General features: G+C 62.2%; 106 protein-coding genes, 5 tRNA genes and 1 riboswitch (1 of these 112 cut by a window edge). Of the genes, 40 read left to right on the forward strand and 71 right to left on the reverse strand.

Annotated elements, in window-relative coordinates; translation table 11 throughout:
* The 4 genes from ARC39_RS18305 to ARC39_RS18320 all read right to left on the reverse strand — a co-directional run.
* Positions 1–1,648: cellulase family glycosylhydrolase (locus ARC39_RS18305; protein ID WP_068116305.1), on the reverse strand; the 1,648-nt coding region annotated here is incomplete at its 3' end.
* A 188-nt stretch (positions 1,649–1,836) separates the two neighbouring features.
* Positions 1,837–2,940, reverse strand: coding sequence for a GTP cyclohydrolase FolE2 (folE2, locus tag ARC39_RS18310; protein WP_068116306.1), 1,104 nt, complete (start codon positions 2,938–2,940; stop codon positions 1,837–1,839).
* Between the two features lie 137 nt (positions 2,941–3,077).
* Positions 3,078–3,818 carry a glutamine amidotransferase gene (locus ARC39_RS18315; protein WP_068116307.1) on the reverse strand — a complete coding sequence of 247 codons (741 nt, stop codon included), beginning with the start codon at positions 3,816–3,818 and terminating at the stop codon, positions 3,078–3,080.
* A 52-nt stretch (positions 3,819–3,870) separates the two neighbouring features.
* Positions 3,871–4,734, reverse strand: a complete 864-nt coding sequence (locus tag ARC39_RS18320; protein ID WP_068116308.1) for a helix-turn-helix domain-containing protein — start codon at positions 4,732–4,734, stop codon at positions 3,871–3,873.
* Between the two features lie 119 nt (positions 4,735–4,853).
* Between ARC39_RS18320 and ARC39_RS18325 the strand changes: the two genes are divergently transcribed.
* Positions 4,854–5,108 carry a DUF2061 domain-containing protein gene (locus tag ARC39_RS18325; RefSeq protein ID WP_368085986.1) on the forward strand — a complete coding sequence of 85 codons (255 nt, stop codon included), beginning with the start codon at positions 4,854–4,856 and terminating at the stop codon, positions 5,106–5,108.
* Between the two features lie 47 nt (positions 5,109–5,155).
* Here ARC39_RS18325 and ARC39_RS18330 read toward each other — a convergent pair whose 3' ends face one another.
* Positions 5,156–5,752, reverse strand: coding sequence for a histidine phosphatase family protein (locus ARC39_RS18330; RefSeq protein WP_068116309.1), 597 nt, complete (start codon positions 5,750–5,752; stop codon positions 5,156–5,158).
* A 9-nt stretch (positions 5,753–5,761) separates the two neighbouring features.
* A complete protein-coding gene (metZ, locus tag ARC39_RS18335; RefSeq protein ID WP_068116312.1) occupies positions 5,762–6,940 on the reverse strand; it encodes an O-succinylhomoserine sulfhydrylase in 1,179 nt (392 codons plus the stop codon).
* Between the two features lie 43 nt (positions 6,941–6,983).
* Positions 6,984–7,062: riboswitch (SAM riboswitch) on the reverse strand.
* Between the two features lie 467 nt (positions 7,063–7,529).
* Here metZ and ARC39_RS18340 point away from each other — a divergent pair.
* Positions 7,530–8,459, forward strand: coding sequence for an alpha/beta fold hydrolase (locus ARC39_RS18340; protein WP_068116314.1), 930 nt, complete (start codon positions 7,530–7,532; stop codon positions 8,457–8,459).
* Positions 8,460–8,477: 18 nt separating this feature from the next.
* Here the strand turns inward: ARC39_RS18340 and ARC39_RS18345 are convergent, their stop codons facing one another.
* The 4 genes from ARC39_RS18345 to ftsY all read right to left on the reverse strand — a co-directional run bounded on the left by ARC39_RS18345 (position 8,478) and on the right by ftsY (position 11,772).
* Entirely contained in the window at positions 8,478–9,089 is a 612-nt protein-coding gene (locus tag ARC39_RS18345) for an inner membrane-spanning protein YciB (RefSeq protein ID WP_068116316.1), read from the reverse strand.
* Between the two features lie 68 nt (positions 9,090–9,157).
* Positions 9,158–10,060: an EamA family transporter gene (locus tag ARC39_RS18350; RefSeq protein WP_068116318.1), complete on the reverse strand. Its 903-nt coding sequence runs from the start codon at positions 10,058–10,060 to the stop codon at positions 9,158–9,160.
* A 10-nt stretch (positions 10,061–10,070) separates the two neighbouring features.
* Positions 10,071–10,466 (reverse strand): GNAT family N-acetyltransferase, encoded by a 396-nt coding sequence (locus ARC39_RS18355; RefSeq protein WP_068116319.1) that lies wholly within the window; start codon positions 10,464–10,466, stop codon positions 10,071–10,073.
* Entirely contained in the window at positions 10,459–11,772 is a 1,314-nt protein-coding gene (gene ftsY, locus ARC39_RS18360; protein WP_068116322.1) for a signal recognition particle-docking protein FtsY, read from the reverse strand. The genes ARC39_RS18355 and ftsY overlap by 8 nt, the downstream gene beginning before the upstream one ends.
* A 305-nt stretch (positions 11,773–12,077) precedes the next feature.
* On the opposite strand from ftsY, the gene ARC39_RS18365 reads away from it, so the two are divergent.
* Both ARC39_RS18365 and ARC39_RS18370 read left to right on the forward strand, forming a co-directional pair.
* The gene (locus ARC39_RS18365) at positions 12,078–12,482 is read left to right on the forward strand and encodes a hypothetical protein (protein WP_236545307.1); all 405 of its coding nucleotides are present in this window, start codon (positions 12,078–12,080) and stop codon (positions 12,480–12,482) included.
* Positions 12,483–12,644: 162 nt separating this feature from the next.
* Entirely contained in the window at positions 12,645–13,832 is a 1,188-nt protein-coding gene (locus ARC39_RS18370; protein ID WP_068116324.1) for a BaiN/RdsA family NAD(P)/FAD-dependent oxidoreductase, read from the forward strand.
* A gap of 15 nt (positions 13,833–13,847) precedes the next feature.
* Here ARC39_RS18370 and murD read toward each other — a convergent pair whose 3' ends face one another.
* The 9 genes from murD to ARC39_RS18420 form a co-directional block, all read right to left on the reverse strand.
* Positions 13,848–15,254, reverse strand: a complete 1,407-nt coding sequence (gene murD / locus ARC39_RS18375) for a UDP-N-acetylmuramoyl-L-alanine--D-glutamate ligase (protein ID WP_068116325.1) — start codon at positions 15,252–15,254, stop codon at positions 13,848–13,850.
* Between the two features lie 681 nt (positions 15,255–15,935).
* Positions 15,936–17,018, reverse strand: coding sequence for a phospho-N-acetylmuramoyl-pentapeptide-transferase (mraY, locus tag ARC39_RS18385; RefSeq protein ID WP_068116329.1), 1,083 nt, complete (start codon positions 17,016–17,018; stop codon positions 15,936–15,938).
* 13 nt (positions 17,019–17,031) lie between these two features.
* The gene (locus ARC39_RS18390; protein ID WP_068116330.1) at positions 17,032–18,480 is read right to left on the reverse strand and encodes a UDP-N-acetylmuramoyl-tripeptide--D-alanyl-D-alanine ligase; all 1,449 of its coding nucleotides are present in this window, start codon (positions 18,478–18,480) and stop codon (positions 17,032–17,034) included.
* Positions 18,477–19,964 carry a UDP-N-acetylmuramoyl-L-alanyl-D-glutamate--2,6-diaminopimelate ligase gene (locus tag ARC39_RS18395; RefSeq protein WP_068116709.1) on the reverse strand — a complete coding sequence of 496 codons (1,488 nt, stop codon included), beginning with the start codon at positions 19,962–19,964 and terminating at the stop codon, positions 18,477–18,479. Before ARC39_RS18395 ends, ARC39_RS18390 begins: the two co-directional genes overlap by 4 nt.
* Before the next feature lie 88 nt (positions 19,965–20,052).
* Positions 20,053–21,837, reverse strand: coding sequence for a peptidoglycan D,D-transpeptidase FtsI family protein (locus ARC39_RS18400; RefSeq protein WP_068116332.1), 1,785 nt, complete (start codon positions 21,835–21,837; stop codon positions 20,053–20,055).
* On the reverse strand, positions 21,834–22,190 hold the full coding sequence (gene ftsL / locus ARC39_RS18405; protein ID WP_068116333.1) for a cell division protein FtsL: 357 nt from the start codon (positions 22,188–22,190) through the stop codon (positions 21,834–21,836). Before ftsL ends, ARC39_RS18400 begins: the two co-directional genes overlap by 4 nt.
* The gene (rsmH, locus tag ARC39_RS18410; protein ID WP_068116335.1) at positions 22,187–23,188 is read right to left on the reverse strand and encodes a 16S rRNA (cytosine(1402)-N(4))-methyltransferase RsmH; all 1,002 of its coding nucleotides are present in this window, start codon (positions 23,186–23,188) and stop codon (positions 22,187–22,189) included. Before rsmH ends, ftsL begins: the two co-directional genes overlap by 4 nt.
* Positions 23,189–23,192: 4 nt before the next feature.
* Positions 23,193–23,693 carry a division/cell wall cluster transcriptional repressor MraZ gene (gene mraZ / locus ARC39_RS18415; RefSeq protein WP_068116337.1) on the reverse strand — a complete coding sequence of 167 codons (501 nt, stop codon included), beginning with the start codon at positions 23,691–23,693 and terminating at the stop codon, positions 23,193–23,195.
* A gap of 708 nt (positions 23,694–24,401) precedes the next feature.
* Positions 24,402–25,481, reverse strand: a complete 1,080-nt coding sequence (locus ARC39_RS18420; protein WP_068116339.1) for an Mrp/NBP35 family ATP-binding protein — start codon at positions 25,479–25,481, stop codon at positions 24,402–24,404.
* A gap of 314 nt (positions 25,482–25,795) precedes the next feature.
* Between ARC39_RS18420 and ARC39_RS25390 the strand changes: the two genes are divergently transcribed.
* The 4 genes from ARC39_RS25390 to ARC39_RS26035 all read left to right on the forward strand — a co-directional run bounded on the left by ARC39_RS25390 (position 25,796) and on the right by ARC39_RS26035 (position 27,842).
* Positions 25,796–26,005 (forward strand): DUF1127 domain-containing protein, encoded by a 210-nt coding sequence (locus ARC39_RS25390; RefSeq protein WP_078059353.1) that lies wholly within the window; start codon positions 25,796–25,798, stop codon positions 26,003–26,005.
* 657 nt (positions 26,006–26,662) lie between these two features.
* Positions 26,663–26,881: a DUF1127 domain-containing protein gene (locus ARC39_RS18425; RefSeq protein ID WP_068116341.1), complete on the forward strand. Its 219-nt coding sequence runs from the start codon at positions 26,663–26,665 to the stop codon at positions 26,879–26,881.
* A gap of 253 nt (positions 26,882–27,134) precedes the next feature.
* A complete protein-coding gene (locus ARC39_RS18430; protein WP_236545308.1) occupies positions 27,135–27,338 on the forward strand; it encodes a YjiS-like domain-containing protein in 204 nt (67 codons plus the stop codon).
* Between the two features lie 285 nt (positions 27,339–27,623).
* Positions 27,624–27,842, forward strand: a complete 219-nt coding sequence (locus ARC39_RS26035) for a DUF1127 domain-containing protein (protein ID WP_068116344.1) — start codon at positions 27,624–27,626, stop codon at positions 27,840–27,842.
* A 195-nt stretch (positions 27,843–28,037) separates the two neighbouring features.
* Here the strand turns inward: ARC39_RS26035 and ARC39_RS18440 are convergent, their stop codons facing one another.
* The gene (locus ARC39_RS18440) at positions 28,038–28,451 is read right to left on the reverse strand and encodes a response regulator (protein ID WP_068116346.1); all 414 of its coding nucleotides are present in this window, start codon (positions 28,449–28,451) and stop codon (positions 28,038–28,040) included.
* Between the two features lie 74 nt (positions 28,452–28,525).
* Entirely contained in the window at positions 28,526–30,886 is a 2,361-nt protein-coding gene (locus ARC39_RS18445) for an ATP-dependent helicase (RefSeq protein ID WP_068116347.1), read from the reverse strand.
* A gap of 444 nt (positions 30,887–31,330) precedes the next feature.
* Between ARC39_RS18445 and ARC39_RS18450 the strand changes: the two genes are divergently transcribed.
* Together ARC39_RS18450 and ARC39_RS18455 are read left to right on the forward strand one after the other, a co-directional pair.
* Complete coding sequence (locus tag ARC39_RS18450) at positions 31,331–34,780, forward strand: pyruvate carboxylase (RefSeq protein ID WP_068116349.1); 3,450 nt, start codon at positions 31,331–31,333, stop codon at positions 34,778–34,780.
* 306 nt (positions 34,781–35,086) lie between these two features.
* On the forward strand, positions 35,087–35,473 hold the full coding sequence (locus ARC39_RS18455; protein ID WP_068116351.1) for an MAPEG family protein: 387 nt from the start codon (positions 35,087–35,089) through the stop codon (positions 35,471–35,473).
* 6 nt (positions 35,474–35,479) lie between these two features.
* Here the strand turns inward: ARC39_RS18455 and ARC39_RS18460 are convergent, their stop codons facing one another.
* Positions 35,480–36,403 carry a ketopantoate reductase family protein gene (locus ARC39_RS18460; RefSeq protein WP_161470991.1) on the reverse strand — a complete coding sequence of 308 codons (924 nt, stop codon included), beginning with the start codon at positions 36,401–36,403 and terminating at the stop codon, positions 35,480–35,482.
* Positions 36,404–36,562: 159 nt separating this feature from the next.
* On the opposite strand from ARC39_RS18460, the gene ARC39_RS18465 reads away from it, so the two are divergent.
* From ARC39_RS18465 to ARC39_RS18490, 6 genes are all read left to right on the forward strand, one after another.
* Positions 36,563–36,637 (forward strand) — tRNA-Gly (locus ARC39_RS18465).
* Between the two features lie 39 nt (positions 36,638–36,676).
* Positions 36,677–36,751 (forward strand) — tRNA-Gly (locus tag ARC39_RS18470).
* 293 nt (positions 36,752–37,044) lie between these two features.
* Entirely contained in the window at positions 37,045–38,478 is a 1,434-nt protein-coding gene (locus ARC39_RS18475) for a DUF8370 family protein (protein ID WP_068116355.1), read from the forward strand.
* Positions 38,479–38,776: 298 nt separating this feature from the next.
* The gene (gene hisB / locus ARC39_RS18480) at positions 38,777–39,364 is read left to right on the forward strand and encodes an imidazoleglycerol-phosphate dehydratase HisB (RefSeq protein ID WP_068116357.1); all 588 of its coding nucleotides are present in this window, start codon (positions 38,777–38,779) and stop codon (positions 39,362–39,364) included.
* A gap of 1 nt (position 39,365) precedes the next feature.
* Positions 39,366–40,007, forward strand: a complete 642-nt coding sequence (hisH, locus tag ARC39_RS18485; RefSeq protein WP_068116360.1) for an imidazole glycerol phosphate synthase subunit HisH — start codon at positions 39,366–39,368, stop codon at positions 40,005–40,007.
* A gap of 267 nt (positions 40,008–40,274) precedes the next feature.
* Positions 40,275–40,742 (forward strand): hypothetical protein, encoded by a 468-nt coding sequence (locus tag ARC39_RS18490; RefSeq protein ID WP_149866488.1) that lies wholly within the window; start codon positions 40,275–40,277, stop codon positions 40,740–40,742.
* 88 nt (positions 40,743–40,830) lie between these two features.
* On the opposite strand, the gene ARC39_RS18495 is transcribed toward ARC39_RS18490, so the two are convergent.
* The gene (locus tag ARC39_RS18495) at positions 40,831–41,220 is read right to left on the reverse strand and encodes a DUF2147 domain-containing protein (RefSeq protein WP_236545309.1); all 390 of its coding nucleotides are present in this window, start codon (positions 41,218–41,220) and stop codon (positions 40,831–40,833) included.
* A 134-nt stretch (positions 41,221–41,354) separates the two neighbouring features.
* On the opposite strand from ARC39_RS18495, the gene hisA reads away from it, so the two are divergent.
* Positions 41,355–42,080: a 1-(5-phosphoribosyl)-5-[(5-phosphoribosylamino)methylideneamino]imidazole-4-carboxamide isomerase gene (hisA, locus tag ARC39_RS18500; RefSeq protein WP_068116363.1), complete on the forward strand. Its 726-nt coding sequence runs from the start codon at positions 41,355–41,357 to the stop codon at positions 42,078–42,080.
* Positions 42,081–42,102: 22 nt separating this feature from the next.
* On the opposite strand, the gene ARC39_RS18505 is transcribed toward hisA, so the two are convergent.
* Positions 42,103–42,546 (reverse strand): DUF302 domain-containing protein, encoded by a 444-nt coding sequence (locus ARC39_RS18505; protein ID WP_068116364.1) that lies wholly within the window; start codon positions 42,544–42,546, stop codon positions 42,103–42,105.
* Positions 42,547–42,649: 103 nt separating this feature from the next.
* On the opposite strand from ARC39_RS18505, the gene hisF reads away from it, so the two are divergent.
* Positions 42,650–43,411: an imidazole glycerol phosphate synthase subunit HisF gene (hisF, locus tag ARC39_RS18510; protein ID WP_068116366.1), complete on the forward strand. Its 762-nt coding sequence runs from the start codon at positions 42,650–42,652 to the stop codon at positions 43,409–43,411.
* 66 nt (positions 43,412–43,477) lie between these two features.
* Positions 43,478–43,792, forward strand: coding sequence for a phosphoribosyl-ATP diphosphatase (locus ARC39_RS18515; RefSeq protein WP_068116367.1), 315 nt, complete (start codon positions 43,478–43,480; stop codon positions 43,790–43,792).
* A gap of 51 nt (positions 43,793–43,843) precedes the next feature.
* Here the strand turns inward: ARC39_RS18515 and ARC39_RS18520 are convergent, their stop codons facing one another.
* The 7 genes from ARC39_RS18520 to ARC39_RS18550 form a co-directional block, all read right to left on the reverse strand.
* Positions 43,844–44,305, reverse strand: coding sequence for a CoA-binding protein (locus ARC39_RS18520; protein WP_068116369.1), 462 nt, complete (start codon positions 44,303–44,305; stop codon positions 43,844–43,846).
* 220 nt (positions 44,306–44,525) lie between these two features.
* On the reverse strand, positions 44,526–44,822 hold the full coding sequence (locus ARC39_RS18525) for a hypothetical protein (protein ID WP_068116370.1): 297 nt from the start codon (positions 44,820–44,822) through the stop codon (positions 44,526–44,528).
* A 12-nt stretch (positions 44,823–44,834) separates the two neighbouring features.
* Positions 44,835–45,614 (reverse strand): 23S rRNA (guanosine(2251)-2'-O)-methyltransferase RlmB, encoded by a 780-nt coding sequence (gene rlmB, locus ARC39_RS18530; RefSeq protein ID WP_068116371.1) that lies wholly within the window; start codon positions 45,612–45,614, stop codon positions 44,835–44,837.
* A gap of 50 nt (positions 45,615–45,664) precedes the next feature.
* Complete coding sequence (locus ARC39_RS18535; RefSeq protein WP_068116373.1) at positions 45,665–46,594, reverse strand: metal ABC transporter permease; 930 nt, start codon at positions 46,592–46,594, stop codon at positions 45,665–45,667.
* Positions 46,591–47,796 (reverse strand): metal ABC transporter permease, encoded by a 1,206-nt coding sequence (locus ARC39_RS18540; protein ID WP_068116374.1) that lies wholly within the window; start codon positions 47,794–47,796, stop codon positions 46,591–46,593. Before ARC39_RS18540 ends, ARC39_RS18535 begins: the two co-directional genes overlap by 4 nt.
* 5 nt (positions 47,797–47,801) lie before the next feature.
* Positions 47,802–48,611, reverse strand: coding sequence for a metal ABC transporter ATP-binding protein (locus ARC39_RS18545; protein ID WP_068116377.1), 810 nt, complete (start codon positions 48,609–48,611; stop codon positions 47,802–47,804).
* 9 nt (positions 48,612–48,620) lie between these two features.
* Complete coding sequence (locus ARC39_RS18550) at positions 48,621–49,595, reverse strand: metal ABC transporter solute-binding protein, Zn/Mn family (RefSeq protein ID WP_078059355.1); 975 nt, start codon at positions 49,593–49,595, stop codon at positions 48,621–48,623.
* A 246-nt stretch (positions 49,596–49,841) separates the two neighbouring features.
* Between ARC39_RS18550 and ARC39_RS18555 the strand changes: the two genes are divergently transcribed.
* A tRNA-Tyr gene (locus tag ARC39_RS18555) sits at positions 49,842–49,925 on the forward strand.
* Between the two features lie 468 nt (positions 49,926–50,393).
* On the opposite strand, the gene ARC39_RS18565 is transcribed toward ARC39_RS18555, so the two are convergent.
* The gene (locus tag ARC39_RS18565) at positions 50,394–51,644 is read right to left on the reverse strand and encodes a polysaccharide biosynthesis/export family protein (protein ID WP_236545310.1); all 1,251 of its coding nucleotides are present in this window, start codon (positions 51,642–51,644) and stop codon (positions 50,394–50,396) included.
* Between the two features lie 191 nt (positions 51,645–51,835).
* On the opposite strand from ARC39_RS18565, the gene ARC39_RS18570 reads away from it, so the two are divergent.
* The 4 genes from ARC39_RS18570 (at position 51,836) to ARC39_RS18585 (ending at position 56,344) form a co-directional block, all read left to right on the forward strand.
* Positions 51,836–53,080, forward strand: a complete 1,245-nt coding sequence (locus ARC39_RS18570; RefSeq protein WP_068116381.1) for an oligosaccharide flippase family protein — start codon at positions 51,836–51,838, stop codon at positions 53,078–53,080.
* A gap of 3 nt (positions 53,081–53,083) precedes the next feature.
* On the forward strand, positions 53,084–54,007 hold the full coding sequence (locus ARC39_RS18575; protein ID WP_068116383.1) for a glycosyltransferase family 2 protein: 924 nt from the start codon (positions 53,084–53,086) through the stop codon (positions 54,005–54,007).
* A gap of 294 nt (positions 54,008–54,301) precedes the next feature.
* Positions 54,302–55,288 (forward strand): glycosyltransferase family 2 protein, encoded by a 987-nt coding sequence (locus ARC39_RS18580; protein WP_068116385.1) that lies wholly within the window; start codon positions 54,302–54,304, stop codon positions 55,286–55,288.
* A gap of 30 nt (positions 55,289–55,318) precedes the next feature.
* Entirely contained in the window at positions 55,319–56,344 is a 1,026-nt protein-coding gene (locus tag ARC39_RS18585) for a glycosyltransferase (protein ID WP_068116387.1), read from the forward strand.
* Positions 56,345–56,971: 627 nt separating this feature from the next.
* On the opposite strand, the gene ARC39_RS18590 is transcribed toward ARC39_RS18585, so the two are convergent.
* From ARC39_RS18590 to ARC39_RS18600, 3 genes are all read right to left on the reverse strand, one after another.
* Positions 56,972–58,285: an O-antigen ligase family protein gene (locus tag ARC39_RS18590; protein WP_068116389.1), complete on the reverse strand. Its 1,314-nt coding sequence runs from the start codon at positions 58,283–58,285 to the stop codon at positions 56,972–56,974.
* Positions 58,282–59,760: a GumC family protein gene (locus tag ARC39_RS18595; RefSeq protein WP_236545311.1), complete on the reverse strand. Its 1,479-nt coding sequence runs from the start codon at positions 59,758–59,760 to the stop codon at positions 58,282–58,284. Before ARC39_RS18595 ends, ARC39_RS18590 begins: the two co-directional genes overlap by 4 nt.
* 116 nt (positions 59,761–59,876) lie before the next feature.
* Entirely contained in the window at positions 59,877–60,491 is a 615-nt protein-coding gene (locus tag ARC39_RS18600) for a response regulator (protein WP_068116391.1), read from the reverse strand.
* A 310-nt stretch (positions 60,492–60,801) separates the two neighbouring features.
* Between ARC39_RS18600 and ARC39_RS18605 the strand changes: the two genes are divergently transcribed.
* The 3 genes from ARC39_RS18605 (at position 60,802) to ARC39_RS18615 (ending at position 65,497) form a co-directional block, all read left to right on the forward strand.
* Positions 60,802–62,205: a WecB/TagA/CpsF family glycosyltransferase gene (locus ARC39_RS18605; protein WP_078059356.1), complete on the forward strand. Its 1,404-nt coding sequence runs from the start codon at positions 60,802–60,804 to the stop codon at positions 62,203–62,205.
* A gap of 142 nt (positions 62,206–62,347) precedes the next feature.
* Positions 62,348–62,872 (forward strand): putative pterin-binding protein, encoded by a 525-nt coding sequence (locus tag ARC39_RS18610; protein ID WP_068116392.1) that lies wholly within the window; start codon positions 62,348–62,350, stop codon positions 62,870–62,872.
* 48 nt (positions 62,873–62,920) lie between these two features.
* Positions 62,921–65,497 (forward strand): hybrid sensor histidine kinase/response regulator, encoded by a 2,577-nt coding sequence (locus ARC39_RS18615; RefSeq protein WP_068116394.1) that lies wholly within the window; start codon positions 62,921–62,923, stop codon positions 65,495–65,497.
* Positions 65,498–65,673: 176 nt separating this feature from the next.
* Here the strand turns inward: ARC39_RS18615 and ARC39_RS18620 are convergent, their stop codons facing one another.
* Together ARC39_RS18620 and ARC39_RS18625 are read right to left on the reverse strand one after the other, a co-directional pair.
* Complete coding sequence (locus ARC39_RS18620) at positions 65,674–66,165, reverse strand: P-loop nucleotide/nucleoside kinase family protein (RefSeq protein ID WP_438273273.1); 492 nt, start codon at positions 66,163–66,165, stop codon at positions 65,674–65,676.
* Between the two features lie 10 nt (positions 66,166–66,175).
* The gene (locus ARC39_RS18625; RefSeq protein WP_068116396.1) at positions 66,176–67,159 is read right to left on the reverse strand and encodes an AraC family transcriptional regulator; all 984 of its coding nucleotides are present in this window, start codon (positions 67,157–67,159) and stop codon (positions 66,176–66,178) included.
* A gap of 142 nt (positions 67,160–67,301) precedes the next feature.
* On the opposite strand from ARC39_RS18625, the gene ARC39_RS18630 reads away from it, so the two are divergent.
* Positions 67,302–68,129, forward strand: a complete 828-nt coding sequence (locus tag ARC39_RS18630; protein ID WP_068116398.1) for an NAD(P)H-binding protein — start codon at positions 67,302–67,304, stop codon at positions 68,127–68,129.
* Positions 68,130–68,160: 31 nt separating this feature from the next.
* Entirely contained in the window at positions 68,161–68,580 is a 420-nt protein-coding gene (locus tag ARC39_RS18635) for a DUF4345 domain-containing protein (RefSeq protein ID WP_068116400.1), read from the forward strand.
* 545 nt (positions 68,581–69,125) lie between these two features.
* Here the strand turns inward: ARC39_RS18635 and ARC39_RS18640 are convergent.
* Positions 69,126–69,201: transfer RNA gene (locus ARC39_RS18640), tRNA-Thr, on the reverse strand.
* 166 nt (positions 69,202–69,367) lie between these two features.
* Here ARC39_RS18640 and ARC39_RS18645 point away from each other — a divergent pair.
* Positions 69,368–70,246, forward strand: coding sequence for a hypothetical protein (locus ARC39_RS18645; protein WP_068116402.1), 879 nt, complete (start codon positions 69,368–69,370; stop codon positions 70,244–70,246).
* A gap of 91 nt (positions 70,247–70,337) precedes the next feature.
* Here the strand turns inward: ARC39_RS18645 and ARC39_RS18650 are convergent, their stop codons facing one another.
* From ARC39_RS18650 to iscR, 16 genes are all read right to left on the reverse strand, one after another.
* Positions 70,338–71,318 carry a glutathione S-transferase family protein gene (locus ARC39_RS18650; RefSeq protein WP_068116404.1) on the reverse strand — a complete coding sequence of 327 codons (981 nt, stop codon included), beginning with the start codon at positions 71,316–71,318 and terminating at the stop codon, positions 70,338–70,340.
* A 17-nt stretch (positions 71,319–71,335) separates the two neighbouring features.
* Complete coding sequence (ygiD, locus tag ARC39_RS18655) at positions 71,336–72,160, reverse strand: 4,5-DOPA-extradiol-dioxygenase (RefSeq protein WP_068116406.1); 825 nt, start codon at positions 72,158–72,160, stop codon at positions 71,336–71,338.
* 170 nt (positions 72,161–72,330) lie between these two features.
* Entirely contained in the window at positions 72,331–73,020 is a 690-nt protein-coding gene (locus ARC39_RS18660) for an EI24 domain-containing protein (protein ID WP_078059366.1), read from the reverse strand.
* A 2-nt stretch (positions 73,021–73,022) separates the two neighbouring features.
* Positions 73,023–73,601: a nitroreductase family protein gene (locus tag ARC39_RS18665; protein WP_068116408.1), complete on the reverse strand. Its 579-nt coding sequence runs from the start codon at positions 73,599–73,601 to the stop codon at positions 73,023–73,025.
* Positions 73,602–73,799: 198 nt separating this feature from the next.
* Entirely contained in the window at positions 73,800–77,261 is a 3,462-nt protein-coding gene (locus tag ARC39_RS18670) for an Ig-like domain-containing protein (protein ID WP_068116411.1), read from the reverse strand.
* 776 nt (positions 77,262–78,037) lie between these two features.
* Positions 78,038–78,114 (reverse strand) — tRNA-Arg (locus ARC39_RS18675).
* Between the two features lie 54 nt (positions 78,115–78,168).
* Positions 78,169–79,389, reverse strand: coding sequence for a cysteine desulfurase (locus ARC39_RS18680; protein WP_068116413.1), 1,221 nt, complete (start codon positions 79,387–79,389; stop codon positions 78,169–78,171).
* On the reverse strand, positions 79,382–79,990 hold the full coding sequence (locus ARC39_RS18685) for a Yip1 family protein (protein ID WP_161470992.1): 609 nt from the start codon (positions 79,988–79,990) through the stop codon (positions 79,382–79,384). Before ARC39_RS18685 ends, ARC39_RS18680 begins: the two co-directional genes overlap by 8 nt.
* Positions 79,991–79,997: 7 nt before the next feature.
* On the reverse strand, positions 79,998–80,507 hold the full coding sequence (locus tag ARC39_RS18690) for a YIP1 family protein (protein ID WP_068116417.1): 510 nt from the start codon (positions 80,505–80,507) through the stop codon (positions 79,998–80,000).
* A gap of 2 nt (positions 80,508–80,509) precedes the next feature.
* A complete protein-coding gene (locus ARC39_RS18695; RefSeq protein ID WP_068116418.1) occupies positions 80,510–81,805 on the reverse strand; it encodes a SufB/SufD family protein in 1,296 nt (431 codons plus the stop codon).
* 1 nt (position 81,806) lies between these two features.
* Complete coding sequence (gene sufC, locus ARC39_RS18700; RefSeq protein ID WP_068116420.1) at positions 81,807–82,562, reverse strand: Fe-S cluster assembly ATPase SufC; 756 nt, start codon at positions 82,560–82,562, stop codon at positions 81,807–81,809.
* 83 nt (positions 82,563–82,645) lie between these two features.
* The gene (locus tag ARC39_RS18705; protein ID WP_068116422.1) at positions 82,646–82,939 is read right to left on the reverse strand and encodes a hypothetical protein; all 294 of its coding nucleotides are present in this window, start codon (positions 82,937–82,939) and stop codon (positions 82,646–82,648) included.
* Positions 82,940–83,015: 76 nt separating this feature from the next.
* Positions 83,016–83,327 carry a heavy metal-binding domain-containing protein gene (locus ARC39_RS18710; RefSeq protein WP_068116424.1) on the reverse strand — a complete coding sequence of 104 codons (312 nt, stop codon included), beginning with the start codon at positions 83,325–83,327 and terminating at the stop codon, positions 83,016–83,018.
* A 57-nt stretch (positions 83,328–83,384) separates the two neighbouring features.
* Complete coding sequence (sufB, locus tag ARC39_RS18715; protein ID WP_068116427.1) at positions 83,385–84,908, reverse strand: Fe-S cluster assembly protein SufB; 1,524 nt, start codon at positions 84,906–84,908, stop codon at positions 83,385–83,387.
* A 47-nt stretch (positions 84,909–84,955) separates the two neighbouring features.
* Positions 84,956–85,996 carry a cysteine desulfurase family protein gene (locus tag ARC39_RS18720; RefSeq protein ID WP_068116429.1) on the reverse strand — a complete coding sequence of 347 codons (1,041 nt, stop codon included), beginning with the start codon at positions 85,994–85,996 and terminating at the stop codon, positions 84,956–84,958.
* A gap of 131 nt (positions 85,997–86,127) precedes the next feature.
* A complete protein-coding gene (gene iscR / locus ARC39_RS18725) occupies positions 86,128–86,595 on the reverse strand; it encodes a Fe-S cluster assembly transcriptional regulator IscR (RefSeq protein ID WP_068116431.1) in 468 nt (155 codons plus the stop codon).
* Between the two features lie 164 nt (positions 86,596–86,759).
* On the opposite strand from iscR, the gene ARC39_RS18730 reads away from it, so the two are divergent.
* From ARC39_RS18730 to ARC39_RS18745, 4 genes are all read left to right on the forward strand, one after another.
* Positions 86,760–87,413 (forward strand): alpha/beta hydrolase, encoded by a 654-nt coding sequence (locus tag ARC39_RS18730; protein WP_068116432.1) that lies wholly within the window; start codon positions 86,760–86,762, stop codon positions 87,411–87,413.
* 7 nt (positions 87,414–87,420) lie between these two features.
* Positions 87,421–87,651 carry a hypothetical protein gene (locus ARC39_RS18735; RefSeq protein ID WP_068116436.1) on the forward strand — a complete coding sequence of 77 codons (231 nt, stop codon included), beginning with the start codon at positions 87,421–87,423 and terminating at the stop codon, positions 87,649–87,651.
* Between the two features lie 282 nt (positions 87,652–87,933).
* The gene (locus ARC39_RS18740; protein ID WP_068116439.1) at positions 87,934–88,128 is read left to right on the forward strand and encodes a ketol-acid reductoisomerase; all 195 of its coding nucleotides are present in this window, start codon (positions 87,934–87,936) and stop codon (positions 88,126–88,128) included.
* A gap of 64 nt (positions 88,129–88,192) precedes the next feature.
* Entirely contained in the window at positions 88,193–88,768 is a 576-nt protein-coding gene (locus tag ARC39_RS18745) for an HD domain-containing protein (protein ID WP_068116441.1), read from the forward strand.
* Here ARC39_RS18745 and ARC39_RS18750 read toward each other — a convergent pair.
* Together ARC39_RS18750 and ARC39_RS18755 are read right to left on the reverse strand one after the other, a co-directional pair.
* Positions 88,701–89,777 (reverse strand): DUF2955 domain-containing protein, encoded by a 1,077-nt coding sequence (locus ARC39_RS18750; RefSeq protein WP_068116443.1) that lies wholly within the window; start codon positions 89,775–89,777, stop codon positions 88,701–88,703. The two genes, ARC39_RS18745 and ARC39_RS18750, sit on opposite strands and share 68 nt — an antisense overlap.
* Entirely contained in the window at positions 89,767–90,831 is a 1,065-nt protein-coding gene (locus ARC39_RS18755; protein ID WP_068116446.1) for an HlyD family secretion protein, read from the reverse strand. Before ARC39_RS18755 ends, ARC39_RS18750 begins: the two co-directional genes overlap by 11 nt.
* A 217-nt stretch (positions 90,832–91,048) precedes the next feature.
* Between ARC39_RS18755 and ARC39_RS18760 the strand changes: the two genes are divergently transcribed.
* The 3 genes from ARC39_RS18760 (at position 91,049) to ARC39_RS18770 (ending at position 93,450) form a co-directional block, all read left to right on the forward strand.
* Positions 91,049–92,263 carry an NADP-dependent isocitrate dehydrogenase gene (locus ARC39_RS18760; RefSeq protein WP_068116448.1) on the forward strand — a complete coding sequence of 405 codons (1,215 nt, stop codon included), beginning with the start codon at positions 91,049–91,051 and terminating at the stop codon, positions 92,261–92,263.
* A 193-nt stretch (positions 92,264–92,456) separates the two neighbouring features.
* Complete coding sequence (locus ARC39_RS18765) at positions 92,457–93,089, forward strand: YitT family protein (protein WP_068116722.1); 633 nt, start codon at positions 92,457–92,459, stop codon at positions 93,087–93,089.
* Between the two features lie 25 nt (positions 93,090–93,114).
* A complete protein-coding gene (locus tag ARC39_RS18770; protein WP_068116451.1) occupies positions 93,115–93,450 on the forward strand; it encodes an SMR family transporter in 336 nt (111 codons plus the stop codon).
* Positions 93,451–93,465: 15 nt separating this feature from the next.
* Here the strand turns inward: ARC39_RS18770 and ARC39_RS18775 are convergent, their stop codons facing one another.
* From ARC39_RS18775 to ARC39_RS18790, 4 genes are all read right to left on the reverse strand, one after another.
* A complete protein-coding gene (locus tag ARC39_RS18775; protein ID WP_068116453.1) occupies positions 93,466–94,050 on the reverse strand; it encodes an HNH endonuclease in 585 nt (194 codons plus the stop codon).
* Between the two features lie 166 nt (positions 94,051–94,216).
* A complete protein-coding gene (locus tag ARC39_RS18780; RefSeq protein WP_161470993.1) occupies positions 94,217–95,800 on the reverse strand; it encodes an ABC-F family ATP-binding cassette domain-containing protein in 1,584 nt (527 codons plus the stop codon).
* Positions 95,801–95,989: 189 nt separating this feature from the next.
* A complete protein-coding gene (locus tag ARC39_RS18785) occupies positions 95,990–96,661 on the reverse strand; it encodes an alpha/beta hydrolase (protein ID WP_068116457.1) in 672 nt (223 codons plus the stop codon).
* A 79-nt stretch (positions 96,662–96,740) separates the two neighbouring features.
* A complete protein-coding gene (locus ARC39_RS18790) occupies positions 96,741–97,289 on the reverse strand; it encodes a DNA-3-methyladenine glycosylase family protein (RefSeq protein WP_078059357.1) in 549 nt (182 codons plus the stop codon).
* Between the two features lie 257 nt (positions 97,290–97,546).
* On the opposite strand from ARC39_RS18790, the gene ARC39_RS18795 reads away from it, so the two are divergent.
* Entirely contained in the window at positions 97,547–98,764 is a 1,218-nt protein-coding gene (locus ARC39_RS18795; RefSeq protein ID WP_068116460.1) for an MFS transporter, read from the forward strand.
* Between the two features lie 117 nt (positions 98,765–98,881).
* Here the strand turns inward: ARC39_RS18795 and ARC39_RS18800 are convergent, their stop codons facing one another.
* From ARC39_RS18800 to cysS, 4 genes are all read right to left on the reverse strand, one after another.
* Positions 98,882–99,652 (reverse strand): squalene/phytoene synthase family protein, encoded by a 771-nt coding sequence (locus ARC39_RS18800; protein ID WP_068116462.1) that lies wholly within the window; start codon positions 99,650–99,652, stop codon positions 98,882–98,884.
* Positions 99,649–100,368 carry a class I SAM-dependent methyltransferase gene (locus tag ARC39_RS18805; protein WP_068116464.1) on the reverse strand — a complete coding sequence of 240 codons (720 nt, stop codon included), beginning with the start codon at positions 100,366–100,368 and terminating at the stop codon, positions 99,649–99,651. Before ARC39_RS18805 ends, ARC39_RS18800 begins: the two co-directional genes overlap by 4 nt.
* Before the next feature lie 11 nt (positions 100,369–100,379).
* Positions 100,380–102,005: a citramalate synthase gene (cimA, locus tag ARC39_RS18810; protein WP_068116466.1), complete on the reverse strand. Its 1,626-nt coding sequence runs from the start codon at positions 102,003–102,005 to the stop codon at positions 100,380–100,382.
* 184 nt (positions 102,006–102,189) lie between these two features.
* Complete coding sequence (cysS, locus tag ARC39_RS18815) at positions 102,190–103,632, reverse strand: cysteine--tRNA ligase (protein ID WP_068116468.1); 1,443 nt, start codon at positions 103,630–103,632, stop codon at positions 102,190–102,192.
* Between the two features lie 554 nt (positions 103,633–104,186).
* Between cysS and ARC39_RS18820 the strand changes: the two genes are divergently transcribed.
* Positions 104,187–104,531, forward strand: coding sequence for an MmcQ/YjbR family DNA-binding protein (locus ARC39_RS18820; protein ID WP_068116470.1), 345 nt, complete (start codon positions 104,187–104,189; stop codon positions 104,529–104,531).
* A gap of 7 nt (positions 104,532–104,538) precedes the next feature.
* Here ARC39_RS18820 and ARC39_RS18825 read toward each other — a convergent pair whose 3' ends face one another.
* From ARC39_RS18825 to ARC39_RS18860, 7 genes are all read right to left on the reverse strand, one after another.
* Positions 104,539–105,558, reverse strand: coding sequence for a zinc-binding metallopeptidase family protein (locus tag ARC39_RS18825; protein ID WP_368085987.1), 1,020 nt, complete (start codon positions 105,556–105,558; stop codon positions 104,539–104,541).
* A gap of 58 nt (positions 105,559–105,616) precedes the next feature.
* Positions 105,617–106,591: a threonine dehydratase gene (locus ARC39_RS18830; protein ID WP_068116474.1), complete on the reverse strand. Its 975-nt coding sequence runs from the start codon at positions 106,589–106,591 to the stop codon at positions 105,617–105,619.
* A 1,056-nt stretch (positions 106,592–107,647) separates the two neighbouring features.
* A complete protein-coding gene (locus ARC39_RS18840; protein WP_068116478.1) occupies positions 107,648–109,486 on the reverse strand; it encodes an ABC-F family ATP-binding cassette domain-containing protein in 1,839 nt (612 codons plus the stop codon).
* Positions 109,487–109,622: 136 nt separating this feature from the next.
* Entirely contained in the window at positions 109,623–110,429 is an 807-nt protein-coding gene (locus ARC39_RS18845) for a glycosyltransferase family 2 protein (protein WP_068116480.1), read from the reverse strand.
* Between the two features lie 28 nt (positions 110,430–110,457).
* The gene (locus ARC39_RS25695; RefSeq protein ID WP_149866489.1) at positions 110,458–110,799 is read right to left on the reverse strand and encodes a hypothetical protein; all 342 of its coding nucleotides are present in this window, start codon (positions 110,797–110,799) and stop codon (positions 110,458–110,460) included.
* A gap of 265 nt (positions 110,800–111,064) precedes the next feature.
* Positions 111,065–111,664 carry a HupE/UreJ family protein gene (locus tag ARC39_RS18855; RefSeq protein ID WP_068116485.1) on the reverse strand — a complete coding sequence of 200 codons (600 nt, stop codon included), beginning with the start codon at positions 111,662–111,664 and terminating at the stop codon, positions 111,065–111,067.
* A gap of 126 nt (positions 111,665–111,790) precedes the next feature.
* Positions 111,791–112,522, reverse strand: coding sequence for a GNAT family N-acetyltransferase (locus ARC39_RS18860; RefSeq protein ID WP_068116487.1), 732 nt, complete (start codon positions 112,520–112,522; stop codon positions 111,791–111,793).
* 193 nt (positions 112,523–112,715) lie between these two features.
* On the opposite strand from ARC39_RS18860, the gene msrB reads away from it, so the two are divergent.
* On the forward strand, positions 112,716–112,819 hold the start of the coding sequence (gene msrB / locus ARC39_RS18865) for a peptide-methionine (R)-S-oxide reductase MsrB (RefSeq protein WP_068116489.1). The gene runs 307 nt beyond the window's last position; 104 of the gene's 411 nt are visible here — the first part of the coding sequence; the start codon lies at positions 112,716–112,718; its stop codon lies beyond the right edge, outside the window.

The following is a 112,819-nucleotide window of genomic DNA, read 5'->3' on the forward strand; positions in this document are numbered from 1 at the left end:
GCGGAGAATTGTCGCTGCCGCCGCCAAGCAGCGCTGCCGCCATCGGTTCGTTCCAGGCGTCCGCATCGGTGTCATAGATCGTGTGGAACGCCCAGAAGGCCCAGGCGATATCGCCGAGATCCGCGGCTTCCCGCACGTCCTCTGTCCACTCCGAGCGCTCGTCATTGGGGATCTCGAAATAGGCGCCGAATTCTCCCATGAAGACGGGCATGTCGCCCTGTTCCTCGCGCCACTCGGCAATGAGCGCAAAGTTCTCCGCAAGTTCCTGCAAGTCCTCATTGCTCCCCCATTCGCGGCCTGTGGGAGGGGGATCTTCCACGTATGGCGCCCCTTGATGGGTGAATTCGAATGGCACGTAGTAGTGGAACGTCGGCACGATGTAGTCATCGTTGGGCAGGGTCAACTCGACCAGCCCCTCGACCGTGTACCAATCCTCACCGCCCACGATGACAGCCCGCGTTGGATTGGTTTCGCGCACGATATCGACGAGTTCTGCCATCGTCTCGTCGACCAGGTCGCCGGCGAAGGCCCCGTGCGGTTCATTGAAAAGCTCGAAGTAGACGTTCGAGGGCATGTCGGCGAAGCGCGTCGCGATCTGCTCCCAGATCGTCTTGAGCGTCGGTATATACCCGTCCGGATCGTCGTTCACCTCCCAGAAGTGGTGCAGGTCGACCACCACGTTGAGATCGCGCTCCAATACCCAGCCGATCACTTCCTCCACGCGTGCGAAGAACGCCGGATCGACAATGTCGTTGTTGTCGAGATGGTTCGACCAACCCACTGCTATGCGCACGGAGTCAAAGCCGATATCCGCGATCTCCTGCACATGGTCCTCGGCAATCACATATCCCCAGTCCCCTTCGTTCGGGGCATCCAGGGCGTTGCCCAGGTTGATTGCGCGCCCGACGTCAAACTCCAGAACAGGCGCGTCAGGCCCTATCGTCAAAGTGAAGACATCATCAACGCTGTCGGTGCCGTCGCTGGCCGTGACACGAATGTCCAGCGCGCCGTCAAAACCGGACGGTGCCTCGCCGCGAAACATCGTGCCGTCGAATGTTAACCAACCCGGGACATCACCACCGGAGGCAAGCGACACGCTCAGGGCAAGCGGGTCGCCATCAGGATCGTCGAAGGTGTCGGGGTGGAGCCGGAATGCGAAGGGATCTCCCGGCAATCGGGCGCGGTCGATGATTGGCTCCACGAGGATTGGAGATCCCCCTGGCGTAGAGGAATCCGAGTCGAATGTCAGTTGGTCGATCCGAACGGCCTCGTAGCCATCCGCCAGCCCTACGATTGTCACCACATCGCCGGGCGCGAGTTCCAGCCCCGGGATCAATGCGCTGCGCATGTTGGTGGCGTCGGCACCGCCCGTCGAGGTGGGTTCGTTCAATTCGACCCGCCCCACCACTGCGCCATTGACCTGAACGACAATCGTCCCTTCGCCGTCGTTCTCGTCAAAATAGTCCAGGGTGAGCCCATAAACGCCGGCCGCTTCGACGAAAGCGATACGCAATTCGCCGCTGCTCGCCCAAACACCGTTGTCGTTCAAGGAGGCAACGCGCCCCTCAACGGCAGCGTTGTTCTGTTCAGTTACATAGCCGGAACCCGATACAATTACGTCCTCGGCCTGATAAACCACCGATACCATCTATGACCCCCCGCTCGGGCTCAAAAAAAATTGCCCTCGCACGCGCAATGCTCCCATATGGCGAGCGCGCGAGTCAACGTCGGCCTGTGGAGGGGGGCTCCATCAGAAACGGCCGGCGTCAGACGGTTTCGTCGTATCGCGGTATATTTTCGGGTAGTTCACGCTCCTTAGCCGCGCCAGGAGGTCGGCTACCCTTGATGCACGAGACTCGCAAACAAATGCGGTTCGATACCGACTTGGTCGAAAGTCTCTCCTTCGGTCATGATGCTGACCGCGTCGTGGCTGTGGAGGCTTTCCTGATGGCTCGAGACGACCCGATAGTCGCCAATGCGGGGGTCGGCTTGAAGCCGTTCCGCAAACGATCGCGCAGCGTCTTCGACAAATATCGGGTTTGCCGCGTTCAACTCTGCGAAGGCCTGTTCGTCCTCCCGCTTCACCATGACCTGGGTTTCGGTTGGCACGGCACTTCGGCACAGTTCCACGATATCTTCGAACCAGAGGCAGGCCGCATCCGGGTCTACCACGACCGAGATTCGCGCGACCGAACGTTGCGAATGCGGCGTGGCGAGTTGGCTGCGCATTCGGCGCGCGTGTTCGGACAGTTCGAGCGAGCACGGGCACGTCGATGAGTAGACGTAGTCCAGGTGGAGGATCTTGACCCTCTCGCCGCCCCGGTCGGCGACCTCAAGCGTGATGTCGTAGTACTGGTAGCCGGAAAGCCCGGACCGAAGCGACGTTACCTTCATCGGGAAGGAAAACCGCATCGCAATGCGGGCGTCGAAACTGTCGAGATCGGTCTTGTAGGTTTCAAGCGCCTCCTCGATCACTTCGAAACTGAAGGTGCGTTCAGCGGAGCGATAGAAACTGCGCATGATGCGCGACATGTTGATACCTTTCTTGTCGGCATCAAGGCTCACCGTACCGGTGACGGACGTCTCCAACGTCAGATCCACGCCGTCGCGGGTATGAAACCGGATCGGCAATCGGAAGTTAGAGATGCCGACATGCTGAAGCGGGCGCTTTGCACCGCGGATCAGGCTTTCCGGGCCATTCTGTAGATCCGGCATTCCGGCCTTGTAAGCGGCATCTGCAACAAACCCGGCTGGATAGCTACGCGAGAGGTCCGGATAACCATTGGTTGGCCTCGCGGGCAGCAATCGCCCGATGACCGGGTCCAGGTCCGTGATCTCGGTATCAGAAGCCGTGCCTGCCCACAGTCGGAGCACCTCCAGCGCCTGCGCGGCGTCCTCCCGGCTCGGTTCCTGGTCAAAATCGGTCGCATGGTAGTTCATGTCGGGCCTCGCCGCTGTATCCTGCGCTGAACCAAGGTTGGTGCGGCCGCGCCGTTTGTCCAGTCCGCAGCACCGATTTCCTTTGGGTTTCGCTCCGTTCCACCGACCACAATCCGCTCTCCCGACGACATTGTCGGTCAGCGATCGCGGTACATTTCCACGAAATTCCGGAGAATTCGGGGGGCCAGGTCGACCTCGAAGGCACGAACCGCGGCGGTTAGCGCGGCTGCCTCCTCTGGCGGAAAATATCCCTTGTCCTTGTAGATCTCGATGCGGAGCGCAAAAACATCGCCGTCCGCCTCCGGGTGAAACTGCGTGGCGTAGACGTTCCGCCCGAAGCGGATCATCTGGTACGGGCACGGCTCGGAGGCAAGCAAGTGGGCGCACCCCCTCGGAAGCGTCTGCACCGCCTCTTTGTGGCCAACCAGCGCATTGAAACGATCCGGCAGCCCATCCAGGATCGGATCGGCGCGGCCGTCCGGCGTTACGAAACACGGCACGGCCCCCGGTGGTTCGCCAAAATGCGCCTTGGACACGCCGGCTCCCAGATGGTGAGCCAGAATGCCGATCCCGTAGCAGCAGCCCATGAAGGGAATGTCCTGACCAGTTATCTGCGGCATCAGGCCAAGAATTTCTTTCTCGATATGTCTCTCGATCACTGGCTTGGTGTCATCGGGATCGGACACGCAGCCCGGTCCCCCGCCAACGATCACCCCGGAGTAGTCGCCCAGATTGAGCATCTCCGGGATTTCCTCGCGCTCCAACCGGACCCGGCGTGTCTCGTCCTCGCGAAGCCCTCCCTTTGCCAGGAAGGCTTCGAATTCGTTGTCCGACGCCTCGGGTTCGGGGCGCAATTGCAGGATCAGGAAGGGTTTCATTCGGCCAGGTCCTCGTCTCGTTCCCGCATCTGCCGCAGGCGACGGGCCTGCGTCAAGCGCGGGGAATTTCGTCGGCGAGGGTTTCCAGCCAGCCGGGCACTTCGCGGGCATCGATTTCCGCCTCCCGGATCAGCCCGTCGAAGTGTTCCGTAAGCGAGCGCACCCGATCACGGGACCGGAACGCGAGGTAAAAACGCCCGACGTAGACCACACCGAGAAAGCGGCCGAATACAGAGACCGGTGCGCTGAACACGCGGCGCGCATCGTAGAGATACAGGCGCAACGAGGGAAAGTGCTCCGAAGTCGCCCGGATCATGCTGTCGATCTGAGCCCGGCGAACACTTGCGTCGAGCCCCCGATAATAGCCCTCCCCAGCGGCAAAAGCCCTGAGCTCCCCGATGGATACGGCAATCTCGTAGTCCGACATCTCCTCCCCCAGCAATGTCAGCCGGTCCTGCGATGCCCCGATCGCCTGCTCAGCCGTTCGACCGAGCGCGCGGTTGTATTCCCAACTCATCATTTGCTCGGTCTTGAGCACATCGGGCAGGGTTGCCGGGACGTGGCGGATCTTGGCGCCTGCCGCCTCCCTGTGCCACTCGTGAAGCTGTGCATCCGCCGAACTGCGGGCCGCCTCGGTCACGGTCATGGCCGCCGCCAGCACGTCGCCGGGCCGTTCCGGCCGGTCGGTCAGGCCCAGCAACCAGTCAGAGGAGACACCGAGCGCGCTGGCGCATTCTGCCGCCAGGTGGGCGTTCGGCAGACGCGCGGTACCCTCCGCCAGCATCTGCGCAATCGTGGAGCGGTCCGCGCCAACCGCCCGAGCAAGCGCACTGCGATTGACGCCGTTTGCCGCCATCTGGGCAAGCAGACGCGTACGAAATACATCGGCACGAGCGAGTTTGTCGGTAATTACCATGGTTTGTCGTTTTTTCTCTCGATACGTGAGAATAAGAAGATATTTTTCAGAATTCCGCAACTCGTGGATTCAGCGCATAAGTTGTGGGTGCAAGTCAAACAACCGCCGAGTTACGAACCATGATCGAGACCCCGCTGCGCAGCATCGCCAAGGCCGCCACCTGGCAAGCGCTCGGGCTGGCCATGATGACGCTGATCTCTTGGGTGGTGACCGGGTCGGTCGCGGCGGGTGGAGCAATCGCCGTATTGGGCGCCGCAGTGGGTACCGTCACCTACGTGTTCCATGAACGCCTGTGGGCCCATGTCCGTTGGGGTCGTTTGCACACCAACGACGCCGCGCCGCCACGCCCGATCAACTCAACGGCAGATCGCTAAAATTCAGCAATTTCAGCGCGTTTTGCAATGCAACTAATCTGGATTCGCTAGTGCCGACGGACACTGCCTGAAATCAGCGTCTCGACGGCCCGCCACCCATGCACGACAGAGCGACTCGGCAGGGTAAGGGCCCAGAGGCAACCGCCACCTGTCTGATCGTGCCGCCGGTCAATGGCAAGCCCGGCGAGATGGCAGTAAAGCAATGTTCCCACGCCACCGTGGCCGACCATGAGCAGGTCGCCCGACACCGGCCGCGCAAGCACTGCGTCAAGCTCCGATACGATCCGTGTTTGCGCAGCGACCGCCGTCTCCCACCCCCGGACGGCGGACTCCGGATTGGCGAAGAACGCATTCGCGACTTCTTCGAACTCCTGAGCGGGCAGATAACCCGTTGCCGAGCGGTCGTTCTCGTGAGTCGCTGGCCGGACCTCGACTTCGCACTGCCGCGCCCGCGCAATCGGCTTTGCTGTTTCCACGGCCTTTCGCTCCGCACTTGAGACGACCCGCGTAACGGTGTCGAAAACGCCGCTGTCGATCCAGTTCCGTACTCTCCGAACACCAGTCGCACTCAGTCCCCAGTCCGGAACCGGAACCTCTGGGTCGATTTCGACTTCGGGGTGCGAAAGATAGAGCAGACGTGCCATCCGCCGGGCTCAGATCCTGTCGAGCGCTTGCTTCACATCAGCGATCAGATCGGCGGTGTCCTCGATTCCCAGGCTGATCCGTACAAGTCCGGGCGTAATGCCAAGCTCCGCCTTCTGATCGTCTGGCAGTCTTTGGTGCGTTGTTGTTGCCGGATGCGTAACAATACTCTTTGCATCACCGAGATTGTTCGAGATTATCATGATCTTGAGCGCATTCAGGAACCGGAAGGCCGCCTCCTGACCGCCCTTGATGTCGAGCGAGAGTACAGTCCCCGGCCCATCGAGCATTTCTGTCGACAGCACATGTTGCGGATGCTGCTCCAGCCCCGGGTAGATCACTCGTTCCAATCGGGTATCCCATTGCAGGGCTTCGGCCATCGCCTGTGCGGTTGCCGCCTGCGCCCTGACCCGCAGATCCAGGGTCTCCAACCCTTTCAGGAGAACCCATGCAGTGAATGGGCTCATCGACGCGCCGGTATGCTTGAGATAGGGCTCGACGGTTTCGCGTATGAATGCCTTGGTTCCCAAGATCACGCCGCCGAGCGCACGGCCCTGCCCGTCGATATGCTTGGTGGCGGAATAAACCACCACGTCGGCCCCCTGCTCCAACGCACGGGAGAAGATCGGTGTGGCAAAAACGTTATCCACGATCACCGTCGCGCCAACCCTGTGGGCCAGCTTCGCCACCGCTGGCAGGTCCACGACCTCAAGTGTCGGGTTTGACATGGTCTCGAAGAACACCGCCTTTGTCTCCTTGCGGATCGCGGCTTTCCAGGCGGCCAGATCCGTGCCGTCCACGAATGTCACCTCGACACCGAAGCGGCTCAGCACGTTCTCCAGAATATAGAGACAGGAGCCGAAGAGCGCGCGTGAGGAGACCACGTGATCGCCAGCCTTCAGCATGGAGGTCAGCGCACCGTTCACCGCGGCCATTCCAGACGCCGTGGCAAAGGCATCCTCCGCCCCTTCAAGCGCGGCGATCCGGTCCTCGAACATACGAACCGTCGGGTTGCCGTAGCGGGCGTAGATGAACTCATCCGTGCCAGCCTCAAGGAACCGCGCCTCCGCCTGTTCGGCGCTGTCGTAGACGAAGCCCTGGGTCATGAAGATGGCCTCGGCCACCTCGCCGTACTGACTGCGGCGGATACCGCTGTGAATGAGTTTGGTGCGTGTTTTCCAGTCGTCCATGCGAGGACCTCCAAGCAAAAGCCCCACCGCGAGCCAGCGGCGGGGCGTCCCGCATCTGACCTCTTTAGCGGAATGTTTTACGTGGCCCGCAATCCGGTGAACAAATCGCCACGCCGCAGTGCCTATCCGCTACGATGCCAACTCGTCAAGGGAGCCTGACCGGCGCGGCACATCCACCAGACGTGATCGGACGGCGGGGCGGGTGCGGGCCGAATGCACAACACACCAGATCTCGTGGAAAAACCTGTGCGGCGTTTCAGCGGTTGATGGTGAATCCTCACGTCTCGCGGTATTGCACCGGTTGCGCAACTGCCACATCTGGGAACTTCCCGCCACCAGCCGAACACGCACCTATGCGAGGAAACGACCAAGTCCCGAGCAATCGAGCTCTTTCACGAAGATGCCTTCGGCGCATTGTTATTACGCACCTATTTCTGAACTCACTCTTTCCAGACACCGATCGGCCGCTCGCACCATCAATCGCCACTTTATTATCTCGTTACCATTTCGTTACGCGCACGTAACCCGCGCGTCACTCAGTTGAAGCAGACACGGGCTAGGCCACCACAAGATATTGTGGGACGACGCTATGCCCCTGTGCCGGATCAACGTCATTGGAGACACGCTAGCAGCCCCGGAAGGGGTCACCGCCGATATCGCGACCGCATTGTCCCGAACGCGACCGGGTGCGCCGGTTGTCGTGCTGATCCACGGCTACAGGTTTTCACCTCGGGACGAACACGCCAGTCCTCACACCCACATTCTTTCGCTCAGTCCCGCGCACGACAGCTGGAAGGCGCTCTCCTGGCCGCGGCAATTGGGTCTGGGCAGCGGGGAGCCGGATGAGCCGCTCTGTATCGCACTTGGCTGGGAGGCTCGCGGCTCCCTGTGGCAGGCCTATGGACGCGCCGCCGAGACCGGGCGGGCGTTGGCGCGGATCGTTTCTGGAATTCGCCTGATACGCCAGGGTCAACCAGTCGATGTGCTCGCGCACTCGCTGGGTTGCCGTGTGGCGCTCTCTGCCCTTCGGCACCTGCCTGCCGGAGCAATGGGGCGTGCTGTACTAATGGCGCCTGCGGAAATGCGCTCCACTGCTCGCGATTGCCTCGACACGCCAGCCGGGCGGGCAGTCGAAGTGCTCAACATCACCAGCCGGGAGAACGGCCTCTACGACCGAGCCCTCGCATGGCTGGTCGCACCACACCGATTTGGCGACCGGGCGCTCGGAACCGGGCTGAACCGGACCGCCGACAATTGGACCGACATTGACATCGACAGTCGGAGGACCCGGAACGTGTTGGAGGAAATGGGTTATCCAATCGCCCCTTCCGGCAAGCGCATCTGCCATTGGTCGGTCTACCTGCGACCCGGCCTCTTTCCGTTCTACCGTGCGGTTCTCAACCGGGAAGTGCCGCTCGCGCTGCTGCGGACGCGGACGACGATGGAAGATGGCCCAACGCCCGGGTTGCGGCTGCCGCGCCTGCATGCGTCACCGTTCGGGACCCGTCAGGCGTTCTGATGCTGCCGAAAGACATCGTCACTTCTTGGATTTTTCGGGTTCCAGATCCATGTACTTCTGCAACGACAGGATCTGCACCCACATGTAGACGATGAGCGCGATGGGAAAAGCGAATGTCTCGATCTTTACCCAGGCATCGGTCGACATGGTGCGCCAGACGAATTCGTTGGCAACCGCAAGCGCGGCGAAGCCGGCGGCCAGACGTGCGGTCAGCTTCATCCACCCTTCCTCGGCCATGGGCATAAGATCGCCCAGAACCCAAGAAAGGTAGCTTTTTCCGTGCAGCAGACCAATCCCGAGCAGGCCCGCGAACAGGCCGTAGACGATGGTCGTCTTCATCTTGAAGAAAGTCTCGTCGTTGAACCACACCGTCAGCCCGCCGAAGATCACCACCAGCACGGCGGTGACGACCTGAAGCCGCGCAAGTTTGCCAGTTAGGCGCCAGAGCATCGCGATGGAGGCCAGCAGAATGGGAACGAAGAGCGCCGCCGCGACGATGAACCCGTCGTATTCAGTTCCGCCAATCGAGTAGGTTTGATCCCGCATGTAGAGGTAGACGACAAAGAAGGCGAGCGGGGGCCCGAGCTCGAGCGCCTGTTTCAGGAGCGGATTTACCGTCTTCTCTTCCATGCCTCAGTCCTTGCCGTTTCGACCCCGGAGGGGACACCGCGTTTTGCCGCGCAAGTCAACCGTGAAGATCACCCACCCAGTTCAACAATCACGGCGCCGGCGGCGATGGTGGCCATCAAACCCAGGCGCCGCGGCCCAACGCTTTCGCGCAGTACCAGCCAGCCGATCAACGCGGCAAAGACGGTCGATGTCTCCCGCAGCACCGCCGCCTCGCCCACCTTGTCGAGCCGGGTGGCGAGCATCACCGAGCCGAAACTGCCCCAGGCGACAAGCGCGCCAACGAACCCACGCCACAGCAACGGTGGCAGATCGGGACGGTAGCGCATGTTCCTCCAACGCAGCGCCGCGATCACCGGCATGTCGAAAGCGGTTACGAAGAAAAACCATGCCAGAAAGGTGAACGGATCCGGCGTCGCCCGAATGCCGTAGGCGTCGTAGGTGGTATAAAGCGCAACTGTCGCGCCCGTGGCGAGCGCCAGCCAGAGCGCCGGTACCAGCGTTTCGCGCGCGACCTCCACATGAATCAGGTTGTAGACCGCGAGACCGAAAATGCCAGCCAGAAGCAAAAGCATCCCGAACCATTGCGTGAGCGTGAAGGTCTCGCCGAAGATCAGCCAGGCACCGAACACCGCGAATAGTGGCCCGGAGCCACGCACCACCGGGTAGACGACGGTGAAGGCGCCGCGGGAAAAGGCCAGCGCCATACCGACCTTGTACGTGAGGTGGATCGCGATGGCGCCGAGCAGGATCAGCCAGACGTGGCCCTCGGGCCAAGGCACCACGAAGAGCGCGATGGGGCCGGAAAGCACGGCAAGCCAGCCATCAATAGCACCACGGCTGAGCCACGGATCATGCCGCCCCTTCTGCAACGCACCGAAGACGGCATGCAGGAACGCAGCCGTCAGGGCGAGCAATGTCGCAACCGTGTGCCCGGCCTCGGTACCCTCCAGGCCCAGGATCCATTGGCTCATGGCGCGACGTTCATGGAACGCGGCGTGCCATGCCCGTGCGCGGTGAAAAGCCATGCGTCTGGTATAGTCGCTCGGCACCGGGGTCGGCGATCAGGCTGATGTAGCACCCGCTGGGAAGGGTTCTGTCGCACCATTCCAGCAGATACCGCACAATCGCCCCGCCGTGCCCCTGCCTTTGTTCGTCGGGATGCACCGCCACATCGTTGATCTGAACGAAACAACCGCCGTCTCCCGTGACCCGGCCCATGCCAACAAGCGCGCCTATGTCGTTGCGGAGCCAGGCCGCATGCAAGGTGCGATCCAGGCTGATCTGCACTGCCGCGTCGGGAAACACGCTCATTCCTGCCACGCGCCGCAATTCCTGAAATTCCCGAAGCGTCGCCGCCCGATCAGAGAACTCAGCCATTTGCGCCGGTCAGCGCCTGCGCGAATTCGTCGGGGTCGAAGGGTTGCAGATCGTCTATCTGTTCGCCAACGCCAATGGCGTGGATCGGCAGTCCGAAACGGTCTGCAAGGGCGACCAATACGCCGCCCTTCGCGGTGCCGTCGAGCTTGGTCATCACGAGGCCCGAGACATCGGCGAGTTCGCGGAAGGTCTCGACCTGGGAGAGCGCGTTCTGCCCTGTCGTGGCGTCGAGCACCAGCAGCGTGTTATGCGGAGCGTCCGGGTCCTTCTTGCGCAGGACGCGGACGATCTTGGCCAGTTCTTCCATCAGGTCGGCCCGGTTCTGCAACCGTCCGGCGGTGTCTATCATCAGGAGGTCGGCGCCATCGCGCTGCGCCTGTGCAAGCGCATCGAATGCGAGGCTTGCCGGATCAGAACCCTCCGGCGCAGTCAGCACAGGCACGCCGGCGCGCTCGCCCCAGACCTGCAATTGTTCCACGGCCGCAGCGCGGAACGTGTCGCCGGCGGCAATCACGACCGTCTTACCGGCGGCGCGGAACTGGCTGGCGAGTTTGCCGATCGTGGTGGTCTTGCCAGAGCCGTTCACCCCAACGACCAGTACGACTTGCGGCTTTGTCGGATAGAGCGGCAGGGGCTTGGCCACCGGCTCCATGATCCGGGCGATTTCCTCGGAGAGCAGCCCCTTGATTTCCTCGGTCGAGAGTTTCCGACCGAGCCTGCCCTCGGCCATGTTTGCCGCGACCCGCAACGCGGTATCGACTCCCATGTCGGACGCAATCAGCAACTCTTCGAGCTGTTCCAGCATCTCGTCGTCGAGAACGCGGCGGACGACCGTCTGAGGCGTACCGCGCCCGAGGATCCTCCCCAGAAATCCGGGGCGCGATTCTTCCGCGATCGGATCGGATGTGGGCATTTCCGGTAACGGGTCCAGCGGGAACGGGTCCACGGGCTGCGGGGCCTCGCTCGGCGGTTCGACCGGCACTGGTTCAGGTTCCGCGGGATATTCGATCGGCGTCTCTGGCATCCCCGGAACGGGCTCGACCGGCTCCGGAACCGGATCCGCGGGGACAGGATCGGGGTGCTCGGGCGATGGCGGCACGTCCTCTGGCGCCGGCCCGGGCTGGGGGTCGGCGGGAGGCGGGACTTGCTCGGGTTCCGGAACAGGCTGCGGGTCCGGCTCGTCCGACACGGAAACGGTCTCAACAACATCTTCCTCGCCGCCGTCCTGCACGATGGCGTCCAGCCCTTCTTCGAGCTTCGAGGAGGATTTGAACAGCCGGTCCTTGAGTTTCTTAAAGAATGCCATGCGTGGGCCTTTCGGAATTGCCGCAGATGTCACCTAATCCCATAGGGCGAGATTTGGAAGGGCGCCGCATCGCGTCAGGTCTCAACCGGCGAGTGCTGAAGACGCTCGGCGCGGCAGGCAAACTGCGCACTTCAAGCACAACGTGCCACCCGGCGGCTGGAAGCTGAGCGGGCGCCGAACCTGAAGGCGATGCGCCGGCCCGCAGCCTAACAGTATGGTGACTGGTGGTTCCGTGGCCGATCTGGCATCTTCGCCGCAACGCGCGGCTCTTTGGCCGGGCGCAACCGTGACTTCGGGTAACTACATTGCTTCAGCGTATTGCGATTTCGCTCCTACCTCTGCTCACGCCCCTGGCAGCCGTGGCCGACGGGACGCCCCTGACCGGAGAGGAGTTCGACGCCCTCACACGCGGGCGAACGCTCTATTTCTATTCCAACGGAGCGGCTTACGGCGCCGAGCGCTACCGCGACGATCGGGAAGTCACCTGGACCTTCCTGGACGGTCAGTGCAAGGATGGCCATTGGTACCAGGATGGCCCGTTCATTTGTTTCGTCTACGACGAACTTCCCGATCCACAATGCTGGACCTTCTATAACTCCGGCTCCGGATTGCGCGCCCTCTTCGAGGGGCGGGATGGGGAAACCGAACTCTACGAGGCCGGGGACGCCAGCGAGCCACTTTACTGCGTCGGGCCTGAAGTCGGCGTCTGATCTCCGGACGTGCAGGACAAGGCGTAGACGGCGCCCATGAAATGCGAATGCACAGCGTCGCCGGGCAGTCTAGGCAGCGTTCGCATCGCGCGCCGAGGTGGGAGCGACCGCCACCCCAAGCTTCGTCTTGACGCGTGTCGCAGAGAATGATCTGGCGCGTCCATGCAGGTGGAAACCCTTATTCTCGGCGCCGGCGCGGCGGGTTTGATGTGCGCCGCCCATTCCGGGCCGGGTGTACTCGTTGTTGATCACGCGAAAAGCCCCGGCGAAAAGATCCGCATCTCGGGTGGGGGGCGATGCAATTTCACCAACCTCCACACATGCCCGGAAAACTTCCTGTCCGGAAACCCGCATTTCTGCAAGTCTGCACTAGGGCGATACACCCAATGGGATTTCCTCGATCTGGTATCCCGCCATGGGATCGCCTGGCACGAGAAGACGCTGGGACAGCTTTTCTGTGACGAGTCGGCCAAACAGATCGTTGCGATGTTGCTGGCCGAAGCGGCCGGCGCAGAGCTGTGGCTGCAAACAGACGTAGGCGCCATCGATCACGACGGTGCGCGCTTCTCAGTGATACTGGAACGCGACGGACGACCCACCACGGTTTTGGCGCGAAATCTGGTCGTGGCGACAGGCGGCAAGTCGATCCCAAAGATGGGCGCAACTGGATTGGCGTATCGAATTGCCGAACGCTTCGGCCTCGGTGTGACCGAGACGCGACCGGCGTTGGTTCCACTCACTTTTTCCGGACCGGTGCTGGAACGGCTGAAGCCGCTTGCGGGCTTGTCTGTCGACGCCGAGGTCACCTGCAACGGTGTAGCGTTCCGCGAAGGACTGCTGTTCACCCACCGCGGGTTGTCCGGCCCGGCGATCCTTCAGATCTCGTCCTTTTGGCGGGAGGGCGATCCGATCTGTGTCGATCTGGTGCCGGGAGTGGAGTTGGTCGCGGCATTGCGCTCGCGGCGCCAATCCGGCGGACGGATAGCGCTGGCGACGGCGCTCAGCGAATACATGCCGACGCGGCTGGCGCAGGTCGTCGCCGAAGGATCTGGGCTACGTGGTAACCTAGCGGACCAGAATGATGGGGCAGTACGGGAACTATCCGCCCGGGCAACTGGCTGGGATCTGTTGCCATCCGGGAGCGAAGGCTACCGCACGGCGGAGGTGACGCTCGGCGGCGTGGCAACGGACGGGCTATCGTCCAGTACAATGGAGGCGCGTGCCGTGCCCGGGCTCTATTTCATCGGCGAATGCGTGGATGTCACGGGCTGGCTCGGCGGGTACAATTTCCAATGGGCCTGGTCATCAGGCTGGGCTGCGGGCGCTGCTATCGCGGCACGCTCCCAGTGACCGCTCTAATCCGGATCACGCCCTCAGCCGCGCCTCGACCTGAGCAACGAAGTCCTCGCCGCGCCGCTCGAAGCTGTCATACTGGTCGAAGCTCGCCGCCGCCGGCGCCAGAAGCACCGTCTCACCCGATTTCGCCTCGGTCATGGCCCGTTCGACAGCACGCTCCATCGTTCCGCAGATCTCGGCCTCGACGTTGGAGCCCAACCCGAGCGCAAAATGTTCCGCTTCCCGGCCGATCACATAGGCTTTCACGACGCTGTCCAAATGCGGATGCAGAGCGTCCAGCCCACCATCCTTCTCCAGCCCGCCACAGATCCAGCGGATCCCCTTGAATGCTTGGAGCGCCTGCGCCGCACTGTCCACATTCGTTGCCTTGGAATCGTTGACGAAAGTGACGCCATCCGTTTCCGCAATTACCTGGCTGCGATGCGGCAGGCCGGGAAAACTGTTCAGGCCCGCTTCGATCGCCCGAGGCGCCAACCCGAGCGCGCGCACTGCGGCATAGGCGGCACAGGCGTTCTGGTGGTTGTGCGCTCCCGGCAGGCCGCGGATCCCGCGCAGGTCGATGGACGCCGCCTGCCGCCCCTTGCGATATTCTGAAAGGAATCCCTTGCGCGCGAAAACCGACCAACCCGGGCCGGCAAGCTTTTGCCCCGAGGAGACCCTGATCACCCGGCTGTCTGCCGGCCCTTCGGATAGTTGGCCGGCAAGGAACAGCCCCTCCGCCTCGTCTACACCAATCACGGCCCGGTCCGGCCCTCCCTCGGCAAAGAGCCGACGCTTGGCGGCGAAATATCCGCCCATGCCTCCATGGCGATCCAGATGGTCTGGCGACAGGTTGGTGAAAATCGCGATGTCAGGGGTAAGCGCACGGGCGAGATCGGTCTGGTAGGAACTGAGTTCCAGCACCACCACCCCGCCGTCTCCGGGCGGGTCGATGTCAAGCACGCCCCGTCCGATGTTTCCCGCAAGTTGCACCTCGCGACCGGCCGAATCCAAAACATGCGCGATCAATGCCGAAGTCGTGGACTTCCCATTGGAACCGGTGACTGCGACCACTTTTGGCATCACGTCGAAGGTATCCCAGTCATCGGCGGCGCACGACCGGAAGAACAGGCCAATATCGTTGTCTACCGGAACGCCGGCCCGGAGCGCCGTTGCAATGGCCCGGTGTGGGCTCGGATAAAGGTGCGGAATACCGGGCGACGTTACCAGCAGCGCGACCTCATCCAGAGCGCCCGGTGCGGTCGGATCATGAAGTATGAATCCCTCGCTCTCGGCGCGTTCCCGGCCCGTGGCACCATCGTCCCAGCACAAGGGGATGCCGCCTCCGGCCGCGATTGCCCGCGCCGCGGTGAGGCCTGATCGGCCAAGACCAAGAACGAGTACCTTCTGCCCGGCTACACCTCTGACAGGGATCATGACTGCGCTCCCGGTAGTTTTTGCCAAATGGACGTCTTTGAACCCTGCACGGCGGACTGAGTTTCACCATGCGTTACCATGAAATCGGCTCCCGCCGTCCGAAGAACCCGCCAGATCGGCCGTTCTTCGGCAAGGTCGCGCCCTTGTGAAACCACCCGGAGCACAAGGCGTCGCTCTTGACCGAGGGAGGCAACTCTCGCGACTACGCCAATGCCAGTGCGTTGAGCGCGGTCTTGGCGACTCCACTGGCGTTCGGCGCCTCCAATCCCTCGGCAAAAGCGCCCCAGCCGCATGGCAGTTTGACGATCCGGCCGGATCGGCGCGTCACCACGAGACGCGCAAGAGCCAAGATCAGCCGGCGCGAACGATCGATCTACACCGACATGCAAATCAAAACCCCGTCGGGATGCGCTTGCGTTCCGCATCCGGGGTGCACGCCCGCGCTTGTAAACATGGATATCATAGGCAAAACCGTCCAACTGCGCCGGACACGCCGGCGCCGCCACGTCCGCGGCCACCCAAACACGGCCAGCCGACGCTGTCGCGTGCGCACCAAACACCGGATCTCGCGCCGTGATCAAGACGTCGACACCGCGCATAACCAGACCTGCCGCGATGGCGCGCCCGATGCCACGGGTCTCGCCGGTTACCAGAGCGGCCTTGCTCACAGCGTTCCTCCGGTCACCGGATCTTCAACGTCGCAAGCCCCACGAGAGCGAGGATCAGCGAGATGATCCAGAAGCGGATCACGATCTGCGGCTCTGCCCAGCCACGTTTCTCGAAATGATGATGGATCGGCGCCATAAGGAACACCCGCTTGCCGGTGCGCTTGAAATAGAACACCTGGATTATGACCGATAGTGCCTCGACCACGAATAGACCACCGACGATGGCCAGCACGATCTCGTGCTTTGTCGCCACCGCGATTGCCCCAAGCGCGCCGCCAAGGGCAAGTGAGCCGGTATCGCCCATGAAAACTGCCGCGGGCGGCGCATTGTACCACAGGAAGCCAAGCCCGCCGCCAATCAGCCCAGCCGAAAACACCAGCAACTCACCGGTACCCGGAACGTAGTGCACGTCGAGATACGTTGCGAAGTCGACCCGACCCACGGCATAGGCGATGATTCCGAGCGTTCCCGCCGCGATCATCACCGGCATGATCGCCAACCCGTCGAGCCCATCCGTGAGGTTCACCGCATTGGCCGCCCCAACGATCACGATCATCGCGAAAGGGACGAAAATCACCCCGAGATTGAACAGCGCGTCCTTGAAGAACGGCAGTGCCAGTTGGTTGGTCAGTTCCGCCGGATGGACGATTGCCGCCAGCGAGCTGGCCGCGGCGGCAATGGCGAAGCCGAGCGCAAGCCGGATTCTGCCAGAAACGCCAGCCGTTTGTTGCTTGGAAACCTTTGAATAGTCGTCCGCAAATCCAATCGCACCGAAGCCCATGGTGACGAACAGCACGATCCAGACATAGGGGTTATCGAGCCGTGCCCAGAGCAACGTGGAAACGATCAGCCCACCGAGAATGAGCACGCCGCCCATGGTCGGGGTCCCAGCCTTGACGAAATGCCCCTCCGGCCCGTCGTCGCGGATCGGCTGGCCCTTGCCCTGCGTACGACGCAACAGGTTGATAAGCGGCCGGCCAAACAGGAAACCGAAGAGCAACGCGGTGAAGAACGCGCCACCCGTTCGAAAGGTGATGTAGCGAAAGAGGTTATAGATATCCCCGCCGTCTGAAAATGTTGTCAGCCAATAGAGCATCTGCCCCTGCCCCTCATGTTTCGTCCGGGCTCGATTGGCCCAGTTTGCGGATCGCCTCAACCACGCGCGCCAGCCGGATTCCGAGCGACCCCTTGACCAGCACGATGTCCCCGGCGTCGAGGATTTGATGCACCTCCGCGGCCATGGCCGCGCTGTCCTCGCGCCACCGTCCGCGACGTTCCCTTGGCAACGCCTCCCAGAGTGCGCGCATCCGATCGCCGACGCAATGCAGGACGTCGATCTGTTCCAAAGCCGGATGTGTCGCGAGTGCCGCGTGAAGCTCGTGTTCGGTCGGCCCGAGTTCCAGCATGTCGCCCAATATGGCAATCCGGCGTCCACGCGCGACGCGCCCGACACCATCGACCGGTGCAATTGCGGCAAGCATGTCGAGCGCCGCCCCCACGGAAGCCGGGTTGGCGTTGTAGGAATCGTCGATGAGATCCAGGCTCATGCCGTCGTGCACGATGTCGAGCGTGACCACCTCTCGCGCCCCACGTCCCTCGTAGGGTGCCCAACGCCCCAGATCACCAGCCGCTAAGGCCATGTCGGCTCCAAGCGCCGTGGCCACGGCGAGCGCAGCAAGCCCGTTCATCGCGAAATGCCGCCCCGGCGAACGCAGTTTGAAGAGGATCGGATGAGCCGCACCGTCCGGCCCGGTCAAGCGCGCCTGCACGATCGTCTGGTCGCCTCTCGTGGCGCACTCCAGGAGTTTGGCCTCCGCCCCATCCGTGCCGAAACCGAGAATGCGGGCCTGCCGGGCTTTCGCTGCATCGAAGAGGATCGGCGCGGTGGGGATATCTGCATTCAGAACGGCAACACCGCCCGGCCTCAGCCCCTCCATGATCGTCGCTTTCTCCTGCGCAATTCCGCGAAGGTCGTCGAAGGCCTCCAGATGCGCCGGAGCAACAATCGTGACAAGCGCCGCATCCAGATCCGCAAGCCGCGCCAGCGGCGCAATCTCGCCGGGGTGGTTCATGCCGATCTCGATCACGGCAAAATCGCAATCCGCAGGCATTCGCGCCAGCGTCAGCGGCACGCCCCAGTGGTTGTTGTAGCTCTTCTCCGCTGCATGCACCTTGCCTTGCCCGGAAAGAACCGCCCGCAACATCTCCTTCGTAGACGTCTTGCCTACCGATCCGGTGATACCGATCACCTTGGCCCGCGTTCGCGCCCGAGCGGCCGCGCCGAGCGCCTCCAGGCCGCGCAACACATCATCCACGATCAGCAACGGAGCATCAGCAGGGACGCCGTCCGGAACCCGGCTCACCAGGGCTGCGGCGGCGCCCCCGGCCAGCGCATCGGCAACGAAGTCGTGCCCATCTCGCGTGTCCTTGAGTGCGACGAACAATGCGCCGGGCTCCAGCGATCGACTGTCGATTGAAACGGAGCTTGCCTCCCAGCGGCAAGTTGCACGCCCGCCGGTGGCTGCGGCAGCGTCATGGGACGTCCAAAGGGCGGTCATATCAAATGCCCATCCAGCGCGGCGACGGCAACGCTCGCCTGTTCCACGTCGTCGAAGGGAAATACGGTGTCGCCAACTGTCTGGCCCTGCTCGTGCCCTTTTCCCGCAACGAGCAGGGCATCTCCGGGCTGCAGCGCATCCACTCCGCGCAGGATGGCCTCTGCACGGTCACCCACCTCCGTTGCGTCCGGACAACCAGACAGAACCGCGGCGCGGATCGCTGCCGGATCCTCGGAGCGCGGGTTGTCATCCGTCACGAAGGCCACGTCGGCATTCTCGGCTACGGCCTTGCCCATGAGAGGGCGTTTGGCCGTGTCCCTGTCGCCGCCGGCGCCAAAGACGCAGACAAGACGGCCCATCACATGCGGACGAAGTGCCTTGAGCGCGGTTGAGAGCGCGTCGGGCGTGTGAGCATAGTCGACGTAAACAGCCGCGCCGTTCTTGCGGGTAGCCGCGAGCTGCATTCGGCCACGTACACCTGCAAGCTGCGGCAGGGCACGGAACACTTCTGCCGGATCGCTGCCCGACCCGATGGCGAGGCCGGCCGCTACCATGACGTTTTCCGACTGGAACCCGCCGATCAGATCGAGCCGCGCCAGGTGCACAGCACCATTCCAGGAGAACCGAAGGTCCTGCCCGGTGGCATCGAACCGAAGCCCGAGAATCCGCAGGTGGCAGCTTTCGCCGCGTCCGACCCGGATGACTTCCAGGCCCGCCTTTTCGGCAATCCCTGCCATCTCTGCCGCGCTGGCGCCATCCATCTGGATCACGGCGACGCCCTCGTCGGAGAGCACGCGAGAGAAAAGCCCGGCCTTTGCGGCGAAGTACTCGGCGAAATCGGCGTGATAATCGAGGTGATCCTGGGTCAGATTGGTGAAACCCGCGGCCGTCAGCCGGACACCGTCCAGCCGTTTCTGCGCCAATCCATGCGAACTCGCTTCCATTGCTGCATGAGTTATGCCCGCGGCCACCGCTTCGGCCAAAACGCGGTGCAGCGTGATCGGTTCGGGCGTCGTGTGCGCGAGCGGTGTTTCCCAATCGCCTTCCACGCCCGTGGTGCCGACATTGACCGCCGGAACGCCGAGACTTTGCCAGATCTGCCGGGTGAAGCTTGCCACAGAAGTCTTGCCGTTCGTGCCGGTCACCGCGACCATGACCTCGGGCTGTGCACCGAACCAGAGCGCGGCAGCATAGGCGAGCGCGGCGCGTGGATCTTCAACGACAACCAATGCTGCGGGATCGCCGGCAAGCACGTCAGCCGCTATACGCGCTCCTTCCGCATCGGTCAGGATCGCCCCTGCCCCCATCCGGAGAGCGTATTGAATGAATTCTGCGCCATGCACGCGGCTGCCGGGCAGCGCGGCGAAGAGATGCCCCTCTTGCACTTCCCGGCTATCGACCGAAAGCCCCGTTACACACGCCTCGGCCCCGCCCTGCGCGGTCAGGCCAAGGTCGGCCAGGGATTTTGTCTTCTTGTCACTCATGCCTGCCACCCCGCTCGCCAGCGCCCCAGGGAACGCGCTCGAAAACATGAGCCCCCTTTTCCGACCTTTTGGCCGCAGGGTCCACCGGTCAATTCGATGCGCGTATCACGCCTTCTTTTTCACCGGGCTCCGGCATGGGCCTCAGTCCAAGTAGCGGCGCCGTCCGCCGGATGATCTCTGCTGCCACCGGCACCGAGGTCCATCCGGCGGTGCGGCGCGGTTTCGGGCCAGACGTCTCCACCGGTTCGTCCAACGTGACGATCAGCACATATTTCGGATCCTGCGCCGGAAAGACGCTCGCGAAGGTGGCAATGACCTTGTCGTTGTAATACCCGCCACGCGGCTTCGGCTTGTCTGCGGTACCCGTTTTGCCGCCGACGGAATAACCAGGCACCTCTCCGAAACTCGCAGTTCCGCGCTTGACTACTTCACGCAGCATCTGCCGCGCCGCCTTGGATGCCTGTTCGCTCACCACACGCTCGCCATGCTGCGGCAAAGGGTGGCGACGCAAGGTTGGCGTGATCTTCGTGCCACCGTTAAGAAGCGATGCATAGCCGGCGGCGAGGTGAACCGGGCTTGAGCTGAGCCCGTGGCCATAAGAAATTGTAATCGTGCTGATCTCTGTCCAGCGTTTGGGCAACAACGGCTTCCCTGTTGGCGCCTCGACCATTTCCAAACCGGTCGGCTCCAGAAACCCAAGGGAATCGAGGAATTCGCGTTGGCGCTTCGCGCCGATGGCGAGTGCCATCTTCGCTGTGCCCACGTTCGAGGAGTTCACGATTACGTCCGTGACCGAAACCTCGCCGTAGTTCTTGCCGTTGAATTCCTTGATCTTGAATTTCCCCCACTTCATCGGCGCGTTGGCGTCGATGATCGTATTCGCGTTGACGAGCCCGAGGTCCATTGCCTGCGCGGCGGTGAAGATCTTGAACACGGACCCGAGTTCGTAGACGCCCTGAACGGCCCGGTTGAAGAGCGGGCTGTCGCCGGCATCTCCCTCGACCAACGGCTGCGGCCGGTCATTTGGGTCGAAATCGGGCAGTGACACCATGGTCAGGATTTCGCCCGTGTGTACGTCCATCAGAATCGCGCTCGCGCCCTTGGCGTTCATCAGCTTCATACCGCCTTCGAGCACTTCGCGCGTGGCGGCCTGGACCGTGAGGTCGAGCGACAACTCCAGTGGAGCGCCATTGTTGGCCGGATCGCGCAACCAGGCGTCGAATTCCTTTTCCACTCCAGCGGTGCCGATCACCTCGGCCGAATGCACGCCTTCGCGGCCGAAACTCGCCCCCCCCAGAACATGTGAGGCCAGCCGACCGTTTGGATAGAGCCGCATCTCCCGCGGCCCGAACAACAGTCCGGGTTCGCCGATATCGTGCACTCGCTGCATCTGTTCCGGGCTCAACTTCTTTTTGATCCACAGGAACTTGCGTGACCCAGTGAAATCTTCCAACAGCTCGGCCTCGTCGAGGTCCGGGAATACCTGCGCCAGCTCTTTCGCCGCACGCGCGGGTTCCACGAGGTCGCGGGTCTGTGCATAGAGCGAATGTGTCGAGAGGTTGGTCGCCAAGATCCGGCCATTGCGGTCGACGATATTGGCACGCTGCGCCACGATGTCAGAACCGGCGGAAGCCACGCGCACCTCGGAGGGTTCGGCCGCCGCCAGAAGCCCCATTCGAACGCCAATCACAGAGAACGCACACACGAAAAAGAGGGCCAAAACAAAAAGCCGCCCTTCGGCGCGGTGACGCATATTGTCTCGCATCGCCTCGTGGCGCAGGCGTCGGTTCTCCCGTTCAATGGCGTCCGGGTTCTCGCCCTTCTCGCGGGCCGTCAGAATGCGTGCGAGCGGGCGCAGGGGCGTTCGGATCACGGGAACTGCCCTCCATTCTCAAGCGCGCCGGCGATTTCGATTGGCGTGGTGATCGGCAGGGCGGGTGGCGGCGGAAAAGCAACCTGCTCGATCGATCCGAATTGCTCAGGCTGAAGCGGCAGAAGCCCAAGCCGGTCGAAGTTTATCTCGGCCAGGTCGGCGAGCCGGTCGGGTCGATTGAGGTAGGCCCATTCCGCTTCCAGAACTGCCAGCGACTCACGCAATGCACCGATCTCGCGCTTGAGCCTGGCGGAGTCCTTCAATGCGGCCTGAGTCTGGTAATTCTCCTGGTAGGCCCAGAAAGCGAGGCCCATCACGGCAAGCGCGGAGGTCAGGTAGAAAAACGATTTCACGGCGTCTCCTTCCACCAGTCTTTTGGACCCGGCAGGCCCATTGCGGTTCGGTCGAGAGGTGTAATTGGCGCTTCAGTGCGGACGGCGACGCGCAGCTTGGCTGACCGCGCGCGTGGGTTTGCGTCGATTTCACTTTCGGACGGCGCGATTGCCCGGCGCGACAGAAGTCGGAATTGGGCAGGTGTTTCCTCGGCTTCCGGCGCGTAGCGGTTCGCACGGCCAGTGCCGCCGGACCGGGCCTGCAGGTATCGTTTGACGACCCGATCCTCCAGCGAGTGGAAGGTGACGACAGCGAGCTTTCCACCTGGCTTCAGCGCCCGCTCCGCCGCCGCCAACCCACCGATCAGCTCGCCGAACTCGTCGTTCACGGCAATGCGCAGTGCCTGAAAACTGCGTGTCGCGGGATGAATTTGCCCCGGGCGAGGGCGCGGCAGGCATGCAGCCACGGCCTCCGCAAGTTGCAATGTCGTCTCGAAGGGTCGAATGGCAACGATGGAGCGCGCAATGCGCCGCGCCGCACGCTCTTCCCCGTAGTGGAAAAGCAGATCCGCAAGTTCCGCTTCGGACAGCTGATTGACCAGATCGGCCGCGCTTCGCCCCTCGCCGCTCATCCGCATGTCGAGCGGCCCGTCCTTCTGGAAGGAAAACCCGCGCGCGGCTTGATCAATCTGCATGGACGAAACGCCTAGGTCGAGCACCACACCGTCAAGCGGCGCGCCGGCGTGTTGGTCCAGTTCCGAAAATCGCCCCTGCACAAGCTCCAGACGTGCGCCGAACTCCGACAGCATCTGGTTAGCCATGGCTAGAGCGGCAGGATCGCGGTCCACGCCAATGACCTTGTCGGCTCCCGCCTCTAACAAGCGGCGTGTGTAGCCGCCCGCTCCGAACGTTCCATCCAGCCAAAGGCCCGACACGGGCGAAACCGCCTCGATCAGCGGGTCAATCAGGACCGGAACATGCGGCTCTTGAGCATCGGGAGCGCGGGCAGCGGCAGCCATCGTCCTAGATTACCCCACCTTCCAACAACGTCAGCGGATCCACGTCCTCCGGCAGTTCGTCCAGCATCGCCTCGTTCTGCGGCTCGACCTCCTGCTCGTAGGTATCGGGATTCCAGATGTGGAACGTATCATGCGCCGCGATAAAGAATGCCTCGCCCTCAAGGCCAATCATGTCGCGAATCGACTGCGGTAAAAGCAGCCGGCCATTCTCGTCGACAGTCGCCGGATGAGACTGGCCGTTGAAGTAGGCCTCCATCATCCGCCGCTCTTTTGTACCGCGCGGCATCTTGGCGATCTTGGCGTCGACCTCCGCGACCGCCTCCATCGTGTAGCATTCCAGGAAGTTTTTACGGGCTGTGCCGTAGTGAACGACGAGGTTGGGTTGAAGCCCCTCTGTCCAGTCCGGGTCGCCCGCCTCGAGCACGCGGCGGAACGCAGCAGGCACGGAAACCCTGCCCTTCGCATCCACCTTGTGGCGGCCTCGCCCTCTGAACACTCGCGCCAAGGATTGCGCTCCTTGCTGCCTCTCGTCTCTCGTTCGTCCTGAAACGAAAACGGCGGATCAGACTGCTGCCACTGTCTGATCCGCCGCCCTCGTCCCATCTCTGGGTGCGTCCGATCGCGCGTGCCACCTGGGGGGATGTCTGCTCGCTCACGCGTCGGATCTCTTTGTGCCGATGAAAGCGGGTGCCTGTATGAAACCTGACTTTTTGGGGAAGCCTTGGGGTCTTTCGCCCCTTTTTCTCTGCCCGTCCTCATCGTGTGGGATCTTTATGACCTGCCCTCTTATAGAAATCAATAACACATTATCCCACCTTGCCCCACCACGTGCCCCATAAGACACAATCATGCGCGCCTACCCCCTAGGAATAACCATAAATTGTGATCGGCACACAATCAGGCGCAAAATATAGACAGCGATTTTTTGGATTTTTTTCTACTGATGAGACGGAAAACAGCCTCGCGCAGGTGCCGGAGAGAGCGAATCCCACGTTGCGGCCACGAATTCCCATGGGAAAACAGCGCGACTCCGGGCCGCCGCAGGCACAACCCCGGAATCGACGCCAATCCAATAATCATCGGTGCCACGAAATCCCATTTTGGGGACAGCATCCCACGGCAACCCAACCGAACCGACCTCACACAAGCTCGCAGAAAAACAAACGGGAGGGGCGCTCCCCTCCCGTTAAAGCCATCGCCGTCGAGATTGTTGTCAGGCCATGCCGCCGCCAACCAAACGTGCCGCAAGTTCCGCGTAGGCCGCGGCCGCCGGTCCGTCGCCCAATGCGATCGGCGTACCGGCATCACCCGCAAGACGTGTCTCCAATTCCAGCGGCAACTCCCCGAGGAAGGGTACGCCCATGGCCTGCGCCTCTGCCGCAACGCCACCGTGACCGAACAAGTGCGCCTCGTGACCGCATTGCGGGCAAACATAGGTCGACATGTTTTCGATGAGCCCAAGCACGGGCACACTGAGCTTGCCAAACATATCGATCGCCCTTCGCGCATCGATCAGCGCCACGTCCTGCGGCGTCGAGACCACAAGTGCTCCGGTCAGCTTGTAGCGCTGGCCGAGAGTGAGCTGGACGTCTCCCGTTCCAGGCGGCAGATCGATGATCAGGACATCGAGACGCCCCCAGGCCACGTCCCCCAGCATCTGTTGGAGTGCCCCCATGAGCATCGGCCCGCGCCAGATGACCGCTTCCGCATCTTTCAAGAGCGCTCCCATGGACATCACCGTCACGCCATGGGCCTGCAATGGTTCGATCGTCTTTCCGTCGGGCGACGCGGGTCGCCTCGTCGTCCCCATCATCCGCGTTTGAGACGGGCCGTATATGTCGGCATCGAGCAACCCGACCCGTCGCCCCTGCCGCGCCAGCGCAACGGCGAGATTGGCCGAAACGGTCGATTTCCCGACCCCGCCCTTGCCGGACCCGATCGCGAGGATCCGGTCGATACCGGAAAGGACCGCTGGCCCGCTCGCCTGCGGCGTCGGGTGACGCCCCACTTTCAGGTTCGGCGGCGACGCTTTCGCAGCAGCCGGTCCATGCGCTGTGAGCACAACCGAAACGCTCGAAACACCATCGAGCCGCGCAATCGCCGACTCCGCCGCCTGGCGAACGGGCTCCAGGGCGCGCGCGGATTCGGGATTTGCCGCTTCGAGAACGAACTGGACCCCACCGCCCGAATCGACTGTTAGCGCCCGCACCAAGTCACGAGAGACCAGATTGCCACCATCCGGCACAATTATCGCCTCAAGCACCTTGACAACATCGTCGCGCGTGACCGCCATCTGCCCACCTTTCCGCAAGAAACTTCCCGTCAGACCTATAGCGCCATGCCGCAGACGCAAGGCGCGATCAGGCAGCGCCCAAAAAACAGGCTGCCTGACTGGAAATTGGGTCAGTAGTACACATGCAAATGCTGCATAGCGGCATTGAACTTTCGGCTGATTGCGCAATCGGTCTGCAAGGCTATCTTTGGATCAACGCAGCGCTAACACGACAACGGGTGGCGCTAACAACAACGAAACGATGGCTGAAAGGAGTTCGCTCCTGAGGCAAGAGGCCGGCAAGAGTACCGGCGACTGAGCAAGGATCGCGCACCATGGCAACGGCACAGAGTGCATATGCCAGCCCGGCGAGAAAACGGGCAAGGGATGCGGTCAGAAAAAGCCTGGGCCGGTTAGTGCAGTATCGCACCTATCGCCGGACCGTCCGCGGATTGTCGGGAATGACCGACACGGAACTGCGGAAAATCGGCCTCAGTCGCGGGATGATCCGCTCGGTCGCACGAGAGACCGCACTCGCGGCCTGAAATAGAACAACGAGTTCAGAGACCCGTCCTCCTCCCTGGGTCGTCTGATCGGCGGTGGCACCCTCCTCCTCCCTGGTGCCGCCGCCACAGAATACCGCCCGAACGGGCAGACATACGAGGCCATGGCCCCCTCCTCCTCCCTGGGGCACGGTTTCGGCGGCAGCACTCTCCTCCTCCCGAGTGCGCCGCATCCAACAAACGGCGCTCGGAATTCGGACGCCAAGTGCCGGTCGGCACAAGTAGATTGAGTTCAGGAAACCCGTCCTCCTCCCTGGGTTTTCTGGTTCCGGCGGTGACACCCTCCTCCTCCCTGGTGTCACCGCCACGTAATACGCCGGCACGACCGGCAGACAGAGATCAGGAAACCCGTCCTCCTCCCTGGGTTTTCTGTATTTCGGCGGCGACACCTTCCTCCTCCCTGGTGTCGCCGCCATTTTTTTCGTCACAGCACAATTGTCGCCGCCGCCTGCCGCAACACGGTGGGTTTCTTGCGATTTTGCCCCACACCTCGGCGCATAGCGGGCTTGTCGAATAGGGCGTTGAACTCCACCGCCACACGGTAGATTTCATACCCGCCGGGACCGCTAACACCTCCAACGTTAGCGCCCACACTGCGCCAGGGCAGAGCACCGGCGCCGATGTTGAAGGACAGCCAATATGCAACTCGTGTCTCAAGCGACCACTCCCACGGTACAGGCTGGCGCCACGCGGGCATCCGATATCGTGACATCTGTCGGGGTATTTCTCCGCCGAACCGCCGTCTATCGTCGAACATTGCGCGAATTGAAGGCGCTGAGCGACCGGGAACTGGATGACCTCGATCTACGTCGCTCGGACCTTGCCGCAATTGCACGAGGCGTTGCCGCCAAAGCCTGATAATTCACACCCGGAAGCGACTAGCACTTATTGCTACTTGGAATGGCGGACCTGCCTTGGCTCCGCCATTTTTGTTTTCTGGCGCTTAACCCGACCCTCGCATGCTGCATAGCAGCATTGCCAAAAGGAGAGATTGTCGCACCCCGGAATCTGCGTACATTGTGAGGCGAAGGTAGCGCTAACGGAACAATACCGGCGCTACGAAAGAGACAAGATTGGCAGAACGCCAGAGCAGACAGAAGGAAATATGATTATGGAAAAGGTCATCTCCGCCCCCGCCGTCGAAACCGGTATTTCCGGCGCTTTCGAATCCCTGCGCGTGAAATACGACCAGTATCGGCTTTATCGTCGTACTATCAATGAGTTGTCATCCTTGAGCGACCGTAGCCTGTCGGATCTCGGACTGAGCCGAGCAATGATCAAAGGGCTCGCGCACGAGACCGCCTACGGTCAGTGAATTAACGAATAGAAAACGATACCGTTATTCGGAAAACCCCTCCTCCTCCCTGGGTTTACCGAATTGGCGGCGGCGCCTTCCTCCTCCCTGGCGCCGCCGCCATTTTTTTGTCAATTGTACAATTTTGCGCTCCACGCATATCGGAACTGCCAATCAAAGGGCTACCAGATTCTCATGGGGCATCTATGTTGTGAACCAACGAGAGCGCTAACATTTCCTTCACGAAATCGCTCTTGATCACCGGTTCGGGGCATGGGGTCCCGAACATATCCGAGGAAAAGAACCATGGCTTTTGTTAACACTGAAACCCGTCTCAACAACGGTTTGGTTTCCAGCTGGTTCTCGGGCCTGATTGCCAGTTTCTCCGCAAGCATGGAACGCCGCCGTGCGTTTCTGCAAACACGGTCTGAACTGAACGCGATGACCGACCGCGAGCTGTCCGACATAGGGATCACCCGCTTCGCCATCAACGATGTCGCTCGTGATGCGGCACGCATGGCCTGACCAAAGCAGAGACACAGTCATCGGACGGCCGTCTCCTCCCTTGCCGATCCGGTCCCACGGCCGCACCATTGTCCCTGGTGCGGCCGTTGTTTTTTGTGCGCCGACAGGCGCGGCTCAACGACCGTTCGATACAGAAAATGTATGGTGGGAGGGAAACCAACAGGCGATGGGCGGTCTTGCCGCTATTGCACCGCTTCAGGGACGAAACTCGACCGCGCTGTGGGCGACGACTGGCGGCGGCGTGGATCTCTCGCGGCGCCCGACCCTTTCGCAAACAGCCAGAATACTCTCAATGTCGACCGGTTTGCGCAACGCGGCCGCCACCGCCGGAGACATGGCAAAGAGCTTTCGCTGTGAGTAGACCGCTGAGCCAGTCACCACAACGACCTTGCATCGGGGGTTCCGGTAGGTGGCCAGTGTCGCCACGCCCAAAGCATTTTGCCCGTTCAGACAGAGATCAAGCAAGACCAGGTCGAAGCCGGTGGACTTCAGCGCGTCAAGTGCGGCGGTTTCCGTGTCGGCAACGCAGGTCTCATGGCCGGCTGCCTTGAGGGACTGAGCCCAAAGCGATTGAACGTTCGGGTCGTCCTGGACAACCAGTGCTTTCATTCAACTTCTCCGCGACTCGACCGGTGCCTAAGAGACCAGTCCGGGGCTCTTATTTACACACATAATGTCGCAGGTCAAAAGGGCACATCACCGGCCGAGGCGGCTGGAACCACGAATTTCGCGACAACTTTTTTCACGCCCGCTTTATCAAACGCGATCTCCAGCTTGTCGCCCTCGACACCCGTCACCGCGCCGTAACCGAATTTTTGATGGAACACCCGGTCGCCCTGCCCGAAGGCGGAGACGGCGTCGAGGTCAATCACCACGTTCCGGCTTTCTTTCGGCTGGCTCATCCCGCGCATGTCGCCGCGGGCCTGCATGCGTTTCCAGCCGGGCGAGTTGTAGACATCCGCGCGCGAAGCCCGGTCGTGCAGGGTGGAACTCGCGGGTTGTGCCGCCGCACCGAACCCGCCGCCGTAGAGCCCCGGCGGGGTGAGAACGTCCACATGGTCCTCCGGCAATTCGTCGATAAACCGCGACGGAAGCGCCGACTGCCATTGGCCGTAAATCCTACGATTTGCGGCGAAGGAGATGGTGCAGAGTTCCTCCGCTCGGGTGATACCCACGTAGGCCAGCCGCCGCTCCTCCTCCAGCCCTTTCAGGCCTGTTTCATCCATCGCCCGCTGCGAGGGAAACAGTCCATCTTCCCAGCCCGGCAGGAACACGGCAGGGAACTCCAGGCCCTTGGCAGCGTGCAGCGTCATCAGCGTGACCTTGGCTTCCGAATCCTCTGTCTCGTTGTCCATGATCAGCGCGACGTGCTCCAAGAAACCTTGCAGGTTCTCAAAGGATTCCAGCGCTTTCACGAGTTCCTTGAGATTTTCGAGCCGCCCCGGCGCTTCCGGCGTCTTGTCGTTCTGCCAATGCTCGGTATAGCCCGATTCCTCCAGAATAATCTCGGCCAGTTCAATGTGGCTCTGATCGGGGTTGCGCGCCCGCGCGTTCCAACGGTCGATTCCAGCCACCAGTTCGGCGAGCGATTTGGCCCCTTTGCCGGTGAGTCCCTTACCGGCCAGTAAGATCCGTGCCCCCTCCACGAGGTTCACCCCGTTGGCCCGCGCGGCGATTTGGATCTTCTGTTGCGCCTTGTCACCGAGGCCGCGTTTGGGAGTATTGACGATACGTTCGAAGGCCAAATCGTCGTCCGGACTCACCGCGAGGCGGAAATAGGCCATGGCATCGCGGATTTCCATCCGCTCATAGAAACGTGGACCTCCGATCACGCGATAGGGCAAGCCGATTGTCAGGAACCGGTCTTCGAAGGCGCGCATCTGGTGGCTGGCCCGCACGAGGATGGCACATTCGTCGAGCCCCACGGGGCGTAGGCCACGGGTGCCTTGCCCCATGGCCTCAAGCTCCTCGCCGACCCAGCGCGCCTCCTCCTCGCCGTCCCAGTGGCCGATCAGGCGGACCTTTTCGCCCCCCTCCGCTTCGGTCCAGAGCGTCTTGCCGAGCCGCCCCTTGTTGGCGGCGATCACCCCAGAGGCGGCGGCAAGAATGTGCGCCGTGGAGCGGTAGTTCTGCTCCAGCCGGATTACCTTCGCGCCCGGAAAATCCTTTTCGAACCGAAGGATATTCCCCACCTCGGCACCACGCCAACCATAGATTGACTGGTCGTCATCGCCGACGCAGCAGATGTTCTGATGCCCGCCCGCGAGCAGACGCAACCACAAGTACTGCGCGACATTGGTGTCCTGATATTCGTCGACAAGGATGTAGCGGAACCAGCGCCGATACTGCTGCAAAACGTCATCGTGGCGCTGAAATATGGTCACGACATGCAGCAACAAGTCACCGAAATCCACTGCGTTGAGTGTTCGCAGCCGCGCCTGGTATTCAGAATAGAGCGGAACGGCCTTGTGATCGAAGGCGCCGGCCTCGGCCGCAGGTACCGCATCGGGCGTCCACGCACGGTTTTTCCAATTGTCGATAATCGAAGCCAATGCACGCGGTGGCCAGCGTTTCTCATCGATATTGGCCGCGACGATGAGTTGCTTGAGCAAACGGATCTGGTCGTCCGTATCGAGAATCGTGAAATTGGACTTGAGATCAACGAGCTCGGCGTGCCGGCGCAGCAGTTTCACGCAAATCGCATGGAACGTGCCGAGCCAGGGCATCCCCTCGACCGTCTGCCCCAAGTGCCGCGCGACGCGTTCCTTCATCTCCCTCGCCGCCTTGTTGGTGAAGGTTACGGCGAGAATCTCGTTTGGGCGCGCAGTGCCGGTGCTCAACAGATGTGCAATACGGGTGGTCAGCGCTTTGGTTTTGCCAGTTCCGGCCCCGGCCAACATCAGCACAGGCCCCTCCAGCGCCTCCACGGCCTCGCGCTGAGCCGGGTTCAGATCGTCCAGATAGGTGGCTGGCCGCGCCGCAAGGGCGCGCTGCGACAACGGAACGGCGGCCTCGAAGGCCTCGCTTTCATCGAAACTGCTCATAGTGGCAGTCTACGCCGGAGCGACGGCAAGGGAAACCTATGTTCTCCATGTGTTCCTAAAATCCGCCGAGCCAACGGAACTTGCTGACCAAAGCGCGCGTTCCGTCTGCCAAAACCCAGTACCACGGCAACACGTCGGGCGGCTTTGCGTGCTACACGGAACGTCGCGGCCGTCTCGCAAAGCATCACCACTTCATCACGCGATTTGCATTGGGGCCGGTCAATTGTATGGCCGCGCCCGTGGTAGGATGCCACGGTATCTGCATGAACGAACATGCCGACCGTTGGATAGAAAGAGGTATCACGCCCGACTTGCAAACTCTGCAAATTTGCCGTCGGTGGATTAGACGCTTTGCAAATTTTCACTTGCGCTGCGTTGCAGCATGCCTTTCATTGCCAGCCAGCCAATGCGCAGGTCTTTTCGCTCGCACAGAAGGAGGCAACTGTGGCCGATTTCCAGAAGATCCTCGTAGCCAACCGCGGCGAGATCGCTATACGCGTCATGCGCGCGGCGAGCGAATTGCGGAAGCAGACCGTCGCGGTTTACGCCGAAGAAGACAAGCTCTCGCTGCACCGTTTCAAGGCTGACGAGGCCTATCGGATCGGAGAGGGATTGGGGCCGGTGGCAGCTTATCTGTCGATCGACGAGATCATTCGGGTGGCCAAGGCCTGCGGCGCCGACGCGATCCACCCGGGGTACGGCCTGCTGTCGGAGAACCCCGACTTCGTGGATGCCTGCACCGCCAACGGAATCGCCTTCATCGGCCCGAAGTCGGATACGATGCGCCAGCTTGGCGACAAGGCAAGCGCCCGACAGGTCGCAATCGAGGCCGATGTCCCGGTGATTCCGGCGACCGGTGTGCTGGGCGACGACATGGCGGAGATCAAGCGGCAGGCGGCCGAAATCGGCTATCCACTGATGCTCAAGGCCTCCTGGGGCGGCGGCGGTCGCGGCATGCGGCCGATCTACTCCGAGGAAGAGCTTCAGGAGAAGGTGCTGGAAGGCCGGCGCGAGGCCGAAGCGGCCTTCGGCAATGGCGAAGGTTTCCTGGAAAAAATGATCACCCGTGCACGCCATGTGGAGGTGCAGATCCTCGGCGATCACCACGGCAAAATCTACCACTTGTGGGAGCGGGATTGCTCTGTGCAACGGCGCAACCAGAAAGTGGTGGAACGCGCTCCTGCTCCCTACCTGTCGAGCGCCCAACGGGAAAAACTCTGCAATCTCGGCAAGAAGATCTGCGAGCATGTGGATTACCAATGTGCCGGTACGGTCGAGTTCCTGATGGATATGGAAACCGGTGAATTTTACTTCATCGAGGTCAACCCCCGCGTGCAGGTGGAGCACACGGTGACCGAGGAAGTCACCGGCATCGACATCGTGCGCGCGCAGATCCTCGTCACCGAGGGCAAGAGCCTCGTGGAGGCCACCGGCGTGGCCAGCCAGTACGACGTGAAACTCGACGGCCACGCGATGCAGGCCCGGATCACCACAGAGGATCCGCGCAACAATTTCATCCCCGATTACGGCCGCATCACCGGCTACCGGGGCGCGACCGGCATGGGCGTGCGGCTCGATGGCGGGACCGCCTATTCCGGTGCCGTCATCACCCGCTACTACGATTCCCTGCTCGAAAAGTTGACCGTCTGGGCACCGACGCCGGAGGCCGCCATCGCCCGCATGAGCCGGGCGCTGCGTGAGTTCCGGGTACGCGGCGTGGCCACCAATATCAACTTCGTCGACAACCTGCTGAGCCACCCGCAGTTTCTCAACAACGAATACCATACGAAGTTCATCGACGAGACCCCGGACCTCTTCATATTCCCGCGTCGCAAGGACCGGGCGACGAAACTGCTGCGTTACATCGCCGATGTCACCGTGAACGGACATCCCGACGTCGCGGGCCGCCCCAGACCGCCTGCCGACATCCGCGAGCCGAAAGTGCCGCCGTTCAATAACGACCGGCTTGTGCCTGGAACCCGGAATATCCTTGACGACTTCGGGCCTCAGGCCGTGGCCGACTGGATGGCCGATCAGACTCAGCTTCTGATCACCGACACGACAATGCGCGACGCCCACCAAAGCCTGCTCGCCACCCGAATGCGTTCCATCGACATGATCCGGATCGCCCCGACCTATGCCGCCAACCTGCCGCAACTCTTCTCGGTCGAATGTTGGGGAGGCGCCACATTCGACGTTGCCTACAGGTTTTTGCAAGAATGCCCCTGGCAGCGATTGCGGGATATTCGCGCGGCGATGCCGAACCTTCTCACCCAGATGCTTCTGCGCGGCAGCAATGGAGTCGGTTACACCAACTATCCCGACAATGTCGTGCGGGCCTTCGTGAAACAGGCGGCCGATACCGGGATCGACCTGTTCCGAGTGTTCGACCCGCTCAACTGGGTAGAGAATATGCGCGTCTCCATGGATGCGGTGCTGGAAGCAGATCGTGTCCTGGAAGGCTCGATCTGCTACACCGGCGACATCCATGACCCCGACCGCGCCAAGTACGACCTCAAGTATTACGTGAGCCTGGCCAAGGAGTTGAAAGACGCGGGCACCCATATCCTTGGCCTGAAGGACATGGGCGGGTTGGTGAAACCGGCCGCCGCGACGGCGCTCGTCAAGGCGCTCAAGGAAGAGACCGGCCTACCCATTCATTTCCATACCCACGACACAGCGGGTATCGCTTGCGCCTCGATCCTCGCGGCCTCCGAGGCCGGCGTGGATGCCATCGACTGCGCAATGGATGCGCTTTCCGGCAATACGTCGCAGGCGACCCTCGGCACCGTGGTCGAGGCCCTGCGCCATTCGCCCAGGGACACTGGGCTCGACATCGACGCGATCCGGCAAATCTCGAATTACTGGGAACGCGTGCGCCAGCACTACGCCGCCTTCGAATCCGGCATGCAATCTCCGTCATCGGAGGTCTACCTGCACGAGATGCCAGGTGGCCAGTTCACCAATCTCAAGGCGCAGGCACGCTCCATGGGGCTGGAGGAGCGCTGGCACGAGGTCGCAAGGACCTATGCCGATGTGAATCAGATGTTCGGCGACGTGATCAAGGTCACGCCGATTGCGAAGACCGTGGGCGATCTCGCCCTGATGCTGGTCAGCCAGGAGATGACTTGCGAGGACCTGCTTAAGTCGGACACGGAATTCTCCTTCCCCGACAGCGTGAAGACACTGATGCGCGGCGAGGTCGGCCAGGCCCACGGCGGCTTCCCGGATGCCATCGTCAAGAAGGTGCTCGGCGATGAGGAACCGATCTCCGAACGCCCCGGCTCGCGCCTCGCGCCGGCCGATCTGGAGGTAGAGCGCAAGGCGCTCTCCGAACGTCTTGGGATCGCCATCGACGACGAAGACCTCAATGGTTTCATGATGTATCCGAAGGTGTTCACCGACTACGTCGCCCGCCACGAGGAGTACGGTCCGGTCCGGGTTCTGCCGACCCATGCCTACTTCTACGGTATGGAGCCTTCCGAGCAGATCACGCCGGAGATCGAACCCGGCAAGTCGCTGGAAATCCGGATGCAGGCGGTGTCGGACACCAATGAGGAAGGCGAGGTCAAGGTCTTCTTCGAACTCAATGGCGAGCCGCGCACGATCCGCGTGCCAGACCGCAAGTTGCAAAGCACGGTGGCGGCACGCCCCAAGGCAGAGGCCGGCAATCCCGACCACATCGGCGCGCCGATGCCCGGCTCCATCGCCACGGTGGCGGTAAAAGCCGGACAGAAACTCTCTGCCGGCGATCTGATGGTCACGATCGAGGCGATGAAGATGGAAACCGGCATTCATGCCGAGCGGGACGCGGTGGTCAAGGCGGTGCATATCCATCCCGGCGATCAGATCGACGCAAAGGACCTGCTGATCGAATTGGAAAGCGCGCCTTAGCAGCCGCCCACCTGGACCTTGTCGAGCCTCGAAGCCGCGCATGGTCCGGCCAGCCCAGCCGGTCCTCCCCGCAGAACCCGGCCCCGAGTTGCGTGCCGTGCCTGCGCCGCGACGCGCCGAATAACCGGTTTCGCCAATGAGACGCGCCATCCACCGATGGCCGGCACCGAGAAGCCGAATCCTAATGGTATTTTTCCGATGCTGGACAATCCGTACGCGGTCCGCATCTCCTGATCGGAGGGAGGGTGCAACCGTGAACCGGCACGCGCTCCAGAGCCAGGCATCCCAATAGCGACAGGGACGAATATGTTAACCGTCACACCGATCTACGCCGGCCTTCTTGGCCTTCTCTTCGCCGCCCTGAGTGCGCGTGTCATTCTTGCCCGCAAAAGGCTGAGCATTTCGCTTGGCGACGGCGGCGCGGCTGACATGGAACGGCACATCCGTATCCAGGGGAATTGTGCGGAATATGCCCCGCTGGGCTTGCTCCTGCTGGCAATCGCCGAAATGCAGGGTATGCCCGGTTGGGTCGTGCACCTGTTCGGCGCCATGCTGTTTCTCGGTCGCGTTACCCATGCCTGGAGCTTGAGCCAGGTTCCTCAGAACCTGTCGGCGCGGGTCGTCGGCATGGGCTTGACGCTTGGGATGATCGTCACGGTTGCGATGGCCAACATCTTGCATGCATTGGTCTGAACCCGATCAGCCGGGCGCGCCGTCGACGAAGGGACGCAGCAGGTCGTTGGCAAAACCATGGACCGGCGTTGCAATACCATGCGCGCGTCCGAGCCTCTGGATCTCGCCGCTGACGTAGTCGAGTTCCAACCGTTTTCCGCGCTGCAGATCGTCCAGCATCGAGGCGTGGACGTCGGGCCGCATCGACTGCAGAAGCGACCAGGCGCGATCTGCGGCCGTATCTGTGAGCCCTGGGCACACCGCCTTTCCGACGGCCATGGCCTCGTCCAAAGCGGCGCGCAGCAGGTGCTGTGTCTCCGGACAGGCCCGGATCGGGCCGAGATCAAGCCGGGTCAGGCAGGTGAGCGCGGCAATACTCGCCAGAAGCACGAACTTCTCCCAAAGCGCGGCATCGGCGTCCTCCACCTGCTCGACGTCGATCCCGGCGCCGCGCAGCGCAGCCGCAACAGGTTCCAGCACCGCCGCGTTGCCATCCATTACCGGGCCAATGACAAGGCGGCTGAAATCCGAGTAATGCCCCACGACGCCCGGCTCCGGGATGTCGGCTGGCATGTAGACCATCCCCGGCGCTACCCGCCTCGGACCGATCAGATCAGCGAGCCGTTTGTGCGCGGTGATCCCGTTTTGGGCCGTGATCACCACAGCATCCTCGGCAAGTACGGACGAAAGCTGCGCGCCCGCGCGCGACACGTCGTAGTTCTTCACCATGAAAAGCACGGCGTCCGCTGCGCCTGCCTCCGCCGGATCGGCAAAGGCCCGCACGCGATCCAGATCAAGGTCTCCCAACGGGCTGCGGATGGACAATCCCCGGGTTCGCATCGCGTCCAAATGTGCACCGCGCGCCACGAAGGCGACAGCGTGGCCAGCCGCGACCAGTCTTGCGCCGAAGTAGGAGCCGAGCGCCCCCGCACCCATGATCAAGAATCGCATACTCGCCTCTGTCTTGTTGTCGCGCGATGCTGGCCCGCCCCGCCGCCACAGGCAACGCGGCACCGCGACCGTGCCACCTTGCCGCGAATTTTCGCGCGTCGCCGCGTTTTTCCCTTGAAGCCCGCCCATGGGCTCGCTACATCCCCGTCACTCTCGGATGCGGGCGTAGCTCAGGGGTAGAGCATTACCTTGCCAAGGTAAGGGTCGTGAGTTCGAATCTCATCGCCCGCTCCAAGAGAGAGCCTATTTTATAGGCCACATAGCCAGTGAAGCGCGGGCGTAGCTCAGGGGTAGAGCATTACCTTGCCAAGGTAAGGGTCGTGAGTTCGAATCTCATCGCCCGCTCCACTGGATATAAATTACTCAAATGATTGAAAAAATCACCGAGAACATCCCGCAACACTTGGGGCTCGCCTTTCCCGGCTTGATATCCGACGGACTTCGCGAAGAAGAATAAGCTCTTAGTTCGATGCGACTCCGCGAGGAAAAATCCCGCAACATTGCCCGCATCAATCCCGCAACAATCAGGCAACGCCAACCGTTTTGGCCGGAAAAAGAAAATCCGCTGAAATATCATGGACATCGGCGGTTCACATTGAAACACTGTATCCAAATGTTCTGTTCGCCCTAGGCGGTGCCTCATGGTCACTTTTTCCGGTCACTTCGGAATAAACAAACCACAAACACAGCTAGACTTCGTCGACGTTGATCCCGACAACGACATGCCGCTGTTCATCGATCCTTTCGTGTTCGGACAGTCTAGCGATGCATGGTCTGTTCTGTGCAACGAGGCCATTCTGTCGTTCTTCGAGGCGGTTCTCGATGCGATCCGTACAGGGAACAACGCCCACGGTCGCCAGTTGCTCGACAACTTGGGGGAACCGAACGAGACTTGCCTTGGGCTTTCTCAGGGCCGACCGGCCGGTCGCGGTGTAGGGCAACACCAAGCCGATCAGCTTTTCGACAGGATTCGGCAAAGCCGAGCGGCAAGAACGGGTTTGCTTTCTGAGCTTTCGGAGTGTGAGTTGTTCATTCCTCAATTCGGCTCGGATAAACTCTCTGATATCACCACCAATGTGATCAGGCGTCACCTAGTCTCATACACTCAGGCTCAATGTGATCTCCATGGCATCGCTTTGACAGATGGTGTTGCGTCAGGAATGCTTTGGGATGGCGCGACTGGAAGCTGGACTAACCGCTACGTCCCACTGCCGGTCATAAACGGAAAGAAGATTATTCTGGTTCCGAAAGCAAGCGTACGCTGGAAACCAGCCGTCTCTCACACTGAGTACTACAACAAGTTCGTCCTAGAGTTTCTTCAAGAAGAACACTTGGTACAAAATTCTCGTTTGGTGGAGGTCCTAAAAAACGGCAGGAGACGGGTAACGAAAAAGTCCCTCAAGGAAATTCATCCGCTGGAGAAGGATTTCTTGGCTCAGTTTTCGGAGGACAACCCGGAAGTTCTGGAGCGGTACAAAAGCTTACTTGGAATCAGTAACGGCATTAAGAATACGGAACTGGAGCAAGACATCGATGAGTCGGCTCTATCCCAAGCGCTGATCGACACCCTTCCCCATATCGATCCCGGTCGCGCCGCCGCCACTCAGTTTCACAAGTTCATGGTCGGAGTGTTCGAGTTTCTATTTTATCCAGATCTTATTTATCCGGTGTTGGAAGACGAGATAAACGAAGGGCGGAAAAGGATCGACATCAGCTACACAAACAACGGTTCCGCAGGATTCTTTTTCCGTAGGCGCACGGAAGCCCGTTCAAACGCTGTCAAGATAATGGTCGAGTGTAAGAATTATCAGAAAGAAATGGCCAACCCGGAACTGGACCAATTGGCCGGACGCTTCTCGGATGCAAGGGGACGACTGGGATTTTTGATCGGTCGGAGTTTCGACGACCGCGCGAGGTTTATTTCTAGATGCCGCGACACTGCCCAAGCCAACAACGGTTTCATCATAGCGCTCGTAGACGCCGACATTATCCGGTTTCTTGAGGCCATCCGCGATGGGGACCGCAGCCAAATCGACCGCGAACTAGAAAGGCGCTTCGGTGAGTTGATCAACTGACGCCCTCGCTGATTGTCAACTTCAGAGGTGGGAAAGTGTCTTAGTCGGCAATCGAATCCCGCAACATTTCCCGCAATTCCCGCAACATGCACTGGGCGCGACATCCAGATAACTAGTTGTTATAAATACACTTTTTTGAACTCTCTCCAAAAGGCAGGAGCGCATCGCCCGCTCCAAAGATCTCCATCACACACAATCGACGGCATGGTGGTCACAGCCCCGGTGCGGTGCTGCACAAGCCCTTGGATCGGCTGCCCTTCCCCTGTATGGAACGCGGGTCAGCGATCGGAGCGAACGCATGCGCAAGGCAACACTGGAACGGGCGACCACCGAGACAACGATCTCGGTGACTGTCGATCTCGACGGCACCGGAACCTATGACTGCAAGACTGGCGTCGGTTTTTTCGACCATATGTTGGAGCAGCTTGCGCGCCATTCGCTGATTGACATCACGGTTCGGGCAGAGGGCGATCTGCACATCGACGACCACCACACGGTCGAGGACACCGGCATTGCGCTCGGTCAGGCCCTGACCCAGGCGCTCGGTGACAAGCGCGGCATTCGCCGCTACGGCGCCTGCCTGCTGCCCATGGACGACACCCTTGTGCGGGCCGCTCTGGACCTTTCGGGGCGACCATTTCTGGTGTGGAACATGGATTTCCCGACGGCGAAGATCGGAACGTTCGACACCGAGCTGGTGCGCGAGTTCTTTCAGGCGCTGTCCACCCATGGCGGGATCACCCTGCACGTCGATGCGCTGCACGGGATCAACAGCCACCACATCGCGGAAGCCGGGTTCAAGGCCGTCGCGCGTGCGCTGCGCGAGGCGGTCGAGGCCGACCCACGCAAGGGCGACGCGATCCCCTCGACCAAGGGGACGCTGTGAAATGTCCCTGACGGTGGTGGTCGACTACGAGAGCGGCAACCTGCACTCGGCGGAAAAGGCGTTCCAGCGCATGGCGGCGGAAACGGGCAGCGGCGAGGTGCTGATCAGTGGCCGCCCGGACGACGTCGCGCGCGCGGACCGCGTTGTGCTGCCGGGTGACGGCGCCTACCCTGCCTGCAAGGCGGCGCTGGAGGGGCATTCTGGCTTGCACGAGGCGATCGAAGAGGCGGTCCGCGTGAAGGGCCGCCCGTTCTTCGGAATCTGCATCGGCATGCAAATGATGGCCACCGTGGGCCGCGAATACGAGGATACGCCCGGCTTCGACTGGATTGGTGGGGAAGTGGTGCCGATCGTCCCCGACGATCCGTCGCTGAAAGTGCCGCATATGGGCTGGAACGACCTGATCCTGACCGGCGCACATCCCGTGCTCGACGGGATCGAAACCGGCGATCATGCCTATTTCGTGCATTCCTATCAGGTCGTGGTCCGCGACTCGACAGATCGGCTTGCGCATGCCGAGTACGGTGGCGAGGTGACGGCCATCATCGGGCGCGAAAACATGATCGGTACGCAGTTCCACCCTGAGAAAAGCCAAAGCGCGGGCTTGCGTATGATCTCGAACTTCCTGACCTGGTCGCCCTGATCCGGACGCTGTTAACGCTCAGGGCCGACCGAGAGAGAGGGAGGGGTCCGGGACCGATTTCAACACGTCCAAGGGCGCTTTCTGGAAATCACCCGCAGTCTCTTCCCCACCGGTTCGCGGCGAGCTTGTCACGGTTCCAATGACTTTTGAGCGGATTCGCGGTACGATCCGTAAGGGAACACAGCCGCAATGAAAGCCGCATTTGCCATCTTGATAGGCCTGTTACCGACGTCATCACCTGCGCAGAACGATCTGATTGCGGGTCGAATGAATTGCGAGGTTGTTGCAAGCCGCACTGTCTCCAGCGGCGATCGCCAATCGCTGGCGGATACCGGAAACGGCGCGGAGCATGCCCCCGGGACAACCTTGGTGGTGGACTACAAGCACGATACGTCGAATGGCCTTACGATTTACCTCGGCGAGCCGAACCGGGCGAATGTGCTCATTGAAGAGCCCTTCCCCGCGAGCAGTTTCGAGGGTGTTTCCAGATTCACCAACGTTGCCGAGTATCGGAACACCTACAGCGAGGTCTCGTTCGGACGGCATGGAATGAACTACAAGGGGAACGACCAATTGTTCCTCAAGGAAAAGTGCCGCGGCGGCGACTGGTCCGGCCATTTTGTCCAGACCTCTGTCAGCGGGCATTTCACTCAGGTCGTCTCACTCCGGTGCCAACCTTTCGTGCACGTGATCGATGACGTTTTCGCGCGCCTCAAGGCGGATATTGGAAACTGAAACTTCGGATAGCGAAACCGGGAACCAGAAAGCGCCCGACCGTCAGGCACAGCTGAATGAGCCCTGCCCGCGCGCTATCGCTTGGCGATCACTTCACCCGCGTCCAGGTCTGGCCACGGCAAATCGGACCGACACAACCCGACACTCGAAGCGCATCTCCCGAGAGTTCCATCTTGGAGGAATAGGTCTTGTCGCGGTCCGGCGCCCAGATCTTTCCTCCCGAGTACTTACCGCCGCCTTCGGGAGACATGTCCCAAATCAATCGCTTGCCAAGTTTGTCGGACGGAACCGGATTGCCGTTTCTGTCGAAGGCCGTGCCAAGCGTACCACAGATCATCCCGCCGCATTCGGCGATGGAAACATGGGCAAAGTTCCCGCCGTCGCCTGCTTCGGTCCTCCAGGTACCGAAGACCGGGTCAGCCATCGACGCGCCGCTCAGCAGGATGAGGCCGGCCGCGGCCAGTCCGATGTGTCTCACGATGTGTCCTCCCGTTGGTTTCGGGTCGACCCTGGTGCCGTGTTCCCTGCCGGATCAACAATGACGTCCCGTCGCTTTGCATCTCCCGGCGCTGCATGGCACACACGCGGCGAAATCAACGACCGAGGCCCAAAATGATCCTCTATCCCGCCATCGACCTGAAGGACGGCAATTGCGTGCGCCTGCTGAAGGGCGACATGGACAAGGCCACCGTGTTCGGCAGCGATCCGGCCGCCCAGGCCCGCCAGTTCGAGGCCGCGGGTTGCGAATGGCTGCACCTCGTGGATCTGAACGGCGCTTTCGAGGGGCGCCCGGTGAACGGTGCGGCTGTCGAGGCAATCCTGTCTGCGACGAGCGTTCCGGTCCAGCTCGGCGGCGGCATTCGCGATCTCGCCACCATCGAGATGTGGCTCGGCAAGGGCGTGGCGCGGGTCATCCTCGGGACCGTGGCGGTGGAAAACCCCGAACTCGTGCGCGAAGCCGCGGCGCTCTTTCCGGGAAAGGTCGCGGTTGGTCTCGATGCACGCAATGGCCGGGTTGCCACCCGCGGCTGGGCCGAAGAGACCACCCAGACGGTCACCGAATTGGCGGGGCAGCTTGAAGACGCCGGTATTGCCGCGATCATCTATACCGACATCGACCGCGACGGCGCGATGCAGGGGCCGAACGTGGCCGCGACCGAAGCCCTGGCCCGCGCGACCACGATCCCGGTCATCGCGTCCGGCGGGGTTTCCTCGCTGGCGGACATCGAGGCGCTGCGCGATGCGGTGGGTATTGCCGGTGTGATCTCGGGACGGGCGCTTTACGACGGCGCGCTCGACCTTGAGGCGGCGCTTGCTGCACTGGCACCCGCCGCCTGAGGCCGGCACGGAGGCAAGCGTCTCAATTGCCTGCGGCAGCCCCCGTCAGCTTTTTGAGCGCCCCCTCCATCATCTTGAGATACGGCGCGTCCGCGGGTATGCCGACGCCCTCGAGCATCTCCGCCGGGGCCTCATAGGCGAGCCAGGTCTGGCCATCGCCGTCCTGGTAGACCAGCACACGCAGAGGCAGCATCAAGCCCGCCAGCACATCATCTTGCATCGCCGGCGTCCCGAGCTTGGGATTGCCGAAAACAAGCAGTTCGGCATCGGGCAGTTCCATTCCAACTGAAGCGGCTCCGGCAGCGTGGTCCACCCGTGCGAAGACCGTCGCGCCGGCGTTTTCGACGGCAGCTTCGAGTGCATCTGTCGTGGCGGCGACATCGCCTGCGGCCGGCACCGCGACGATCTCGGCAATGGCCGGACCTGTCAGACCCGCGACGACAAGGAGCGGTAGCAGGGTTTTCATGGCATTCTCCTCCAGATCTCCTGTTTCCTCATGTCCAATGCTCTGGTCTCTCGCTTCGCAAACCCATAAAACAATCCGTGATCAGCCAAGGATCGCGTATCGCATGCTCAAAACCCGCATTATCCCTTGCCTTGACGTGAAGGACGGCCGTGTCGTGAAGGGCGTGAATTTCGTCGATCTGATCGATGCCGGCGACCCCGTGGAAGCCGCGAAGGCGTACGATGCCGCGGGCGCCGACGAGCTCTGCTTTCTCGACATCAACGCCACGCATGAAAACCGTGGCACGATGTACGACCTGGCCACGCGTACGGCGGAGCAGTGCTTCATGCCGCTGACCATCGGCGGCGGCGTGCGCACACCGGAGGATGTTCGCAATCTGCTTTTGGCCGGTGCTGACAAGGTGAGTTTCAACTCCGCCGCGGTCGCCAATCCGGACGTCGTCGGCCAGGCCGCCGAACGATTCGGCAGCCAGTGCATCGTCGTTGCCATCGATGCCAAGACCGTGCGCCCTGGCAAATGGGAGATCTTCACCCATGGCGGGCGGCGCCCGACGGGTATCGACGCGGTGGAATTCGCGAAGACCGTCGTGGCCAAGGGGGCGGGCGAGATCCTGCTCACGTCCATGGACCGCGACGGCACCCGCGCGGGCTTCAACCTTCCCTTGACGCGCGCAATTTCCGATGCCGTGCATGTGCCGGTGATCGCCTCCGGCGGTGTGGGCACGCTCGACCACCTCGTGGAAGGGGTCACGGACGGGGGCGCCAGCGCGGTGCTGGCGGCTTCGATCTTCCATTTCGGAGATTTCACGATCCGCGAGGCCAAGGAGCACATGGCGGCGGCCGGGATCCCCGTTCGCCTGACCTGAGATTAACGCCGCGGGGGGCCAGCCCCCCGCACCCCCCGGGATATTTGCAGACAGAAGAAAACAGCCATGCGCACGATTGACCGACTTGCCGAGACGATCGAGGCTCGCAAAGGAGCGGACCCGGACACGTCCTGGACGGCGAACCTTCTTGCCAAGGGGCCGGAGAAATGCGCCGAGAAGTTTGGCGAGGAGGCCGTGGAGGCGATCATCGAGGCGGTGAAGGGAGACAGGGCGCGCCTTGCCTCCGAGGCCGCCGACACGATTTACCACTTGCTGGTCATGTGTGCGGCACGGGACGTGCGCCTGGCCGATATCGAGGCTGAGTTGGAGCGGCGCGAGGGAAGTTCCGGTATTGCCGAGAAGGCATCCCGGCCAAGATAACATGCGGTCACGCAGCGCCCCTGTTCCTGAGCGTTACAGTGCGCTGTACGGTCAGCCAATCTGATCGGTAAGACCGTCTGAGCGGGTCCAGTGTTTTCCGAACAACCGCGGGATCTCCACCATTGGACAGCGGTTCTCGACGACGGTCACGCCCTGCGCACGGGCAAGTTCCGTGGCTTTGGCGCTTTGAACGCCGATCTGCATCCAAACCGTCTGCAGACCGGGCAAAGCGTCCAAAGCTTCTTCGACCACCGGCAGCACCCGATCGGAGCGGCGGAAGATGTCGATCATGTCGACAGGAAGATCTATATCACTGACGCGCGCGACGGCTTTCTCGCCAAAGAGCTCGCGACCCGCCTGCCCCGGGTTCACGGGGATCACCCTGTATCCGCGCGCCTTGAGGTAGAGGGAAACGAAATGGCTCGGGCGTTCCGGGCGCGGCGAGGCGCCGATACAGGCGATTACGCGGGTGTGGCGGAAGATTTCCCGGATTGTGTCGTCTGTGGCGTCCATGGATCTCACGCGCAAGAAAAAGGCGCCCGGTGAAAAGTCCGGGCGCCAGGTATGGAACGAGGGACAGTGCAGCGGGTTGCGTCTGTTCCAAAATCCGCAACCCATATCAAGGAAATAGGTATCACCACGCCACTTCCAAGAGGGTGAAACATTTCCGTGAAGCGATTGTTACCATCACGGGTGCCCGGACGCATGTATCGGTGGGGATCACCTTCGCTCGTCAATCGAAGATATCGTCCAGATCATCCAGAACATCCTCCAGGAGGGACATAAACGCTGGCTTGCGTTTCTTGCGTTTCTTGGGTCGCTTTCGTTTCGCATCCATGCCCCGAAACGGAGCTTCCGCTGCCCGCCGATCCGTGGATTTGAGCGAAACGGGGTCCGGGTGCAACGCCTTGAGATGCCTCAGCGGTGCACCGCAGGCCGCGCAGACCAGTTCATGACGGGTGTCGCCCAGCACGAGGGCCGCCCGTGTGCCGCAATAGCAGCAAGTCGCGATCTTGGTGTTCCGGTGCATCTTCGAGCTGTCTCAGTCCGGGGATCGGGTTGCATATAGCGCGATCGCAGCTGCATTTGAGACATTGAGCGAGCCGAATGCGCCGGCTGCGTCGATCCGAACCAGCCGGTCGCACGTGTTCCGGGTACGTTCGCGCAGGCCCGGCCCTTCTGCCCCAAGCACAAGGCCGAGCGGCAGTTCCGCGAATTCCAGCGCAGATCTCGCGATATCGGTCTCTGCCTCCCCGTCCAGCCCGAGCAGCACGTAGCCCATCTCCCGAAGGGCCTCCATAGTGTCAGCGAGGTTCCGGACGCGGAGATAGGGCTGTCGCTCCAATGCACCGGAGGCGGTCTTGGCCAGCGCACCGGTTTCCGGGGCGGAATGGCGTAGCGGCGCGATCACCGCCCGGGCCCCGAAGACCTCGGCCGAGCGCAGGATGGCCCCCACGTTGTGCGGGTCCGTGACGCGGTCCAGCAGCACCAGGCGCGGCGCCCCATTGCCGGGGGCGCAGAGCGCGTCAAGACTCCCCCAATCCAACGGGCGGACCTCCAGCGCGGCACCTTGATGCACCGAGCCGGGGTCCAGCGGGACAGGAAACCGCCGCGCGTCGGCAAGCTCCGGCTCCATCCCACTCCGGGCGATGGCATCGGAAAGCTTGTCCGCAGCGTTTTTCGTCACCACCAGGCGCAGCCTGTCGCGCGCCGGGTTCATCAGCGCGTCGCGGACGGCGTGCAGGCCAAACAACCAGAGCGTTTCGGATGCCGCTGCCCTGCGAGCGCGTTCCTTTTCGACGACCCAGGCGGGTTTCTTCATTGTCGTATCCCTTTTCCCCTGCCCTGCCCCGGAACGACGGCAATAGCAAGTCAGCCTTCGCTCGGCGCCCCTGTACGCGACCGGCAGGGGCCGAAAAGGACGGTCACGAGAAGGATGACACCTGAGGTCGTAGCGATCATTCCCGCGGCACTGACCGCATTCACGCCACCGAACCAGAGTGGGCCATAGCCGGCGAAGACATACCCCAACACTGCCGAGATCACGGCAAAGACGACCGACCAGGCAACCTGCATTTCCAGGCGGTTCGTCATCAGCCTCGCCGCCGCCGGCGGGCAGATGAACATGGCAATCACGATGATCGAGCCCACCGCGTCGAATGCCGCAACCGCCGCCACCGCCGAGACGATCACCAACGCCATGCCGAGCGCGCCTGTGCGAATGCCGACGCCCTGGGCGAACCCTTCGTCGAAAGTCGATATTTTCAGCGGCCGCCAGAACACCCAGATCAATACGGCCACGGCGACCATCGTGACAAAAATCCGGGGCAGTTCCGGCGGCAAACCTGCCAAGGCGACGGGATCGAGCAGCGAATGCCAGCCATCTGCGTCCAGCCAGATGAGCGACTCCAGGTTGCCCATCAGCGCATGTTCGACGTCCAGGTGGACGGTGGATGTGTCCGACCGTTCCAGCAAGAGCACCCCGCCCGCGAACATCGAGGTGAAGACCACGCCCATCGCGGCCCCGGTTTCAATTCTGCCGAGGCGCCGGATCGCCTCTATCAGAACCACGGCGACCACGGCAGCGACAGCGGCGCCGACCATCATCGGCCAGGCCGCGACCGTGCCGGTGACAAGGAAAGCCACCACGATACCCGGCAGCACCACGTGGCTGATCGCATCGCCGATCAGCGCCTGCTTGCGCAGAACGAGGAAATTGCCCGGCAGCGCGCAGGCCACAGCGGTGAAGATGCCGATGAGGATCGGCGTCAGGCTCAGCGGAACGAATTCTGCTCCGCTCATGCCGGCATCTCCCGCGGGCCGCCGATGATCCCATCAATCTGTGCGATCTGGTCGGCGGTCAATACCGTCTCGATATCACGCAACCCGTCGTAGAGGCCGGACACCGCTTCGTATTCCGGCAATGTCTGGACGATCTGCCAGCGGTGTTCGTCACGCAGCGCCCGGGCGGCGCGTGCGCGTCCCGCATCGGTGGGGACACCGTCGCGCCGGGCGAGCCCATCTCGGGCCAGCAGGCGGATCGTCAGCGGTTCATAGACCGGTTGCTGCTGTGCCAGCGCCAGCAGACCCTGGCGAACATGGACCCGCTGCTGAAACTGCCTGTGATGCAGATATGCCGCCAGCACGCCGCGCCGAGGTGCGAGGAAAAGCGAGGCCACGAAAAGGGTGAAACAGGTCAGCACAATGATGGGGCCAGTGGGAAGTGCTGGCGCGGAGGCCGAAATGGCCGCCCCGACGAAGCCCGACACTCCTCCGATAACTGCCGCGTAGGCCACGACGCGCTCGCTGCGCTCGGTCCAGAAACGTGCCGTCACCGGCGGGATTATCAGCAGGGCGACAATCAGGATGAGACCGACAATCTTCAGTCCGACCACCGTGACGGCAAGGACCAGCCCCATGGTCATCATGTCCACGCGAGCGGGTTCCACGCCGATAGACCGGGCGTATTCCGCATCGAACGCAACCAATGTCATCGGCCGGCGCAAGAGCATGACGAGTGCCAGCGTCAGCGCGCCTCCGACCGCGATAACGATCGCGTCCTGACGGAGCATGCCGGCGGTCGACCCCAACAGCAGTCCATCGAGCCCGGCCTGCCGGCCCGATGACATCGTCTGAATCACGGTCAGAAGCACGATGCCGAACCCGAAGAAAACCGAGAGTACGGCGCCGATAGCGGAATCCTCGGCCAGCCTAGTGCGCCGGACAATCGCCTGAACACACAGCAGGCCGATCCAGGCAGACGCGGCCGAACCGAGCATCAGCCCGACCAGGTTTCGACCGTCGCCACCGAGGGCCACCATGACGATGAAGGCCAGACCGACGCCGGGCAGCGTCGCGTGACTGATCGCGTCGGCCACCAACGCGCGCTTGCGCAGAAAAAGGAAGGTTCCTGTGACACCCGCGGAGATGCCAAGCAGGGCAGCCCCGACCGCTACCAACGTGGCGTTGTAGCCGAGCTGGAGCGTAAGAGCATCCACGAGCATGGGCTTCACCCCGCGGTGAGTTGCAGGTTTTCGATCTGCGCCATGGCGAGCCGGCCGCCGTAGGCCTTCTGCAGGTTCTCGGCGTTGAAGGCCTCTCCCACCGGTCCTTCGGCTACTTTGCGTACGTTGATCAGGAATACGCGGTCGAAGTACTCTGCCACCGTCGCCAGGTCGTGGTGCACTGCGACAACGGTTTTGCCCTCAGCCTTGAGCGTCTTGAGGACGTCGATGATCGCTTTCTCGGTGGCCGCATCCACGCCGGCGAAGGGCTCGTCCAACAGGTAGAGGTCCGCGTCCTGAGCAAGTGCGCGGGCGAGGAAAACCCGCTGCTGTTGTCCACCGGAAAGCTGCCCGATCTGCCGATTAGCGAAATCGGCCATGCCGACACGCTCAAGACAGGCCAGAGCCTTGGCCCGGTGTGTCGCCCCTGCCCGCCCCAGAAGGCCGAGTTGGCGGTAGAGTCCCATCAGGACCACATCGACCACGCGGGTGGGAAAATCCCAGTCCACGCTGGCCCGTTGCGGCACGTAGGCAATGCGTTGGCGCTGCCCGGCCAGCGGCTTTCCATAGACCGTCACCGTACCCGACAACGGCCGGATCACGCCAAGCGCTGCCTTGAGCAGGGTGGACTTTCCAGCGCCATTCGGGCCGATGATCGCCGTCATGGAGCCATCCCGGAATGTTGCGTCGACGGAAAACACCGCCGGCTTCTCGCCGTAGGAGACCGTCAGCCCGCGAATTGCCAACGGGCTGGTCTCCACCGTGCTCTGGCGCAGGGTGTGACCGTCATCAGTTGCAAGTTCAAGATGCGTCATATCGTTGCCTCAGATGCCCGCCGAAAGTCGGCCGTTCATGCCACGCGGCGGGACGGTTCCACCAAGCGCCGAGGCGATAACCGTTACATTGTGATCGATCATGCCAGTGTACGTTCCTTCGTAGGTGCCCGGCGCCCCCATGGCATCGGAGAACAACTCCCCGCCGATGCGCACGTCGTGACCCTTCGCAGCTGCACCCTCGATGAGCGCGCGGATATTGCGGTCGGAAACGGAGCTTTCCACGAAAACAGCCGCCACTTTTCGCTCGACGAGCACATTCACCAGTTCTCCGATACGGTTTAACCCGGCCTCGGATTCGGTCGATATCCCCTGAATGCCCAGCACCTCCATCCCGTAGGCTCGCCCGAAGTAGTTGAATGCATCGTGCGCGGTCACCAGCACCCGGCTTTGCTCCGGCACCGTGGGCAGAACGGACTTTGCATAGGCGTCGAGCGTCCGGATCTCCGCAACGAAAGCGTCCGCATTGGCCGCGAAGGTGTCCGCGCGATCCGGATTGATGCCAACCAACGCATCGCGAACGGCCGGGATGACCTGTTCCCAAAGTGTCGGGTCCATCCAGACATGGGGGTCAAACTTGTCAGGATAGTCGGTGTGTGAAAGCAACAGATCCGGCGGCAGAGTATCGGCGACCGCCACCACATTGCCTTTGCGGGCGAGCTTGCCGAAGAATTCCTCCATCTGTGCTTCCAGATAGAGCCCGTGATACAACACGAGGTCGGCCTTGGTCATCGCAACGATATCGGTTCGGGTCTGGCGATATGAATGCGGATCGACGCCCGGCCCCATCAGACCGTGCACCGACACCGCGTCTCCACCAATTCGCGCGGCAGCATCGGCGATCATGCCGGTTGTCGCCACGACGTTCGCCGGGACCGCCGGCGAATCCGCCAGTACCGGCCGCAGAGCAAGCCCCTGGGCAAGCACACCTGCCCCCAGTGTTTTCAACAGAACCCGTCTTTGCATCGTCACACCTGTTGCACCTGTTCCATGGTCCGGCCCGGAGAACGACCCGCTTGCACCTTCTATATGCAACTCGTTCTCAAAAAACAATGGTTTTGCGAACGATTATCATCTGCAATGCGTGCATAACGGCTATCCGCCTGAAGACTGACCATTCTGCCATGGTCTTGCCTCCTCTCCGTGCGAGGGCTGCATCGTGAAATTACCGGTTGACCCCGACAAACGGCACGGCTATCTCCGCTCGGCGTCGGGCGACGTGCTGCAAGGTGCGGCAGCGGACTGTAACTCCGCCGGGGAGACCCATGCCTGGTTCGATTCCAGGGTCGCCCACCATCTCCCCGAATTCCCTCGTCACTTCAACGGATCGGTGTCCCGTGCAGCCTGAATCCGGCGCGAAGGCACTTCGGTTGTAGAAGCCGCCGTCGCAACCAAATGAAATGTCGGCACAAGGGAACGGCCTCCACGATGCCGATGAGCAGAACGCCCCCCTAACAAACAGATCTGGGGACCCAGCGGCATCAGACTGCCGATCAAGTAGGCCAACAAGGACAGCAGCATCGCAAAAACCTTGCGGTTCCGCGCTCCGTTCGCCTCATCGAACATGGTAAGTAGCCGAACGATACCCGGGCGAGACCGAGCGGGTTCGGGCCAAACTCGGCATTCAGTGAAACCGCACAACGACCGGCAAAGAAACCGCCGGCAGCGATAGAAAACTCGGCTGGCCTCCACTTGTATGATTTCGACCGCGTCCAATGTGGCCCCGGAAGTGGGCCCACGAATAAGCCGATGAAGGCAAAACGTTTAGTTGGCACCAGCCAGAAGGACCGCACCACCCACGATCCCGAGGACCCTAGCCGCATCCGCAACTGTCGTTACACCGCTGTCGTAGCAGGCCATGGCGTCGCCCGGCAGCAGGTAGGGGTCATAGTCGTCCCTGTCCTGACGCACCCGCATGTCCTCGATCTGTCGCTCAACCACGATTGAGACATCCGTCATCGGGTTGCGTGAAAACAAGGCGACAGCACGGTTCGCATTCGTTGCCCGAACACCGCCGACGCAGTTGGTCGTCACGACGCCCTGTGTCAGACGCGTGCCGTAGGGGACCTGCCGCGCTTCGCGTCCGATTGCGGCCGAAGCATTGCTCTGGGTCGGCTGGACGAGGTTGGAAAGGAACAGGCTGATCCCCGGCGGGCTGATCGGACTCGGCACCATCAGGTTGTCCTGGAAGCAAAGGCGGCTTGGTACGTTCACCTCATCTCCAGAGACAAGCATAACGTCCTCGAAAGCGCGCCCATCCAGCACCGGCCGCAGATCCAGACGGTAAATCCGCCCGCCGCGACGCAACTCGACGGCTGACAGGTCCGCATCGGGGCGTACTCCGCCGGCCTGCCGCAGCGCCGCTGTCAGGTTCCGCAACTCAGTGGAAGCCCCACGGGCCTGCTGGCGTCGTTCGTCAATGGGACCGCTACCCGTACCGCCGAGTTCGAGCGGTCTCGGCTCGAACACGGCGCCTCCCACATTCACCCGCGCTGCATCGAGGCCGGAGAGGATGACTGTCGTGCGCGGCGGCTCGTTGTAAAATTCTCCGGACGACAGCGCCTGGGCGATGTCCGTAGAAAGAGCTTCCGGCGTCCGGCCTTCCGCCGAGAAATCCCCAAGGAACGGCAGCCGGACCTTGCCTTCTCGGGAAATGACGTAATCACCGGAAAAGACGGCCTGCTCCCCGAGCACCGGCTCGTCACCTTCAACATGGATCTCTATAAGGTCACCGCGCGAAAGGACCTCGTTGCGCAACGCAACGGGTGGAACTCCGGATGCCTTGCCGACCGCCCCGCCAAGCGGGGGTCTGCATGTTTCCGCGTTCATCCGCGGCGCGACGAGGAAATCGCTCGCTGTTTTGCGTGGGGGTGGGTCGCGATACTGTGCCTGATAGGCGGGATGTGACGCGGCGCGATCAACCGTCTCGAGATTGTCCGGACGGCCCTGCGGTCCGCAACCGACGAGCGCGAGCACCATGGCTCCTGCTCCGAGAATTCCGATGGTCCGTGTCACGCCTGTCCGCTCGTTCTGCTCTTTGGTCTTAGGTTAGTTCCTGTCGACAGCCAAGTCTATCCGAAGGGATAGGGCCCTGTCCGACTTCGCCGCCGGAGTCTCCGTCGTTGCGCGAGACGCAGTGAGACCCGAGAGGTATTTCGGAGCCGACACGGCGCGAATGCCGTCCGCAAGCTCGGAAAGAACGTCAGATGACACTTCAGGACCATTTCGTACGGTTCGGCCCCTTTGCCCGCAACCTCCTTGCCTACGCCGCTTCCGAGGCCGCAGCCAAGGCATCCCGCCTCCTCGTGGTCGTCGCCGTGGCCCGTACCATGGATGCCGAAGCCATCGGGATCGCGGCTGCTGCGCTGGCGGCTTCGGACATCCTCAAGGCCCTGACCGAGAACGGAGCGGTCCAGCGGATCATTGCCGCGCCGCAGGCCCAGCTGGAGGCCACCTGCCGGACCGCGCGACGCATCTTCACCGCCTGGTGCCTGGGGCTCTTCGTGTTGCAAGCAGCCGTTGCCGGCGCGTTGTTTGCGTCGGGTGGCAGCGCCGTCGTCTCGGTGTTGATCGTCATCCTTGCCGCAGAATACATCTTCATGCCGGCCGGCCTTGTACAGGTCGCACTGGCAATGCGGGAAGGCAAACTGCAGCAGACCGCTGCCATCTCGGCAGGACAAGTCGTCGGTGCGAACTTCATGTGTGTGGTTCTCGCTGTCCTCTGGCCAGGACCGCTGGCGCTGGTACTCCCAAGGCTAATGTCCGCTCCGATCTGGCTGATCGCCGTGCGGCGGCTCCGCCCGTGGCGTCCCGACCCCAGCCAGCCCCCTGCGCCGTTGGCACCGTTCCTGCGCTTTGGCTGGGCCGTTCTGGGGGTCGAGGTTGTCAAGGCGCTGCGCCTGCAGGCCGACAAGCTTCTGGTCGGCCTCTTGCTGGGGGCGGAAAGCCTTGGGCTTTATTTCATGGCCTTCAACGCCGGTCTTGGCCTTGCCAACTCCTTCTCCATCGCCTTTGCAACCGTTCTCTATCCGCACCTGTGCGGCAGCGACGACCGTGCCAATGCCCTTCAACGCGCGCTGACACTTGCGGTAGGGATCATCGCCCCAGTCGTCATTCTGCAATCTCTGGCCGCACCGCACTACGTCCCAATCCTCTTCGGAGACCAGTGGCAGGACCTGAGCCACGTGGTCTCCATCCTTTGCCTCGCCGCAATCCCCGGCGTCGTCTGGTCTGCCGCAGCGCAGTGGCTGCGCGCCGAGAACCGGCCTGAAAGCGAGTTTGCCGCCACCGCCGTCATGACCTTGGCTCTGATTGCCAACACGGCCCTGATGGCGCCATACGGGCTGGAAGCCCTCGCCTGGGGCTACCTCGCCGTGGCCACCATCACGCAACTCGGCGCGGCGCTCCTGCCGCTCGTAACCGCCCTGAAACCGCACCTCGTGGAGGCTTGACCCATGCCGACCTTCAGCATCGTCATTCCCTGCTACAACGCCGCCCGGACCTTGCCGGAGACCCTCGACAGCCTGGTGGCCCAGAGTTTCGAGGATTGGGAGGCGATTTGCATCGACGACGGATCGACCGACAAGACCTTGGCGCTGTTGGAACAATACGCAGCCTCCGACGTACGCATCCGTCCCGCCCGCAATCCGGGCAAGGGTCCAAGCGCAGCGCGCAACCATGCCGCAATCGAGCTGGCCAACGGCCACCTGATAGCCTTCCTGGACGCAGATGACATCTGGACGCCTGAAAAGCTCGAGCTGACCGTCCGGGCATTCGAAGATCTGTCGCTGCATGCAAGCTTCGCCCGCATCGCCTTCTTCGGCACGGCACCGGAGGCACCCAGCACGGTCTCCTCTGTTCCAGAACACCCGCTCACGCTTGACGATCTGCTGGGAGAAAACCCGGTCTGCACGATGTCCAACGTGACCGTCCGCCGATCGGTTTTCGTTGCCACCGGGGGATTCGACGAGAACATCGTGCACAACGAGGACCTGGAGTGGCTCATCCGTCTGGTGGGACAAGGGTACGAGATCTCGGCCCTGAACAAGGTGCTGGTCTCCTACCGAGCCAGCCCGAACGGCCTCTCGGCCGATATCGAGCGTATGCGTGCCGGGCGCGCCGCCGCCATTGCCACCGCTCGGAGTTTCGGGGCCGCACCGCAGCCGCGGCACGAGGCGATTCACCTGCGCTACCTCGCCCGCCGGGCACTGCGCATGCAATCCGGTCGGTTGCTGCCCCTGCGTCTCTCCCTGCAGGGGATCAGGACGAGCCCGGCCGGGTTCTTCTCCGACTGGCGCCGAGGCACGCTCGTTGCCCTCGCTTCCTTGCTGGTACCGGTACTGCCCTACCCGTGTAGCGGCGCCCTGTTCACGCGCTGACGCCTTCGCCAATCCCTCGACTGCATACCAAACCGCGCATAGGAGCCGTCCCGCACCATCGGGGCGGCTCCTTTTCATTTCCTCCTTCTGTTGGCCGCGCACATTCGCAACGCGTCCCTATCCCGACGGGTAGGCCGTCGCACAGATCGGACAGGCGATGACCCGAGTGACCCCGCAACGTGCCCGTCCGCTTCGTTGAGACCGCAAGTTTGAAATCGCATTCTGCGTGCAACGAATGAGACCAACAACCCGGCGCCGCAGCCAACAAGGCGCTGGTATGAATGGAGAAACAGCATGCCGACGGCCTCCATCGTCGTTCCAGCCTACAATGTCGCCGATACGCTGCCGGCAACCCTTGACTCGCTGCTCAAGCAGACGTTTAGGGACTTCGAAATCCTACTCGTCGATGACGGTTCCACAGACAATACGCTGAGGATCGCCGAAGGCTTCGGCGACCCCCGCCTGCGCATCATCTCGCAGGCCAATCGCGGTCTTGCAGGCGCACGCAACACTGGTATCCACGCCGCCCGCGGCGCCTTCATCGGCCTGTGTGACAGCGACGACCTCTGGCACCCCGCAAAACTTGCCCGCCATGTCAGCCACCTGCGGTCGCGCCCGGATGTCGGGGTCAGCTACAGCGGATCGGCCATGATCGACGGCGCGGGCCAGCCGCTTGGCCTGTCGCAGCGTCCACGCCTACGTAGCGTCACGGCCGCGCATATTTTCCGGCGCAACCCGGTGGGAAATGGCTCCGCCGCCGTCATCCGCCGCGCGGCGCTGGATTCCGTCGCATGGCGCCCAACTGGTGAGTACCGGCGCAACTGGTGGTTCGACGAGACGTTTCGCCAATCCGAGGACATCGAGTTCTGGTTGCGCATGGCATTGACGACCGACTGGCGCTTCGAGGGCGTGACAGGCGACCTTACCCTTTACCGTATCAACTCAGGCGGGCTGTCGGCCAGCGTGGCGCGCCAATACGACGCCTGGCAACACATGGTCGACAAGCTCACGCCGTTGGCGCCGGCGTTTTTCGCGCAGCACGCCGGCGCCGCTCAGTCCTACCAACTCCGCTACCTCTGCCGTCGGGCCATCAGCGACGGCGACGCCGAGACCGCCGCGACGCTTGCCCGCCAGGCGCTTGACGCCTCGCTGCGCCCGCTCTGGGAGGAGCCGGTCAAGAGCTCGGTGACCCTCGCCGCGGCCGTCACGCTCAACCTGCTCGGCGCAAGCCGTTTCGCCAATCTTCGTGCCGTCCTGCGTGGTTCCTCAACCGCCGCATGACCCAATCCTGACCGACAGAAAGCTATTCCAATGACCCACAAAACGATCGTTCACCTTGTCGACGACACGAACGCCGGCGGCGTCACGCGTATGCTCGACTATATCCAAACCGCCCCAGGCATGGCCGAGATCGGCCAGCACGAAGTGCTCGTGGTCCAACGCGGCCGTTTCTCCGCACCCGATGTCACGGCCGATACCATCGTCTCCCACCTCTCTGTCAGCTGGCGCAATCTGCCGATGCTGATAGCGCTGCGGGCGCGCTACGCAGGGCAGACCCTGATCCACGTTGAGCACAGCTATACCGAGGTCTTCACCGCCTCCCACGTCCGCAACCAGAGGCGGTTCAAGGCCCTGTTGAGGACAGCGTACTCGCTCTTCGACCATGTCGTCGCCGTGAGCGAGGCGCAAGGCAACTGGATGTTGCAGCGCACGCTGGTGCGGGCCGAGGCGCTCAAGGTGATCCCGTCCTGCGTCGATCTCGCGCCGTTTCTGGAACTGGAGCCCGTCTACGGTCGGCCGCGCATCATTGGCGCCATCGGCCGGTTCGACGCTCAGAAAGGATTTGACATCCTGATCGAGGCCTTTCGCGCCACGTCAAACCCGGACCTGCGCCTGAGATTGATCGGCGACGGGGCAGACCGCGCGTTGCTGGAAGCGCTCGCCGAGGGCGACAGCCGGATCTCCTTCGCTGGCTACCAAGCCGACCCTGCCGCCGCCATGGCAACGCTCGATGCGGTCGCGATGCCCTCCCGCTGGGAAGCCTATGGCCTCGTTGCGCTCGAGGCGCGCGCAGCTGGCCGACCGCTTTTGGTCTCCCCGGTCGATGGCCTGAAGGACCATGCCGCCCAAGGCGCTCGCGTCGTCTCAGGCGGAACGCTGGAGAGTTGGCAGGCGTCGCTGGAGCAGTTGGCCGCCATCGGCCCTGCCATGCATATCGAAACTGCGCGCGCGCGCGCAGCTGCTCGCGCCTCCATGGGCGCGACACAGTCTCTGTGGAAAGAACTACTGTCGTCCAGTGACGCCACGTCTGAGGACGCACTCCCCGCGGCGGCATGATGCTATTGGCGGTGCATTCCCGCCAACTGAGTTCATAATAAAATTTGGGGCCGGCCCGATTCACCGGCCCCTTTGGCATTCTTCGGATCGGTTTCGCCGATCGTCCAAGAACGACCATACGCTCCCCAACCGGGTGGCGAAGCCGACCAGCCCCGGGGGTTTGAGCCGTGCGGGCGGGGTATCCCCCTGCACTCAGACAAGCTCCTGTCGCGAACACCGACTAGCGAACCGATGGATGCAAAGATCGCGACCAGAGTCCGCCCGTGCGCCCCCCCCGCCAGCGGACCATTCCGACTATTCAGCTACCCTCCGGCGCGTACCGGCGTCCGAATGAACCAACCGTGTTATTGGTGCGCGATTAAGTTGTCAGTGTCGTTCGCCATATGGTGGAATGCCGGAATAACCCACGTGGGCACGACGCAATGGAACATAGGGTGCGAGCGGCGAAAGAAGCGCGTTGCAAGCGTGCCCGCTGTCGTTCTGGTGAGTTCCACGTGTAGCTCGAACCGTGCACCGTACGAGTGGGACAAGCTCTGCAGAACATCAAGTTGGGATAGCACCGAACCACGCGCCGGGACCCTCGCGCGGGACGCTGTGACTAATCAGCCCTCTGTATATGCAAAGGCGTCAGGTCAGGCGGGGCGTTCGCGAAACGGAGCGGCACTTGGCCTCGTGTGCAAGTTCGCGCGCATGCAAGCCCAGGATAATCAATCCGGGCCACATCATGTAGGCCTCGATCTCGATATTCTCGCCCATGGAGAGCAGAACCAGCGTCATCATGATCCCGAGGGGAAGTCGGCCACGCGGGCTGCGCGCGGAATCGATCAACGCCAGCGCGGTCTGCCAAACCATCGGGACCAACAGGGCGAGGAAGCCCACCAGCCCCTTTACGAAGAGAAGCCCCCACCAGGTGTGATGGCTCCCGATTGGCATGTACTCCACCAGATGCGGGCCAGGCGCGATTGTTCCGTGACCAAACCAGAACGCCTCGTTCTCCCAACGTTCGCCGGCAATGCGCTGCAGAGTTTCGCGCACCCGCGTACTGTCGGCTCGCGCACCCTTGAAGACCGCTATGGCGTCCTTGACCCCTTGCATCAGCGCAGGCCCGATCAGGGCGAAGGATGCGGTCAGCCCTGCCAAAATCTGCCAAGCCCAGCCCTTGAGGATCAGAGGCATCATGCGCGGGCCGATGGTGCATGCCACGAGGCCGACAAGCCCCATTCGGGATTTCGACATCAGGATCATGGCAATGCCTGCCCCGATGCCGGCCGCACGCCAGCGACGATCTTTCTCTTCCAGCGCAAAGAGCACCATGACCACGCCGAGCAGCGCCGCGAAAGGCGACCACGGGGCATAGAACTGCCAGCGTGGTGTCCAGCTGGCTGGATCGAACGTGAAGAAATAGACGCTGAAGTATTCAGGCCCCGGTCCGCCGATTGCCTTTAGCGGCGAGGTGAATATCCGCTCCGGCAGGCCGACATAGGGCGCCACGGCGAGGATCGGCACAAGCGCCAGAGTCCAGAGACCGACGATGCACTGCCCCCGGACGAGGATTTCCCGCCGAATTGGCAGAACCGCTCCCACCAGGGGAAACAGCGCCAGCAAGGCCCAGCCCTTGGCCCAACCGATGGAGGACTTGATTGTCTGTTTCAGCCCCATCCCCCAATCGACATGTCCGACCCATAGCGCCACCAGCATCACGAGCATGCCGAGAAACCATCCCCAGACCACCGCAGGAACCGGGCCGGTGGCCCGAAGATCCGATCGTATTGCCGGACCGAGGTAGAGCGACAGCGCCGCCAGCCCGCCCAGGGTCCAGCCCAGAACCGGCCCGACCACATAGAGCGCGCCGACGAAATAGAACGGCCAGGTGAGGGCGAGTGTCCTTAGAACAATCTGCTCGGCCGGATTCTCTGGCTTAAGGACAGGCGTGGCGTTCATTCTGGTGTCGAGCCTTCCGCCAGCAGCTTGCCGATCAGCGGACGGCGGATCCATCCCAGAAAGAGGCCGAAAACCAGTATCAGGGTGGCGGCGACACCGGCAGCGATGGCTAGCTTGCGCCTGGGGGAACTCGGTTCCTCGGGCAGCGACGGGTTCTCCAGCACCTGAACCAGCGGGTAGGACGCGAAAAGATCGACCTTGGACGTCTGCGAGCGCGCCGAAGTGGAGGCGAAGACGGCCTCGGCCACCGAAAAGTCTCGTTGCAGGTCCTCAAGCTGGGCCGCGGGTTCGATAAGGTCCATCACCTTGGCCTCGGCCTCAGCGAAGCGCTGCTCCAGTTCAGCCAGCTCGGCCTGCTTGCCGGACCGTTCGCTGTCGAGCTGCACCAGCTTGGCGAGAAGCTCGGCGCGGCCGCCGATCGGCGACAGATCGAGCCGGGACACCGCGTCACGCGGCAGGCCAGTAACCACTGCCGCCTTGACAAGCGCCCGCTCGCGGGTCGCTTCGTGGCTTTCGCGGGCAGCCTTCAACGCGGGGTGACGGATGCCATAGCGACCCTCGGCCTCAGCCAGAGCCGCCGCATGCTGGCTCATCTCCTCGATGATGTGGTTGAACTCCATGTCGGCGTGCAGCTTGAGCGTCGCCGCCGCGTCGGCCGGGGTTATGCCGAGCGTCAGTTGCAGGGCTTGGGCCGCGCGCACTTTCTCCGTTACCTCGCTCGACATCTCCGCCAGCGTCACCCGCAACGCGTCGGTCTCGCGCACGAGTTCCTCGTACTGGCCGGCATTTATCAGCCCGGTCTCGCGCTGGAGGCGCTGGATCTTCATGCGGGTCGCCGCAACGGAGTCGCGATATTCGTCCAGCGCATCGCGCCCACCGACCTCGCGCACTGTCACCTCGTCGTTCCGCAACGCGTCGATCTCGGTGAAGAAGGCCTGCAGCAGCGCTTCACCGCGGTCCTGTGCATCCTGCGGCGAATTGCCGACGATCTCTATGTGGATCAGACCGGTCTGGTCCACGAGGTTGATCCGCGGCACGCCGAAATCCTGCCGCCGCATGTCCACGCTACCGGCGGCTGCCGCGAGAATTCGGTCAGCCGCCAGCAGGCGCTTGTAGGTCTCGGTCGGGCTGACGGAAGAACTAGCGAAAGGAGAGTTTGCATAGGAGGAAGCCTGGCCAATCCTGTCGAGGTTGACCGAGGCCGATGCGCCCGAGCCAGGCAAGATCAGCGACATCGACGAGGTATAACGCAGCGGCGCCGTCGAGAGGTAGCCATAGATCGGCGCCCAGAAAGTGACCGCTCCCAACAGGAACAGGACGATATAGCGCGGCAGGCGGCCGGCATCGTTTACGCGCCCGCCCCGGAAGATCCGGGCGAAGGTCAGGCTGCGCAGCGGCATCCGCAGGAAACCACCCGCACGGGACGGCAGATCGGTTTGCGGCGTGACGGGGGCGTTGACGGTGCAATCGGTCATGGCGGCTCTCCTTTGCCGCATCACCTATCGCAAACCCAATTGACGGTGCATCTGCGCCGAGGGGTAGGTCCCGGCGCATCGGTAGGCCGGACTACCCGTCCGGATAGGAGAATGGCTCAGAAGAGTCCGGCATCCTTCGCCACCATCGCCGCCTGGGTACGGTTGGCGACGCCGATCTTGCGATACAGCGTCTTGACGTGGAGCTTCACGGTTGGCTCCTGCACGTCGAGGTCGCGGGCGATTTCCTTGTTCGACTTGCCGAGGGTCAGCCCTTCCAGAACCTGGAGCTCGCGACGCGACAATTTCTCGGCAAGGGCGTTCTTCGGCGCGGTCTCTTCGGCAGTCATGAAATCGAGCGGCGCGTATTGCTCGCCCATCGCCATGAACCGCACCGCATTGACCAGGGATTTCGCAGGCAGTGTCTTGGGCAGAAAGCCGGCTGCCCCTCCTGCCAGCGCCTTCTCGGCGATGCTCCGGTCAGCCACCCCGGAGATCAGAGCCACGCGCTGACCGCGACCAGCGGCCTTCGCCCTGTCCAGCCCGGTCAAACCGTTCATGCCTGGCATGTTGAAATCCAGAAGCACGAGGTCATAGCTATCCTCCGCCTCGATCAGCGAAAGCGCCTCGTCCAGTGTCGCGGCGGCCGAAGTCTCAAGGTCGGCTTCGCTCTCGAGAAACGCGACCAGGGTATCACGCAGCAGGTCATGATCGTCGGCTATCAATATCTTCATTTCATTCTTCCCGCACGCTCGGCGTGAACGAGATCATAACGTTGCAAGAGTCGATGTCACGACCCAATACCCGGGAGAGACGCCAGTCCATCACATTGGATAGGCGCGTTCCCCACATGGGTAGCGCGCCCTGACTGCTCGGACCGGACGTACTCAATAATGGCGTGAGGCGTAGCCGAATTGTCGGCCCCCCTCCTCCGTCCGCCCTCCTCGTTCACCATTGTTCCCGGCGACCTCTCCGTCCGCTTCGTTGAGACGACCAAAGCAAAAAGTCAGTTTCCGATCAAACACCTGCATGAACGGAAATCCAATGACCTACTCTATCGCACTTCCTCGTCCGGACCTGATGCACGCGCGTGGCACGTTGCGCCAGAATACGGCGGGAACACCCGAAACCTTGCCCCTGTTTGGCATCGATCTGGTCAACGCGCGTGGGGAAGATGTTGTCGAGCAACTTCTCGATGGACAGCGCCATCGGGTCGCCTTCCTGAACGCGCATTGCGCAAACATCATGTCCCGCGACGCAGCCTATGCCGAGGCGCTTGCGACCGCCGACTTGGTGCTGCCAGATGGCATTGGCATTGAGCTTGCCGCTCGCATGACTGGCCAACGCCTGACAGAAAATCTAAACGGAACCGACTTCACCCCGTTGCTGCTACGGGAAGCGGCTCGCCGGGGCCTGACGGTATACCTCTTTGGTGCCGCCAAAGGCGTCGCCGAAGAGGCTGCCAACCGCCTGTGCCTCGATATCCCTGGTCTGCGGATCGTCGGCACCCGCGACGGGTTCGAGGGCGCGGCCAATGACGACGAGGCAATCGAGGCGATCAACGCCTCCGGTGCCGACATCGTGATCGTCGCGATGGGCGTGCCGCGTCAGGATCTCTGGCTGGCGAAGAACGCCCATCGCTTGTCCGCCACGGTCTGCCTGGGGGTTGGTGCCCTTCTCGATTTCCTCGCCGGGAGGGTTGAGCGCGCGCCCGAGGCCGTGCGCCGCATAAAGATGGAGTGGGTCTGGCGCCTGGCGATGGAGCCGCGCCGCATGGCCGGCCGCTACCTGATCGGCAACTTCACATTCATGGCCCGGGCTGCGGTGCACGCGCTATCCACAACCGACGGAGACGCGTTCGCGAAGCGCGCGCTTGATATTCTGCTCTCCGGTGGAGCCCTTTTGCTACTGTCGCCGCTGCTGCTGCTCGTCGCGTTGGCGATCCGTCTGGAAAGCCGTGGGCCGGTGTTCTTCACCCAAACCCGCGTCGGCAAGGACGGCGTTCCCTTCAGCCTCTACAAGTTCCGCTCAATGCATATGGATGCCGAGGCGCGCCGCGCCGCACTGCTGGCGACCTCGGATCGGGACGGCGTCTGCTTCAAGTCCCGCCACGACCCGCGCGTGACCCGCATGGGGCGTCTCCTGCGCCGCTACTCGATCGACGAGTTGCCGCAGATCCTCAACATCCTCAGGGGCGAGATGTCGGTGATCGGGCCGCGCCCGGCATTGCCCGAGGAGGTCTCCGCCTATCCCCAACGCGCTCTGGGCCGGCTTGCGGTGCGCCCCGGCCTGACTGGCGTCTGGCAGGTTTCCGGTCGTGCTGACATCGGCTTTGAAAAGATGATCGACATGGACCTTTCCTATGCCAACTCCCGGAGCATGCTGCTCGACCTCACGCTGATTGCCCTGACCTTCCGGGCCGTCCTATCCGGGCGCGGAGCCTATTGAGAGTCCCTTGATTTCGATCCGGGGCGCGAACGCCACCTATCCCTTCGGATAGGTGGTTATCCCTTTGCCCGAATGACGCCCCGTGAGAGTAGATGTAGGTAAATTGCGGAAACAGCTCGTCCCACGGAACAGGACCTCAGGTATGCATCAGATAGCCTCGACCATTCGAAAGACAGCGATTGCGGCCTGCCTCGCAGTTTCTTCCGCCCTGGGTGCCGCGGCAGAGGAGCTTCCTGAACCAACCGGTGACGTAATCCTAACGGTCAGTGGAGACATCGAGAAAACCAACGGCGACGACATGGCCCGGTTCGATTTGGCGATGCTGAAGGCGATGCCTGCCAGTACCATCGCCACGACCACCATCTGGACCGAAGGCGACCAGGAGTTTACAGGTATCGAGTTGCACACCCTCCTCGAAGCACTCGGCGTCGAAAGCGGCGAGATCACCGCGACAGCGATCAACGATTACGCGGTGACCCTTCCTGTCACGGACGCAGTGCCCGGCGGCCCAATCATCGCGTATGCACGCAACGGAGACGAGATGTCCGTACGCGACAAGGGTCCGCTTTGGGTCATCTACCCCTACGATTCCAACGCCGACTACCGCACCGAAACCATCTTTGCCCGCAGCATCTGGCAGCTGGACCGGATGGCGATTGCCGAGTAATCGCAACGCCACTCAGACTGGGAGAGCGAGACCTTGGAGCCGAATACGATGCGTCGCGAGTTCCTGAACGCAGGCGGCTTTTTGAGGGGCCTGCGCTTTGTCTTGGTGGCGGTTGTCGTGCTGCTTTTCTCGCTGATCATCTACGGCTTCTACGGGGAGGTCTTGCGCGAGCTCAGATCGCTCAATGCCGCGGACTCGGACAATGCCCAGTGGACCCTTTCGCAAGTCGAGGTCGAATACCTGATGTTGCAGCGGGTTCTGGAACAGGCTGACCACGATGACCCCGCCGCCCTGGCCGAAATCCGTAAGCGTTTCGATATCTTCTACAGCCGGGTTGCCACGATCGAAACCGGGGCTCCCTATGCGCGGCTGCATCTCAACTTCGACTTCGAACACCACTTGGTCAACGTCAAGGATTTCCTGGACGAGGTCACACCGCTCATAGACGCCGAAGACGAGTTCCTTGGAAGCGCGGTTTCTGCACTAGCCACCGAAACGGAGGGTTTGCGCGCCGACGTGCGAGCCATGGCGCTCAACGGCCTTGAACAATTCGCAGCGATCGCCGACGAGCGCCGCGCGGGGGTGGCGCGGACCCTTCGGCACATGGTCCTCGCCACGGTCAGCCTGGTGATCGTCCTGCTTTGCCTCATATCGATCCTCTACAAGATGAACCGGTTGTCCACGGTCAGGGCTGGTGAACAGCGGCGGATGTCGGGTCAGTTGCGGGCGATCATCGGCTCCTCGCTGGATGCGGTGGTGGTCGCCGACGACAGTGGAACTGTGCGGGTGTTCAACGGTGCGGCCGAGCGCGTCTTCGGCTACTCCGAAACAGAGGCGGTCGGTCAACGCCTTTCAGACCTGATCATTCCTGAAAAATACACAGCCGCGCATGACGCCGGTTTGAAACGGTTCGTCGAAACTCGTGAGAAGCGGGTCGTCGGAGCCGGGCGCGTTGAGCTGGAAGGCAAGCGGAAATCGGGAGAAGTCTTCCCGGTCGAGCTTTCTATCGACATGGCGGAGAATGAGGACGAGACCATATTCGTCTCCTACTTGCGCGATATCACCGACCGCAGGCTGGCCGAGCAGGAATTGGTGGAGACCCGAGACCGTGCCCTGGCCGGGGAAAAGGCGAAAGCAGAATTCCTTGCGATGATGAGCCATGAGATGCGCACGCCACTCAATGGTCTGCTCGGCACGCTGACACTCCTTCGCGAGACGAGTCTTACGGAGCGCCAGGCGACGTTCCTGGACAACATGGACGCTTCGGGGCAGTTGCTGCTCCACCACGTGAACGACGTGCTCGACATATCGAAATTCGAGGCAGGCCGCATCCAGATCGAGAATACCCCGTTCGATCTAGACGAATTGCTCAGCGGAATCGTCGCCGGGCAGAGCAGCGTTGCTGCCTCACACGGCAACACTCTGTCCTATGCCTGGGTCTCGGACATCCCCGGCGAAGTTCGCGGCGATCCGGTGCGCCTGCGTCAGGTCATGCTCAATCTCGTCAACAACGCCCTTAAGTTCACCCAGTCCGGGGATGTCTGGGTCGAGGCCGAGAAGATCGGTAGCGGACGTCGTCCGATGTTCGAGTTCCGCGTGACCGACAACGGAATCGGTATTGCCGAGGCGGACATGGAGCGAATCTTCAATGATTTCGAGACGCTAGACCGCTCCTACGGCCGGATGGCCGGTGGGACGGGACTCGGCCTTGGGATCGCACGGCGCCTGGTCGAGGCGATGGGCGGAGAGATCGGCGCGGAGAGCGAAGAGGGAGAAGGCAGCATGTTCTGGGTCCGTGTGCCGCTCGAGATCACCGCCAAGAACATCGTAAGCCCCGACAAACCAACCAACGACGTCCCTCGAAATAAACTGGACATCCTTATTGTCGAGGACAACGAGATAAATCGGCAGGTTCTGGAAGCCATGCTGCTCCGGGACGGCCATAGCGTCGCGCAGGCGGTCAACGGCAAGGAAGGGGTGGAAGCCGCCGCGGCGAAGGCCTTCGATGCAATCCTGATGGATGTCAGCATGCCGGTTATGGACGGGGTGTCAGCAACCCGGGCAATTCGCGAAGGCAACGGTCCATGCCACGACGTACCGATCCTCGCGGTAACGGCCCATGCGATGCCGGGTGACCGGGAGACCTTCCGGGCCGCCGGGATGTCCGGTCTGGTCACCAAGCCCATCGTTCGGGACGAACTGCGCGACAACCTTGAGCGCATTGGCAATCGTGCCGGCCGAATGGCCAATCCCGGCGGAGCGCAGGACGATGACGTTGACGAGGCGTTCACTCCAGAGAGCCTGCACGAACTCGCTCAAGCCCTCGGTGCGGAAAGGGCCGAGAAGCTTCTGAACGACTTCATCAGAGAGATGGATGCCGGGGTGGCGCTCCTCGCGGATGGCAAGGACAATGGTGTCGAGCTATCCGAACTCGTGTCGGCTGTGCACAAGATGGCCGGGTCGTGCGGGACATTTGGCGCAGAGCGATTGCGCATCGCGTTGTCCGATGTCGAGACGCTCGCGAAGTCCGGTGATGCCGCAGGCGCCCGCTCGCGCATTGGCGAAATTCCCGGACTCTGGCGGAAGGACCGGACCTACTTCGAACAACAAAGAACCGATGCCTGACCTGGATCAAGCGAACCACCGGATCCAGCATGCCGGAGCTTCTTGTCGCCAATTGTACAACTCAGTTGCGACTGAGAGCCTTGCAAACCAAGATGGTCGGCGGTGAAGGAGCCGCGAGGCGGTATTCGTTTGCCGCTTAAACCATCGCTTTGGGCCGGTTGACGCCAACCGGCGCTTCAAGAGGCATTTGGACAATGGACGACCAGATTGAAGCCTTCTTCAGCAGCGGGTCGTACGAAACTGTTCGAAAAGCGCTGGAATTGCTCTTCGCTCACCGTGAAAGGGTGTTCTCCCGCGGCGTTGCGTGCTGACAGTCGGGTCAGGCAATCGTCGTCCGGCGTATCCAGCACGTGGAGCTGGTGCGCAGCTGTCGTGTCGTCAAGGATCCCGCGCATCCAACGGCGCTGGTCAATCGTGTTCGCGGCGAAATCCAACGAGACCGACATGCCCGCATTGAGCAGTGAGGTCACATGCGCACCCATGACGCTGCGCAACCGACCGCTGCACCGCAGGTAATCGGCTCCAGTCTTCATTTGATCGGCAAACAGGGCCCGCAACCAGTCGTCTTCGACGATGAGAACCGCGCCCTGACTGGCGACCTGCGTCGCCAGAGTGGATTTTCCCGAGGCGATCTTGCCGCAGAACATGTGGAGTGTCGGTGTCACCATTAATCCCCAGTTATGCCGGGTTTTCCATCGACACTCGCCGAGCCTGACCCGGTGTCGTGCCGAACACCCGCTTGAAGGCGCGGCTGAAGGCGGGCTCGGACTGATAGCCAAGGTCGGCGGCGATGGCCGCGATGGGCAGAGCGGTTTCCTGCAGGGTCCGACGCGCGAGATTCATCCGCCATTCCGCGAGATATTGCATCGCGGGCGTGCCCACGAGGCCGGTGAAACGGGCGGCAAATCCCGAGCGCGACATGCCGGCAACCTGTGCCAGTGTCTCGACCGACCAGTCCGCCGCCGGTTCGCGATGGATGGCAACGATCGTCCGACCGACTTGCGGGTCGCGTGCGGCTTTCAACCAGCCGCGGTCCGCGTCCGGCGACCGGCTCAACCAGCGCCGGATTGCCTCGATCACCACGACGTCCGCAAGGCGCGTGATGACGGTCTCACCACCAGGGCGCAGTTCGCGCGCCTCCCTCGCGATGAACTGCAACGTGCCCTGTAGCCAACTCCCGGCTTCTTCTTCCCAAGGGTCGATCTTCAGCACGTCGGGCAGCAAGGCCATCAGCAGCGGGGCCGATGCGTGATCCAGCCGCACAAGACCATACATGATGCTGCACTCCGCCCCGCCGCCACCGTACTCCAGTGTCTCGTAGAGTTCGGTCACCTTGCGGATCGGCAGTTCTTCCAACTGCATGAGGCGAGCTTCCGGATCGCTGTAGAGGCTGATCGGCGCGCCATGGGTCATCAGGACCAGATCGCCTTTCTGAATCTCGAAGGGCGCGTCCTCACCCACCTTCAGCCAAGCCCGCCCACCGATCACCACGGCAAAACTCATCACATCGGGAAAGCCCGGAATGGCAATGCCCCAAGGGGCGCTCAGCCGCGACTGGCAGTAGAAAGTGCCAGTCAGTTTCAGCAGGTGCAAGATCTCTCCAAGCGGATCGCCGATGGGCTGCGCGAGAAGCGAGGGGTCAGGAACATGTGGTTCGGTCATGGGATGACTGTGGCGGCCATAATACCTTGCGTCCAGTCATATTGGACGATCAGGCAAGAATTCTGGACAAACGAGAATGGCTCATCCTGCCGCTCCGCGCAACTCTTAGCCATCGAACAATCACACCCAATGGAGACATACCATGATGACCAACCCTATCCTCGTCCTTGGCGCAACCGGCAAGACCGGCGCCCGCATTGCCGCTCGCCTCGAAGCGCAGGGCCTTCCCGTGCGCCGCGGCTCTCGGAACGCAGAGATCCCTTTTGACTGGAACGCACCCGAAACCTGGGGGCCGGTTCTCGCCGGCGTGTCCGCCGTCTACATCTCATACTACCCGGACATCGCCGTTCCGGGTGCGGTAGAAACGGTGGAGGCGTTCGTCGCTCAAGCCCGCACCGCGGGCATTGGCAAACTGGTACTGCTCACTGGTCGTGGTGAGTACCACGCGCAGCAGGCTGAGGAGGTCGTCCGACACTCGGGCGTGCCATTCACTATCGTCCGCGCGGCGTGGTTCGCGCAGAACTTTTCCGAAGGCGCGCTGCATGCACCGGTGATGGCAGGCGTATTGCCAATGCCCGGCGGCGACGTTCAAGAGCCCATCGTGGACGTGGACGATATCGCCGACGTCGCAGTGGCCGCCCTGTTGGGCGACGGTCACGATGGCCAGCTCTACGAAGTGACGGGCCCGCACTTGATGACATTCGCAGAGGTGGCCGAGGCGCTCACCGCCGCTGCGGGACGGCAGATCGCCCATGTACCGATCTCTTTCGAAGATTTCCACGCGGCGTTGGTCGCATCTCAAGGTGAGTTGATCGCCGATATACTCACCGGCATCGCACGTGAGACGCTGGATGGCCGGAACGCCCATCTCACGGATGGCGTTCAGCGTGCCTTGGGGCGTCCGCCACGCGACTTCACCACCTTCGCGACGGCCGCCGCCCGATCCGGCGCCTGGGCCGACGCCGCCTGATCCCTCCTCGAGACACATGAAAGGACACCCCATGTTCACGAAACTCTTCCAGAAAATGTCCCTTTGTGCCGCGGGCCTCACCGCCCTCGGCATCGGACTCGCGATCACCTTTGCCCCCCACGGCTTCTACGCGGGGTACGGTATCGTTCTCGGCACCGACCCTACGCTCCTCAGCGAATTGCGCGCTCCCGGCGCCAACCTCGCCGCCCTCGGCGCGGTGATCTTCGCCGGTGCCCTGCGCCCCGGCGCGGCACGCCTCTCGGCGATGCTGGGGACGATTGTCTTCCTTGCCTTTGCGTTCGGTCGCTTGGTCAGTGTGGCGCTCGACGGCTGGCCGGGAGAGGGCATCGTCGCCGCTCTTGCAATCGAACTCGCTATTGGCTTGCTGTGCCTCTTCGCTCTGCAGTCTCAAGGCCGACTGCCTACCCTGCCAGCCGAGAGAGCGATTTAGCAGGTTTGATGAACTCGGAACTGAGGTGAGGCATCGCGAACATGCCTTGCCTATATCTTTGATCTCCGCCGACCGTGGTCTCCCGCCGGAACGACCACGTGCCGACCTCCAAGAAGTTCGCGGCTGTTCGTATCCGGTGAATGCCACTTCGACGGTCGTTAAGCACGAGTGCGAAGCTCACATGACCGGCGGCGGTGCGCCGTCTAAGAGGGTCGGAAACCATACTGAGCTTGCTAAGTCCCGCAGTAGCTTGGAGTTTGGTTTACGCCGGTTTCCGCCATTGTCATCCGGGTCACGGATGGCTGCAAGATTCACATCTTCGATGTTGGCGACCGCCCCAGCCATGGTCCCTAACAGGCTCGCCTTGCACACGACAATTTGTCCCCCGACGCCTCTCGAATGGGCTACGTGCAATCCGCTCGCCATACCATACGGCAACGTGCTTGAAGTGCTATCGAAACGAAAAGCGCCAAGCGCGCCAGTGTGGACGGGAAGAACACTGCCTTACCTATCCATCCTATATCTATCAGGTTTTCATATTTGCGTGGTGCCCCCAGAGAGACTCGAACTCCCGACCCTCTGATTACAAATCAGATGCTCTACCAGCTGAGCTATAGGGGCACTGACACAGCAGATATGCCGAGAGGACGGTTGAGCGCAAGAGGCGGGAACGCGTTGTGTGCTGCAGCGGCTGCAATTCTGTTTACGTCGCGAGTGAAGTCCCTATAGTCGCTGCGAAAAATATGCCGGATTGTGAGAGCCGCTGCCGGCGCGCTCTGGGAGTGGGATGAGACTCGTCTATCATGTCGGATTGCACAGCACGGACGAGGACCGTGCGTTGCAGTGCCTGCTGAGAAATGCCGCGCGTTTGCAAAACGAAGGCACGATCATCAGCCCGCCGGGACAATTCCGGCCGGTTCTTCGCGAGGCAATGCTGCACCTTCGAGGCGTACCCGCAAGTCGGGAAATCCAGGCACAGATCCTGGCGTCGGTCACGAATGCGAAATCCGCCAATCGATTGGTGTTCTCAAGCGATAGCTTCCTTTGCGTACCCAAGCGCGCGATAACCGGGGGGACACTCTATCCGCTTGCCGCCGAACGTGCCCCCTGGATTCGGAATCTGTTTCCCGATGACCCGGCAGAATTCCTGTTTGCCGTTCGCAATCCAGCGACGTTGATCCCCGCACTTCAGGCAAGGTTTCATCAAGAAGAGGGTTTCGCTCAATACCTGGCGCGTATCCTCCCAGAATCGCTCTCTTGGACCGACATGGTCGTGCGCTTCCGCGATGCTGTGCCAGATTGCCCGGTGACGGTATGGTGCAACGAGGACACGCCGCTGATCTGGTACGATGTTCTGGAGGCGCTTTGCGGAAGCGAGGAGGCGCGTTCGTTCGACGGCGTGCACGATTTCTATCGCTCGATCATGACAGCCGAGGGTGTGGCACAATTGGAAACGGCCATACAGAAGATGCCCCCGGACGCTTCAGCAACACGCAAGGACACCGTGGCGACCCATCTCGCCGCTCATGCGGTACAGGAGGCAGTCGAAGTGGAATACGACCTGCCAGGCTGGACGGCGGAACGCATCGCGAGATTGAGCGAGCGCTACGAAGCGGATATCGCGGAGCTGAAAGAACTCGATGGCGTGCGCGTTCTTTCTCCTTAGCAGTTGACCGCGCACGAGTTTTCAAGGCATCGGCAAGCGTCGCCGGGAGACCATGGCCTTCGATGCATGAAGAAATCGAACATCTCTCGCGCTATGCCGCCACCCGATCTGTCACCCGGCCCAGCAAAGCCCTGACGTGGTCGGGGCCAGCGGGGCGAAGGCCTGCAGGATTTAGCGCCTTGATGGAATAGTATCCGTCAACGATATGATCGAGGTCGACGGTTTCCCGAACACCAGGCACCGCGAGCACCCGTTCAAGGTAGGCCGACAAGCGCGGGTAGTCCGCGATCTGGCGCCGGTTTGTTTTGAAGATACCGTGGTAAGCCGCGTCGAAACGGATCAGTGTGACGAAGGCGCGAATGTCGGTCTCCGTCAGCCGGTCACCAAACAGATACGCCCCGCCAAGCCGCGTTTCCAGTTCATCGAGCATGGCGAAAACACCCGACACTGCCTCGTCATATGCGCCCTGGGTGGAGGCGAAACCGGCCTTGTAGACGCCGTTGTTCAGCATCTCGTAAAGGCGCGTGTTGAGTGACTCGATCTCGCCTGCCAAGTCCTGCGGGTACAGGCGGTAGTCGGACGGCGCGATCTCCTCGAAGGCGGTATCGAGCATGCGCAAGATATCGGCGCTTTCGTTGTTGACCATCCGATCGCGTTTCGTATCCCACAATACCGGAACCGTCGCGCGGCCGGTAAAATGCGTGTCGGCTCGGGTGTAAATCTCGTGCATGTAGTCGACGCCAAAGAGCGGATCCGCGCCGGTACCGGGATATCCGCCGAACCGCCAGCCCTGGCGCGTGAGCACCGGGTTGACGACCGTGACAGGAATTATCCGGTCCAGCCCCTTCAACTTGCGCGCCATTAGCGTGCGAGAGGCCCAGGGGCATATCAGCGCGACATAGAGGTGATAGCGTCCGGCTTCGGCGGCGAACCCGCCTTCTCCGGTCGGGCCGGGACGCCCGTCAGGTGTAATCCAGTTGCGAAAGCTCGACACTTGGCGGACGAAGCGCCCATTCTCGTCGGCCTTCTGAACAGGCTTCCAATCCTCGGTCCATTTACCATCGATCAGCATCAAAATTCTCCTGTCGTTCAAGCGCCATGGAAGACGAAACTGCGCATCGAGACCGATGCAAGGTCGATCGTGTCATTCATGAAGACGAGATCGTCCCTCTCGTCGGAGGCACCGGCAATCGTCAGGGATGGCAGGTAGTGATCCACGGAGGGGTGAGCAATCTGCAGCAGCGCACCAAGGCTCTCTCGGTTCGCGAGAGCCCGCATGTCGCGCGCCGCCAGGCGCTCCGCGAAGAACGTGTCGAACTCTGCCGCCCAATCGTGCGGACGACCGCCCATCCGCATGGCGCGGAGATTGTGCACCACGTTGCCGGAGCCGAGGATCAGCACACCTCGGTCGCGCAATTCGGAAAGCGCCTTGCCGATTCCGAGATGCCAGTCGAGATCCTTCGACATGTCGATGGACAGCTGGAACACCGGAACATCGGCACCGGGATAGAGAAACTTCAGCACCGACCATGCACCATGATCGAGCCCCCAGCTTTCGTCGCCCTCGGCGTGATGACTGGCGAGCAGCGCGACCACGTCGCGAGCCAGCTCCGGGTTCCCCGGCGCGGGGTATTCTTCGCGGTAGAGCGCATCCGGGAAACCGTAGAAATCATGGATTGTCCGCGGCATGGCGGATACGTCGACCAGGGTGGTGCCCTGCGTCATCCAGTGTGCCGACACGACCAATATGGCCTGCGGGCGCGGCAGGCTGTGGCCGAGCGCGCTCCAGCTCCGGGAATAGGCCGTGTCCTCGATGGCATTCATCGGGCTGCCGTGACCCAGAAACACCAGCGGCATCCGCTCGGACGCCGCCAGATCGTCTTTCAGGTTTTCAAGCGATTTGGCGATACTCATGGCGACTCCTTCGGCGACCTGCGCCCATCCGGTTTGTTGCCATGAATATGCAGCGGCGCGTTTATCAATAAAATAGCGCCTTCATTGATTAACTGTCCACAATATGTTCGCAAACTACAAAACCGCCATCCAAAGGCTTCGTTCCCGCCGAACGACGTCAGCCGTCCATGTCATTGGGAGCGGGACTCGAGACGGTGGTAGATGTGGGTGAACGTCGCCGCGCCGAGAACCGGGACGAAGAGATTGACGATCGGGATCGAAAGCGGCGCCGCCATCAGCGTCCCGGCGAGCCAGATCCTCGGCATGTGCCTCCGACGCGCCGCAATGGCTGCATTCCGTCCGACCCGGCGCATCGCGACAAGCTGGAAGTACTCCCGGCCCAACAAGTACCCGTTGACCACCCAGAACACGAGCGGGGCAAAGGGTCCGACAACGAAATACAGGATGAGCGCCACAGCGTTCACAAAGACAATTACGCCAAGAAAGTTGATGCTGTCGATCATCGCCTCGCGCCAGTGGACGGGGTCGGCCGGAGGCAAATGCGGGTAGTGCCGTTCTTCCACTGCGGCCGCCACATCATCGAGAAAGAAGCCTGTAAAGGCAGAGGCTACCGGGACCATTAGAAACACCGACAGCAGGAGCATCAGGCCGATCGTGGCGAGGGACACCACACGACCCGCAAAATCGAGGGTAACGCCAAAGAGCGTCAGGTCGTCGGGCACAAACGCGCCCACGAGCCAGACCAGCAGAACTGTGGCCCCGGCAAGCAACAGCACGGTCAGCCCCAGCCCCAACAGCAAGACCCTCAGGAACCGCCGGTCGAACATTTGGCCGAATGCCTTGCCGAAATCCGACATCATGCTCATGCGCGGACCCATTCGGTGATTGCTTCGATGTCAGGCCGCGGACGCTCCGATGGCGCGACAGTCTCCGTTCCGATATGTATGAAACCCGCCACGAATTCCTGCGCGTTGAGACCCAGCCCGTCTTCGACGAACGGCCTGTCGAAACTGGCCCACCCGGACAGCCAGTTCGCGCCCCACCCTGCTGCCAGGGCGGCAGTCAGCAGGCCGTAGCACACCGCCCCGGTCGAGAGTACCTGCTCGATTTCCGGCACCGCGTCGTTCGGCTTGGGAGCACCAATCACCGCAACGACGAGGTCGGCATCCGAAAACTGGCGCGCCATTTTGGCGGCTCCCTCGGGCGGAACGTCCAGCGCCGCCGCACGGTCGGGCACCATCAGGGCCAACCGATCCAGGGCTGGCTTTTCGAGCACAACGAAGCGCCAGGGCTCCAGCTTCTTGTGGTCCGGCGTGCGTGCAGCCACGGTCAACAGCTCGCGCAGCGCGGCCTCGTCCGGAACCGGTGTCGTCAACGTCTTGGCCGGACGGGATCGACGTGTTTTCAAAAAGGCAAGGGCGGCGGCATTCGGATCGGGCATGATCACTCCATTGCGTCAAGTCACGCCCGTACCTATCCCCGCAAGACGAGATCCTCCAGATGCGAGATCAGACCATCAGTGATACACTCCGCTGCCGCGACTATCCGGCGACCGCGCGGAGTTATCGCGGTACGGTCGCGGACATGGGAGAACCGCCGCGCGAGCGGCGCGCTCCCCCGCCTGCCATTCGCGTGTCGTTCAGACGGGATCATCCCCGATCACGATCAACTCGACGGTTTCCATGCTACGAACGCTGAGGCCGAGACTTTCAAATTCGAACGTCGGCCCTCCGTTCCGTCCGGTGTCGTAGTTGTCGGACATGAAGGTTTCGAGCGCCGCAATGTCTGCCAGGAAGTCTGCATCTGACAATTCTCCCGACGTGCCGTAGATCTGTAGCAGATCCACGCCGGCCGACCCTTCGTAGGCATCCTGGGAACCGGTATTGTCGCCGATCACATAGACAAGCGTATCATTGAGCGCCCCGGCCTTGACGAAGTCATCTCCGGGACCGCCGGCGAGAATATCCTCTGCGCCGCGGCCGAGGATGTAATCGTCGCCGCCCAGCCCGTTGATACTGTCAGCATTTCCACCGCCTTTCAGCGTGTCGTTGCCCGGCGTCCCGAGGCGGTCGAACTCCGGAACGGATCCTTCCTCGCCTCCGCCTCCGCCGGCTTCCGATACGGTCACAATCACCTCGCCGGTGTCGCTGCCACCGTTCGAGGCGACCACGTATGTGAAACTATCCGTCCCGAAGAATTCGGCGTTCGGAGTATACGTGACCGTTCCGTCGGCATTTTCCGACACGCTTCCATTGCCGCCCTGAGCAACCGATGCAACGCTAAGTGGATCGCCGTCGGGATCATTGTCGTTGACCAGAACGTCGATGACGACTGGTTGTCCCTGCTGCGTCGATGCCGTGTCGTCGACTGCCGTCGGCGGATCTGGCTGAGCCTCGACATTGAGTGTCACGACGGCCGTTGCGGATTGGCCACCCTCGACCGCCCGGTAGACGAAGCTGTCGGCCCCGAAGAAGTCGACTTCGGGGGAATAGGTGAACCCACCGTTCGACTGAAGCGCCAGCACACCGTGCTCCGGTCCCTCGACGAGTTGTGCGGAAAGCGCCCCACCCTCCGCCGGAAGGTCGTTGTCGAGGACATTGCCGCTCAACTCCCCGTCCTCAGGTCCATCAAAAACGTCGTCCGTGGCGGTGGGCGGAGCGGGAGGAGGCTCGGTCGATCCGCCAAGCTGGATCAGTTCAACCGACTCCATGCTGCGAACGCTCAAACCGATACTGCTGAAGTTGAAAGTCGGGCCCCCGTTGACCGACGTATCGTAGTTGGAAGCCATGAATGCCTCGAGCGCGGAAATGTCCGACAGAAGCCCCGGATCCGCGAGTTCCTCAGCCGTCCCGTAGATCTGCAGGAGGTCCACACCGGCAGATCCTTCGTAGCTGTCCTGCGACCCGATGTTGTCGCCGATCACATAGATCAACGTGTCGTTCGACGCACCGGCCTTGACAAAATCGTCTCCAGAACCGCCCGCAAGCAAGTCCTCTGCCCCGCGGCCAAGGATGTAATCGTTGCCGGCCCGCCCATTGATACTGTCGGAACTCCCTCCCCCCTTCAGAGTGTCGTTGCCGGACGTTCCATTCCTGGCGAAATCCGGCAACTCACCGCTGCCAATTCCCTTGACCGAAACGGTCACCCTGCCGGTGTCGAGCCCACCCGTCGATGTGATCTCGTACGTAAAGGTATCGGTGCCCGTGAACCCGCCCGCCGGCGAATAGGTCAAGGTACCATCCGAATTGATCGAAACGCTGCCGTTGCTGCCCTGCGTGACAGACGCAATGCTCACCGGATCGCCGTCGGGATCGGAATCGTTTGCGAGCACGTCGATGACGACCGACTGCTCCTCTTGCGTTGTCGCGTTATCGTCGCCGGCTATTGGCCCGCTGCTTCCGAGTTCGCTCAGGAACACCCGCGTGATCGTGTTGTCGGTCAGGTAGGCGAAGTACATATACCCGTCCGGCCCCATCTTAAGGTGCACCGGACCGGCGCCGTCGTTCTTGGCAATGAATTCGACGTCCCGCCGATCGTTCACGTTGATCGCAAAGACCTCGCCTTGGGAGATGTCCGAGAAGAGGTAGCGGCCCTGCAAATCCTCCGGATAGCGGTCCGAATAGATGACATCATTCGCGCCAATCAGAGCCTGCACCTGGAAACCGGGGTCGACCTCCCGATGTGAAAACGCCTTGAAGGCCGGCGTAACCACGATGTCGCCCGCCTCCACGGCATCGTAGAATGCCTGGGCCTCGTCGAGATCCTTGTAATTGCGGGTCTCCAGAAGAATACCACCGTCACCGCCTTCGTAGAATGGCCAGCCGAAATTGGCTCCGGGACCGCCAGTGTTGATCTCTTCGTAAAGCCCCCAGCCCACTTCGGCGATCAATAGGCGCCCCTCGTCGTCGAAGGACATTGTGAAGGGGTTGCGCAGACCCAGTTGGTAGACCTTCGCCGCGTTCAGCGTCAGGTCTCCGCCGGCTTCGTCGACGAACGGATTGTCCGCAAGACCATCCCCGGAGATTGGATCGAGGCGCAGGATCTTACCTGCCAGCGCATGCACGCTTTGTACGCTCAGCGTCCGCACGTCCATCGCGTTGTAAGACGTTCCGTCTCCCGTTGAAACGTAAAGAGCGCCGTCAGGCCCGAACTCGACCGACCCGCCCGCATGCGAAAGCGAGTCGACCTTGATGTAGTCCTGGACGTATTCGCCCGTCTCCTGATCGACATCCGATGGAGGTGCATCGAAATCAGATGTCGAGTTTATGGCGCCATTTCCAGAAATGTCGTTCAGTGACTGTCCGGCCGCCCCGACAAGAATGACTTCCGATCCAGGAACGACGGTACGATACCCGTTGTCCGCGTCGAGCGTGTGCCGGGTCAGATAGGCAAACCGGTTCCCCTCCCCATCCGGCGCTGCATCGCCGCTCTTGCCTGCGGTGTCGGGCGGATCAACCGTGTAGTAGGTGTAGATATATGGATTGCTCTCCAGGTCCGGATGCAGCGCGATGTCCATCAACCCCCGATCACCACGCTGGTTGACCTGGTCCATGATGTCCAAGACGTCGCCAAGATCGCTCCCGTCGTCTAGGTCGAATAACCGGATCTTTCCGTTCTTTTCCGCGATGTATACGATGCTGGGGTCGAACGGTGAAAACTCGAAGGCAATCGGTTTCGTCAGGTTGCTGACGACAATCTCCTCCTCAAACGTGTAGTTCGCCTCCAGCGGTGGTGCCGTCGGTTCGTCGATCGGGTTCTCGTCATCAAGAATGTCGATCTGTACAGTCCGCGGAAACAGAAGCGAACCGCTGTCCACGACCACCAGCGCAAACGAGAAAGACTCGGTGTTCTCGGACACATCGTCGTCGAGAATCTCGATCGGCACCACGATCCGGTCGTCGCCCGCGTCCATGGTGACCGTCGAATAGATTGGCGTGAAGTCCGCGGCATCTGCTGCATCTGGGACATTGAGGAATGTTGCCTCATAGGTGATCTCGACCGACTGCGACAGATCACCAGTCCTGACTATCGGAACCAGCACGGATCCGGCGGTTTCGTTCACGCTTATCGATTGCGTTTCAAGTGCGATATTTCCAGACATTTCTCCCCCCCGATAAAAATGCCGACTCGAAACCCCGGAGTATCCGGATCGAGCCTCAGTAGACCTGATTCAGGTGCGATCCCCTCTCGCCATCATTTCCAGCGAACAGTGTGAGACACGGACCCAGAGCGAGTCAACTCATTGCCAATTGGGCATTTTCTGCCGGAGGTCGGTCCGGTTGCGAAAACCGGGTGATTGCGAGGCACCCCGTGGCCAGCGAATATGGAGATAGGATCAAGCGCTATGAACCTGGCGGCCATAGCTCCTCGAAGCTGGACGGCTGCCCGTTGGAACTGCGCCAAGCACACCCGTCATAGTGGGAACCTCAGGCGGTCTCCCGCGCGAGTTCTCCTCCGCGAGGTTGATCGGGAATGGCCCGACGAGCGCTGCGCCGGCTCGCAACTGCGGGCCGATCGCGTCGGGGATCTTCGCGCTTACCGCAATAAATCGTCCGGCCGTTTCTTCTCAGAAACGGAGCCGCGCTCGGCGACTGACATCTCCCTTCGTCGGCACCGCGGGAAAGCACCCCGCGCGGGTAGTGCAAACGGCCCCTGTTCGACCTTAACCTACCTTTCCCAATGCTCGGCATCGTGCTTCGCGGCGACACAATTGGTACTTGCCCCTCATCGGCATACATCTGCCACCTGCCATTCCGGCACAGGATTGCGCCCAAGTAACCGCGTCTCTCGCGGCCCCCAGAACGTAACAAGTCGGATTCCCGAGGTTTTCGCACCCGTGCCGGGTGAAACATCGCAACGAAACAATGGAGCGAGTGATGGCGCACCCGAGAGGATTCGAACCTCTGGCCTCTGCCTTCGGAGGGCAGCGCTCTATCCAGCTGAGCTACGGGTGCGTGCCGGAGGCGTATAGCGGCTCTCGCAGCGTCCCGCAACTGAGAATGAGGACGTCAGGCAAAGAGCTCATGGCAGAGTTCCAAAGCCTCGACCAGGGTATCGACCTCATCCACCGTGTTGTACAAACCAAAGGACGCGCGACAGGTCGCTGACAGGCCCAAATGGTCCATGAGTGGGCCGGCACAATGGTGTCCGGCGCGGACCGCGACACCCTTCTTGTCCAGAACGGTCGAGATGTCGTGCGGGTGTGCCGCTCCTTCCAACGTGAAGGAAAAAATCGCTCCCTTGCCCGCCGAGCGCCCCTGCAGGTTGAGCCAGTTGATGCCCTCCAGACGGTCCCGGGCATAGTCGCGCAGGCGGCGCTCATGAGCGGCGACATTCTCCATGCCGAGATTCATCAGATATTCCAGCGCCACGCCGAGGCCAATTTGCTGCACGATCGCCGGCGTTCCGGCTTCGAACTTCATCGGCGGCTCGGCATAGCTGACCGTGTCCTTGTGAACCTCGCGGATCATATCTCCGCCTCCGAGGAAGGGGCGCATTTCGGCCATCCGTTCCTTTCGGATATGGATCGCACCAGAACCGGAGGGGCCATACAGCTTGTGGCCTGTAATGGCATAGAAATCCGCTCCGATCGCGTCGAGGTTCACCGGCGCGTGCACCGCTGCCTGGCTGCCGTCGACCAACACCGGAACGCCTCGGGCGTGCGCGCCCGCAACGATGCCAGCCACATCTACGACGGTGCCCAACACATTGGACATATGGGTCACCGCTACCAGCTTCGTGCGGGGGCTGATGGCGTCCAGTACGGCCTGAGGATCCAGATCCCCGTTGACATCGACGTCGACCCATTTGAGTACCACGCCCTGCCGCTCGCGAAGGAAGTGCCACGGCACAATGTTTGCGTGATGCTCCATGACCGACAGCACGATCTCGTCGCCAGCCTCGAGGCATGGAACCGCCCAGCCGTAAGCCACGAGGTTGATCCCCTCGGTACTACCCGACGTCAGGACGACCTCACCCTCGTCTGCCACGCCGAGAAAACGCGCCGCGATCCCGCGCACGGCTTCGTATTTTTCGGTGGCCAGGTTCGATAGCGTGTGCAGCCCCCGGTGGACATTGGCGTATTCTTCGGCATAGCCGCGTGTAACCGCGTCGATTACGACCTGGGGCTTTTGAGCGGAGGCGCCATTGTCGAGATAGACCAGCGGTTTCCCGTTCACCTTGCGCGCCAGGATGGGGAAGTCTCGGCGCACGGCCTGAACGTCATACATCGGGGATCTCCATTTGGCCGACACCCAGAAGGCCCAGCAGGATCGACATCAGCATTATCAGCCCAATCATCGAGACGAGGATGCCAAAGAACACCACTCCCGGGCGGCTAAACCCGTGCAATTCGCACACGAACTGGGTGAGAAGATAGAAAAAGGCGATTACGCCAGCGACGCCGACAAGAGTGGAAAATGTCGGAGCGAGCAGGATCAGAACTGCCTGCACAATTTGCAGCAAGACCATGAGGAGTTGCAGCCAAGCCATCAGCGCAATCGCATCAGCGAATCTGCCCTGACCGCCAAAACTGCGCCCTATCCGGTGGATCGCCAAAACCGCAAGCGCAAGCAGCACGCCCTGAACTGCCGCGAGCCATAGTGGGCTCGTGAACACCGCCGGCAGAATAACCGTGATCTCCTCATCCGCCGGACCGAGAAGTGCCATGGGCGCGTAGCCTGCCAGAACGCTAAGCGCCACGACAAGGAGCAGCGCTTCCCACATGAGTGAGGCAGGATAATTCTGTGCGATAATCCGACCGGCAGCACCACGCGGGTTCTGGATCGTCTCCCGCACGAGTTCCGGAAAGCTGGGGAGAGATTGGCTCATCGTTTCTTCACTCATCGGACGCCGGCGTCTCGGCCTCGATCAGCGATATTGCCCAGACGGCACAAAACGCAAGAGCCACCAGCCCATCTACCACCGTGAGTTGTGCGCCCGGTCCGATCAGAGCCTCGACAATTGCGCGCAGCAGCATGATCGGCGACACCGCGAGCACCGTCCAGAACAACGCGACGCGCGCCCGTGTGAAGCTGCCCCTGCCTCCGAACATGCGCGCGGCGAGATGGCTGAGCGCGGCAAGAAGATAGAAAAGGAGCGGCCAGACAAACAGCCATATGAAGAACGTGATTCCCAGTACCGCCTCGGCGGGCGGAGCATCTTCCGCCGGCATGTCGAAGGCCAGAATGCCCGGCACCTGGCTGACAAAAACGATGAAGCATCCAAGCAACAGAAAAACCAGCGCACGCGCCTCGGGCCGGTCATCGCCCGGCAGGCTGCCCAGCAAGCGCCGCATCACGTCGCGCGGCGCCCGATAGGTTCGCAGGATCTCGGCGGTGATGGCCACCTCTACCCCCGGCGCCGTTCCAGCCAACCTTCCAGACGGCCCAGAATGTCGGCAGCGATGGCCTCGTCCTCGATCTCATCGATCGCTTCGGCAACGAAGGCGACGACCATCAAATCGGTCGCGATATCCTTCGGCACACCACGCGAGCGCAGATAGAAAAGCCCCTCGTCGTCAATGGCTCCCGACGTCGAGCCGTGGGAGCAGGCCACATCGTCGGCGTAGATTTCCAATTCGGGCTTTGCATAGAACTGGCTGTCGTCGTCGAGGAGCAGCGACTGGCTGATCTGGTAGCCGTCGGTCTTTTGCGCTCCGTCCTTCACGAGGATCTTGCCCTGGAAGACACCGACTGCCCCATTGCGCAGCACCTTCTTGAAAACCTGTCGACTTTCGCAATTCACCGCGTCGTGCGTGACGAACACCGTGTCGTCGTGGTGGAAGTCGCCGGTCGCGCCATCACCGAGTGCTGCCCCGGCAACATGCGCCACCGCGTCGTCGCCCGTCATTTCCACCACCGCCTCATTGCGGGTCAAAGCGCCATTCACGGTAAGTGTGAAGGACTTGAACGTGCTTTCCTTACCAAGCCGGGCGAACATATGCGTCGCCGCACGTCGCTCATGTGCGCGCCCCTGCGTGCGCACATGGTGGAACGCGGCACCGTCGGCGACTTCTACCTCGAGCACCTTGTTGAGACGCGATGCTGCGGGGCCGTTTTCGAGCAGCGTAAGGTCTGCACCCTCTTCAACCTTGACCACGTTGTGGATCGTCACATCGAGGTTCTCGGTCTTCTGTACGTAGCTTAGGTTGACCGGCTTTTCCGCCCTGCCCGTCACGCGGATCAGCACGCCATTCTCTGCGAAGGCCGTGTTCAGCGCGGCCAGCGGGCGCTCCACCGGGCTCTGTCCGTTCGCTTCAAGCACGCCATAGAGTTCGCGTGCCCAGTGGATATCGGCGGCACCGGCTTGAGCGAGTGGCTCGATCTCGACGCCGGCCATCGCCAGGTCGTCGGAGGCGTCGGGGTCGAAAACCCCATCGACAAAGACAATCTGCAACCGGTCAATCTCGTGGAAGACGGCGGACTCGTAGAGCTCGAACACCGCTGCCGGCGGCACGTCCGGCTGCACCAGCGTAGCTGGACGCGTGTATTTCCAATACTCGTCACGGGCGTGCGGCAATCCCATTGCCCGTAGGCGCGACAACGCGGCGTTGCGCGCTTCGGTCAGCCAGACACCCCCCGCGGGCTTCGCGATTGCGGCGATACGCGCCTCGGTCGCATCCTGCTTCTGTTGTGGCAGTGCCATGTTACGCCACCTCCGAGAGGATATCGGCATAACCATTGTTCTCCACCTCGAGCGCCAGTTCCGGCCCGCCCGTCTTCACGATACGGCCGCCCGCGAGAATATGGACAACGTCCGGCTGGATGTGGTCGAGCAACCGCTGGTAGTGGGTAATCACGAGGAACGCCCGGCCGGCGTCACGCAACGCGTTCACACCCTCGGCGACAAGTTTCATAGCGTCCACGTCGAGCCCTGAATCCGTTTCGTCGAGGATGCACATCTTCGGCTCTAGAATGGCCATCTGCAGGATCTCGTTGCGTTTTTTCTCGCCACCCGAGAACCCGACATTGACCGGACGCTTCAGCATGTCAGCGTCGATCTTCAGAGTCTTTGCCTTTTCTCGGATCAGCTTAAGGAAATCGGCAGCGGAGATTTCCTCCTCCCCGCGCGCTTTCCGCTGGGCATTCACCGCCGTCCGAAGAAACGTCATATTGCCGACGCCGGGGATCTCCACAGGGTATTGGAATGCCAGGAAAAGGCCCGCTGCTGCGCGCTCTTCAGGTTCCAGTTCGAGCAGGTCCTTCCCATCCATTTCGGCGGACCCGTCCGTCACCTCGTAGCCGTCGCGCCCGGAAAGGACGTAGGAAAGCGTCGATTTGCCAGACCCGTTCGGCCCCATGATCGCATGGACCTTGCCGGCCTCAACGGTCAGGTCGACGCCATTGAGAATTGCCTTGTCTTCTTCTTCAAGTTTGACGTGCAGGTTTTTGATTTCCAGCATATTTAGCCCTTACATACGGTATAAGCCGGCGTCCGCGAGGGACCCGGCCAGATGTTTCGAATGGAGAGGAAGTGACGCGGGGCTCAGCCGCCCGCGGGAATCCGTGTGATCGTCGAGGTCGTCGAGGAGTCGTCCGAGAGAATGCGACCCACCAAGTCTGGCTGGTAGTTCAGAAACGCCGCCAGCACGCCGCCGACCAGCGCCAGCGTAAGCAGAAAGGAGAGAAGCCGATTGTACCATGGCAACGGCGCGCGGACCTGCTTCGCCCGGCGCAGTTCTTTCTTCGATGGCACCGCCACACCGTCCGGGATCCATTGCTTGCCAGATTGGATGCGCGCAATGCGCTCGGCAAATCTCTGATCCATTGCGACGGACATGATCGTTAACCTCACCTACTCCGGTTCCGGCACAACCTTGCCTTGAATGTGGGCGATATATTGACGAAATCAGCACTTAAGAAAGCCTTACCGCCGTGCCCGAGGCCGAGACCATCAGCATGTTGTTGATAACCTCGTAGTCCAGGTCGACACCCACTACCGCATTGGCCCCGAGGGCGGCCGCGCGTTCCTCCAACTCCCGCAGTGCGGTCTCGCGCGCCTCACCCAAGCTCGCCTCATAGCTCGACGAACGCCCACCAATGATATCCGTGATTCCGGCAAAAACGTCTCGGAACACATTCGCGCCGAGGATCGCCTCGCCGACGACAATTCCGAGATAGTCCTTGATAGGCCGGCCTTCCACGGCCGGTGTGGTGGTCACGATCATTGATCCCGCCTTCTCCCAGGGGTTCATGTCAGGGTCCGTTCTGTGGCCGGGTTGCGGTCAGCCGACCGATCCCTCCAGAGAAATCGCCACAAGCTGTTGCGCTTCCATGGCAAATTCCATCGGCAGCGCCTGAAGGACTTCCTTGCAGAAGCCGTTGACCACAAGCGCCACGGCTTCCTCCTCGTCCATACCGCGCTGGCGGCAGTAGAAGAGCTGGTCGTCGTCCACCTTGGACGTTGTCGCCTCGTGTTCCACGCGTGAGGAGTTGTTCTTCACCTCGATATAGGGAACCGTGTGCGCCCCGCAGGTAGAGCCAATCAGGAGGCTGTCGCACTGGGTGTAATTGCGTGACTCCTTCGCCCGTGGGTGGACGGAAACGAGCCCGCGATAGGTATTCTGCGCCTTGCCGGCGCTGATCCCCTTGGAGACGATCCGGCTCTTCGTGCTCTTCCCCAGGTGCACCATCTTCGTACCGGTATCGGCCTGCTGGTAGTTATTGGTGATGGCGATGGAATAAAACTCACCTTGGCTGTCGTCGCCGCGCAAGATGCAGGACGGGTACTTCCAGGTGATCGCGGAGCCCGTTTCCACCTGCGTCCACATCACTTTGGAGCGGTCGCCCCTGCAATCAGCCCGTTTGGTGACGAAGTTGTAGATGCCGCCATGCCCGTTCTCGTCGCCCGGGAACCAGTTCTGCACGGTGGAGTACTTCACCTCCGCGTCTTCCAGAACGACGATTTCAACCACCGCCGCGTGCAGTTGCGCGACGTCGCGCTGCGGTGCCGTGCAGCCTTCCAGGTAACTCACGTAGGCGCCCTTGTCGGCGATGATCAAAGTGCGCTCGAACTGACCGGTGTTTTCGGCATTGATCCGGAAGTAGGTGGAAAGCTCCATCGGACAGCTCACGCCCTCGGGCACGTAAACGAAGGAGCCGTCGGAGAAGACTGCCGAGTTCAGCGTCGCAAAGAAATTGTCCGACTGCGGCACCACCGAGCCCAGATACTTCTTCACCAGTTCAGGGTGTTCCTTGATGGCTTCGGAGATCGAACAGAAGATGACCCCGGCCTTGGCAAGTTCCTCCTTGAAGGTCGTTCCGACCGACACCGAGTCGAACACTGCGTCCACTGCAACCTTCCGGCCCTCCTGGGGAGCGTTCTCCGCTCCTTCGACACCGGCGAGGATCATCTGCTCCTTGAGCGGAATTCCGAGTTTCTCGTAGGTTTCCAAAAGCTTGGGATCAACCTCGTCGAGCGACTTCGGTTTCTCGTGCATCGACGCAGGCGCTGCGTAGTAATACTGGTCCTGGTAATCGATGCCGGGCACATTGAGGAGCGCCCAGTCGGGCTGTTCCATCTGCTTCCAACGGCGGAAGGCGGCCAGCCGCCAATCCAGCATCCACTCCGGCTCCCCGTTGCGCTCCGAGATCAGTCGAACGATATCCTCGTTGATGCCCTTCGGGGCATACTCCATCTCGATATCGGTGTCCCAACCGTATTTGTAGGTGCCCATATTCTGGACAGCTTCGACGGTCTCCCGATCAACGCCTTCCTTAACGTCCAGCTTGTCTTCAATTGCCGTCATATCCGCTCCAATCCGTCTAATTGGGCCTTGCAACCCAGCCAGGCAGGTTACCCTGCCCGGGCTTTTCGTTTCCGGTGCGCGTCAGCCCAGACATCGGCAAATCGCAGCACCTCATCTTTTGTCGTCGTCGGTCCAATCGAGATCCGGATGGCGCATTCCGCGCCGTCCCCGAACCCCATTGCCCGCAACACGCGGCTAGATTTCACTTTGCCGGAGGAGCAGGCCGATCCCGCGGATATCGCGAAGCCAGCCAGATCCATCTGCATCACCTGGGTTTCTCCCCGCCACCCCGGCACGATGATGGAGGTGGTATTGGGGAGTCGCCGCGCCGATTTCCCGACAAAAATAATATCCTCTGCGGAAGAATCCAGTGCTTTTTCTAGAATGTTTCTAAGTTTCTCCACGCGCTCCCAGGCTCCGGCCTCCAGATCGCGCTGTGCGGCTGCCGCCGCAGCACCGAATCCAGCGATTCCGACAAGGTTTTCCGTGCCTGAGCGCCGCCCCATCTCCTGTCCGCCGCCCCGAATGCGTGCCGATACGTCCAACCCGCGCTTCAGCACCAACGCTCCCACGCCTTTCGGTCCACCGATCTTGTGTGCGGAAATCAGCGCCATGTCGCATCCCGCCCAGTTGAAGGCAAGAGGAACCTTGCCGAACGCCTGGGTCATGTCGCTCACCGCCAGCCCGGGCGGCAAATCCTGGAGGATCCCGGTCTCGGAGTTCGCCAGTTGCAACGTCGCACGTTCCGGGTTCGGCACGTCGACGTGCCCGCTAGCAGAAACCGATAGGGCCGTATCGGCCCAGCTCAGGACCGCGTCGTGTTCGATTTCCGCCGCTGCAAGCCCCCGCCCCGCGAGGGCCATGGCCGCAGCCTCCGTTGCACCGGACGTGAAGACGATATCTGCGCCGTCGGCCCCAAACGCGTTGGCAACCTGCGTACGTGCGCGCTCCAAGAGCCCTTTCGCGGCGCGCCCCTCCGCATGCACCGACGACGGGTTTCCAAGAAGGTCCATCGCCTGCAGCATAGCGGCCCGTGCCTCGGGTCTGAGCGGCGCGGTCGCGTTCCAGTCCAGATAGGTCCGTGTCATTCTTGTCGCCCGAACATCAAAACCCAACAACAAGCCGCCCGTGCCAAGGTTTCTTTCGAACGAAGAAACGGTCCAGAGCAGCACCGCTGGCCGCTGTACCCATAGGTCAGCGCGTCAGGCGGCGCAATCTGTCAGGGGGAGCAATCGTCGTGCATCTGGAACAGCGAGGGAACGGCCGGACATGGCGCAAGATCGTTGCTCATCACATCCGACAGACGCGCCTGGTGCAGGAACACGTAGACATGCGCCGACAGGCCCTCCCACAGACGGTTGTTCAGGGATTGCGCCCGGCTTCCGGATACGCCCCCCTTGGCCCCTGCCCCCATATGAAGCGCGCTGACGGTTTCGTCCACCGCCGTGAGAACTTCGGACACCCGGATCTGCTCGGGTGCACGCCCCAACCGATACCCGCCGCCCGGCCCGCGCACCGATTCTACGAGCCCGGCGCGGCGCAGTTTCACGAAGAGCTGTTCCAGGTAGGGCAGCGAAATGTCCTGCCGCTCACTGATCTCCGACAGGGTGACGAGTTCCCCCTTCGGCGCCAGTGCAAGATCGGTCAGTGCCACCATTGCATAGCGGCCCTTTGTGCTCAGTTTCACGGCACTCCCTCCCGAAAGGTTGACGTGAGCGTTTCGGCAGATTAACTGCCAGTCGCTGCGCGCACACGCGGCCCACACGCTCGCAACGTTTTAGTTTGCCGGACTTTTCGCGTCAACGCACCCAGGTGACGCATCGGCCGGCCCGAAAAGGAAGAGGCAGGCGCATGCCCGAGGTGATTTTTCCCGGACCCGAAGGTCGGCTGGAGGGCCGGTATCACCCGCAGAAGGAAAAGGACGCGCCAATCGCAATCATCCTGCACCCCCACCCGCAGTTCGGGGGCACGATGAACAACAAGGTCGTCTACAACCTGCATTACACCTTCCACAACATGGGCTTTACCGTGTTGCGGTTCAATTTCCGCGGCGTCGGTCGATCGCAGGGAGAATACGATCAGGGGGTGGGCGAGCTTTCGGATGCCGCCTCCGCGCTCGACTATCTGCAGTCGATGAACCAAAACGCCAAGCATTGCTGGGTCGCCGGCTTCTCCTTCGGCGCCTGGATCGGCATGCAGCTCTTGATGCGCCGCCCCGAGATCACCGGTTTCATCTCGGTTTCGCCGCCCGCGAACATGTACGACTTCTCGTTTCTCGCCCCCTGCCCATCGTCGGGCCTGATTATCAATGGAGGCGCGGACCGGGTCGCCCCGCCCAAGGACACCCATACCTTGGTGTCAAAGCTGCATGAGCAGAAGGGGATCACGATCACCCACGAAGAGATGGAAGGCGCCGGTCACTTCTTCGAGGAGCCTTACATGCAGCCGATGCTGGATCACGTGGAGACCTACGTGCGCCGCCGTCTGACAGAAACCACGCGTTGAGGCATCAATGGGCATTCTCGAAGACCTCGCCGATGGGCTGGCCAAGGACACGATCGACGAGGCCCACAGGTTCGGCAAGGAAGAGCTGATCACCGAGGTCGCCAAGCAACTCGGGGCCACCTCAACGACGATGGAAGAAGCCTACCTGACCTCGATTCGGATGAGGCTTGCCGAGAAACGGGCGCGGGAGTTTCTCGTCGCGCAGGTAAGCCAGTTGGAAGAAAAGTCGAGCGGCTAGCCTCGCGGGCTTTCGCGTCAGGGCCGAAAAACCACGAAATGAGCCGGACCGGGTCTCCTTCGGGGATTTCTCGCGCGGCGAAGTCTTGGAGTGCTCCGTTATTGGGGCATTCAATTCTCTGCACCATGCATTCTTTTTGATCGATCCGCATGCCGAGCAGGCTAGTAGCCGTTCAAAACGCCAAGACATGCCGCGCCGCAGCATTGCCGAACTGGTATTTCCACAACGTACAGGCGAACATGGCCGCAGGGAGGACAACTTCGGGCTGCTAAAGGAACCGCCATGTGTCTGACCACCGAAGCATTCCTACTCTTCCTCAGCATATTGCCATCAACCATCGTTGAAACATCCTCGGATCGGATCGTGATCCATGCAGAGGTCCGCGATGCGGTTTGGGAAGTTAAAGAAGACAAATGGTGTACGCCGGCCCCTCAGATCGATGCAGCTGTCCGTTTGAAAGGCGGCGCGGACACCTGAACGCGGCGCACGCCGAGCACCGCGCGCCCTTGCCCTCTGCTGTGGCACGGCATAGAGCCGCTCCATGACAAATCGGCTCAACGCTCAAATTGCATTCCTTCAGGAAATAGACCGGCTGAAGGGCATTCTTCGCGCCACCCCCATCGGCGACAACTCGCGGCGCGAAAACTCCGCGGAGCATTCGTGGCACATTGCGATGTATGCCATGGTTCTCGCCGATCAGGCAAAGCCGGAGGTGCGGATCGATCGGGTGATCCGAATGCTGCTTCTTCACGACATCGTCGAGATCGACGCGGGCGACACGCCGATTCACGCGGATTTCGACGCCGCGGAGCAGGAGGCGAAGGAACAGGCCGCGGCCGATCGGCTCTTTGGATTGCTGCCGGAAGCACAGGCCGCCGAGTTCCGAAACCTGTGGAACGAGTTCGAGGCAGCCGAAACGCCGGATGCCGTCTTCGCGAAATCCATCGACCGCGTACAACCGCTCTTGCTGAACCTATTGAACGGCGGCGGAAGCTGGATCGAGTACGACGTAACGATGGATCAGATCGACACACGTGTGGGCACGAAGGTCATCCGCGGGGCGCCGGCGCTTTGGCAGCACGTCCGTGCCCGGGTCGCCGGCTACTTCGCCAGTTAGGCGTACCATGTGCGCGTTCTGGCAGGAGCGTGTCCAGAGCGAGAAATGCCGCCAACACCCATGCCAGCGCCGCCGCGACCTGAAACAATCGGTCGACCATCGCGACTTCTGCATTGTCACCGAACGGGGCCATGCTGCCGCCAAAAAGGATGAGCATCGTGGTCATCGCTGAGCCCGCAAGCTTTGCATCCCCCCGACCCGACGTGAACCAGACGGCGATACCGAGACAGGCCAACACGGTGACGAGCGCCATGAAGGGGAAGAATGGCGCCATAACAACCAGTTCATAGGCAAGGATTGCGACCGAACCACCAACAAGGTTGGATGTGAGCATCGCCATGGCCACCTTGGTCCCGGCCTGTGTGCTCGCGGCCAATTGTTGCGTGAGGATCGCGACGAACAGCAACGTCAGGACGGCGCCGCCTTCGACCACAAAGAACAACAAAGCGAAAGGCAGGGTTACAAGCGCCATACGCAACAACCGGCGACCGGGATCGAAACCCGCCTCCCCCGCGCCACCCGCTGCACCGGTCGCAGGCGCAGCGCTCCCCGTTGGAAAGGCGGCGAACGCAACCCAGGTCGCGGCAAGCGCCAGCCCGAGATTGACTGGCAGCCAGAGCGCGACTGTGAGCGCGAGACTCAACGAGCTTTTCACCAAGAGGGGCATCAGCAGCGCCGCAAGCAATGTGAACACGACCAGCAGCGGTGACTTTCCCGCGACCGAAAGCCCGAAGCCGGTAAGGACCATCCCCCCGACCGCCAGCAGGAACAGCAGCGGATAGGGAAGCAGGATCGAACTGACGACCCAGGCAGCCAGCATCAACGCGGCGGCGGTGGCCGAAAGCGTGCAAGCGGCCCGGAGCGAAGGTGCGGATGGCGCCTGAAGCAGGAGCACCGCGAAAACCGAAGCCACGAATGCCAGCGGCCAGTTCATCGCCATTCCGAGAATGAACAGTAGCGCCGGCCCGAACGCCAGCCGCATGCCCGCGTGACGCGCGTCAGTATGCATAGGAAATCCAGGCCATCGCCCGGATCAGCCCCTTTCCAAGCACGTTCAGGACCGGATTTTCGCCTGTGTAAACAATAATATCTGCTTGTCCGTTGATCTGGAAGAATACGTCGTCGTCCGGATCAGCCGCCTCGTAGCCGGGCAAAACGATGCGCACCGGAAATCGCTGCGGCGCGCGCATCCAGCCCGAGCTGCGTGGCGGTGCGGCGGCGCTGCCGGGCTTGCTTTCGTTTCCGATGGACACCGCACCGGACAGGCTCTCCACCCGACCTTGAAGGATTCGACCGGGCTGTATGTCGAGCGTGACCTCCACCGGGTCCCCGATGCCAATGCGCCCAAGGTTGTTCTCGGTCAGGTAGGCTTCGATCCAGACGTCCTCGATATCCACGAAGGTCATAATCGGCGTTCCGGCCTTGGCATAGGCGCCCGGTGCGACGGCAAGATCGCTTACGGCGCCAGCACTGGGCGCGACCAGTTCGGTCCACTCCAATTCGAGTTCGGCTTGCGCGACGGCAGCGAGCGCACGGCGGATCGCCGGGTTGTCTTCGCCCGCAGGGCCCAGTTGCTCCCGCGCGCGTTTCAAATCGGCCTCGGCCCGGGCCAAGCCGCTTTCGGCGTCCGCCAGTGCCGCGCGCGCCTGGTCACCCTGGGCCGACGACATGAGGCCCTTACGCTCCAGTTCGAAAACGCGAGCCGTTTGCAGCCGGACGTTTTCCAGATCCGCGGTGGCCTGGCTCGCCGCCGCCTGCGCCGCTTCCACATCCGCCGAACTTGCCCCGATGGACTGGACCGCCGCATCCAGTTCCGCGCGTGCCCGTTCCAGATCGGTCCGGTACGCGCGCGGATCGATCCGTGCCAGAACCGCGCCGGTTTCCACGATCTCGCCGTTTGCCGCCGGAACCTCCACCAACGCCCCGGAAACCTGCGGCACCACGGGCGTGATCACGGCCTTGACGCGAGCATTTGACGTGAAGGGCGTCAGGCGGTCTGCGGCGAGGTACCACATGAAGACCAGTACCGACGCCAGCAGTACAATGCGAATGGCTGCTTTCATCAAACGCTCCAGAATCCGCAGGAATCCCAGGTACACAAACACAGTCGGGTTGTGGTGTCACCTGTGCCCACCTGCGTTTGCACAATGATGCAGCGATTACGAGATTCAGCCTGCGGCAAATCTGTATACATTCGCATACCGTATTCCCCAATACCCACCGATACGCTAATAAGCGGTCAAATTCGACTCACCACTCAGCCTGCAAAGAGGGACACCCATGACGAAGATCAAGGTGGACAACCCGATCGTGGAAATGGACGGCGACGAGATGACCCGGATCATCTGGTCCTTCATCAAGGACAAGCTGATCCTGCCCTATCTCGATATCGACCTGCTATATTACGACCTTGGCATAGAGGAGCGCGACCGCACCGACGACCAGATCACGATCGACGCCGCCGAGAAGACCAAGGAGGTCGGCGCGGCGGTGAAATGCGCCACGATCACGCCCGACGAGGCACGGGTCGAGGAGTTCGGATTGAAGAAGATGTGGCGCTCGCCCAACGGGACGATCCGCAACATCCTCGGCGGCGTGGTCTTTCGCCAGCCGATCATCTGCCGCAACGTACCCCGTCTTGTGCCCGGCTGGACCCGGCCCATCGTGATCGGCCGCCACGCCTTTGGCGACCAGTACAAGGCGACCGACATGAAGTTCCCCGGCGCGGGAACGCTGACGATGAAGTTCGTTGGCGAAGATGGCACTGTGATCGAGGAAGAGGTCTATCAAGCCCCGTCCTCCGGCGTCTTCATGGGCATGTACAACCTCGACGAGTCGATCCGGGATTTTGCCCGCGCGTCGTTCAACTATGGCCTCCACATGGGTTGGCCGGTCTACCTCTCCACCAAGAACACCATTCTCAAGCAATACGACGGACGCTTCCTGGAGCTGTTCCAGGAAGTCTTCGACGCCGAATTCGCCGAGAAGTTCAAGGACAAGGAGATCTGGTACGAACACCGGCTGATCGACGACATGGTGGCCTGCGCCATGAAGTGGAATGGCGGCTTCGTCTGGGCCTGCAAGAACTACGACGGCGACGTTCAGTCGGACACAGTTGCACAGGGATTCGGCTCGCTCGGCTTGATGGCCTCGCAGTTGATGACGCCCGACGGAAAGATCGTGGAGGCCGAAGCCGCCCACGGGACAGTGACGCGCCACTACCGTCAGCATCAGAACGGCCAGCAGACTTCCACCAACTCCACCGCTTCAATCTTCGCCTGGACCGGCGGGCTCAAGCACCGCGCGAAACTCGACGAGAATATCGCGCTGGCCTCCTTCGCCACCACGCTGGAGAAGGTCGTCGTAGAAACCATCGAGAGCGGTTCCATGACCAAGGACCTTGCCCTTCTGGTCGGCCCCGATCAGGGCTGGCTGACGACGACGGGCTTCCTGGAAAAGGTCGACGAGAACCTCAACAGGGCGCTTTCGGGCTGATCGCAGCGCGCCCACGCGGCGGCAAGCGGGCCCATCCGCGGGCCCGCTTGCCCGGATCCCTTAATCGAATTGGTGATCTCACACCGAGCGGGGACCCGCAGCGGTTGCTCAAGTCATGGGCACCCGAAGTGTGGGCACGATGGATCGCGGTGCAGGACTGGACGTTGCCGCGCCGCCCTGCGATGCCGCGCCCATGTCAACCACCGATCTGTCGCCAGCAATCCAGCCAAACGCACCGCGCCACAGCGCAATGGAGAACGCCCAAGGCATTTCCATCGGCGTCTTCTTTTGTGCGGTTGGGCTCGTCTTCTTAACCCATCTGGGGTTTCTGACCGGCCAGACGGCGGGGTTGGCGCTGATCATTTCCTACCTCTCTGGCTGGTCTTTCGGACCAGTCTTCTTCGCGGTGAACCTGCCGTTCTACTGGGTTGCCTGGACACGGATGGGACGGGCCTTCACCATCAGAACGGTGTTTTGCGTCACCCTGCTGTCAGTCCTCACAGAGTGGCTGCCTGGCCAGATCGGTCTGGCGGAGGTCTCTCCGACATTGGGCGCCATCGTCTTCGGCACATTGACTGGCACGGGTCTTCTCATCCTGTTCCGCCACGGCGGAAGCCTCGGCGGCCTTGGGGTAACGGCACTACTCGTCCAGGATCGGCTCGGCATTCGCGCAGGCTACGTCCAGCTTGCTTTCGATACATCGCTCTTTGCCGTCGCCTTCCTGCTGTTTCCCAGCTCTGTGGTCGCCTATTCCCTGTTGGGAGCGGTTGTGCTGAACATGGTCATCGCCTTCAATCACCGTCGCGACCGCTACATTGCGACCTGACCCCGGCCACCCGCAGGAAAGCCAAATGCCGCCTCACATTCTCGCGCTCATTGGCGCCATCATCACCGAAGTGATCGGCACATCGGCGCTCAATGCCAGCGCACAGATGACCCGTCTTTGGCCATCGGTGATCGTCATTCTCACCTATTCTCTGTCGGTCTATCTGCTGGCCGTGGCCATGTCCGCCATGCCAGTGGGCGTCGCATACGCCATCTGGTCGGGGCTCGGTGTTGTTCTGATCACGCTGATTGGCTTCGTTGTCTTCGGACAGAACCTCGACGTACCGGCAATCCTCGGGCTCGGGCTGATCGTTGCGGGCGTGGCCGTGATCCAACTCTTCTCGTCGTCAAATGCCCATTGACGGCGGAGCGACTGCTCACGCCTCCAGTTCTGCATCCCAGTAGAGGAAGTCCAGCCAGCTCTTGTGCAGGTGATGCGGCGGGAACTTGCGGCCCACGTTGCGCAATTCCTCGGCACCTGGGCGGCGCGGAGACTTCAGCAGGCTCATGCCGGCCTGGCGCAGCGACTTGGAGCCCTTCTTGAGGTTGCAGCAGGAGCAGGCCGCCACCACGTTCTCCCAGCTTGTAATGCCGCCACGTGCGCGCGGCACAACATGATCGAAGGTCAGATCCCCCTTCGCCCCGCAGTACTGGCAGCGGAATTCGTCCCGCAGGAACAAATTGAAGCGCGTGAAGGCCACGCGCTTCTGGGGTCTTACGTAATCTTTAAGCACCACGACGGAAGGTATTCGGATCGTCGTGGAGGGGCTTCGTACGACTTCGTCGTATTCCGCCACGATGTCCACCCTCTCTAGCCAGGCCGCCTTTACCGCCTCCTGCCATGGCCAGAGCGACAACGGATAGTAGGAGAGCGGCCGATAATCGGCGTTCAGCACCAGTGCCGGATGGTGCCTGAGGTTGTTCGGTTCCCGAACGAAGTGTGATCTGAAATCGCCGTCCATCGTGTTAGAGACTCCGTCCCTGCCCTGTCTGCCCGATACGTGCCCCAGGGCGGGACGCCCCGCCCCAGCTCGCAACAACTATATGTGGCGTTTCCCGCCTGACAACCCCCGCCATACGGTGGGCTTGCGCGTGAGGTACCCTGCCTCGGTGACAAGCATGTGACATCTATCCGCAGAACGGCAGCGTGATCTGCCGCGTGAGACGCAAGCGTTCCAGAAAGGCCGCGTCATGACTGACGACGAGCAGCGCCCCTCGATATGCCAAAAGCCCTTCCTCCACCGCTTCAAGCGCCGCGATATCCAGGTGGTTCGTGGGTTCGTCCAGCAACAACAGGTCGGGGGGCTTCGCACCGGCTAGAACGAGTGCCAGAGCCGCCTGCACCCTCTCGCCCCCACTGAGCCCGCGGACCTGCGCTGCGGCCGCCTCGCCTCGAAACCCCATCCGAGCGAGAGCCGCCTGAATAGCATTTCGACCAAGCTCCGGGTGAGATTGCTCGAAAACCTCCCGCAATGTCCCACCGCGCCCCAGGGCTTCCGCCTGCTGATCGAGAAATGCCACACGCGCGCGTTGAATTTGTCCAGCATCCGGCTCCAGAAGACCCGCAGCAAGACGCAGGAGAGTGGACTTTCCCGCGCCGTTGGGGCCCACGAGCGCGATGCGCTCCCCTGCGAACATCTCCATAGATAAATCATTTAAAACAGATAGTTTATCGCCAAACCTAAAGCTGACATCTCGGAACCGGAGCACCGATCCATGGCTGCGCTCCGAGGCTGCGGCGTGCAGCCGTCGCGGGACCTGCGGCGGGAGCGCGGCACGGGCAGCCGCCTGCTCGGCACGACTCTCCGCTCGGCGCCGTTCCGCCAGTCGGGCGGCACCCGCGGCGCCACGTTCGGCCCTGTCCTTCATTGCATCGGTCAGCATCTTTCCCTGACTACCGGATGCCCGCAGCGCGCGGCCCTGTCGCGCCCGGCCGGCCGCTTTTCGCGCGCTGGCGGCGATCGACACCTCGGCCGCTGCCACCGCACTGTCGGCCCGCTCCAATCGCGCCTCCGCCCGCGCGCGGTCCGCGGCGCGCGCAGCGGCATAGTAGCTCCATCCGCCCGGGTGTACCTTTCCTTCCCCAGCCTCCAGCACCAGGATTCTGTCCATTTCCTCCAGCAGGGCGCGGTCGTGACTGGCGACCAGCGCCAGGCCACGGTTGCGGTACGCCAACAGCAGATCACGGACAATCTGCCGCCCCTCCTGATCCAGATCGTTGGTCGGTTCATCGAGAAGCACGATTTCCGGGCAGTCGAAGAACAACGCGGCCAGGGCCGCGCGCCGTTGCTGCCCGCCACTGAGTCGTCCGAGCTCGGTTCGAGGATTGACCCCGTCCAAACCGACGCGTGACAAAGCGGCTTCCAGATCGGCTTCCACCCCCCAGTCCGCTTCGGCCAGGTCCTCCGCACTGGCCTGTCCGGCAAGGCAGCGGTCCAGCAACGCAAGCCCGGATTCCGCGCCGAACAGCGCCGCAAGCGTTTCCTCCGGCTCAAATCTCTGACGCAGCAGAGAGACGCGCCCGCCATGGCTCAGATGCCCACCCGAAGGCTCCAGCCGACCGGCAGCGATCCGCAGGAGTGTGGATTTTCCCGTGCCGTTCGCACCAACGAGCCCGGTCAGTCCGGCAGGCAAGGCAACGGTAAGCCCAGTAAAGAGCGGTGTGGAATCAGGGAGTTGATATGAAAGCGAGTCGAGAGTGAGATACGGCATGAGACAGATTCGAGCAGCGTCGGCCAAGGGCGAAGTCGGCATTTCGCATCTGAATCATCTGTCTCTCCTATTGGGTTTCCGACGAAACTCGCGCGCACCCGGGGCACGGCCGCGAGTTGCGACGTCCAAGCACCGCGTATCCCATCCGCACACCCGTCCTGTCAATGACCCCATCGGCAGCGGGCATTCCTAGCCAGCGTCCAGACCCAGCTTGAGGCGCATGAAACCGACGGCTTGTCCCAACCCGTCCGGTGCAATTCCATGTGCGGTCCCCTTCATCACAAAGGCATAGGTCTCGAACCCGGCGGTCGACAGCGCCTCGGCGGCTTGCTGAAGCGAGGCAAACGGCACCACGTCGTCCTGATCGCCATGTAGCAGTAGAACCGGCATCTTGACCCGCGCCTCCTCTGCCAGCTTCTCCGGCTCCATCAAACGGCCGGAAAAGCCGACGATCCCCGCAATGGCCTCTGCGCGGCGCGGTGCCACATGCAGGCTCATCATGGTGCCTTGGCTAAAACCCAGCAGGATCAGGCGGTCCGCCGTCACCCCCTCATCCACCAGAACCTTGTCGATAAACGCGTTCAAGTCGCTCACCGAAGCAGCCATCGAGGTTTGCGCGGCCTCCTCCGAGGACCCGTCCAGCCAGGGGATCGGGAACCACTGGTACCCGAATGGATTGCCGACGCAGCGCTCCGGCGCATCCGGCGCGTAGAAGGCTGTGTCCGGCAAATGCGGCGCCAAAGGCTCGGCCAACCCTAGCAAGTCATTTCCGTCCGCGCCGTAGCCGTGAACGAAGATCACCACCTGTTTCGCCTGCCCCTGAGGGACGCCGCTACGCCCCGATGTGAGTTCTCGCGCCATATCCGCCCTACCCGCTTCGATAACAAGTCACCGTTGGGCTCCTAACGGCTCCGGCTCGGCTTGGCCAGCCTCTGCCCCTTCACCGAGTACCTTCGCGCTTCTTGGCGACCCGGAAGTAGGCCCACAACAACCTCGCAGCAACGCCGCGCCAGGGACTCCATGCGCAAGCCATCTCGCGGAGGGTTTTCTCGCTTGGCCGGTCCTCGAGGTCGAAGAGCATCCGCGCCGCCTCCTGCAAAGCCAGGTCGCCGGGGGCAAAAACATCCGCCCTTCCGAGCGAGAACATGGCGTAGATTTCCGCCGTCCAACGGCCAATTCCCGGTACCTCGACCAATTGTTCGATCACCGCGTCGGCGGGCAGCGCGCGCAGCACAGCGTAGTCGATCCGCGCCTCCGCCAGCGCCTTGGCATAGCGGACCTTCTGCCGGCTGAGCCCGCAGGACCGAAGATCCGCCTCCTCCGCCCAAAGAACCTTGCGCGGCCCGGTTAGTCGCGCCGCCCTGAGCCGGCCCCAGATCGCATCGGCGGAGGCGACGGATACCTGCTGACTGACAATCGCCGAGAGCAGCGCCTCGAAGCCGTCGCTGCGCCGACGCAGCGGCAGGGGACCCGTCTGTTCCAAAGCCATGGCAAAACGCGGCTCCGCCGCTGCCAGCCATCTCGCTCCTTCGGCGACACAATCTGGTGTCTCGATTATCCGCCCGATCTCATTCAACGCCGTGTCTTTCTCAATTCACAAGCCAAGCGCCCAACCAGTGGGCGACACCGTCAGCATGACGGAATCGTGGAAAGCCTATCCTTTCGACCCGGAGCAGCAATCCGATTCCGGCGCAATCACCCGATCGCCCCCTTGCCCTTCTCAAGAATCGCGGGCATGGGCGAGACATGACTGATACTGCCGCCATTGCACACGACGATTCCCGCGCCCGCCGCAACATGTGGATCCTGGTGGCCGCACAGGCCGTTCTCGGCTCGCAGGTGGCGATGATCTACACGGTTGCCGGCCTCGCCGGAGGGATGCTCGCGGCCAATGCGTGCCTTGCGACTTTGCCGATTTCCCTGATCGTTATCGGATCGATGACAACGGCACCCTGGCTTTCATCGGCGATGCAGGTGCTTGGCCGCCGCGCCGGTTTCTTCATCGGGGCGGGCGGTGGAGTCATCGGCGCATCCATTTCGGCCTGGGGTCTCTGGACCGACAGCTTCCTGCTGTTCCTGCTCGGCTCCTATTGCACTGGTATTTATGTCTCTGCACAGGGTTTCTACCGCTTCGCCGCCGCCGACACCGCGTCCGACGCATTTCGCCCGAAGGCAATCTCTTACGTCATGGCGGGCGGACTTGCCTCCGCAGTTATCGGGCCGACGCTTGGCACCAATTTGGCGGACAGCTTCGTTGTACCGTTTCTCGGCACCTACCTCGGTGCTATCGCCATCAACCTCGTCGGAATGGCGCTTTTCCTTCTGCTCGACATTCCAAAGCCCCCGCGTCCCGCCGCAGGTCAACCGACGGGTCGCAGCAGGCTGGAATTGCTGCGGGACCCGACGGTCCTCGTCGCAATCATTTGCGGCATGGTCACCTACGCACTGATGAATCTCGTGATGACCTCCACGCCGTTGGCCGTCGTTGGTTGCGGGTTCGACACGGAGACGGCAGGGTTCGTCGTAACGGCTCACGTGCTTGCGATGTTTGCTCCGTCGTTCTTCACCGGACATCTGATTGCGCGGTTCGGAGCGCGCACCATCATCTCCATCGGCCTCGCAATTCTGGCCGGAGCGGGTACCGTGGCGCTCGCAGGCGTCGAACTCGAGAACTTCTTCCTTGCCTTGATCCTGCTTGGGCTTGGATGGAATTTCGGCTTCATCGGAGCGACGACGATGCTTGCGCAGGCCCATACGCCGGAAGAGCGCGGGCGGGTTCAGGGAATGAATGACATGTTCGTTTTCGGTATGGTTGCGCTGGCCTCGCTGGTCTCGGGCGGGTTGATGAACTGCTCGGGAGGCAATGCCCAAGAAGGATGGGCGTCCGTGAACCTGGCCATGGTCCCTTTCCTCGCGCTGGCGGGTGGCGCCTTGATCTGGTTGACCCTGCGGCCGGAAAAGTGATCCGGCCCCGCGCACCCAATGCGGATTGCGGTAGCGTTAGAACGAGCGGACCTCCGGAGGGTGAGGTTTTTTGGCTGAAGGCGCCGGGGACCAGCGCACCCGGCGTTGAAAGCTCTTCTACCAAGTGCCCAGGAAGGCGCGGCGCATCAAGCCGGCGCGGCGGGAGAATTCGCTTTCGGCGAGGGTACCTGCGGCGACACGCTGGGGGGTTTGAACAGCCCGTTTCAGGGTGGTTTCCGTACGCCACCCGGCCCTGAGCGCCGGAATCGCGGCTGATGGAACGCCGGCGCGGCGAGCGGACCGGAGCCGGGTGAGGCCGAGACGGGCCAAGTCAGAGATGGCGTCGGCACGTCCGTCCACGAGCGGGCGACGTCCGCGAGCCTCGAGATCCGGAATCGCGCGAAGATATGAGGCAAGCCCAGCTGCCCAGCCGGCATCGCGCACGGCGCCTTCGGCCTCGGCGGTGGCGCCAAGCGCCTGTGCCGAAACCCATGTCAAGCCGGCGGCCGTGGCGTCGATGTAGGAATGCAAAGCGGGGGTATCCTCGAACGGGTCGTGGTAGATATCCCACCGGCGGGCCAACACCATCGCATCGAGAACGTCGATCGAAATACCATGCCGCCTGATAGTCTCCGCGAGTGGGATCGCAATCTCATGCGTACTGGGGATTTCGCCACGGCCGATCTGTTCCAACGTGTCGCGCCACCATTGCAGCCGCATCTCACAGATCATCGGTTCGGGGCTGACCCAGGGCAACCGCGCCACGTCTACGTTGAAGGCATAGAGCGGCAGCAAGCAGGCACGTGCCGATAGAGGCGCGGCAATCGCGGCGAGAAACCGGTCGGGGTCGCCCCGCTCTACGATCTCGGCACAGGCATCTAGGCTCATTCGGGCGCGACGACCGACAGCAGGTAGGCAATCCGGCCCGATGCCGCACGCCAGTTGGCGATCTCTCGTTCGCCTTCCCTGAGGGCCTGTTCCACGGTCTCCGGCACGCCTTCCGCGCGAAGTTCGGCAATACGCCGCTCCATCGGTAGGTAGTATGCTTCCCACGGCGCACCGACGATCAGGCGCGTGTCGAACGTGCGATATCCGGCAGCGGAGATCCTGCGTTCAATACCCGCGCGGTCCGTGATGCCCGGGTACTCTTCCCAGAAATCTCGCAGCGCCTGTGTCTCCTTGCCTCCCAGAAGCACCGGTTCGGAAAAGGCCACGCGCCCGGCCCGCGTGAGCATTGGCCGCATGGCTGTCAAACCCTCGGTGACGCCGAGAAAGTACAGTGCGCCAGCACACCAGATCAGGTCGTAAGGACCGGACAGCGTGCCCATGTCGCCCTGCCACGCCTTTACACGCGGCCCGAATCGCGCACAACGGGCGGCGGTCGCTGCCGCGAAGGGGCCGTGCAGATCCACCGCGTCGATCCAGGCATCCGGCAGCGCCTCCGCCAGCGTCTCGGTATCCGCCCCCGGCCCGCAGCCCGCGTCGCAGACGCGCGCTTCGCCATGGGTCCCGGCAACGCCAATCGCCCAGTGCACATCTTCCGGACACCCCGGCCCCTCTCGTGGCAAACCGTCGTGCAGCGTGAAGAATGCGTCCCAATCCATCGATTATTTCCTCAGGCCGCGGGCGCCCCATCCCGCAGCAATTTCCACTGAATCGCCTCCAGCAGTGCTTCGAAGGAGGCATCCACGATATTCGCCGAAACCCCCACGGTGGACCACCGTCGGCCAGCATTGTCCTCGCTGTCAATGATGACACGGGTCACGGCCTCCGTACCACCGTTGGTGATGCGCACTTTGAAGTCCACGAGTTTCATGTCGGCAATGTAGGGCTGGAGCGGCCCGAGATCCTTCGCCAGGGCTCGGGACAGCGCATTGACCGGCCCCCGGTCGGAGCCGGCAGGATCGAGAGACTCTGAGACGGACAGGCGTTTCTCGCCATCAATGTAGAGGACGACCACGGCCTCGGAGAGCGAGATCGTCTCGCCAAGGCGGTTCTTGCGGCGCTCCACGATGACGCGGTACCGGTCGATCGCGAAGAAGCTCGGCAGCACCCCGAGTTCCCTGCGGGCGAGCAGTTCGAAACTGGCCTGCGCGGTGTCGTAGGAATAGCCCTTCGCCTCCCGCGCCTTGACCAGATCGAGGATACGCCCGAGCGCCGGGTCGTCCTTCTCCACCGGCAACCCGGCGTCGGTCAGCCGCTTGCGCAGGTTCGATTGCCCGGCCTGGTTGGACATCGGGATGATACGCGCATTGCCCACGAGTCCCGGGTCGATGTGCTCATAGGTGGATGGATCCTTCAGCATCGCGGACGCGTGAAGGCCCGCCTTGTGGGCGAAGGCGGAAGCGCCCACATAGGGTGCACCGCGAAACGGCACCCGGTTCAGAATGTCGTCCATCATTCGGCTGACACGCGTCAGGCTTGCAAGACGTTCCTTGGCGACGCCGGTCACGTAGCGGCTTGCGTAGGGTTCCTTCAGAAGGAGTGTCGGGATCAGCGTGATCAGGTTGGCATTGCCGCAGCGCTCCCCAAGGCCGTTCAGCGTGCCCTGCACCTGCCGCGCACCGGCGTCGATAGCCGCAAGCGTGCCGGCCACCGCATTGCCGGTGTCGTTATGTGTATGGATGCCAAGCCGGTCGCCGGGTATTCCGCTCTCGATCACCGCCCGTGTGATGTCATGGATCTCCGCCGGCAGGGTCCCGCCGTTGGTATCGCAAAGTACGACCCAGCGGGCGCCGGCTTCCAGCGCCGCATGCAGGCAGGCGAGCGCATAGTCGGGGTTGGCCTTGTAGCCGTCGAAAAAATGCTCGGCGTCGTACATCGCCTCACGGCCAAGCCCCACAAGATGCGAGAGGCTGTCCGCGATATTGGCGATGTTCTCCTCAAGCGTCACACCCAGGGCCGTTGTGACGTGGAAATCGTGGCTCTTGCCTACAAGGCAGACCGCAGGGGTGTTCGCGTTCACAACGCCCGCCAGTACCTCGTCATTGGCTGCCGAGCGCCCGGCCCGCTTGGTCATTCCGAAAGCGAGGAAGGTCGCGTTCTCCATCTGCGGAGCAGCCTCGAAGAACTCGCTGTCAGTAGGGTTTGCACCGGGCCAGCCGCCCTCGATATAGTCGATGCCGAGATCGTCCAGCGCCTCCGCGATCTGGTACTTGTCCTCCAAGCTGAATTGCACCCCTTGCGTCTGTTGCCCGTCGCGCAGCGTGGTGTCGAACAGGTAGAGCCGTTCCTTGCTCATGCCGTGGCCTTTTCTTCTTGGTGTTCAAATGCCCATTCGACGGCAGCCATTGTCATTCCGGTAGATGCTGAGTGCCAAACAGAGGGCAGTGCCCGAACCGCGGGGTGGGCGAGAAGCGCCCGCCCCGGGGGGGCGGTTCGGGCGCTGCCCAGGCCACAGGCCCGGGCGTTTATGGATCTCTCGGTCAAGAAAGTGCCTCCAGTGCCGCCGGGTCGAACTCCGGCCCCGGAATCAGTTCGACCCCCGCCTTGCTCATGCGCACTTCAAGTCCGGCCGCGACATACGCAGTCTTCAGGCGATCAACTTCAGAAAAGTCCTTATTTTCCAATGCGTTTTCACGCGCGACCACTAACTTATTGTGCAGTGTCAAAAGTAGATCACCTGGCCTGTGGATCAACTTCACGTCGTGTCCCGAAATGTTCAGATGTCCTGTGTCGGCGTGCAGAACGTAGTGGTTCGGATGATCCCACGCCTTTTCTTTTGTCAGCAATCCAAGAAGCCCTGCCGACCCTTTCAGCATTTCATGGTCTTCGGCTTTGAACAGGCGCCGGAGTTCAGTGATTGCAGCGTGGGTATTGAGGTCATCGGCAAGCGCCTCAACAAGCTTCGGAGAGATTGGGCCGCCTTCCGGCAACGCATCGGTCACCGTTCTCCACTGTGCTAACTCGGTTCGCGCCTCGTCGACCTTCTTCTTCGTCCAGTCCATCGGTTTCCGGTAATGGGTTTTTAGATAGACGAACCGCATCACCTCCCCCGGCACACCCCGCTTCAGAACATCGTGCACGGTGAAGAAATTGCCCAAGCTCTTGGACATCTTCTTCCCCTCGACCTGCAGCATCTCGTTGTGCATCCAGATCCGGGCGAAGTCGCTGCCGGGATGGGCGCAGCAACTCTGGGCGATCTCGTTCTCGTGGTGCGGGAACATGAGGTCGTTGCCACCGCCGTGGATGTCGAAGCTGTCGCCAAGCAGCGCATCGCTCATCGCCGAGCATTCGATATGCCACCCTGGCCGGCCGCGGCCCCAGGGGCTCTCCCAACCCGGTACGTCGTCTGTCGACGGCTTCCACAGCACGAAATCCATCGGGTTGCGCTTGTAGGGCGCCACCTCCACCCGTGCGCCGGCGATCATGTCGTCCACCGACCGGCCCGAGAGGCTGCCGTACTCCGCGTAGCTCTCCACCGAGAAGAGCACATGCCCCTCGGCCGCATAGGCATGTCCCGAGGCCACCAGCCCTTCGATCATGGCGATCATATGGGCGATATACTCGGTCGCGCGCGGTTCGACGTCGGGCGGCAACACACCAAGCGCGGCCATGTCCTCGTGATACCAGCGGATCGTCTCCTCGGTGATCGCGTCGATGGGCCGGCCGCTTTCCTCGGCGCGCTTGATGATCTTGTCATCCACATCCGTCAGGTTTCGGACGTATTTGACATTCTCCGCCCCGAATTGGTGCCGGAGTAACCGTGCCAGCACGTCAAAGACGATGGCCGGCCGGGCGTTGCCCATATGGGCGCGGTCGTAGACCGTCGGGCCGCAGACATACATGGAGACCTTGCCGGGCGCGACCGTGGGCGCCAGCGGATCCTTCCGTTTGGTCTTGGTGTTCCAGAGCCTGATCTCGGTCATGCCCAATCCTCTCCTTCCGGCAGCGCCGGCGGGTCTAGCAACTTCGGTCTGGAAAGGGAATGAAGGAACCGGCCCGCCTGACGATGTCAGTGGGTAATGCAGACGCAAATGATGATGCTGCGACGGTTCATGCCCGGCGTCATAGCGCCAACCTGTCAAAACGCCAAGGTATTTCGCACGCCCCTGCGGCGGCAAATTCGTCGCGGTCAGCCCATCTGCTCCAATCGCTCTGCCTGCCGGGCTTGAAAGCTGAAATGGAACGGGCTCTGCGCACTGGCGCCGGCGAGCCGTTCTACCCAGTTCGACGGACACTCTGCGATGGAACCCATATAGCCGACAGCCGTCGCACCCTCCGGGCGCACTCTCAACGAACGCGCTGCTCCGGAGCACTGCCTCTGGCACTCCAACCACGGTTTTTTCGTAGCCCCCAGCAACCTCCAAGACGACCTTGTCGCGGAAACCTCCGCGCGAGGAGGCCGCGATTCCCGCCGGTTCGCAAAAGCGACTTGCAGGTAGTTGTTGCCGCGCATTCCAGCGCGCGGCAGCATGGTCCCATGGACAGGGATTCGATCAATGCTCTCTGTGCCGCTCTGCCCGGCGCCGAAGTCAGCGCGCCGTTCGGACCGGGACACGACATCTGGAAGGTCGGCGGCAAGATCTTTGCCGCACTTGGCGCCCAGGGCCGGGGCGTGAGCGTGAAATGCGCAGATGTGGAAACCGCCGAGATGCTGCGCGAAACGGGACAGTTCGAGAAAGCGCCATATTTCCACCGCTCGTGGGTTTTGGTGCCTTTCGAAAGTGTCTCGCCCGAGGAAGCGGAACACCGGGTGCGTGTCTCCTATGACCTGATCCGAGCCAAACTCCCCCGCAAGGTGCAGGCGGCACTCGACGCTCCGTGACGGAAGCCTAGCTCTGCAGGCGTGCGCGCCGGTTCAGCCAGAAGTGGGAGAACGCCAGTTTGTCCCGCACCGCTTCGGTCAGCACGAACGGATAGAGATCGGCCAACCCCATCGCCCGATTCACCTGGTTAAGAGCGAGGCCAAGGTCCACCGCAGCGTGAATCAGCGCATCGGAATCGGTCGTTTCATAGGCATCGGCCGGTACGCCGTCCGTGGTGGGCCATGCCAGTTCCACTGCTGTGGCCGCATCGACGATATCGGTGAGATGCATCAGGTGCGCGACGGTCTCGGCCCAATCCTCGTGTGGATGCGCGCTGGCATAGGGCGTGATGAACCGACCACTCCATTCCGCCCGCGGCCCCTCCGAATAATGCCGCCGCAGCGCCTCGCCGTAGTCCGTACGCTCGTCGCCAAAAAGCGCCCGAAATGCCTCGGAGAAACCCGGCTCGGCGGCGAGACGGTCAAAGATGAAATGCGCAAGCTCATGGCGCAAATGCCCGAGCATGGTTCGGTATTCCTCGTCCAGCATCTCCCGATTACGTACCCGAATGGCGTCGTCCGCTTCCGCCACGTTCAACGTGATCACCCCCGCCGCGTGCCCCATCATCACCCTTTCCGGTCCGGCATGCGTTCGTTCGGACTTGAAGTGAAAGACCGGCAATGGTCCGGGATCTTCGGCACCAAACCACCCCCAACGGCTCAATGTTGCCAACACCCAGCGTTTTGCCGTCTCTCCCTCGGCCCAAAGCGCGGCGTTGGGTTCAACCGACAGATCCGGAATGACATCGGTCATCTGACAGGACCGGCACAGGTGCTCCACAACGTCCTCGTCCGCCCAATTGCAGCCGATGTCTTCTCTGTTTGAACAACTGTCCGCATTCGCCACAAATGCGTCGCGCGCATCACTGTAAACCACCCGCACCCCACAGGCGCCACATGCCGAGTTGCGGAAATAAAGCCGGGCCCCGCAGGCCGGACAAGCGTAGAGCCGCACGGAAACACCTCCTTGAAACGAGCCGCCAGACACTTGGTCGGCAAGTGACCTGAAAAGGTCATGCTGCAGATCGTGTCACGCGGCAAGCAAATCACGCGTCGGGTGTGTCTCCACCAAGTATCGCGCGGAAAACCGCCGCGTCGACATTGCCACCGGACAGTACCACCCCAACACGTTGTCCAGCCACAGTGTCACGCTCCTTGAGAAGTGCCGCCAGCGCTGCTGCGCCCGCCCCTTCGGCCAGATTGTGGGTGGCGCTGTAGTACAGTCGCACAGCAGACGCGATCTGCTCTTCAGAGACCTCAACAATGCGATCTGCTCCCGCGCCAAAGATCTCGTACGCCTCCCGTACCGGAACGCGTACAGCCAGCCCGTCAGCAAAGGTGCGGGCCGTGTTTGTTTCCACCAACCTGCCCGCTGCGACAGTGCGGCTCACGCATGGTGCCTCGGCGGCGACAACGCCAACGATCTTCGTCCTGAGACCAAGGGCATCGCGCGCCAGAATCGTGCCGCAGATACCCGATCCACAGCCTATTGGCACATAAACGGTGTCGAGATCTGGCTGCGCCCGGAACATCTCCCATCCATACGTGGCAACTCCCCGAACCAGCTCCGGGTGAAAGGGCGGCACCATGGCCAGACCCTCTGTCGCAGCCACCCGCATCGCTTCTTCTCGCGCCGTATCAAAGTCACTGCCGTGAACCATCAACTCGCCGCCATAAGCGCGCATGGCGGCGTTTTTCTCGGCAGAGTTTCCGTGCGGCACATAGATCATCGCCCGCAGCCCGGCCGCTCGGGCGGCCCGTGCCTGGCTCTGACCGTGGTTGCCGCGTGTCGCGGTGCAGATACCACGCGCTTCTGGGTGTGCCCGTTTCAGCCAATCGATGAATGTCACGCCCCCGCGCACCTTGAATGCGCCTGTCGGTGCGTGGTTTTCATGCTTCACCCAGACGTCCGCGCCTGCCGTCTCCGACAGCAGCGGCCAGTTGTGCAACGGTGTCGGCGGCACTTGCGTGTGAACCATGTCTGCTGCGGCTTCGAGTTCGGCCAGGGTAAATCGGATCATTCAGCACATTCCGTCGCGAAGGTGGGAGGCAGCAAGATGGCAGGATGATCATGCCGGGACAGTCCGCAAGTCAGCGCACCGTCACACTTCGTCGCATGCCTGCTGATGCCTCAGCGACAGACGGTTCCGCCACCCGCTCCGTAGCACCGCACCGGGCGGCCATACTGGTCCGTGTAGTCCCCGGCTCCCTGGGCCGTCTCTTCAATCCGCAGACCAGGGTTGTGATAAACGACGCGCCCATATGCATCGGAGCTGCGCCCGGGCCCGTAGACATTGTTGGTCAACACACGCGGATTGGTATTGGGGATGCGTTGCTGCGCATTCCACTCCGGGTTCGCCGAAGGAGACGCCCGCCGCGGCGCAATACCAAGGCTTCCGCCGACCGCACCGGCATAGCCAGTCGCCGCCGATCCAGGCCCGAGGCTCGCTTCGAGATTTGGATCAACAGGCGTGCATCCAACGAGCAACGCCAGCCACAGACCGACGGGAACAGCGCGAAGTCCTCTCGGCTTGCTTTCCTTCGCCCCCACCAGCGCCCGCTCCTCTTCACTACGCCATCGAATTGGAGGATAGCGCAAGCGAAGCGCAGGGAAAGCCCCGTTGGTGCTATGCTCCCCGACGGCGGGGCGCCGCGGCGCAAGCCAAGACCCGCGCACTTGATGCCAGTAACGGTAGTTCAAGCCGATTGTCGCCGTGATGGCGTCGACACGGCCAGAGGTCTGGGAATCGTCAAATCGATGCGCAGCGACCTCACGCGTCAGGCTGGCGGCATCGGTGACGCGGGTTTAGACGCCAAGACCGCCGAAGTACCCCCAGGCATCGCTCAAGTCGGCACCGGCGGCATGGCTGGTGCCGGTGACGGCACAAAGCAATGTGCGGCCAAAGTCGCAGTCACCACGCAACCGCAACGTGCTCAGGGAATCGAGATTGCCGGCGCTGGTCACTTTGGACCCGAAATTCGCTTCCGCCCCTGGACATCCGAGCCTGCGACTGTGTTGGCAACAATTCCTCGCATTCTCCGATTGTCGCCAAATCGGAAACGGTCAGACAGGGTGCTCAGCCGGCCGCTTTTTCCTCCAACGCCAGCCACTCGTCCTCGGCAGTCGACAAGGCCTGCTGCCTTTCTACCAGTGCCTCCGACGCCTTGCGGAACTTCAACGGATCCCTGGTGAACAGCTCCGGGTCGGCAAGAAATGCCTCGAGTTTCCCGATCTCGGCCTCCAGCCGTTCGATCTCGGAAGGAAGCGCCTCCAATCGGTGACGCTCTGTAAAGGTCAGCCCGGCAGCGGTGTCGGTCTTCGGTGTCGGGGTCGGTTGAGGCTGCGTTGGTTTCTGTGCGGTACCGCGCCCCTGCGTTTTTTCCGGCCGGCTTCCCGTCGAACGCTCACCGCGTTGCGCCCTGTAGTCGCTCCAACCGCCGGCATAGACCACAGCCCGTCCATCGCCTTCCATGGCAATGGTCGTGGTGGCGATGCGGTCGAGAAAATCGCGGTCGTGGCTGACCAGCAGCACCGTACCGTCGTAGTCCGATATCAGTTCCTGCAGCAAGTCGAGTGTCTCGATATCCAGATCGTTCGTCGGTTCGTCCAGCACCAGCACATTCGCCGGATGGGCGAGGATCTTGGCAAGCAATAACCGCGCCTTCTCACCACCGGACAGAGAGCGGACCGGCGCCCTTGCCTGGGCATCGGAAAACAGGAAATCCTTGAGATAGCTCACCACGTGCCGCGGCGTGCCGCGCACCATGACCTGATCGCCGCCCCGGCCCTGCACACGCAACGCCTTGTCGCCGGTCAGGCTCTCCCACAAGGTCGCGTCCGGGTTGAGCTGCGCGCGCGTCTGGTCGAAAACAGCGATTTCGAGGTTCGTGCCAAGCGTCACGCTGCCGGAATCCGGCGCTTCCTGACCGATCAGCATCTTCAGGAGCGTTGTCTTGCCTACGCCGTTCGGCCCGACCAGCGCCACACGCTCGCCGCGCTGGATGCGCAGGGAAAACGGCTTCAGGATTACATTGTCGTCAAAGGCCTTCTCGATATCCCTCGCCTCGACCACCAGCTTGCCGGAGGCGCGGCCCGTGTCGATGGCCAGATCGGCTGTCCCCTGCCGGCGGATCTGTGCAGACCGCTCCTCGCGCAACGCCTTCAGCGCCCGAAGCCGTCCCTGGTTGCGTGTCCGCCGGGCGGAAATCCCCTCCACGGCCCACCGCGCTTCCGCCTTGATCTTGCGATCGAGCTTGTGGCGTGCCTCGTCTTCCTCGGCCCAGACCCGGTCGCGCCATTCCTCGAAGGTGGTGAACCCATGTTCCTGCCGCCGGACCACCCCCCTGTCGAGCCAAAGCGTCGCCCGCGTCAGCCGGTTCAGGAAAGCCCGGTCGTGGGAAATCAGGACGAAACCGGCTCGCGTCTCCGCAAGCTGCTCTTCAAGCCAGCCGATCGCCTCGATATCAAGGTGGTTCGTCGGCTCGTCGAGCAACATCAGTTCCGGCGCCTCCGCCAGGAGTTTTGCCAGTGCCGCGCGCCGCCGCTCGCCGCCCGAGGCGGTCTCCACCGGCCGCGCCAGATCCAGCTTCAGCCCCTCGCCGGCCATTTCCACCCGGTAGGCCTCGCCCTCGCCCATCCCGCTGGCTGCGAAATCTCCCAGCGTCGCAAAGCCCGCCATCGTCGGGTCTTGCTCCATGTACCCCACATGCACGCCCGGCGGCACGATACGGCTGCCGGAATCAGGCTCAACGAGCCCCGCCATCACCTTCATCAAGGTCGATTTGCCCGACCCGTTGCGCCCCACCAGCGCCACGCGATCCCCGCCCTGAACCACGAGGCCCAGATCGGAGAACACCGGGTCGCCACCGAAGGTCAGCGAGATATCGGAAAGCTGGAGGAGCGGAGCACGTGCCATGCGCGCGGGCCTAGTCGGCACAACACCAACCGTCAATCCGAATGCGCTGTCTTCTGTCGGCAAATATCCTCGGGGGGAGTCCGGGACGCGCGCCCGCGCGGCCAGGACGGGGGGCAGACAGCCCCCCGCTCCGGATTCAGCCGGCTGCTCCCCGAGCGGCGACATATCGATAGAAGCTGGTTTCCCGCTCCTGACACTGAAACGCCGTGTTGAGCGCCCGCCGTGCCTCGAACACGCCGATTGCCCGCGCAACGAGCGCCGCCGGCACCCGGGTACGGCCTGCTTGGATACGGCTTGCATAGAGCGAATAGGCGGCCGCCACCCGGTCGGAAAAACCAGTGTCCCGTGTTACGCTACCTGTCCGCAGGCGCAGTTGGTAGGCTGCCGAGCCGACCGGTGCTTCCCCTCCGCAGAGTGACAATGCCTCGACCGCATGCAGGACATCCTGCGCCGGCGCCGATGCAAAGGGACCGGCTTGAGAGCGCGGCATCACCGGGTGAAAACTCGCCCCGCTCCGACCGACATCCTCCAGTGTCAAACGGTCCCCTCCGGGCATGCGCAACAATTCCGTCTCCCCCTCCAGAACAGAGGTCGCGCCAAACGCAACCCCATACGCTTGCGCGAGAGGAAGCAATACCGAGAGATAACCGGGTTCCCAGGTGTCGTCGGCATCAAGGAAGGCGGCCCATCGGCCGCGCGCGCAGGTCAGCGCGCGGTTTCGCGCCGCCCCGGGTCCACTTGCCACCGGGCCGGGTGCACTGAAACGCAGGTTCGGCTGTGAAGGAAGACAGCTGCGGTAATCGGTGCCGTCGTCCGACGCGATCACAATCTCCACATCCGACGCAGACAAGCCCGCGTCCGCCACGGAAGCGACGGCGCGTCCGATCTGCGCCTGCGCCTTGTAGGCGGGAATAATCACCGAGACCGTGGCGTGTGTGCTCATCCGGCATGCCTCAAGTATTCCGCTCCCGTCAGGACGCGGTAATGGCGAGCGCCGCCATCATGACGGCGATTGCGGCGATCCAGGCGGACAGGATACGCAAACCGATCTCGACGTAGGCCCGCTCCGTCCGCCGCCGCAATGCCGAGATGGCCGCGCTGGTGTAAAACACCAGCGCCAGCATGCCGATAAAACTGCCCGACAGCGTCATGACAGTCGCGCGCAACGGCCCGCTGTCAGGCGTAGAAGCGATGCCCACGAGCCCCCCGACCGCCGCCGTGACCACAAGAAGCGCGACGGAATGCCCGGAGGGATAAAGCGCTGCCATACCGGCGGAGACAACCGCCAGCACCAGAAGCGCTGGCGTTGTCATCTCAGGTTCAGCGCCCAACTGACCGGTGGCGATCCCCGCGAGACCGAAAACTGCGCATGTAACGAATGCAGGGACATAGGCCCTCGGCCATGACAATCCCAGTAGAAACCCCAGGCCGAGCAGAGCGAGAAGCTGCGGATAACTGCCGGCCGGGTGAACCAGGCCCGCATAAAAACCCTCGATTCCCTCGATCGGCGCGTGCGCACGCGTCGCGGTCGGCGTTACGAGCGCCGCTGATGCAACAATCGCGGTCGCGCGCAAGCGCTCATGCATAGCCGAATAGGAACGCCGCGCCCACGGCGGATATCACCACGCCGCCGGCGCGGATCGCCACCGTGCCCGCGGGCCAGCGCACCAGCAATCCGAAAGCGATACCGATCAGATGCAAGAGACCGGTTGCCACCACGAATCCAACGCCATAGGCAAGCGGGTTGGCGGCCTCCGGCAGTTCGGCGCCATGGGCATAGCCATGGAAGATGGCGAAGAGCCCCACGATGGCGCCGGCCAGCCACAGCGGGAGCCGAACAGCCAACGCAATCAACATGCCGAGCACGATTGCCGAGGAGGCGATGCCAGCCTCGACGGCGGGGATCGGTACGCCGGCGACGCCGAGCGCTGCGCCGAAAGCCATGACCAGCGGGAAAATGACTGGTAGGAGCCAGATTGCCGGAGCCCCGAGGAATGCCCCCCAAAGACCCACCGCAACCATCGCGACCACATGGTCCCAGCCAAGGATCGGATGCGTGAAGCCGCTCACGAATCCGCCGGCCATTCCGGCCTCGGTATGGGCGAATGCGAGTGCCGGGAAAGCACAGAGAACTACGGCGCCAGCAATCGTGCGGATACATCTGAATCGAGAAGTCATGTCATCCCCCACGCAGCGGTCTGAATACCTCCCGCGAGCCTAGCGCCGCAGGTCGAACGTGGCCACCGAAAACACCGCAAGGTACCGCGAGGACAACGTGCATCTTCCCGCGCAGGCCGTCATGGTTTAACCGGCCACCGACCGCAGAAGGCGCTTCCGTGCCGGCGGGATCGCCCGGATTTCCAACCCGGTGAACACGTGTAACGTGTTCAGATCGCGGTCCACCACTGCGTGATCGCTCACCCATCCGCCCATCAATAGATAGGTCCGCAGTAGCGGCGGCATTCCCCGTATCGCGCGTTTGAGGTCCGGCTTGCGCCGCAGCCGTTGCGCAAATCGGAAAACATTGGGTGCTTTGACCCGCGGCAGCCACCGCTTTGGCGCCAGATGCCGCTCCTTGAGGAGTGCGAAGGCGTCCATGTAGGCTTCCGCCTCCGTGCCATGGAACGAGGAACACCCAAAAAGCATCTCCACCCCCTCCGAGTCCACATAGGTGGTCATCCCTCCCCAGGCGACTCGCAGAATGTCTGGATCATTGCGATCAGGATGGATGCAAAAGCGGCCCATCTCCACCATCGGCCCTTGAAACTCCTGCAAGGCGGAGAGCTCATAGTATTGCGCCGAATAGCTGCGGCCAATTTCCCGTCCGGCCGTCAGCGGCAGCAGCCGGAAGGTGCAGACGAGATCACCAGACCGGATTTCCTCCACCAGCACGTGACTGCATATGTCGTCGAACGCGTCGCGATCCAGTCCCACCCCGCCGCGGAAACAAAACGCACGCAGCGCCAGCGCGGCCTCTACATCGGCCGGGCTCTCGGCAAGGCGGGCCGCGTACCGGCCCTTGCGCAGTTTGAGCATGTCGAGGCACCTCCGCCACCGGGCGGACGTCGTTGACCGCCCCGCTGAAATTTGGGTCCGCGATCAATTGCATGCAAGACATGACGGGAAATTGACATGCGCGGTCAGCGGCATCGCGTTTCTGCAACGGAGCTGGCACTGTGGCAAAAAGGCCCCATATCAGAGGTCCAACGGTAGGCGACAGGAGCCCAAGATGACGGACAAGGTAACGAAAACGGACGCGGAATGGAAAGCCAGGCTGGGCGATCTCGGATACGAGGTCATGCGCAACCACGGCACCGAACGCCCGTTCACCCA

This window comes from Tropicimonas marinistellae, assembly GCF_001509585.1.
Classification (GTDB): Bacteria; Pseudomonadota; Alphaproteobacteria; order Rhodobacterales; family Rhodobacteraceae; genus Tropicimonas; species Tropicimonas marinistellae.

What these genes read in the sequence shown, in the direction of transcription:
- folE2 (WP_068116306.1), bottom strand. Translation starts at nt 2,940, where the DNA reads ATGAACTACCATGCGACCGATTTTGACCAGGAACCGAGCCGGGAGGAC.
- ARC39_RS18315 (WP_068116307.1), bottom strand. Translation starts at nt 3,818, where the DNA reads ATGAAACCCTTCCTGATCCTGCAATTGCGCCCCGAACCCGAGGCGTCG.
- ARC39_RS18320 (WP_068116308.1), bottom strand. Translation starts at nt 4,734, where the DNA reads ATGGTAATTACCGACAAACTCGCTCGTGCCGATGTATTTCGTACGCGT.
- ARC39_RS18325 (WP_368085986.1), top strand. Translation starts at nt 4,854, where the DNA reads ATGATCGAGACCCCGCTGCGCAGCATCGCCAAGGCCGCCACCTGGCAA.
- ARC39_RS18330 (WP_068116309.1), bottom strand. Translation starts at nt 5,752, where the DNA reads ATGGCACGTCTGCTCTATCTTTCGCACCCCGAAGTCGAAATCGACCCA.
- metZ (WP_068116312.1), bottom strand. Translation starts at nt 6,940, where the DNA reads ATGGACGACTGGAAAACACGCACCAAACTCATTCACAGCGGTATCCGC.
- ARC39_RS18340 (WP_068116314.1), top strand. Translation starts at nt 7,530, where the DNA reads ATGCCCCTGTGCCGGATCAACGTCATTGGAGACACGCTAGCAGCCCCG.
- ARC39_RS18345 (WP_068116316.1), bottom strand. Translation starts at nt 9,089, where the DNA reads ATGGAAGAGAAGACGGTAAATCCGCTCCTGAAACAGGCGCTCGAGCTC.
- ARC39_RS18350 (WP_068116318.1), bottom strand. Translation starts at nt 10,060, where the DNA reads ATGAGCCAATGGATCCTGGGCCTGGAGGGTACCGAGGCCGGGCACACG.
- ARC39_RS18355 (WP_068116319.1), bottom strand. Translation starts at nt 10,466, where the DNA reads ATGGCTGAGTTCTCTGATCGGGCGGCGACGCTTCGGGAATTTCAGGAA.
- ftsY (WP_068116322.1), bottom strand. Translation starts at nt 11,772, where the DNA reads ATGGCATTCTTTAAGAAACTCAAGGACCGGCTGTTCAAATCCTCCTCG.
- ARC39_RS18370 (WP_068116324.1), top strand. Translation starts at nt 12,645, where the DNA reads ATGCAGGTGGAAACCCTTATTCTCGGCGCCGGCGCGGCGGGTTTGATG.
- murD (WP_068116325.1), bottom strand. Translation starts at nt 15,254, where the DNA reads ATGATCCCTGTCAGAGGTGTAGCCGGGCAGAAGGTACTCGTTCTTGGT.
- mraY (WP_068116329.1), bottom strand. Translation starts at nt 17,018, where the DNA reads ATGCTCTATTGGCTGACAACATTTTCAGACGGCGGGGATATCTATAAC.
- ARC39_RS18390 (WP_068116330.1), bottom strand. Translation starts at nt 18,480, where the DNA reads ATGACCGCCCTTTGGACGTCCCATGACGCTGCCGCAGCCACCGGCGGG.
- ARC39_RS18395 (WP_068116709.1), bottom strand. Translation starts at nt 19,964, where the DNA reads ATGAGTGACAAGAAGACAAAATCCCTGGCCGACCTTGGCCTGACCGCG.
- rsmH (WP_068116335.1), bottom strand. Translation starts at nt 23,188, where the DNA reads ATGGCTGCCGCTGCCCGCGCTCCCGATGCTCAAGAGCCGCATGTTCCG.
- ARC39_RS18420 (WP_068116339.1), bottom strand. Translation starts at nt 25,481, where the DNA reads ATGGCGGTCACGCGCGACGATGTTGTCAAGGTGCTTGAGGCGATAATT.
- ARC39_RS25390 (WP_078059353.1), top strand. Translation starts at nt 25,796, where the DNA reads ATGGCAACGGCACAGAGTGCATATGCCAGCCCGGCGAGAAAACGGGCA.
- ARC39_RS18425 (WP_068116341.1), top strand. Translation starts at nt 26,663, where the DNA reads ATGCAACTCGTGTCTCAAGCGACCACTCCCACGGTACAGGCTGGCGCC.
- ARC39_RS18430 (WP_236545308.1), top strand. Translation starts at nt 27,135, where the DNA reads ATGGAAAAGGTCATCTCCGCCCCCGCCGTCGAAACCGGTATTTCCGGC.
- ARC39_RS26035 (WP_068116344.1), top strand. Translation starts at nt 27,624, where the DNA reads ATGGCTTTTGTTAACACTGAAACCCGTCTCAACAACGGTTTGGTTTCC.
- ARC39_RS18440 (WP_068116346.1), bottom strand. Translation starts at nt 28,451, where the DNA reads ATGAAAGCACTGGTTGTCCAGGACGACCCGAACGTTCAATCGCTTTGG.
- ARC39_RS18445 (WP_068116347.1), bottom strand. Translation starts at nt 30,886, where the DNA reads ATGAGCAGTTTCGATGAAAGCGAGGCCTTCGAGGCCGCCGTTCCGTTG.
- ARC39_RS18455 (WP_068116351.1), top strand. Translation starts at nt 35,087, where the DNA reads ATGTTAACCGTCACACCGATCTACGCCGGCCTTCTTGGCCTTCTCTTC.
- ARC39_RS18460 (WP_161470991.1), bottom strand. Translation starts at nt 36,403, where the DNA reads ATGCGATTCTTGATCATGGGTGCGGGGGCGCTCGGCTCCTACTTCGGC.
- ARC39_RS18475 (WP_068116355.1), top strand. Translation starts at nt 37,045, where the DNA reads ATGGTCACTTTTTCCGGTCACTTCGGAATAAACAAACCACAAACACAG.
- hisB (WP_068116357.1), top strand. Translation starts at nt 38,777, where the DNA reads ATGCGCAAGGCAACACTGGAACGGGCGACCACCGAGACAACGATCTCG.
- hisH (WP_068116360.1), top strand. Translation starts at nt 39,366, where the DNA reads ATGTCCCTGACGGTGGTGGTCGACTACGAGAGCGGCAACCTGCACTCG.
- ARC39_RS18490 (WP_149866488.1), top strand. Translation starts at nt 40,275, where the DNA reads ATGAATTGCGAGGTTGTTGCAAGCCGCACTGTCTCCAGCGGCGATCGC.
- hisA (WP_068116363.1), top strand. Translation starts at nt 41,355, where the DNA reads ATGATCCTCTATCCCGCCATCGACCTGAAGGACGGCAATTGCGTGCGC.
- ARC39_RS18505 (WP_068116364.1), bottom strand. Translation starts at nt 42,546, where the DNA reads ATGAAAACCCTGCTACCGCTCCTTGTCGTCGCGGGTCTGACAGGTCCG.
- hisF (WP_068116366.1), top strand. Translation starts at nt 42,650, where the DNA reads ATGCTCAAAACCCGCATTATCCCTTGCCTTGACGTGAAGGACGGCCGT.
- ARC39_RS18515 (WP_068116367.1), top strand. Translation starts at nt 43,478, where the DNA reads ATGCGCACGATTGACCGACTTGCCGAGACGATCGAGGCTCGCAAAGGA.
- ARC39_RS18520 (WP_068116369.1), bottom strand. Translation starts at nt 44,305, where the DNA reads ATGGACGCCACAGACGACACAATCCGGGAAATCTTCCGCCACACCCGC.
- ARC39_RS18525 (WP_068116370.1), bottom strand. Translation starts at nt 44,822, where the DNA reads ATGCACCGGAACACCAAGATCGCGACTTGCTGCTATTGCGGCACACGG.
- rlmB (WP_068116371.1), bottom strand. Translation starts at nt 45,614, where the DNA reads ATGAAGAAACCCGCCTGGGTCGTCGAAAAGGAACGCGCTCGCAGGGCA.
- ARC39_RS18535 (WP_068116373.1), bottom strand. Translation starts at nt 46,594, where the DNA reads ATGAGCGGAGCAGAATTCGTTCCGCTGAGCCTGACGCCGATCCTCATC.
- ARC39_RS18540 (WP_068116374.1), bottom strand. Translation starts at nt 47,796, where the DNA reads ATGCTCGTGGATGCTCTTACGCTCCAGCTCGGCTACAACGCCACGTTG.
- ARC39_RS18545 (WP_068116377.1), bottom strand. Translation starts at nt 48,611, where the DNA reads ATGACGCATCTTGAACTTGCAACTGATGACGGTCACACCCTGCGCCAG.
- ARC39_RS18550 (WP_078059355.1), bottom strand. Translation starts at nt 49,595, where the DNA reads ATGCAAAGACGGGTTCTGTTGAAAACACTGGGGGCAGGTGTGCTTGCC.
- ARC39_RS18570 (WP_068116381.1), top strand. Translation starts at nt 51,836, where the DNA reads ATGACACTTCAGGACCATTTCGTACGGTTCGGCCCCTTTGCCCGCAAC.
- ARC39_RS18575 (WP_068116383.1), top strand. Translation starts at nt 53,084, where the DNA reads ATGCCGACCTTCAGCATCGTCATTCCCTGCTACAACGCCGCCCGGACC.
- ARC39_RS18580 (WP_068116385.1), top strand. Translation starts at nt 54,302, where the DNA reads ATGCCGACGGCCTCCATCGTCGTTCCAGCCTACAATGTCGCCGATACG.
- ARC39_RS18585 (WP_068116387.1), top strand. Translation starts at nt 55,319, where the DNA reads ATGACCCACAAAACGATCGTTCACCTTGTCGACGACACGAACGCCGGC.
- ARC39_RS18590 (WP_068116389.1), bottom strand. Translation starts at nt 58,285, where the DNA reads ATGAACGCCACGCCTGTCCTTAAGCCAGAGAATCCGGCCGAGCAGATT.
- ARC39_RS18595 (WP_236545311.1), bottom strand. Translation starts at nt 59,760, where the DNA reads ATGACCGATTGCACCGTCAACGCCCCCGTCACGCCGCAAACCGATCTG.
- ARC39_RS18600 (WP_068116391.1), bottom strand. Translation starts at nt 60,491, where the DNA reads ATGAAGATATTGATAGCCGACGATCATGACCTGCTGCGTGATACCCTG.
- ARC39_RS18605 (WP_078059356.1), top strand. Translation starts at nt 60,802, where the DNA reads ATGACCTACTCTATCGCACTTCCTCGTCCGGACCTGATGCACGCGCGT.
- ARC39_RS18610 (WP_068116392.1), top strand. Translation starts at nt 62,348, where the DNA reads ATGCATCAGATAGCCTCGACCATTCGAAAGACAGCGATTGCGGCCTGC.
- ARC39_RS18615 (WP_068116394.1), top strand. Translation starts at nt 62,921, where the DNA reads ATGCGTCGCGAGTTCCTGAACGCAGGCGGCTTTTTGAGGGGCCTGCGC.
- ARC39_RS18620 (WP_438273273.1), bottom strand. Translation starts at nt 66,165, where the DNA reads ATGGTGACACCGACACTCCACATGTTCTGCGGCAAGATCGCCTCGGGA.
- ARC39_RS18625 (WP_068116396.1), bottom strand. Translation starts at nt 67,159, where the DNA reads ATGACCGAACCACATGTTCCTGACCCCTCGCTTCTCGCGCAGCCCATC.
- ARC39_RS18630 (WP_068116398.1), top strand. Translation starts at nt 67,302, where the DNA reads ATGATGACCAACCCTATCCTCGTCCTTGGCGCAACCGGCAAGACCGGC.
- ARC39_RS18635 (WP_068116400.1), top strand. Translation starts at nt 68,161, where the DNA reads ATGTTCACGAAACTCTTCCAGAAAATGTCCCTTTGTGCCGCGGGCCTC.
- ARC39_RS18645 (WP_068116402.1), top strand. Translation starts at nt 69,368, where the DNA reads ATGAGACTCGTCTATCATGTCGGATTGCACAGCACGGACGAGGACCGT.
- ARC39_RS18650 (WP_068116404.1), bottom strand. Translation starts at nt 71,318, where the DNA reads ATGCTGATCGATGGTAAATGGACCGAGGATTGGAAGCCTGTTCAGAAG.
- ygiD (WP_068116406.1), bottom strand. Translation starts at nt 72,160, where the DNA reads ATGAGTATCGCCAAATCGCTTGAAAACCTGAAAGACGATCTGGCGGCG.
- ARC39_RS18660 (WP_078059366.1), bottom strand. Translation starts at nt 73,020, where the DNA reads ATGATGTCGGATTTCGGCAAGGCATTCGGCCAAATGTTCGACCGGCGG.
- ARC39_RS18665 (WP_068116408.1), bottom strand. Translation starts at nt 73,601, where the DNA reads ATGCCCGATCCGAATGCCGCCGCCCTTGCCTTTTTGAAAACACGTCGA.
- ARC39_RS18670 (WP_068116411.1), bottom strand. Translation starts at nt 77,261, where the DNA reads ATGTCTGGAAATATCGCACTTGAAACGCAATCGATAAGCGTGAACGAA.
- ARC39_RS18680 (WP_068116413.1), bottom strand. Translation starts at nt 79,389, where the DNA reads ATGTATGACGTTCAGGCCGTGCGCCGAGACTTCCCCATCCTGGCGCGC.
- ARC39_RS18685 (WP_161470992.1), bottom strand. Translation starts at nt 79,990, where the DNA reads ATGAGCCAATCTCTCCCCAGCTTTCCGGAACTCGTGCGGGAGACGATC.
- ARC39_RS18695 (WP_068116418.1), bottom strand. Translation starts at nt 81,805, where the DNA reads ATGGCACTGCCACAACAGAAGCAGGATGCGACCGAGGCGCGTATCGCC.
- sufC (WP_068116420.1), bottom strand. Translation starts at nt 82,562, where the DNA reads ATGCTGGAAATCAAAAACCTGCACGTCAAACTTGAAGAAGAAGACAAG.
- ARC39_RS18705 (WP_068116422.1), bottom strand. Translation starts at nt 82,939, where the DNA reads ATGTCCGTCGCAATGGATCAGAGATTTGCCGAGCGCATTGCGCGCATC.
- ARC39_RS18710 (WP_068116424.1), bottom strand. Translation starts at nt 83,327, where the DNA reads ATGATCGTGACCACCACACCGGCCGTGGAAGGCCGGCCTATCAAGGAC.
- sufB (WP_068116427.1), bottom strand. Translation starts at nt 84,908, where the DNA reads ATGACGGCAATTGAAGACAAGCTGGACGTTAAGGAAGGCGTTGATCGG.
- ARC39_RS18720 (WP_068116429.1), bottom strand. Translation starts at nt 85,996, where the DNA reads ATGACACGGACCTATCTGGACTGGAACGCGACCGCGCCGCTCAGACCC.
- ARC39_RS18730 (WP_068116432.1), top strand. Translation starts at nt 86,760, where the DNA reads ATGCCCGAGGTGATTTTTCCCGGACCCGAAGGTCGGCTGGAGGGCCGG.
- ARC39_RS18735 (WP_068116436.1), top strand. Translation starts at nt 87,421, where the DNA reads ATGGGCATTCTCGAAGACCTCGCCGATGGGCTGGCCAAGGACACGATC.
- ARC39_RS18740 (WP_068116439.1), top strand. Translation starts at nt 87,934, where the DNA reads ATGTGTCTGACCACCGAAGCATTCCTACTCTTCCTCAGCATATTGCCA.
- ARC39_RS18745 (WP_068116441.1), top strand. Translation starts at nt 88,193, where the DNA reads ATGACAAATCGGCTCAACGCTCAAATTGCATTCCTTCAGGAAATAGAC.
- ARC39_RS18750 (WP_068116443.1), bottom strand. Translation starts at nt 89,777, where the DNA reads ATGCATACTGACGCGCGTCACGCGGGCATGCGGCTGGCGTTCGGGCCG.
- ARC39_RS18755 (WP_068116446.1), bottom strand. Translation starts at nt 90,831, where the DNA reads ATGAAAGCAGCCATTCGCATTGTACTGCTGGCGTCGGTACTGGTCTTC.
- ARC39_RS18760 (WP_068116448.1), top strand. Translation starts at nt 91,049, where the DNA reads ATGACGAAGATCAAGGTGGACAACCCGATCGTGGAAATGGACGGCGAC.
- ARC39_RS18765 (WP_068116722.1), top strand. Translation starts at nt 92,457, where the DNA reads ATGTCAACCACCGATCTGTCGCCAGCAATCCAGCCAAACGCACCGCGC.
- ARC39_RS18770 (WP_068116451.1), top strand. Translation starts at nt 93,115, where the DNA reads ATGCCGCCTCACATTCTCGCGCTCATTGGCGCCATCATCACCGAAGTG.
- ARC39_RS18775 (WP_068116453.1), bottom strand. Translation starts at nt 94,050, where the DNA reads ATGGACGGCGATTTCAGATCACACTTCGTTCGGGAACCGAACAACCTC.
- ARC39_RS18780 (WP_161470993.1), bottom strand. Translation starts at nt 95,800, where the DNA reads ATGCCGTATCTCACTCTCGACTCGCTTTCATATCAACTCCCTGATTCC.
- ARC39_RS18785 (WP_068116457.1), bottom strand. Translation starts at nt 96,661, where the DNA reads ATGGCGCGAGAACTCACATCGGGGCGTAGCGGCGTCCCTCAGGGGCAG.
- ARC39_RS18790 (WP_078059357.1), bottom strand. Translation starts at nt 97,289, where the DNA reads ATGGCTTTGGAACAGACGGGTCCCCTGCCGCTGCGTCGGCGCAGCGAC.
- ARC39_RS18795 (WP_068116460.1), top strand. Translation starts at nt 97,547, where the DNA reads ATGACTGATACTGCCGCCATTGCACACGACGATTCCCGCGCCCGCCGC.
- ARC39_RS18800 (WP_068116462.1), bottom strand. Translation starts at nt 99,652, where the DNA reads ATGAGCCTAGATGCCTGTGCCGAGATCGTAGAGCGGGGCGACCCCGAC.
- ARC39_RS18805 (WP_068116464.1), bottom strand. Translation starts at nt 100,368, where the DNA reads ATGGATTGGGACGCATTCTTCACGCTGCACGACGGTTTGCCACGAGAG.
- cimA (WP_068116466.1), bottom strand. Translation starts at nt 102,005, where the DNA reads ATGAGCAAGGAACGGCTCTACCTGTTCGACACCACGCTGCGCGACGGG.
- cysS (WP_068116468.1), bottom strand. Translation starts at nt 103,632, where the DNA reads ATGACCGAGATCAGGCTCTGGAACACCAAGACCAAACGGAAGGATCCG.
- ARC39_RS18820 (WP_068116470.1), top strand. Translation starts at nt 104,187, where the DNA reads ATGGACAGGGATTCGATCAATGCTCTCTGTGCCGCTCTGCCCGGCGCC.
- ARC39_RS18830 (WP_068116474.1), bottom strand. Translation starts at nt 106,591, where the DNA reads ATGATCCGATTTACCCTGGCCGAACTCGAAGCCGCAGCAGACATGGTT.
- ARC39_RS18840 (WP_068116478.1), bottom strand. Translation starts at nt 109,486, where the DNA reads ATGGCACGTGCTCCGCTCCTCCAGCTTTCCGATATCTCGCTGACCTTC.
- ARC39_RS18845 (WP_068116480.1), bottom strand. Translation starts at nt 110,429, where the DNA reads ATGAGCACACACGCCACGGTCTCGGTGATTATTCCCGCCTACAAGGCG.
- ARC39_RS25695 (WP_149866489.1), bottom strand. Translation starts at nt 110,799, where the DNA reads ATGACAACGCCAGCGCTTCTGGTGCTGGCGGTTGTCTCCGCCGGTATG.
- ARC39_RS18855 (WP_068116485.1), bottom strand. Translation starts at nt 111,664, where the DNA reads ATGACTTCTCGATTCAGATGTATCCGCACGATTGCTGGCGCCGTAGTT.
- ARC39_RS18860 (WP_068116487.1), bottom strand. Translation starts at nt 112,522, where the DNA reads ATGCTCAAACTGCGCAAGGGCCGGTACGCGGCCCGCCTTGCCGAGAGC.